This window comes from Prevotella aff. ruminicola Tc2-24 (assembly GCF_900110895.1).
Lineage (GTDB): Bacteria > Bacteroidota > Bacteroidia > Bacteroidales > Bacteroidaceae > Prevotella.
In genome coordinates this window covers 1-115,343 of the sequence record NZ_FOIQ01000001.1, presented here as the reverse complement: position 1 = coordinate 115,343, position 115,343 = coordinate 1, and the positions used below count along the sequence as shown (strand labels likewise).

The window sequence follows — 115,343 nt, the reverse complement described above, 5'->3', positions numbered from 1 at the left end:
TAGGTGCCGGTCTGCCTATCATCGGCACCATCAACGACCTGTGTAACTCGGGTGATAAGATTCTGAAGATTGAGGCGATCCTCTCTGGTACGCTGAACTTCATCTTCAATGAGATTGCGGCCGACGTGCCCTTCTCTGAGACAGTACGCCGCGCCAAGGAACAGCGTTATTCCGAGCCCGACCCACGTATCGACCTGAGCGGTACGGACGTGATCCGTAAGCTCGTCATCTTGACACGTGAGGCTGGCTACAAGGTGGAACAGGAGGATGTAGAAAAGCATCTTTTCGTGCCTGACAGCTACTTTGAGGGCAGCATCGACGACTTCTGGAAGAGACTGCCTGAACTGGATGCCGACTTCGAGGCACGCCGCAAGGTACTCGAGGCCGAGGGTAAGCGCTGGCGCTTCGTGGCCACGATGGAAAACGGCAAGACAAACGTGGCCTTGAAGGAGGTTCCACAGAGTCACCCGTTCTATCCCCTCGAAGGCTCTAACAACATCGTACTGCTCACCACCGAGCGCTATAAGGAGTATCCGATGCTCATCCAAGGCTATGGTGCAGGAGCGGCCGTGACAGCAGCTGGTGTATTCGCGAACATCATGTCAATTGCAAACATCTAAAATGATGAATTATCGTGCAAGCCGAAGGCAGAAAGCTTGCTTTATGCTGAGGTACAGCCGATGATGCATAAAAACGAAATTTTATGAAACACATCATTATATTAGGTGATGGTATGGCAGATCTTCCCGTCGAGCGACTCGGTGGGAAGACCTTATTGCAATATGCCCATAAACCAATGATGGACCTGTTGGCGCGCGAAGGTCGCACGGGTCGACTGGTCACCGTACCTGAGGGATTTCCTCCAGGCTCTGAAGTGGCCAACACAGCCATCCTGGGTTATGATCTGAATAAGGTATATGAGGGACGCGGTCCGCTTGAGGCAGCCAGCATCGGCTACGAGATGGCCGATGACGACCTGGCCATCCGCTGTAACATCATCACCCTCGAGGATGGGAAGATCATCACGCACAACGGTGGTAACCTGGAGACTCAGGATGCCGACGTGCTGATCAGATACCTGAATGAGAAATTGGCCAAGCCTATTAACGAACGGGAAGGTTGCGAACGGGTGAAGTTCATCACGGGCATCCAGTACCGTCATCTGTTGGTTATCAAAGGTGGCTCGAAGCATATCGTCTGCGCCCCACCCCACGACCACCCCAACGAAGAATGGCGCGGATTGCTGGTAAAGGCGGAGGAAGGGGCTCCCGTAGAACCAGGACGTCTGACGGCTCAGCAGACCGCCGACCTTATCAACGAGATGATTCTGAAGTCGCAGGAGTTACTGGCGGCACATCCCTTCAACCAGGAGCGTGCCAAGCGTGGTGAGCGTCAGGCCAACAGCATCTGGCCTTGGAGCGGCGGCTATCGGCCCTCTATGCAGACGCTCCAACAGCAGTTCCCGCAGATCAAAAAGGGTTCTGTCATCTCTGCCGTAGACCTCATCAGAGGCATCGGCCACTACGCCGGACTGCGTATCATCGAGGTGGAAGGAGCTACCGGACTGGCCGACACCAACTATGAAGGTAAGGCAGAGGCAGCTATCAAGGCCTTGAAAGACGAGGACTTCGTCTTCGTACATGTGGAAGCCAGCGACGAGGCTGGACACGACGGTGATCTCGAACTGAAGCTGAAGACCATCGAGTATCTCGACCAGCGTCTTATCACACCAATATATAAAGAGGTGGAGACCTGGGACGAGCCCGTATGCATAGCCATACTCCCCGATCATCTCACGCCCGTAGAGATGCGCATCCACGTTGGACAGCCCGTACCTTTCCTGTTCTGGTACAGAGGTATCGAGCCCGACGAGGTGCTGCAATACGACGAGGTGAGCTGCGTCAGTGGAAGCTATGGTCTGCTGAAACTTCAGGAATTCATGCAAGAACTAATGAAAATAGAATAAGATGAAATATTATAGCACTAACCAACAAGCGCCCACCGCCGACCTGCATAAGGCTGTGGTGAAAGGACTGGCCGAGGATCGTGGTCTCTATATGCCAGAGAAGATCAAGAAACTGCCGAAGACTTTCTTCGACACGATCGAGACCAAGACCTTCCAGGAGATTGCCTATACCGTTGCCGATGCTTTCTTCGGCGAGGATGTGGATGCAGCCTCCCTGAAACAGATTGTCTACGACACACTGTCCTTCGACTGTCCCGTGGTGCAGGTTAAGGGGAATATCTATACCCTGGAGCTCTTCCATGGTCCTACACTCGCCTTCAAGGATGTAGGCGCGCGGTTCATGGCCCGTCTGTTGCAGTACTTTATTCGGAAGGAGACAGAAGTCGGGAGTCAGGAGAAAGGGGAAGTGAATGTGCTGGTGGCGACATCCGGCGATACAGGCTCTGCCGTAGCCAACGGCTTCCTGGGCGTAGAGGGCATCCATGTGTATGTGCTCTATCCGAAAGGGAAGGTATCACCCATCCAAGAGTGTCAGTTCACAACGCTCGGCAAGAACATCACCGCCATTGAGGTGGACGGTGTCTTCGACGATTGTCAGGCGCTGGTCAAGAACGCCTTCATGGACGCAGAACTGAACCAGCACATGAAACTGACATCGGCCAACTCGATCAACGTGGCCCGTTTCCTGCCACAGGCATTCTACTACTTCAACGCCTATGCCCGGATGAAGGAACAGGGCAAGGCCGATAACCTGGTGATGTGCGTGCCCAGCGGCAACTTCGGTAATATCTGTGCCGCCCTCTTCGGACATGAGATGGGTCTGCCCGTCAAACGTTTCATTGCAGCTAACAACGCCAACGATATCTTCTTCAAATACCTGCAGACAGGCAAGTATGAGCCTAAGGCATCGAAGCAGACGCTGGCCAACGCTATGGACGTGGGCGATCCCTCGAACTTCGCCCGTATCTACGACCTCTATGGCAAGAGTCATGAGCGTATCACCGCTCTCATCAGCGGTGCCACCTACAACGACGACCAGATCCGCGAGACCATGCGTCAGTGCTACCAGGAGACGGGTTATATCCTTGATCCACATGGCGCTTGCGGCTATCAGGCATTGGCAGAAGGACTGGCTGCCGATGAGACGGGTGTGTTCTGTGAGACCGCCCATCCGGCTAAGTTCAAGGAAAAGGTCGACGAGATTGTCGGCATCGACGTGGCAATCCCCGACCGTCTGGCAGCCTTCATGAAAGGAACGAAGCAGAGTGTCCCCATGACAAAGGACTTTGCCGACTTCAAGAAGTACCTGCTGACCCAGTAAGGATCACGTTATCGACAAGATATGCAAGACAGTTTCGAACATTTCTATGTCGGCTGGTATTCTCGCGCCAAGCATTTTGCGCAGGAATATGTCCTCGTCGAGAAAGACGCGGAGAACATTGTTCAAGATACTTTCCTGAAGATCTATGAACAATGGGACTCGTTCGACGAGGACATCAACCTGACAAGCTACCTTTTTACGAGCATCAAGAACAGATCGCTGAAGATGCTACGCAGGAATCTCGTCGCAGAGAAGGCCAAGTCGAGCATACAGAAGCAGTATGTCTTGGAAACGAAACTGCGTTACGACTCCTTGGAGGCATTCAATACAGCTTTCTCCGACGAAAAGAGTATAGAGGATCTTCTCTACGAGGCCATAGAGAAGCTGCCTCCGAAATGCCGTGAGATCTTTGTGATGAGTAAGCTTGAAGGTAAGAAACAGGCACAGATAGCACAGGAACTGGGCATATCGATCAACACCATCGAGGTTCAGATTGGAATAGCCTATAAAAAACTGCGACAAGAGCTGAAAGACTATGTTCCGCTCCTGCTCTTTTTATTCCCTACGATCTAAGCCGTTACCATATTTTGGTTTTTTAAGGTTTTTAATCGACAGACTCTTAGTGGATTTCATGACAAAGAAGGTTATATATACAGAATGAGGATAAAATACAAGCTGTATGGATAGTATGGACGAAAGGATTATCAAGTATTACGAGAACGAGCTGAGCGAGACAGAACGTATGGAACTGCTCTGTGATGCTGAGAACGACCCCGACTTGAGAAAAGAGATGACAGACTACCAGAATGTCAGGGCTCTTACCAACCTGCATGAATCGCTCAAGGACGAGGATGCAGGCAACCAAAGCTATCGGTTGTTTATGGGCAACCGTCGCCGTCAGCAACATAAGATCGTCAGACTTCAGATCCTGCGCTATGCCGCCGTCTTCCTCTTCGGAATCCTGAGTACATGGATCGCCTACAGCCTCCTTCAGCCATCATCCTCCAACACCATCGCACAGACACTGACAGTGCCCGACGGACAGCGTGCCCACATCATCCTGCCCGATGGTAGTTCGGTATGGGTGAACGCGCATTCTACGCTCCACTACCCCTCTGCCTTCGGAAAGGAACGTAAGATAGAACTCTCGGGCGAGGCTCTCTTCGATATTGTGAAAGACGATAAACACCCGTTTATCGTCACAACGCCCAACAAACATAACGTCAAGGTGATGGGCACCTACTTCAATGTCTTCGCCTATCCCAAGGAGCCGCTCTCGGTATCTCTGCTGAGAGGAAAGGTTGGCGTCTATCAGAGTGACAACGAGAGTCAGGTTACGATCCTGCTTCCCAACCAGAAGCTGACAGAGACCGCCAATGGTTATGTGGTCAGTGCCATCGAAGAGAACCCCATCCTGTGGAAAGATGGCATCTATTCCTTTAATAAGCAGCGTATGGGATCGATCATCAAGAAGCTGGAGCTCTATTACGACGTCAAGATTATCGTGAAGAATCCGGCCATCTCTGATCTTGAGATATCCTGTAAGTTCCGCCAGCGTGACGGTGTGATGGAGATCCTACGCCTCATGCAGAAGGTTCATCCATTCCAGATACAGAAAGACGACGAGAAGAATGAGATCATGCTTTACCAATAGTCTCTTCCAGGTCTTAAATGTTAAAAGAAGGACCTCAAGACCGATTTAACAAAAAAAATTCATTTTCCTTTAGTGGATTTATAACGATAAAGGGTTATAGACATAGATTTCAATGATAAATAACTAAATTTGAATGCCTATGGACATAACCAACAAACGTGAATGACCTCGCTGATTGACTAAAAACTACCAGCAATGTGTTGATCATGTATCAACAAGCCACAAACTCAACTCACACCGTCATGGAGGAGTTTGAGAATTACCAAACTAAAAATTAAAAGCCTAACAATGAATTCAAGGAAAAAACTACGACATCGTGGATGTCTGAAAGACATATCAGAGTTTCTGGATGTCTCTCGCTTCGTAAAAATTCTGGCAACAGTCTGCATCTTGTTATCTGCCACGCTGACTGCCAACGCACAGAACCAAAATCTAAAGTTACCGTCAAAAACAGTAACCATTTCAGAGTTCTTCACCGCTATTGAAAAGCAGACCGACCTGTTGTTGGTCTATAGCGACGTCGACCTGAACGTTAACTCACAGGTATCGTTTGCCCAGAAAGAAGGAAAGCTGAAGTCCTTCATGGATCAGTTTGTCAAGGCCAAGGGTATCCGTTATGAGTTCACGACCAATAAATATATTGTTCTCTCCAGATCTTCAATACAGGATAACAAAAACACATCGCCCGACGGCAAGACTATCATCACGGGAACGGTAACTGACAAGGCTGGTGAACCGCTCGTTGGTGCTACCGTCATGCAGAAAGGCACAAAAAACGGTGTCATCACCAATTTTGATGGTGAATACACCATTGAGGCTCCCATAGGAAGCGCACTCATCGTCAGCTACGTAGGTTATGAATCCAAGGAGGTGAAGGCAACCAAGAATGCCCGTATCATCCTGGACGACGACTCCCAGTTGCTGAAAGAGACAGTGGTTGTGGGTTACGCCGTACAGAAGAAGGCCAACCTCACTGGTGCCGTCGCATCTGTCGATGCCAGCAAGCAGTTCGAGGGTCGTGTCATCTCCGACGTAGGACGTGGTCTGCAGGGTGCTGTCGCAGGTCTGACCGTCACCGACCCGCAAGGTGAGGTAGGTTCAAACCCGAAGATGAAAATCCGCGGTGCCATCGGCTCTTATGAGGGCGGTTCCTCTCCACTGATCCTTTTGGATAACGTGGAGATTCCTTCGCTTCAGGTTGTCAACCCCGACGACATCGAGTCAATCACCATTCTGAAAGACGCAGCCTCGGCCTCTATCTACGGTTCGAAAGGTGCTTTCGGTGTGGTACTGCTGACCTCGAAGAAAGGTGCGAAGACCGATAAGGTTTCTTTCTCCTATACAGGTAACTTCGCCTGGGAGAACCTGTCGAAGGACTACGACGTGGCTGGCGTGAACGGTCTGCAGTATATGCTCGACTGCCGCGCTCGTGAAAAGGACAGCTCACATACTGGTCACTATTCTTACGACGGTCTTTACACGGGTTCTTACTTCCGTGTAAGTGAGCAGAGTCTGCAGATGACCAAGGATTGGATTGAGAAATACGGAAGCATGGGTGCCGACGACCCCGTTGTCTATGGTCGTGACTGGTTCTATGAGAGCGGACGTATCTATGGTATCCGTCCATACAACATCTACGATTATATCATCCGTGAGAACGCTCCTTCCACAAAGCATAATATCACCGTCAACGGCAAGAAGGGTAACACCACCTTTAATATCGGACTGGGTTATCTGAGTCAGGACGGTATGTTCAGCACTTGTACGGACAACTTCAAGAAATACAACGCTTCTGTGAAGTTGGAGACCGAGGTAAACAAGTTCCTGACCATCCGCGGTGGAATGATGTACTCTACCTTCAACAAGAAATATCCGTTCCTGACGGAGTCGGGCAGCGATGGTCCTTGGATCTATCTCTACCGCTGGTCACCTCTGATGGCCATGGGCTACAACGAAGACGGTGAGATCATCCGTTCGGCACAGAGTGCCACCATGCAGGCCGCCAGTCAGAGTCAGAAGACCAACTACTCCAGCGTGAACATGGGCGTGACCATCACCCCATTGAAGAACTGGCAGATCAAGGCCGACTATACCTATTATAATAAGGAGTATATCGCCACCCTTCCTGGTTCTACGCTGAGTGCAGCCTCTTATCGTGACACACCTGTCGTACGCAGAGACGCCAACGGCAATAAGATCTATGTGAACAATGCCGGACAAGTGGTAAGCGAGGACACTGAGGGTGCAATGGTATCCTACAAGTTGCCATATATGGCCAACTACAACGGTGCCGACAAACCCAACCTCTTCAAGCGCAATCATGAAAACTCTTATAGTCACACGCTGAATGCCTATACCGACTACACGCTGAGACTGATGGACGTACACGACTTTAAGTTCATGGTCGGTATGAACCTGACGACCTACGATGCCAGCAGTCAGTATACTCAGGTAACAGAACTGACGAACTTCGAGAATCCTCAGTTCGCCTTCGGTACTGGTACATGGACTGGCGGTGGTGGCGCCTCTTGGTCATCACAGCTTGGTTACTTCGGTCGTCTGAACTATGTCTATGCCGACAAGTATCTCTTCGAGGCTAACCTCCGCTACGACGGAACATCGAAGTTCCCCACCGACATGCGTTGGAAGTGGTTCCCCTCATTCTCTGCAGGATGGCGTGTCAGTGAAGAGAAGTTCATGGAATGGACGAAGCCCGTCATCTCATCCATGAAGGTGAGAGGATCATGGGGTTCTATCGGTGACCAGACCGTCAGCTCATCACTCTATATCCCCACGATGAGCACAGGCTTCAGCAGTTGGATTGGTGGTAACGGTACAAGAGTGTTCTATGTCAACACCCCATCGGCCATTTCCGCTTCTATCAGTTGGCAGAAGATCGAGACGCTCGGCGTTGGTGTCGACCTCCGTCTGCTTAACAACGAACTGGGAATAACCTTCGACTGGTACCAGAGAGATACGAAGAACATGATCGTGCCTACCGACGGTGTGAACACCATCACCTATGGCGCCAGCGCACCGAAGGCTAACAACGGTCAGCTCCGTACAAAGGGATGGGAACTCTCTATCGACTATAACCACCGCTTTGCCAATGGACTGGGAATCTATGGTCAGTTCAATATCGCTGACAACAGATCAGTTGTCAAGAAGTTCGGTGACACCAAGAACCTGAGCGACTGGTATGTCGGTAAGGAATACGGAGAAATCTGGGGCTTCAAGGTAGACCGTCTCTATCAGTGGGATGACTTTGAGACTGATGCCAATGGCAACCTGATCTACCGCGAGCTGACAGCCGCCGACACCGACGACCCCAACTGCATCGGCAAGTCTTCATATATCCTCAAACCTAATGCCGACGGTTCTAAGCCTGTCTACCAGTCATATTTCGAAGGTAGCAGCTTCCACTTCGGTCCTGGTGACGTGAAGTATAAGGATGTAGACGGTGACGGCAAACTGTCAAAGGGCACCAAGACCACTGATGATCATGGTGATCTCGTGAAGATCGGCAACTCTACCCCACGTCTGGAGTATAGCTTCCGTCTGGGTGCCGACTGGAAAGGCTTCGACCTGAGCTTGATGTTCCAGGGTATCGGCAAGCGTAAGATCTGGGGACAGGGCCCGCTCTGTATCGCTGGATATAAGTATTCCGACGGTTGTATGGCTGCCGCCATCGCCGACAACTACTGGAGAGAGGATCATACAGACGCCTTCTATCCCGCAGCCATGGGCATGGGTTCTGGTAACGACAGTTACAACTTCATGGTCAACGACCGTTATATCCTGAACATGGCCTACCTGCGCCTGAAGAACCTCACCTTCGGCTATACCATGCCTTACGCCCTGACAAGTAAGATCGGCGTAGATAAAGCACGTCTCTACTTCACCGCAGAGAACCTGCTTACATGGGATAAGCTGCGTGGTCTGCCTATCGACCCAGAGGTCGAGACTGGTAACACCTATTTCGGTAGTCCACAGGACCGTACCGGTGTTGGTACACCTACATTCAAAACCGTTTCTATCGGTATTCAGTTGAACTTCTAAAGCATCCGAGCAATGAAAAAGACTATAAAATATCTACTGATTTCCACCGCATTTGTAACCTGCGGATGTAGCGACCTGCTCGACAGAGAGTCGCTCACCACGATGGAAGATACTAACTATTGGCGCTCGGAGAACGATCTGCGCTCCTATGCCAACCACTTCTACGAGACCTTCTTCCCAGGATATGGCTTAGAATGGGATCGTGACTGGGCATATTCCTATTCGACAGGATTCTGCGACGACTTCGTCAGCGAGGGTACACAGTCGTACTTCACCAATAAGGTTCCGACATCTCTGGGATCGAAGAGCGAGTCACGCGGCTGCTCTTCAGAGTACTACGGTCCGACATGGGGCTTCGGTCTGATCCGCTCACTGAACATCTTCATCGACCGTCTGAACACTGTCGCCAAGAACAATATCGACGAGGAGGCCTATCGTCACTGGATGGGTGTGGCCAAATTCTTGAAAGGATTCCAGTATGCCGACCTTGTCAGCGTATATGGTGATGTGCCCTACTTTGCTGATGTTGTCAAGGACGATGACCCCGAAACGATGTATAAGGATCGTGACGCACGCGGAGCCGTGATGGACAGTGTGTATGTGCTCTTCAACTATGCACTCGACAACATGCGCGAGAACGATGGTGCTCTGTTCCTCAACAAGTATATCGCAGCCGGATATATCAGCCGCTTCATGCTCAACGAGGGAACATGGCAGAAGTATCATGGTACAGAGCGTGGCGGTGGCGATGCTGCCCGTGCGAAGAAATACCTGGAACTCGCAGTAAAGGCTGGTGATATGGTTATCAACAGCGGTAAGTGGAGCTTCGACAGCGATTTCAAGAGCCTGTTCGCTTCGTTCGATCTGAGCAGCAACAGTGAGGTGCTGTTCTACCGCCACTACGACGCATCCCTGAACATCACTCATGCCATCGGTTCATACAATGGTGGTTCTGAGAGTGAGACAGGTGTGAGCCTGGCCTTCATCAAGGCATTCAACTGTAACGATGGCAAGCCCGCCAGCATCTCAACAATCGAGGGCGCCAACGACTTCAGTCTGGCTAATCTGACCAAGACACGTGACCCGCGCTTCGATGCTTGTTTCTACAATAAGCCGGATGTCAACTCTTCGTCGCTCATCTACCACTATAAGTATGCGTCGAAAGAGGCTCTCCAGTATTTTGAGGCTACCCATAACGTCATCAAGCCTACTTGGTACTCCGACTTCAACGAGAACGACGCGCCTCTGATGCGTCTGGGTGAGATCGTACTTAACTGGATCGAGGCTAAGGAAGAGTTGGCTCTGAGCTATGGTGGTGCTGCTGTCACTCAGGAGGATATCGACAAGAGCATCAACGCCATCCGTCAGCGTCCTCTCGACGACGATGCCAAGGCACGCGGCGTACAACAGACCGTTGCCCTGAACATCAACGCCATTCCTGAGGATCCTGATCGCGACAGCGACGTGCCTGCCCTTCTCTGGGAGATCAGACGTGAGCGTCGCATGGAGCTCTTCAACGAAGGCTCTCGCATCAAGGACCTGCGCCGTTGGCACAAGCTCAACTACATGGACTACGACCGTAACCCCGATAACTACCTCGGACCGTGGATCGACTTCTCGAAGGAGATCGTGATGCCAAACAACGATACCAACGAGTATCTTGATAAGTTGATCGGTGTTCTGACTGTCCAGAAGAAAGATGGTACTCGAGTGACCTACGATGGCACTAACGCCAGTGAGATGGTCGGCTTCTACGTGGTACGTAACGCTACCAACCGTGAGCCGTTCTCCGATCGTAACTACCTCGCACCTATCGGTCAGCAGCAGATCGACGACTATGGTCAGCGCGGCTATACATTAAGCCAGACTTATGGCTGGTAAATTCAATCAATAAACATCAATCTTAAAAAAAACAATTATGAAAAAGCTTTTATCCTTTTTCATGGTGTCAGCTATGTTCTTTAGCTGTTCATCAGACGAGCCGGAGCTCCTGACATCAGGCAACCCCGCAACAAATGAGTCAGAGACCGAGATTACTCGGGGGTCTTCAGAAATGCCTATCGCCTACTTCTGGAGAAAACCAGAAACCTTACCCGATCTCTCTTACATGACACATGTCATCGTCTCTAAGACTGTCTTCAACAGTTCTTTCGATGGCACTCTCGTTAGCAAGCAAGCTGCTCAGTATCTGAACAAGATCGTTGAACACAGAAACAAGACCAACAGTAACGTGAAGATCATCCTCATGGTCGGCGGCTGGGGTGTCGACGGATTCAGTCAGGTAGCAAGAGACGACAACAAGGTGAAGAAGTTCATCAGCCAGTGCAGTAAGCTGATTGATACTTACGGACTCGACGGCGTCGATATCGACTGGGAATATCCCGGAAAGGCTACTTCCAATAATATTGGATACAGCTCGAGCGATAAGGCTAACCTCACCAAGATGATGAAGACTTTCCGTGAGACCTTCGATAAGTATTACAAGAGTCGTCCGAAGATCTTGTCTATCGACGTGAGCGCAAAGCATCCCGATTATTACGACATGAAGGGACTGTCTAAGTATGTCGACTTTGTGAATATCATGACCTACGACATGGGTGATCCCCCATACCACAATGCACCGCTGCACTCGTCATCTATGACTAAAGGCTCATGCAACTCGTCAATGATTGACTATATGGACGCTGGCGTTCCCGCCTCAAAGATTCTGATGGGTATTCCTTTCTATGGTCATGCCAACGGAAGCAACAGCGAACTCAAGGCAGACGTGTCTTACTTTGAAGTCAAGAAGCTTATCGAGAAGAAGGATAAGTACACAGAGAAGTGGGATGACGATGCTTGTGTGCCCTACCTCGTATGGAAAGGTCAGACAACCAACATCTGTTCCTTCGAGAACGCATCATCCATCGCAGCCAAGTGTAAGTACATCAAGAACAAGGGACTGGGTGGCGCAATGGTATGGTCGTACGATCATGACGACAGCAATGGTACGCTTCGCAAGGCTCTGAGGAAAGGGCTCTGGGGCTATTAAGCAGTCGCTACTGGAAACAACAACAACTATTAATATCTGAAAAATGAAATTGATCAAAACCTCTATGATGTGTCTGGCGGCAGGACTTTGTCTTGCCGCTCAGGCTCAAACTTCCAGAACAGAGCTGATGGCTCATCTCGATCTGGCAACTGGCAACTATTGTAACTATCCCAACCCGTCAGGGCATATCACCCCTGCTCCCGATGGTTATGAGCCGTTCTACGTAACCCATTACGGACGTCATGGTGCCAGATATATGACGAGCGACAAGCATTACAAGTACACCATCGGTAAGATGGACACCGCACAGGCTCAGGGACTGCTCACGGAATACGGTAAGGAGATCCTGCAGCGACTGAACGTGGCTGCCGCCAACGCTTGGCATCGCGACGGAGACCTGACAGAGCTGGGTGGTCGTCAGCACCGCGCCATCGCACACCGTCTGATGGTGAACTATCCGTCACTGATGAATCAGGCCATCGACGTCAAAGCCAACTCCTCTACCGTCAGACGCTGTATGCTCAGCATGGCTAACTTCTGTCAGGAGATGATCAGCATGAACCCCAGTCTGAACATCTCGATGGATGCCAGTGAACACGACATGTATTACATGATTGCCAACGACAGCATCGTCATCCCTAAGTCGGACAAAGATGATGCATTGTACGAGAAACTCGACGTGTTCCGTCACAAGATGCTCAACGGCCGCCATCAGTTCGAACTGTTGTTCACGAACCCTGAGGCAGCCGGTAAGTTCATCGATCATTATAAGTTCACCGACGCCCTGTGGAACATTGCAGCCGACATGTACTGTCTGCCGGAGCTGAACCTGTCGTTCAACGACCTGTTCACCGACGATGAGTTCATCGATGGTTTCCGTGCCTATAACGCAAGCTGGTGCCTCTGGGAAGGTCTGATGCCTGGTGCACAGCCCAACCACTACGCCCACTATCCGCTGCTGATAAACTTCCTCGACGAGGCCGACCTCATGATCAAGTCTGGGAAGAGCGGCGTACGCCTGCGCTTCGGACACGACAGCACAGTACTGCCCTTCGCCTTTATTCTCGGTATGAAAGAGGCCATGCAGGGTACTGACGACATGGAAGACCTGCACAATCACTTTGCCCTCTTCCGTCTGATTCCGATGGCCGGTAATATCCAGCTCATCTTCTTCCGTAAGCAGGGTTCAGACGATATCCTTGTGAAGTTCCTGATGAATGAGAACGAGACATCCATCCCCATCACAACCGATTGCTTCCCATACTATCACTGGAAGGATGTGGAGAGCTACTACAGGAACATGCTGAAACAGGCAAACATCACATATAAGGATAAGATCAAGAAGAAATAGCGTCATGATGAAGAATCGCAGACCTGTTTTATGGGCAATCGCCTTACTGACTGCTCTGACCGCACAGGCACAGACATCCCAGGAAGAGATCTTCAACGATATCTACCGCACGGGATCTAACTATTTCGCCTATCCCGGTCCTAGTCAGAAGGTACTGACACCCGCTCCCAAGGGATATGTGCCATTCTACATTAGTCATTACGGTCGACATGGCTCACGCTATATGTCACACAACGACTACTATGTCACGGCCATCAACAAACTCGACAGTGCCCGGCAGTTTGGTATCCTCACCGCCAAAGGCGAGGACGTGCTAAGCAAGTTACGCATTGGCTACGCAGACGCCTGGAACCGTGATGGCGACCTGTCTAAGCTTGGCGCACGTCAGCACCGGGAGATCGCCCACCGTATGTATGAGCGTTTCACCGAACTGCTGTCACAACCCTTGAAGATCGATGCGAAATCATCGACCTCACGCCGTTGCATGCTGAGCATGTTCTATTTCTGTCAGGAGCTGAAGGCACAGAACCCTGCACTGGACATCGCTATGGATGCCAGTAAACACGATATGAAGTTCGTGGTCGAGGATCTCAGCATCAAACCAGCTGCTACACCTCAGAGTGAGGTCTATGAACAGCAGCGGTCGACGATCTTCGAGGGTGCTCACGACCCCGCCCGACTGATGACATCACTGTTCACCGACCAGACTCGTGCGAAACAGTTCATCGACGGCAGAGAACTGATGAAGGCCCTCTACAATGTGGCAGAGGATCTGCAGAACGTGCCAGAGCTCAACATCTCCCTGATAGACGTGTTCACGAAGGAAGAACTCTTTAACATGTGGACAGGCTATAACGCTGGATGGCTGTTGTCTACGGGACTCGTACCCGGATCAACCCCCATCTACCTGCAACAGAAAGAGGTGCTCGACAGCATCGTCAGCAAAGCCGACCAGGTGATCCTCGCAGGAGAACCCTCTGTGACCCTCCGCTTCAGTCATGACAGTTCGGTACTGCCACTGGCTTATCTGTTGGGATTAAAAGAGGCCATGGGTGGAACAACCGACATCCAGAATCTGTACAAGTACATCTCCATCGACAAGATCATTCCCATGGCCGCCAATATCCAGATGGTGTTCTATCGGAAGACAGATGCGAAAGATGTGCTGGTGAAGTTCCTGCTCAACGAGAACGAGACCACCATCCCGGTAAAGACGGATTGTGAGCCTTATTACCGATGGACGGATGTCAAGGATTTCCTGAACCATCGATTCTAAATCATCAGAAAAGAAGCATCATGCGACTTTCAAGACAAGTTTTGGTTTTTTGCTATATTGTTATACAGAGTCTTTCTCCTGCGTTAGCTCAGGAGACTGACTCTGTATTTTCACTCAGACCATTCCTACAACTCTCTTTCGCCCAGACAGCGACAACGGTCAACAACGATATGGTGGTGACATGGTCAACACACATACCGACAGTCAGCTGGGTTGAATACGGCACCGACTCTACCCGACTCTCCCCCGTCTGGCACGTTGAGGAAGGCAAGGTGGTGGCCAACAATACGGTACACCACATCACACTGACGGACCTCAAGCCGCAACAGCGTTATTACTATCGTGTCTGTTCGCAAGAGGTCAAGGATTTCCGTTATCGTCATATCACCTTAGGCGATACCGCACGATCCAGGATCTATTCGTTTGTGATGCCCGACCTGCAGAACAACGACTTCAGCATCGTCATCTACAACGATATCCACCGTCATGAGGAAACGATCACAGCCCTCACAGAGAAGGTACAGGATGTGACAGCCGACCTCATCATCTTCAACGGCGACTGTCTGGTTGAGCCCGACAGCGAACAGGATCTTGTTGACATGCTGGCTGTTCTCAATGAGAAAGTAGATGCTGCAGAGAACCCCGTATTGTACCTGAGAGGAAACCACGAGGCGCGTGGTGCCTGGTCGTGGCATCTCCACGACTATCTTCATTTCCTGGACGGCTCCTTGTATGGTGCCTTCAATTGGGGTAATACCCGTTTTGTAATGTTAGACTTCGGAGAGACACGCAGTGATGACAACCCGCAGTTTGCCCATCTGAACCGTAATGATTTGTTCCGTGAGCAAGTGGGTGGATTTCTGAAGAGTGAGTTATGCTCCGCACCGTTTAAGAACGCACAACATCGTGTTCTCATCCACCATGTGCCCCTTTACGGCTATGAGGGATGCGACCCGCTCCATGATGTGTGGGGACGACTACTGACGAATGCGCCTTTCAACATCTGCCTCAATGCCGACCTTCACGAGTATGCCTACCTGCCACCAGAGAAAGGCGTTCATCCTTTTCCTGTCGTCATCGCTGGTGGAGAAGAACCCAGCATAGCCACCGTGTTCGTGCTGTCTAAGAGAGATGGTCGCCTTCACCTGAAAGCACTCAAGGCCGAAGGTGGTATCCTGTTAGATAAAGATTTCTGATTTAAACAAAAAAGAAAGCACTGCCCCTATAAGCCGGGTTCTGTACCGATGCAGGCACCGGTGTCTGTCATTTATCTAGTCCATGAGTCACCCCATGGCTCAAGCGTTCTACCCTCCACCGTAGCCGAAGCCGTCGGGCGGGCAACCCTCAGACGGTGGTATACGCGAACTTGCAGCCTCCAGCAGGCACAGCCCAATGATCACCCATTGGCTGGTGGTCTCTTACACCACCTTCTCACCCTTACCTGCTCCATCAGGAGTACAGGCGGTTATTTTCTTCTGCCCTCACCTACTGTCACCAATAGCTTCCATTTTCAGAAGTGGAGCGCCCTGTGCTGCCCGGACTTTCCTCTCGTGTCAAAGACACCAGCGACAGACCGTGGCAGTGCTTTCGGCTGCAAAATTACGAAAAGTCGAGCGCATAACAAAGAAACTCGTTTCTTTTTTTGCCGAGACAGAGTATTTTCGCGATCCAACCCACAAATTACCTCACAGATTTGTCCGTTTCAAACAAATTGCCTATATTTGCCCTCGATATCAACCATATAGTTTGGAAGATGATAAGCGATAGCTATACCTACGACCTGAGCGGCAACCCTCAGAAGATCTACTTCACCAACGGCAGCATCACGAAGTACGTCTACAGTGCGACGGGCCAGAAGCTGCGCATGGTGCACTACACGGCCAAGGCGAACATCACCCGTACGATTGACCCGACGGACTACCTGCTGGGCGGCAGCCTGGTGGTGAGGAACGGCAAGATCGACAAGTACCTCTTCGACGGCGGCTATGCCCAGGCGACGGCCAGCGGCACGACGGACAACTTCGCGTTCTACTACCAGAACAAGGACCATCTGGGCACGGTGCGTGAGACGGTGACCTCGACGGGTGCGATGAAGCAGCGCGTGAACTACTACCCCTTCGGCGGCCAGCTCGTGGACACGCTGAAGGCGATGGTCTTGAGCCCCAATTTCCAACAATATAAGTACAACGGCAAGGAGTTCGACGGCATGTACGGCCTGAACACCTACGACTACGGCGCCCGCCAGCACTACCCCGTCCTCGCGAGATGGGATCGGATAGATCCCCTGTGCGAGAAATACTACGGCGTCAGTCCGTATGCGTATTGCGAAAATGACCCTGTTAACGCAATTGACCCTGATGGTAGGAATGGCTTAAAAGTATCTATTAAAGCTGGTTGGAAGATTGCAAAGACTGTAGCAAAAAATGGTGTTAAATCATTAGCTAAAGGAGCAACGTATGCAGAAGCATTTAATGATGTCGTCGAAGATGCAAAAACTGTGTTTGATTCCAATGCCTCAACAAAGGACAGATTTATTGCCGGAGCTAGTCTCGCTTCTGAGATTTTTAGTCCTGTAAGTATTCGAGATGGGAAAGCTGCAATCAAAGGAGTAAAACAGCAGTAGATCATACCTCCAAACAAACTTCGCGTGCGGCTAGGCGGAAGGTTATGAGAGATCAGGGCATTCCAACTAGTCAGCAACCGAAATCTCAAAGCAGAAATGCTTCAGGCCGTGAGTACACCTACGAAACCCCTGATTCATATGGAACAACTGATACTAAGTCGGTACAGCAACAAACTATGGATCGTTCACATGATAAACCTCATTGGGAGGCGGGCAGCGTGAAAACTAATGATAACACAGGCGAGCCACGACGGAATAGGTATACTAGATAATACAAAAAGTAAAGAAGAATACGAATAGATGGAAACATTAGAACAAAAGAAAAGAAGATTGATAGGCAAAGTTAAGTATCTTGATAAATATATCAAGACACTTAACAAGATCATATTAAAAAATGTTGATTCAACAATGTTATTATCCGTTGTTGATACAGACAGAATATGTCCTATGGTTGATATTAATTATTTCAATATTGATTATAAAACTACACTTGATTTTGGTGATAAGAAATTGATGTGGGATAGAATAAAGCCGTTATTTGGTCATAATCCATTATTTATTAGATTGAGGCACTATCGTGAGTGTGGCTTATTTCCTTTGGAATCAATAGAATTGTTTAATATCGATTTTAATTATGAAGATGATCCTTGGGGGATGATCGTATTAGTTTCAAATGATTGCTTAAAAGAAGTCATTTTAGATTTTTACGAAGAAAATAATCTCAGAAAAATCGACATAGAAATAAGAAGCGCAAAAAACTAAATGACATAGTATCCTAATATAGGTTGCCGTCTTCTCATCCTAAAGTTGATTTAAGTTGATGGAGTAATGGGATTAAGGATCAATAGAACTATTTTTTGATTCTGTGAAGTGACCTCCAAAAGTTGGACGGATGCGCAAATAATCCGTCTCATACATTTGGCCGTTTCAAACAAATTGCCTATATTTGTCCTCGGAATCAACCATACGGTTTGGAAGATGATAAGCAATAACTATACCTACGACCTGAGCGGCAATCCCCAGAAGATCTACTTCACCAACGGCAGCATCACAAAGTACGTGTACAGTGCGACGGGACAGAAGCTGCGCATGGTCCATTATACGGCCGTGAAGGATATCACCCGCACGATCGGGCAGCAGGTGGAGCTGAAGGCATCGGAGATCCAGAGCACGGACTCGACGGACTACCTGCTGGGCGGCAGCCTGGTGGTGAGGAACGGCAAGATCGACAAGTACCTCTTCGACGGCGGCTACGCCCAGGCGACGGCCAGCGGCACGACGGACAAGTTCACGTTCTTCTATCAGAACAAGGACCATCTGGGCACGGTGCGTGAGACGGTGACCTCGTCGGGTGCGATGAAGCAGCGCGTGAACTACTACCCCTTCGGCGGCCAGCTCGTGGACACGCTGAAGGTGATGATATGGAACCGCGACTTCCAGCAATATAAGTACAACGGCAAGGAGTTCGACGGCACGTTCGGCCTGAACACCTACGACTACGGTGCCCGCCAGCACGACCCCATCCTCGCAAGATGGGATAGAATAGATCCGCATTGCGAAAAATACTACGGCGTCAGTCCGTATGCGTATTGTGGAGATGCCCCCGTGAACAAAATCGATCCGGATGGGATGGATGAATATTATTCACCAGATGGCAGATTCCTGTATAAAGATGATAAAAAAACAGAATATGTTTTTGTCGGTGAGAATCAGCTGATGCTCAATGGAAAACCAATTACGGCAACAGAGTTTCAAAATAAAGCGAGTACTATATATGCTGAGAGTTCCATAGGTTATGGTATTGCAGATCCTAAAGAGATGTGTTCCATTGCCAGTGTTCATTTACGTAATAACAAGGCGTTTGGACAAGGAGCATCTTTAGCCAAAGCATTTAGATCCACATCATTGAGTAAGCAAACAAAAAGTATGCAAATGGCTAACGCAGCTTTGATAAATGCTTTACAAGGAGGGACCGATTATAGCAACGGTGCAACTCAGTGGGATGGCGCGGAGCAGGCAATGGTTCCATTACAATATATGGACAAACCATCTAATGGACGTTTTATGTTTAAAATGAACACGATGGGATGGTCTATGTCTGATGAGGATTACTCATCATGGAAAACTGCCGTTGAGAATAAATTTGGGATAGGCAAATTTACAGTTCCGCAAGAGAAGAGCGCAACATCTAATTATGGAGGAATGAAGAATAAAGGTAGAATACGGCTTCAATCAACTGCGCAATATGGTTTAACAATTTTCTGGAAGGAAACAAAATGAAAAATGTGTGGATTATTTTTTTCTTTTTCTTCGTAAACATTTCCTGCTCGGGTAGTAACTGTTATCGGGTTTTATATAATGGAAGTCTTATAGAGGAAAGGAATTATGAAAATGGAGAATTAAAAAGTATTGTTGCTTATAATCTAAGTGACACAAAAGATTCTATCATGTATGATGGCGGAATAAAGTGTTTTCACTTTTTGGGGAATGAGTATGTGGATGAAGATCCATTCGCGTTTCAAAAGTATTACAATTCTTACTTTGATAAATCATTGAGTCAGAACCTTATATATAGCACGGTAGAATCGCATGTATTATTAGAAGATGTCTTATGGTCATTGGCATCGATTGACTGTGAGATGGCATTAGACAGTGTCCGATTGTCTCAAAACAGAATCATTACAGAAGAGGCTTCAGAATATAGTATAGAGTATAAAAAACTGGATGCACAATGCCAATTGTATGGCTTGTTTCAAACATATAATACAGAGAAACTTGAATCTGTTAAGGCAATTATCAAAGACGGCTGTCTAATTAAATTGTTGTTTGTTGGTGAGAAAACCAATAAGACGGTTGTTTTCGAATATCTGAATGATTGTCTTTATAAGGTAAAAATTTGTTACTATGGTCGTGGCGTAGAAGATTGTTTATTTTCTGAGGAATATTGTTATATCAGAAAAGAGACAAAACAGACATCGTTCATCAGGAAACAAGCAGAATGAGCATGTCTTTGAATATTGAGATAGGCGAGCAGGTGGATATACGATGGATACCCTCTGCAAATTGACTTCGCTGACGATATAGATAAAGATTGTTTACCTGTAATAGAGGTGGCCCTGAAGTGTCCTGGTTGTAGGGCGCTTCGGGGCTACTTGTTTTACCAGAGATGCTGTCGGACAAAATATTTTGGAAATAACCCATGAATATTCCCAATTATTTGCTATATTTGCCGTTGGTTATCAACTATAAATCGCATGGGATTACAAAAGAGCGGCACGACGGACAAGTTCACGTTCTACTACCAGAACAAGGACCATCTGGGCACGGTGCGTGAGACGGTGACCTCGGCGGGTGCGATGAAGCAGCGCGTGAACTACTATCCCTTCGGCGGCCAGCTCGTGGACACGCTGAAGGTGATGATTTGGAACCGCGACTTCCAGCAATACAAATACAACGGCAAGGAGTTCGACGGCATGTACGGCCTGAATACCTACGACTATGGCGCCCGCCAGCACTACCCCATCCTCGCAAGATGGGACCGCCTCGATCCCCTGTGTGAGAAGTACTATGGTGTCAGTCCGTATGCGTATTGTGCGAAATAATCCAGTGAATAGGGTTGATCCAGACGGGTGCGATGTACATCCTGCTGATAGTGCTGCATATAATACAATACTTAATACGCTCCATCCTGCTGATAGGCAGTATGTAATATTGGATAAAAATGGAAATATTGATTATGCTATGATGAAGGCTCATGATAGTGATAGTGAAAACTATATATGCTTGATGGATTTAACAGGTTCTGATTTAGTCTTTAATGTTAATATACAAGAGAAATATACAGACTATATGAATGAACAAGGAGAATCCGGAGATAATGGAAAATTATCGTATTGTGAACCAGATGATTTTTTTGTTGATAATGATTTCTCTTCCCCATCAGGACTAACTACAGGAGAAAGCGGGAAATATGGGACGACGCTCTTACCTGGAAATGGAAGTAGTGGCGTGAATTCTGTAGATAATGCTGCTCATGTATTTATTCATCCTTCATTGAGTGAGATAGGAAAAGCAGAAGCTTTAAGCCATGAACTATATGGACATGGATACTTATATCATAAATATAGAAACAGAACTGTTGCGGGGCATCAATATATAGGAAGCACTGATACAAATATATTATTAAGACAGCATATTTTTAGGGCTAGAAAAGAAACTGTTTCATATTTAAAAAAATAAGAAGATGAAAAAAAACTTGTGTGTGACATTCCTGATTATTATTAATCAGATATCAGCATTCGCATATGAATTGAAGACGGACACGGTAGCCATTGAGAAAGACGAAAGGCAGATAAACCAGGTAATAGTTTCTATCATTAATAGCGAAAGTGAAAATCTTTGGATCTGGTTTGATGAACCCAATAATGATAGGGATGATGCATATGAAATAAAAAGGCACCTCATGAAGCGGGAGGCCGATTTCTCTTTATTCGATATTGCCACAGATGCGAACATGGAAGGATGCTTGTGGTGTGCACCGATGTCAATGAAGTTGTTTGTTAAATGCATAGAACCAGGGGGGGCTTTTAAAATTGTGATTTACAAAGAATCAGGAGCCGATAAAATAGTTACTCCCCCTTCTGTAAACCTCAAAAGGTTTATTCGTATATATAGGAATGAAGATATTGTGAGGTCTTGTCCTGGTATAGATTCAAAGTTAGGAATCAAGCGAATATCATATCCTTATGATGTCATCATATTGAATGATCATATTATTGGCTACAGAGATAGAAAGTAACCTTTTGTCATGAGAAAGTGCCTAAAAAAGTGTTCGCCTGAAGTTGCGAACTAGAAAAAATAAGGGGGACTTTTATCTCCTTTTCCCCCTGTTTGGCGTAGAGATGTGGGCTACTTTGGGTAAGGGTGGCTTCTTACAGTCAAGGAGATAGTCTCCATGACGGTAAGGAATGGCACTTACGAGTGAAAGAGATAATCTCTTATAGGGTATAGGGATTATCTCTTTCGCTTGTAAACCCTATCTGAATGACTCATAGGGCCTATCTCTTTGAGGGAAAGATGATGCCCCTTTCGCGCATAGATTTAACTTGCTTGTTATCAGACAGATATAAAAAGCATTCAAAACTTGCGTGTATGGGGCTCACTCCAACGTTCCTGACTTACATGCGAGTTATGAGGGGGCGTTTGTAAAGATATATCGTGATAGTCCCTTCTTGCGTCCCGTCGGTAGCAAGCGAGCAGAGCTCGAGCGCGACAGGCTCAGGGGCCGCCTTAATTCATTATTCTTAATTAAGCAGCATAATAAATACTAAAATTATCAGAAATTTAAGGTTCTTGTGTTAAACGCAAAGAGCCGTTAAGCATAAGAAAGGAAGTGTTAAAATGGGACAAATATTTGCGACATTCTGTCAGTTTACGATATTTTGCGCCTATATTTGCACCTTGAAAACTCGAAAGAGTTAAGTCAGCATCCATAAGCTGCAGAAGTAGAATCTAAAGTTATAATAAAATGAATGAAAATATGAAGAAAATTGTGAATGTAGCAACACCCGCTATGTGCGCTGTTGCTTTGGTACTCTCTGTAGCAGCATTCAATAAGACCAATGCAGCTACTGCCTCTGCTCCCAACCCAGTCATTAGCTCCGCTCCTGCCGGTCAGCCTGTCGATCTGACATACGCCTCAGAAAAGGCGCTGCCATCAGTTGTCTACATCAAGTCGGTCCAGAACTCGAAAGTGCAGACCGTCGAATACAGCGATCCCTTCGAGGAATTCTTCTCTGACCCCTTTGGCGGATTCTTCGGACGTGGACAGGGACAAGGAAACAACGGAAGACGCCAGCGTCAGGTACAGACGCCTAAGCGCGCCGCTGCCGGCTCGGGTGTCATCATCTCCGCCGATGGTTATATCGTGACCAACAACCACGTGGTCGACGGTGCCGACGAGCTGACCGTCAGTCTGAACGATAACAAGGAATATTCCGCACGCATCATCGGTGCCGACAAGACCACCGACCTTGCGCTAATCAAGATAGACGCCAAGAACCTGCCCGCCATCGTGATTGCCAATAGCGACGATGTTCGTGTAGGTGAATGGGTGCTGGCCGTGGGTAACCCTCTGGGCCTGAACAACACCGTTACTGCTGGCATCGTAAGTGCTAAGGCCCGTTCTATGGGCTCAGGTGTCAGTTCGATGATTCAGACCGACGCAGCCATCAACCAGGGTAACTCTGGTGGTGCACTGGTGAACACCCGTGGCGAACTCATCGGCATCAACGCCATGCTGGCTTCGCCCACTGGTTCGAACATCGGCTACGGCTTTGCTATCCCCACCACCATCGTCAGCAAGGCCATTGAGGACTTTAAGAAGTACGGCACCTATCAGCGCGCCATGATCGGTATTCAGGGTGGTAGTCTGAAGGATTATATAGATGCCATGAAAGATCAGGATAAGGACGTGAAAGACTACGGCACGATGGAAGGTGTACGAATCGATAAAGTCGTGGAGGATGGTGCAGCAGCAGATGCAGACCTCAAACCTGAAGACGTTATTACAGAAGTCGATGGTAAGAAGGTGGCCACGATGGGTGAGCTGCAGGGTATCCTCGCTCAAAAGCGCCCAGGCGACAAGATTACCGTGAAGTATATCCGCGACAAGAAAACCAAGACCGTGACGCTGACGTTGAAGAACGAGCAGGGCAATACCAAGGTGGTAAAGAATGCCGACCTTGACGTGCTCGGTGGCACATTCCATCCTATCACCGACGCTCAGAAAGAGCAGTTGAATATCGGCTACGGCCTGGAGGTCATCAAGGTCAACGGTGGTAAACTGAAAGACGCCGGTGTTCCGAAGGGCTTCATCATCCAGAAGGTCAACGACCAGAGCATCAAGACAATAGCCGACCTTCAGGAAGCTGTCAGGGAGGCCTCTACCAGCAAGGAGCCGGTGCTTTACATCCAGGGAATCTATACCACTGGAAAGAAAGGCTACTTTGCAGTTCCTCTACAGAACGATTAAGCGAAAATATGAGAAAAAAAGTCACGAACATCAAAATTCGTGACTTTTTTTTGGTTGTCTCGGAAAAAACACATACTTTTGCAGAACAGCTAAAAACGAAACCACGATGAGACAACTAAAAATTACTAAATCTATTACCAACCGAGAGAGTGCCTCTTTAGAGAAATATCTACAGGAAATCGGTAAGGAGGAGATGATCTCGGCTGAGGAGGAAGTTGAACTCGCACAGCGCATCAAGAAAGGAGATCAGAAGGCACTGGAGCGGTTGACAAGAGCCAACCTGAGGTTCGTGGTCTCTGTGGCCAAGCAATACCAGAACCAAGGGCTCAGTCTGCCCGACCTCATCAATGAGGGCAATCTCGGTCTGCTGAAGGCCGCCGAGCGATTTGACGAGACACGTGGTTTCAAGTTTATCTCCTATGCCGTATGGTGGATCCGTCAGAGCATCCTGCAGGCCATCTCGGAACAGAGCCGTATCGTCCGTCTCCCCCTGAACCAGGTGGGCTCGGTCAACAAGATCAACCGTGAGATCAACCGGTTTGAGCAGCTCAACGAGCGCCGTCCGTCACTGGAGGAGATTGCCGAGAAGGTGGACCTGCCGGAAGATAAGATCGACGAGGCCATGAATATCAACGGCCACCATATCTCCATGGATGCACCATTCGTTGACGGTGAAGACAACAGTCTGCTCGACGTGATGCCTAACAACGATGCGCCGATGGCCGACCTGACACTGGTGGAGGAGTCGCTGAGATCGGAGATACAGAACGCGCTGAACGTGCTCAACGAACGGGAGCGTAACGTGATCGAGGCCTCATACGGTATCAACCGTCAGGAACTGACACTCGAGGAGATCGGCACGAAATTCGGACTCACCAGAGAGCGTGTCCGTCAGATCAAGGAGAAAGCCATCCGTAAGCTCAGGAACTGCACCAAGAACAAGATTTTAAAAACGTATTTAGGATAATGAGATTTTTCAAACACATCACACTGGCTGTAGCACTCCTGACAGCCTCTACCCTGCCGCTCTCAGCAAAGAGCACACAGGCATCCAAAGCATATATGTTCGGCTTTTCGGCCTCATTCAACGACTCCATCGTCTATTTCACCGATATCCAAGAGGTAGACAGCGTATGGACCAACGGCAAGGGTCGTTTCCTGGCAGGTCGTAACCAATACTCCTATCAGCTTCGCGAGTATTTCACCACGAAGCTCGGCATGGCCCGTCGCACCTGTGTCGTAGTCAGTTCTCTGAAGCGCAAGGATGTCGAGAAGAAATATGCGAAAATGAAGAAGCAATATATAGAGAAGAAAGCCGGAAAGTTCGATGTGCGCTTCCTCTCTGCCGAAGACTTCCGTTTTGTGGCTGTCGACATGAGCGACTCCGAACAGGTGAGCCAGCAGTCTGTCAAGGCTAAGAAACAGAAAGAGAAGAAAGCCAAGGATAAGAAATCGAAAGCCAAGGCAACCCCAGACAAGAAAAAGTAATCCAAACGATTAAGATAACAAAAGAAGTCCCCTGCAGAATCATCTGCAAGGGACTTTCTTTATCTATCAGCATAGACGTTACCGAGGGTTGTTCTCCTCGAATATCTTCATACGCTCTTCAAGCATCTCATACTGATGATCCTCGATGAACGAGGTACACACACGCAAGCCTTCCTGTTCTGAGCCACAGGTGATGAGACAGATGGCCGACACACCATAGTACATCAGTTCGTGAGCCAGCTCCCCACTCGTCATACCGGGATAACCGATCGTGAAATAGAAACCATCGGCAATGGGTTCGTCGAGGTCCTTGTCGTAGACCACATAGAAGCGATGGCGACAGAAGATCTCCTTCAGCTTCTTGGCACGCTCACCATAGACACTGATCTCCTTGCGGAAGTCGTACTTACCCTCATAGGCTGCCGTCAGCATGGCTGCCATGGCATACTGCGCACTGTGACTCGTACCAGAGCTCAGCGCATAGAGCATACGGGTAGAGAACACCGGACCGAACGGCAGTCCCTGATAACGCTCCGACAGATCGTCGAAATGACGATGGAACAGCTTATCAGAGATACAGGTCACACCGATACGCTCTCCGGCATAGCTAAACGCCTTCGAACCGCTGATGAGTAACATATAGTTGTCCGTATAACGGGCCACCGTTGCCTGATAAGGCGGCTGGAACGGTGTAGAGAGGTCCTTGCGGAAGTCCATGGCAAAATAGGCCAGATCCTCCATCACCACAGCATCATAGCGTGTGGCCAGCTCACCTATCACCTTCAGCTCCTCCTCACGCAGACAGATCCACGAGGGGTTGTTAGGATTGGAATAGACGATGGCACAGATATTTCCCTTTGAGAGATAGCTCTCCAACTTAGCGCCAAGCTTATCACCACGGTAGTCGTACACGTCGAAGGTCTCATACTTCACTCCCATGACCTGCAGCTGCATCTTCTGCACAGGGAAGCCTGGGTCGATGAACAGCACCGTGTCTTTCTTCCTGTCACACTGCGAACAGGTGAGGAAACTGGCAAAGGTGCCCTGCATCGAACCACTGACAGGCACACAACCTTCCGGTTTGATGTCCACACCAATGAATGCCTTGACAAACTGCGAGGCAGCCTCCTTCAGTACCGGTGCGCCCTGGATATCAGGATATGAGTGGGCAATACCGCCCTCAAGGGCTTTGATCTGGGCTTCCACGCCCACCTGTGCAGCAGGCAGTCCGGGAATACCCATCTCCATCTTGATAAACTCAACGCCAGAGGCTTTCTCAGCCTTCGCTGCTACCTGCTTCACCTCACGGATGGTTGCCTTGGCAAAGTCCTTGATGCCCAACTCAGCCACCAGTCCGTCAACAATCTCTTTTTTAATCGGAGTCTCCATAAGTCTGATGATTATTTCTGAGCCTCGCGGCCGATGGCTAGCGCCTTGATGTTCGCCTCGACGATGGCCTCACCCTTACGTCCGAAGACACGACGGATGGCATCCTCGAGCTTATCGTACTCGATACCCAGCGCCTTCTGAGCGGCACCGAGCAGGATCACATTGGCCGAACGGGGCACGCCATTATCCTTTGCTGCCTGTTCAATATCCAGCACGATCACGTTCTTGATACCAGTTAGGTCTTTCTTTATCGTCTCGATATCAGGATAGTTGGGAATATTCACAAAAGGAGCGCTCGAGGTGATGATCCAACCGTCTTTGGCCAAGAACGGCAGATAGCGCAGCGCCTCCATGGGTTCCATAGAGATGATGACGTCAGCCCCTCCGAGCGGAATCAGATCGCTGTTAATAGGACTGCTCGATATGCGCAGGTTCGACTGCACATCACCGCCGCGCTGCGACATGCCATGTACCTCGGCCTGCTTGATATAGAGGTTCTCCTTCATGGCAGCCTCACCGATAATGGTGGCGATAGAGAGGATACCCTGTCCTCCTACACCGCAAAGAATTATATCTGTTTTCATTCTTTTACCTTTTTACTTGTTTACCTTTTATTTTTTCTCGGCTGCTCTCTTCTGCTTCAGGTGACGCTGCAAGGTCTGCATGCACTCACGACGCGGGATGATCACACTCACACCGTGGTAGTTGATCTCCTCGCGGATAGCGGCCGTAATCTCAGGCATGTTCTTGGGGATGGGGTTCACCACCTTCAGGTGATCCTCCGAGAGACCGAGACCCTTGCAGATAGCCTCAAACTTATTGGTACCAGCAGAATCCTGACCGCCCGTCATGGCAGTGGTCAGGTTGTCACTGATGATCACAGTAATATCAGCATTCTCGTTGATAGCATCCAACAGGCCCGTCATGCCACTGTGGGTGAAGGTCGAGTCACCGATGATGGCGACGGCAGGCCACTGACCGGCATCCGAGGCACCCTTGGCCATCGTAATCGAGGCACCCATGTCCACACACGAGTGGATAGCCTTGTAGGGCGGCAGGAAACCGAGTGTATAACAACCGATATCACCGAACACTCGGGCATTGGGATACTCCCTCAGTACCTCGTTCAGTGCCGTATAGACATCACGGTGTCCGCATCCCTGACAGAGTGCGGGCGGGCGCGGTGTCACATCCTCACAGGGAGCATAGCTCTCACTGCTCTCGATGCCCAGCGCCTTCTTCAGGAAGTCGGGGTTCAACTCACCCGTGCGCGGCAGCTCACCCGTCAGACGACCCTTGATGACGGCATTACCCGGCATCACACCACGTACCTGATCCTCAATGAACGGCTGACCCTCCTCGGCAATCAGCACAAACTCACAATCGTCGGTCATGCGACGGATCAGTTTCTTCGGAATCGGATACTGCGAGATCTTCAGTACAGGGAAAGGACATCCGTCAGGATAGCACTCCATCAGGTAGTTATAGGCGATGCCACTGGCGATCACACCCATCTTATGATCGGGACCGTCGATATATTTGTTGTATTTGCTGTCCACGGCCATCTGCTCGAGCAAGGGCTGCTGACCGGTTACCACGATATTACGCTTACGGGCAAAGGCAGGCAGCAACACCCAGTTGGAAGCCTGAGCATCGTAGTTGAGGGCGTTCTGCTCACGAGGTGTATCCTTCACCTCTACGACAGCACGACTATGTGCCATACGGGTGGTGACACGCATCAGGATAGGCAGATGCAGTTGCTCAGAGAGATCGAAAGCCTCGCCCATCATGTCGTAGGCCTCCTGCTGCGAGCTCGGTTCCAAGGTAGGGATCATAGCGAACTTAGCGTAGAAACGACTGTCCTGCTCATCCTGTGAGGAGTGCATGGAAGGGTCATCGGCCACCAACACGATCAGACCACCGTTCGTACCCGTCATTGCGGAGTTCACAAACGGGTCTGCACAGACGTTCAGTCCCACATGTTTCATACACACCAGCGCACGCTTGCCCATATACGACATACCGAGTGCTGCCTCCATGGCCGTCTTCTCGTTCGTTGACCAGCGGCGATGGATGTTTCTCTCTTTAGCAATGGGCGACTCCTGGATATACTCCGTGATCTCCGTTGACGGCGTTCCCGGGTAGGCATATACGCCACTCAGGCCTGCGTCGATGGCACCCTGAGCTATCGCCTCGTCTCCCAACAAAAGTCTTTTCATATCTGTTTTCGGTTTTTGAATAAATTTTCGCAAAGGTACGACATTTCAATCGAATAAACAAAAAAATGCAACCTTATTTGTATAAGGCTGCATTTATATTCAGGTTATTTTCAGCTAGAACGTATATCCCACTGTCAGCAGTAGCTGGTGACGCTTGTTGCTCACCTTCGAGTCGAACACACGCTGCCCGGCATAGTTGCTGGTAGGATCAGCAGGATACTCCTGGAACGGATGGAAATCACCGTTGGTGGCACTGTACTGATAAGCCAGATCCACATTCCAGGCATTCAGTCGATATCCCATACCGAGGGTCAGCCGATGTGTATCCTTCCAGTTGGTATAGTCGGTCGTCGAGGCATAAGCCACACCCGGAGAATTGATCTTCGTGTCGCGCACACCGTCCTTCTCATAGCCAGCCGTCACATAGTTATAACCGATGCGCAGGGCTACCGTCGGATCCGGTTTGATCTCCATACCGACCTTGAAGGTCGACACGCCCTTCAACGAGCGCTCCGTGTTCACCTTCATGATCTCGTCGGTATACGAATCCTCTTCACCGTAGTAATCATAGTTACCCGAGTTGATACGGTTCTGACTGGCGCTATAGTCTGTGTACTCATAACCGGCACCGATAGCCACCTGACCGCCGATGACATGACCCATGCTCAGACCGAACTTCCACGGGGTGTTAAAGTGGAAATCGTAGCTCTCACCACTATGACCATCATCCCATTGACCGAATCTTGTGTTATTCAACATATACGTCTCGTTGCTTGTCGTCAGGTCGTACCAGGTCGGAGTGGCCACGGAGAGACCCAGACGGAAGGGCGACTCCTCGACAGGACGGAAGATGATACCCGCCTTCAGGTCGATACCCGTACCCTTGATGTCACGCTGGTCGCCATAGACCACCGAACCGCATTCTTCGCCACCGGCAACAAGAGTCTCACCATACTCGCTATAACCCTTGTAGCGTACATCGTGGAAACCGATGGTGAAGCCCCAGTAGAAACGATCGTTGACGTTACCGCTCAGGTTCACGTCATAGTCGTTGATCCAACCACGGTGCGCACGATCGAAGGTATAACCATTAGCATCGTTATAATAGATCTTATGATCGTCTGGATCGAGCATCAGCACGTTTGCATTCAGGTAGTCGGCCTGTGTGAAAGTCTGCGCACGGTAGTCGCTCGTCTTACTCTCGTAGCCGATGAGGTCATCGTCTGTATTGAAGTCGAGATAGTAACCGCCCTGATTCACATAACCGATCTGGTCCTTATGATAGCTCAGTCCGTTCTGCGAACAGTTCACCAGACGGTTGGCTGCCGAGAGTATCTGATCGAAGTTCTTACTCTTATGGTAGTTGAAGCCCACGTTCACGAACGAGGTGCGACTGATACGTGTAGAGTACACGAAGCCCAACTGATCGAAGCTCATGTTCGTCTTGTTCAGGCCATCGAACTTCTGAGCGTCCTGCTGCGACACGAGACCGAGGCTCGCGCTTACCGTCGAATGACGGAACAGTCCGATACCGGCGGGGTTAGTACCCATGGTCGAGAGGTCTGCGCCCAGTGCGTCCATCGCACCGCCCATTCCCACGTAGCGTGCCGTACCGTTCAGATCACTGCCCAGCAGACGGGCGCTCTCGTATGTATCCTGTGCAGCGGCCGGGATTGTCATCGCCAGCACAAACGCTGCCATAAAAATCTTCTTCATATCTCTATAAACTAAAAACTATCACTTCCAGTAAAACTATCTTCTTCCACCGCTGCGACCGCCTCCGCCGCCACTGCTACGGCTACTACCGCCGCCACCGCCGCTGAAGCTACCGCTACTCGACGAGGAGCTACGTGTGCCGCTGAAGCTGCTGTTGCTGCTACGGCTGCTGCTGTTGTTATTGTTACTATTGCCGCGATAACCGCTGAAGTTACCACTACGACTCCGTTTGTTGTTACCACTGCTATAGTTACGACCGCCGCTTTGTCTATCAGCACGCTGACGGATGCTGTTCATCCGGCTACTGTTGTTCTCCACCGACCAGCGACCGTCCTTATAGTAAGCACGATGCGTAGCACCATCGTTTCTGATCGTTCCCATGCCGATATGAGTGGAAGCATAGTTCCTACCTACGCCGATATAGCTGTGAGCCCAACCGTTCCAGTAGTAGGGATAACCCCAGCCATAGCCATAGAACCAAGGATCGTACCAGCCACCGTACCAACCACCGTACCAACCGTAATTACCATAGTACCAGGGATCATACAGACCGTACCAGCTACGATAATACCAAGGCGAATACCAAGGGTCGTACCAGCCACCGTACCAACCGAAACGGCTATAGTACCAAGGTGAGTGCCAGCCCCAGTCGTAGCGCCCGGCAGCATATCCGGCCCAGAAAGCGGCATTGTCAGACAACTCATAATCGTCGAAGCGGGTCATCTTCTTCGTCAACTGGAAATCCTCCAGCGAGTCAGGATAGACACCTTGCTCGGCGGTGAGATCGATCACATCACTCTTCAAAGAGTCACCGATGACCTCATAACTGCTCTCCCTGCGGTTATAGTCATCCACACTACGGTCGCTCCCGGAATAATAGGTATCCTTCGGCATCCCATAGTTGTCCGTCACCTTCTCTACTGTCTTCTTCTTGGGAACATAGTAGAGATCATCTACCTGAGCCAGTGCCGGCAGCGACATGGCTCCGATAAGCATTGAGATCAGTAACAGCTTTTTCATTTCCTTATCTATTTATTAAAATTGTTTCGATCGGCACCATCAGCGCCTTTTCATTTCTTCACGTTGCAAAAATACAACAATATTTAGTGCAAATTTAGGGAAAAACCCTAAGTTCTGGTAGGATTTTCCCTATTTTTTGTAATTTTGCCGCAAAAATTAACATCCTTATGAAGTATTACGAAGTAGAATTCACCATCACACCCTACTCCACGGATGCCTGCGACCTCGTGGCAGCCATGGCCGGAGAGGCAGGTTTCGAGACGTTCGAGGAGACGGAGACGGGTATGAAAGGCTACGTACAACAAGCACTCTTCGACGAGACCGTCCTGAAGTCGGCACTCATCGACTTCCCCTTCGAGGGAGTGACCATCGACTATGAGATCCGTGAGGCTGAGGATCGCGACTGGAACGAGCAGTGGGAACAGGAGGGCTTTGAGCCCATCAACCTCTCCCTGCCCCCCTCCCGAGGTGAGGGGATGCTGACCATCCATGACGGTCGTCATATGCCAGAGACACCAAGCAAGATCGCCATCGAGATCGACGCGAAGCTCGCCTTCGGCACCGGTACCCACGAGACCACCCGTATGATCTGTGCCACCCTACTCGACATGGATCTGACGGAGAGACAGGTGCTCGACTGCGGCACTGGCACTGGCATTCTGTCCATCTGTGCCCTGAAACTTGGTGCCCGTCGGGCGGTGGGCTACGACATCGACGAATGGTCGGTCGACAATGCCCGTCACAACGCGGTCATCAACCGCTGCGACGACCGTTTCACGTCCCTGCTGGGTGACGCTACCATCCTCGACACCATCGAGGGGACCTTCGGTCTTGTCGTCGCCAATATCAATCGTAACATCCTACTGGCCGACCTGCCGGCCTTCCGTCGGAAGATGACCGATGATGCCGTCCTGATCCTCAGCGGTTTCTATACCAGCGACGCCCCCATGCTGATAGAGGCAGCAGAGCGACTCGGTCTTCGTCTGGAGAAACAAAAAGAAGACCACGACTGGTGTTGTCTGGTCTTCTCTTGTGCCTGACCTGTCTTTTACAGGTCGCTATAGTTCTGTACGCTGAAGGTCGTCGTGCGCATGTCACCTGTCTCGTAGCCACGCTTCAGCCAGCGCTTACGCTGATCGCTCGTGCCATGGGTAAACGACTCTGGTGTGGCCCTACCCTGTGCCTTCTTCTGTAGCCAGTCGTCACCGATGGCCTTGGCCAGCTCCAGGCCCTTCTCCAGGTCGCCATACTCCATCGAGTGGTTCATGGCATCCTCATAGTGGGCCCACACGCCGGCATAGTAGTCGGCCAACAGTTCCAGACGCACGCTGATCTGATTGGCCCTCACCTTATCGGTCTGACTCATGGCCTGATGCGCCTTATTCAAGATGCCCGTCAGATACTCCACATGGTGACCGATCTCATGGGCGATCACATAGGCATAGGCGAAGGTATTTCCCTCGACACCCAGCTGACGTTTCATCTCTGTAAAGAACGAGAGGTCGACATACAACTTCTGGTCGCCAGAGCAGTAGAATGGTCCTACAGCAGCCGAGGCCGAACCACAGGCGGAGTTCACCTGATTAGAGAAAAGCACCAGTGTGGGATACTGATACTCGCCCCACCCGTTCTCTGCGAACACCTTCGTCCACACATCCTCTGTCGAGGCCATGATTCTCTTACAGTCCTCGGCCAGCGCCTGTTCCTCCTCAGTGAAATCCTGTTCACCGACAGTCTCCGTGGGTGCCTGCATCTGCTGCTGAAAAGCCTGCAGACCGGCCGAGACGGGATCGCCTCCAGTGATCCACGCAAACAAAGCCGCAATAATCACCGCACCGATACCTCCGATACCAGCAACCTTTCCACCGCTCAATCCACGACGATCTTCGACGTTTGAGCTTGATCTTCTTCCGTCTAATCTCATAATCTTACGTTTTTAAGTTATTGTATTCTTAATTCCAATTCTCAACTATCTCACCGTCATGTGAAAGCACCCCTGTTTCACCTCATATTTGATATAACAGCGGTTCTGCTCACGCATATCACGGAGCACTTCGGCAAGCACCCATTTCAAGGTGTCGTTACGCACCAGCCGACGTGACGGTCCGGCAGGGTTTTCCACCGTCTTATAACGATTATAACAGATATCGAAAGTGGTGCCATAGAGATGACAGCTATTCTCCGTGGCATTGCCGTTACGACGGCGTAGCTTCACCACATCATCCTGTGAGCGCAATACACTGGTGACGATCAATCTGTGCAGAGGAATACCCTTGACATAAAGACTGTCAAAGAAAGCCGACCCGATATCCTGCAGGAGCACGGCAGCCCGTGGCACCAGATAGGGAATGCTAGAATAGAGGGGATCCACATGGTAATAAGGATTGGAACCAACATACACCAGCTCACGCTTACGAGTCTCCGCATCCTCACGGTCCTTCACCGGAGTTACGCCCCATCGCTGCGCAGCCGCCAGTTGTACGGCATTGGTATCAGGGAAAGCGTCACAATAACTGGGTACAGAGGTTATCTTATGGACTGATGAGCGATTGTCGACCACAGGCCACACCGACAGGGTATCAGGCGTGCACACCGTCTCGGCTTGCTCGCACGCCGCGGCCTGACTGGCGACCAACTGAGGGAATCCCCGGCGCACACAGGCCAGGACAAGCACCACAGCGATAAAGCCCATCAGATAGTTTTTCTTTGTTAGTTTCATCCGATCTTCCTGTTTTCGATGCAAAGATACAAATATTTTTCGTAACATCGTACCAAAGTTACTTTTTTTCCTTCAATCCCAACTACCTCCATTTTCTTTCTGTCACCAGAAAGAAAACCGAAGCAAAAGAAAGAGTGCGAAAACGTCCTGAGCTCGGAGGTCGGTTGTCCGATTTTAGTAGCCACTCAATGCGCTCGAGCTCTGCTCGCTTGGCTTGTCCAAGAACTCGCTCCGCTCAGACAGCATTTCGTATTTCGTTCCTTGGCTCGCTCCTCGAGCCAAGACTCAATATGGCTCCGAAAATAGGACACCCTCTAAAGACCTCCTCGTGCGGAGTGTTTTCGAGTCTTGCTCTGCGCAGCCGATAAAAAATCACGCCAGACCTTTCTTAAGACTCGCTTCGCTCATATAAGCGACCAGAGGTCGAGCGGATGGTCTGAGCGTACCTTAATGTAAGAGCGACAGGAGGAGCGGTTAAGTCTCCCCATATAGGGGGAGATTTAGTATGGGGTGGATGCTTCTTTTGGTTCTTTTCTTCGCGCCGAAGAAAAAGAACGTCTCTGCAGAGTGCAACCCTGCATTATAGCCGCCCCTTACCAAGGGGCTCTAAGGGCTCGGTTTCTTTCTCGTAACTAAAAGAAAATGAAGGAATGCAAAAGAAAACAAACTTTTATTTTGCATTTCTCTCGTTTTTTCGTAATTTTGCACCCAAATTATAAATTTGTCAACTTGATAGAGAAACATATTGTATTAGAAGACATAGATCCCGTCATCTTCTTCGGGGTTGCCAACGCACATCTGCAGATGTTGCGCTCTCTATTTCCGAAGCTCCGTATCATGGCGCGTGACAACGTGATCCGTGTGCTCGGCGACGAGGAACAGATGGCAGCATTTGAGGAGAGCATCGAGAAACTGCGCTTCCATGTGCTCCAGTTCAACTCTTTGAAAGACGAGGATATCCTGGATATCGTGAAGGGCAAGCGCCCGGGCGAGCATATCCCCGAGGGGGTGGTATGTTACTCGATGTCGGGGCGCCCTATCAAGGCACGCACAGAGAACCAGCAGCGACTGATCGAAGCCTATAGTCAGAACGACATGGTGTTCGCCGTCGGTCCAGCCGGAACAGGTAAGACCTACCTCTCCATTGCCCTGGCCGTGAAGGCCCTGAAGGAGAAAACGGCCAAGAAGATTATCCTGAGTCGTCCTGCCGTCGAGGCCGGTGAGAAGCTGGGATTCCTACCGGGCGACATGAAGGATAAGATCGACCCCTACCTGCAACCACTCTACGACGCTCTGGAGGACATGCTGCCACAGGTGAAGCTGCAGGACATGATGGAGAAGCACATCATACAGATCGCACCATTGGCTTTTATGCGTGGTCGTACGCTGAGCGACGCCGTGGTGATCCTCGACGAGGCTCAGAACACGACACCAGCCCAGATCCGTATGTTCCTCACCCGTATGGGTTGGAACACGAAGATGATTATCACGGGCGACATGACACAGATTGATCTGCCCCACTCGCAGAAGAGCGGCCTCATCGAGGCCCTGCATATATTAAATAATGTAGAGGGCATCGGAGTGGTGAACCTCGACCGCCGGGACATTGTTCGCCATAAGCTTGTGACGAAGATAGTCAACGCCTACGAGGAGTACGACAAGGAAAGGAACAACAACAATGAAACGCAGAGGTACAAGGAAGCAGAAGACTAAAAGCACTGTGACTTTGTACCTCTGTGCAAATAAAGAATAAAGATGAAAGCATTAACCAGAACAGACTTCAATTTTGAAGGACAGAAGAGCGTTTATCACGGAAAGGTTCGTGATGTGTACAACATTAACGACGACCTGATGGTCATGGTGGCCACCGATCGTATCTCGGCATTCGACGTCGTACTGCCGAAGGGCATCCCTTTCAAAGGTCAGGTGCTCAACCAGATTGCTGCCAAGTTCCTTGACGCCACGACCGACATCTGTCCCAACTGGAAGCTCGCCACGCCCGACCCGATGGTGACCATCGGTCTGAAATGCGAGGGCTTCCGTGTGGAGATGATCATCCGCTCGATCCTCACAGGTTCAGCCTGGCGTGAGTACAAGAACGGTTGCCGTGAGCTCTGCGGCGTGAAACTGCCCGACGGCATGAAGGAGAACGAGCGCTTCCCCGAGCCCATCATCACCCCGACGACCAAGGCCGACGAGGGGCACGACATGAACATCTCCAAGGAGGAGATTATCGCCCAGGGTATCGTCTCGGCCGAGGACTATGCCGTGATGGAAGACTACACCCGTAAGATCTTCAAGCGCGGTCAGGAGATTGCCGCCAAGCGCGGTCTGATCCTCGTTGACACGAAGTATGAGTTCGGTAAGCGCAACGGTAAGGTGTACCTCATTGACGAGATCCATACCCCCGATTCCAGCCGTTATTTCTACGCCGAAGGCTATGAGGAGAAACTGGCCAAGGGTGAGCCCCAGCGCCAACTCTCAAAGGAGTTCGTACGTCAGTGGCTCATCGAACACGACTTCATGAACGAGCCTGGACAGGTGATGCCTGAGATCACGGACGAGTATGCCGAGAGCGTGTCTGAGCGTTACATCGAGCTCTATGAGCATATCGTCGGCGAGCGTTTCGAGCGCGAGACAAGCGATGAGGACATCGCCACCCGCATCGAGAACAACGTCAGCAGCTGGTTGAAAGCTTTCAAGAGCAAATAAGAAGCGAAGAGAACCATGGGATACCGACAGGAGAAGATCAAGCCGTATGGCGATGGTGAGAAGGCCGCACAGGTGGAGCAGATGTTCGACAACATCGCCCCGACTTACGACAAGCTGAACCACCGTCTCTCCTGGGATATCGACAAACGCTGGCGCCGTAAGGCCATCCGACAGCTCGCCCCCTTCGCACCCAAGACGATGCTCGACATCGCCACTGGCACGGGCGACTTCGCCATCCTCGCAGCCCACATGCTCCAGCCCGACAGGATTGTCGGTGCCGACATCAGTGAGGGCATGATGGAGATCGGTCGTCAAAAGGTAAAGGCCGCAGGACTCGACCAGACCGTCGTCTTCGAGAAAGAAGACTGCACCCGGCTATCCTACCCCGACGCGTCGTTCGACGCCGTGACCGCAGCCTTCGGCATACGCAACTTCGCCGACCTCGACCAGGGGCTCCGTGAGATGGGGCGTGTCCTCCGTGAGGGCGGTCACCTGAGCATCGTCGAGCTGACAAGTCCGGTGTCGTTCCCCATGAAGCAGCTGTTCCACATCTACGCCCACACGATACTGCCGGTCTACGGACGCCTCGTCAGTAGGGATCAGAGCGCCTACAGCTACCTGACACGTACCATCGAGGCCTTCCCACAGGGAGAGCAGATGGTAGAGATACTCCGAGGAGCGGGCTTCCGAGAAGCCTCGTTCCGACGACTCACCTTCGGTATCTGCACCATGTATTTCGCAACAAAATAGATAAGGACTATGGACAAGTACGGTTTAATCGGATATCCTTTGGGACACTCCTTCTCCATCAGCTACTTCAACCAGAAGTTTACCGATGAGGGCATCGATGCCCGTTACGAGAACTTCGAGATCCCGAATATCGACAATCTCCCCGAGATCCTGGACAAGAATCCGAACCTGCGAGGGCTGAACGTGACAATCCCCTACAAGGAGAAGGTCATCCCCTTCCTCGACAGCATCAGTCCTGAGGCGAGGGCCATTGGTGCTGTCAACGTGATCCGTGTCACCCATGAGGGGAACAAGACCCTGCTCAAGGGCTACAATTCCGATGTCATCGGCTTCACCCAGAGCATCGAGCCCATGATCGACAAGAAATGGCACAAGAAGGCACTCATCCTAGGCACAGGCGGAGCCTCCAAGGCCATCAACTTCGGTCTGCGGTCGCTCGACATCGAGCCAGTCTTCGTCAGCCGCTATGAGCGCCCCGACACCATCCAGTACGAGAACATCACCCCCGAGGTAATCAGAGACTATAACGTCATCGTCAACTGTACCCCTGTCGGCATGTATCCCCATACCGAGGAGTGCCCGTTACTGCCCTACGAGGCCATGGACAAGCACACGATCCTCTACGACCTCATCTACAACCCCGACATGACCCTGTTCATGCGCCGTGGTGCTGAGCATGGTGCCGAGGTGAAGAACGGTCTTGAGATGCTCCTGTTACAGGCCTTCGCCTCGTGGGAGTTCTGGAATGGAAAAGAAAAATAGTTGATAGACTTATGAGTGATAATCGATATATGATGCGCGGTGTGAGTGCCGCCAAAGAAGACGTTCACAACGCCATCAAAAACATTGACAAGGGAATCTTCCCGCAAGCTTTCTGCAAGATCATTCCCGACATTCTGGGCGGCGACCCTGAGTACTGTAACATCATGCATGCCGATGGTGCCGGCACCAAGTCGGCACTTGCCTACATGTACTGGAAGGAGACGGGCGACCTCTCCGTCTGGAAGGGCATCGCACAAGATGCCATCGTAATGAACACCGACGACCTGCTCTGTGTGGGTGCCGTCGATAACATCCTCGTATCCTCCACCATCGGGCGTAATAAGATGCTCATCCCCGGCGAGATTATCTCAGCCATCATCAACGGCACCGACGAGCTCCTGGCCGAGTTGCGCGAGATGGGTATCGGCATCTATCCCACTGGTGGTGAGACAGCCGACGTGGGCGACCTCGTGCGCACCATCATCGTCGACTCCACCGTCACCTGCCGCATGAAGCGCAGCGATGTCATCGACAATGCGAACATCCGTCCGGGCGACGTCATTGTCGGTCTGTCATCAACAGGACAGGCCACCTATGAGAAGCGCTACAACGGCGGTATGGGCTCCAACGGCCTCACCTCCGCCCGTCACGATGTGTTCGCCAAATACCTGGCCGAGAACTACCCCGAGAGCTACGACCATGCCGTACCCGACGAGCTCGTGTATAGTGGTAAGTATAAACTTACCGACGCTGTCGAGGGATCGCCCGTGGATGCCGGACAGCTCGTCCTCTCACCCACCCGCACCTATGCCCCTGTCATCAAGAAGCTGCTCGACGAGTTGCGCCCCCAGATCCACGGCATGGTCCACTGCACCGGTGGCGCCCAGACCAAGGTGCTACATTTCGTCAGCGACAACTGCCGTGTCGTCAAGGACAACATGTTCCCCGTGCCGCCTCTGTTCCGTGCCATCCACGAGTGTTCAGGCACCGACTGGCGCGAGATGTACCAGGTGTTCAACATGGGTCATCGCATGGAGATCTACGTACCCGCCGAGGTTGCCGAGAAGGTCATCGCCATCTCACAGTCGTTCAATATCGACGCCCAGATTGTGGGTCATATCAAGGAAGGCAAGAAGAGCCTCACCATCCAGAGCGAGTTCGGCACATTTGAGTATTAAACGCCAAGTATAAACACCTGAGATCCCTGAGAGCACCACCTCTCAGGGATCTTTTCGTTATATAGAGAATTCCCTACTCTTTGTTAGGGAATTTCCTTGTGTTTTGAGCATACAATGGTCTATCTTTGCCATAACAAACTTAAAACAACGAAGGACTATGAACAGAATTACGAGAAACGTGGCAGTTGCCACTTTAGTGCTGACACTCAGCGCGTGTAGGTCATACAAGAGTGTGGCAAACTATACAAGTCGTATCGAACCAGGCATGACCATAGATGAGGTCAGTCTGGTCGTCGGCAAGACCGACTATCGCAGTTTCGAGGGTAATACAGAACGATGGGAGTACCGCTCGCGTGACAATTATGGTGATTTTGACGTGGTAATCGTGGAGTTCGTCGACGGTCGTGTGGTGGCGATGGACTCGTTCCATGAGGTACACCCGAAATTCCCGGAACCGCAGAAAGACAAATAAGGGCAGTGTGAAGGGTGCCACAGAGACGGGCTGAGGAAGAAAAATCATGCTTTCTTCTTTATTTTCAAGAATTTGTGGTACCTTTGCACGCGATTATGGAGAATAACAGCATTTTACAGAAGCTCGACGGACTGGAGGCTCGCTTCGAGGAGGTATCGACCCTGATTACCGACCCCGACGTAATTGCCGATCAGAACCGTTTCGTGAAGCTCACCAAGGAATACAAGGATCTGGGCGACATCATGGATGCCCGTAAGCGTTACATCGCCTGCCTGAACGGTATCAAGGAGGCCAAGGATATCCTGGCCAACGAGACCGACCCGGAGATGAAGGAGATGGCACGCGAGGAGTTGGCCGCTAACGAGGAACTGCAGCCAAAGCTTGAGGAGGAGATCAAGATCGCCCTCATACCAAAGGATCCTGAGGACGCGAAGAACGTACAGATGGAGATTCGTGCAGGAACGGGCGGCGACGAGGCTTGTCTGTTTGCCGGCGACCTGTTCAAGATGTACAAGAGCTACTGCGACTCGAAAGGATGGCAGCTCTCGATCACCAGTGTGTCGGAGGGTGCTGTCGGCGGTTTCAAGGAGATTGACTTTGCCGTCTCAGGTGCCGACGTCTATGGCACCTTGAAATATGAGTCAGGCGTGCACCGTGTACAACGTGTGCCTGCCACCGAGACACAGGGACGTATGCACACCTCGGCTGCCACGGTGGCTGTGCTGCCCGAAGCAGATAAGTTCGAGGTACACGTGAACGAGGGTGAGATCAAATGGGATACCTTCCGTAGCTCGGGTGCCGGTGGTCAGAACGTGAACAAGGTGGAATCGGGTGTGCGTCTGCGCTATATGTGGAAGAACCCTAACACCGGCGAGACAGAGGAGATACTCATCGAGTGTACGGAGACGCGTGACCAGCCGAAGAACAAGGAACGAGCCCTCTCACGTCTGTACACCTTCATCTACGACAAGGAGCATCAGAAATACATGGACGATATTGCATCGCGCCGTAAGAGTCTGGTGTCGACGGGTGACCGTAGTGCTAAGATCCGTACGTACAACTTCCCCCAGGGTCGTGTGACGGATCACCGCATCGGCTATACGACCCACGACCTACAGGGATTCCTTGGTGGTGACATCCAGGGGATGATCGATGCCCTGACCGTGGCCGAGAATGCAGAGCGCATGAAGGAGAACGAATTGTAGTTGAGTATTCAGAGTTATAGATATATGACCAGACAAGAACTGATAGAACAGATACGGGAGAAACGGAGTTTTCTCTGCGTGGGACTGGACCCGGACATCAAGAAAATTCCAGCGTTCATCCATGAGGAGTGTAAGGCGAAACTTCAGGAGGGTGAGGACTATGACGAGGCTGTGGCCTTGTACGTGTTCAACCAGCTCATCATCGATGCGACAGCCCCCTACTGTGTGGCTTACAAGCCCAACCTGGCTTTCTACGAGTCACTGGGTGCCAGCGGTATCATCTCTTATGAGTTGACCGTCCAGTATATCAAGGAGAACTACCCCCATCACTTCATTATCGCCGATGCCAAGCGCGGAGATATCGGCAACACCTCAGCGATGTATGCCCGTACGTTTTTCGAGGGCGAGTCGCAGGTCGATGCTCTGACCGTCGCTCCTTACATGGGTGAGGACAGTGTATCGCCGTTCCTGGGTTATGAGGGTAAGTGGGTGATTCTGCTGGCGCTGACATCAAACAAGGGATCGCACGACTTCCAACTGACGGAAGACAAAGAGTCGGAACGTCTGTTCGAGAAAGTGCTGAAGGTATCGCAACAATGGGGCACCGACGAGAATATGATGTATGTTGTGGGTGCTACTCAGGGACGGATGTTCGAGGATATCCGTAAGGTGGTGCCCAACCACTTCCTGCTCGTGCCGGGTGTCGGAGCCCAAGGTGGCAGTCTACAGGAGGTATGCCAATACGGCATGACCAAGGACTGTGGTCTGCTGGTGAACTCTTCACGCGGTATCATCTATGCCTCCAATGACGAAGACTTCGCCGAGGCGGCGGCCGCTGCTGCAAAGAAACTTCAACAGGAGATGGCAGAAGAATTGAATAAGAAAGGGTTCTGAAATTTCAGAACCCTTTCTATTTCCCTCTTCCTTTGATTCGCGAGCGCATGCTTCTGACCGACGTGCGCTTCACGTTGAGAGCGGCGGCGATGGCTTCGTCGTCGTAATGCAGATCATCCTGCATAATGAGGAAGATATACTGTGCCGTGGAGAGACCGCTGTACTTGCGTCTCCACTCCTGCCAGCGCTTCGGACGCAGTTGGGCGAAATAGTCCACCAAGCACTGCTGTTCTTTTGCCGTGGCCTCGGCGATGCTCTGACGTTGCTGCAACTGGTTGAACATCTGTGTACCCACCAACAGTGTGTTCGAGATGCGTTCCATACGACTCTCCAACTCTTCCTTCAACCGTGCCATCTCTTGTCCGTTCTGTTCGCCGCTCCTCTCCTGTTGTTCAATCTTCGTGCGCAGTTCACTGATGCGTTGCGTGTCCACATCCAACTGGCAACTCAGGCGGTGCACCCGCCTGCGATGCCACCATGTACCGAGAGCGATGGCCAGCGCCACCACGACGATCAAGATGATCGTCAGTGCCTGCATCCTCGTCGTCCGGCGATAGTATTCCTTCGTTTGTCGCACCTCGTCGAACCGTTGCTGCCACTCAACCATCTGCATGGTCTGATTCACGTATTTCATGGAGTCGTTGTACGCTTTTACTTGTTGCCGTGCCTCTGAAGCCCTTTCTTGATGGCCCGTCAACTCATATAGCTCGGAAAGAAGATCCAGGCATTCCATACGCGTCTTCTGGTCGCTCCCTTCCATTCCCATCTCCACCTCAGCCAGTCGGATAGCCATCTCATATTTCCCTTGGATCTTACGAATACGAGCCAGAGTCAGGAAGCCAATATTCTCGTAGGATTCTGTCTCCTCCCATTTCTTCACATAGGCAACGGCCTTCCCCATATCCCCTCTCTCCTGATAGATGGCTGCAGCCCTTGCATAAACGTCGGACAACAGATATGAATAACCAACATCCTGACTGGATTCTGATACCATACTAACCATCAACTTTGTCTCACGGGCAAATGAAAGCAGTTGGGGATTGATTGCCTTCTCTATATAAATACATGCGCTGTCCTTCTGTCCGATGTCTGCATGAGCCGTGGCACAATCCATAAGACTCTTGATAATCTTCATGCTGTCATTGAGTTCGATACTGCTGTCCAGTCTCTTATGTGCATACCTCAGGATCTGCGGATGGTTATTGAAAATCTCATTGACAAAATACAGCATGCCATAGACCCGACTCTTCAGCTCCTTGTCGTCGGCATGCTCCGAAATGAACTCCGCCATTTTGAAGTCCTTAATGGCATCGGTATTCATGCCATACCTGGCCATTCTGATGGCGCCACGGTAATAATAGGCGCGACCACGGTGCCAATCGTCACCATGTTGGTTGTAATAGGCGATGCTGGCGGATATGAGTGAGTCGTTTTCCACCTTCTCAGACAACTTATAGGCCACCATCGTTCTCAGTAGTCCGTATTCTGCCTGTTCCTTCTCTGTCATGGCATCCGTCCCTACCCTTGCCAGAATAGTCTTTGCATCTTGCGGTTTGGTTTCTATCTTTTCCCAGACCTGCCTCAACAGCGGGTGACGCCAACCGTTGCATCCAACCGTGATAGCCACGACGGCGAGTATCATGAATAGTCTCTTCATATAGATTGTTATTTGTCTGCAAAAATACGGCTATTTCGTCACATGAGCAAGTCTTTTTCATGGTTTTCGCATTCTTTGCCCGTCCCTCTCAGTCACTTTATTCACCGTCACGATCTACGCATCCTGCTTATTGTCAGACAATTATGACCAAACAACATGCAACACCACCTATATCGATTTTCCGTTCAAATGCTTGCATGGTTCACATCTTCATCCTAACTTTGCTATCGGATTATTCAAAAACCAATCATTACAAAACGTAGAACTATGAACAAGAAAATCTTATTATTTCTTATTAGTATGGCATCATTCGTGTCGTGTTCAGACAAAAGTGGTGCAGAATTTGAGGTATCTCTTGAGGGACAGCTTGTAAAAATGGACATAAATAAGGGATTATGGCCCAAATGGATGTTGGGGGACAACATCTATGCCCGGGATCAAGACTGGAGTATTTATTCCGGTAAAATGACAAGGACAGAATGGCAGAAAGCAGAAAAGATATTAGTAAAGGGGCATGGGCAAAACGAGTTCGGCTGTATGGATCTATCGCAAGACAATCATGGAGCAATATATGTTATTGATCACCCTGAGATTGATGAAACTGTTTTTGAATCGACTTTAGCCACATTGACGAAGATACCTCACACAGACAACCATTCTACTTTTAAAGATCCGACAAAATGGGAAAGATACGACCTCAGGCAAATGCCTCGTTTTTACCAAGGTGGTACTACATTTGTAGTATTATCCGATTCTACTCTTCTCTTGATAGGAGCACCTGAAGACGATTTACGCCACGTGCTCGCAACCGTAAACTTTAAGAACCAGACGGTCACTCCGCTTGACTATTGGCCCAATGATAGTACGCCAGAGGTCTTGACTGAGGAAAAGTGGGCAGTGTACACCGAAGGTGGTGTTGCAGATAATGGAAAAGGCAGATTTCTGTATTGGGGTGATTCGGGAAAGCTTGCTTTTATCTTTACTATTGATGGAAATAAAACAAATATCCTAAACTATATATATTCTGACCATCTCCCAATCCCTGTGATTGATAAAACGCTGTCAACCGAGCGCATACATTGCTGCGCAGATAATGACAGGATTTACTTGCTTTATAAGCATTCCAACAGCAAGGGCGAGATCATGGAGGAATTTGATAGGAAGGCCCCCTTTCCGTGGGGTAATACAGTAGAGGTGTATGACTGGGATGGCGTCAAGCAACACATCATTCATCTTGATAAGTTTGGACAAGAGATTATGTTATCCAAGGATGGTAAAACCCTTTACCTATATTCAGATTTTATCGATGATGAGACTGATCCATATATTTACTCATACGATTTAAGTTCTCTATACTAAACTCTAATAAACAAGGTTATGAACAAGAAAGATATTATGGTTGCGATTTATTCAATCGCTGGTGCATTACTCTTTTGTGCTTGCACGCAAACATCCAAAAACACGACAGATTCCCCAATAGAATCAGAACAGGAAGCAGTCGATACTTTGCATATTCTGGAGGTGGGAGAGAAAGCCGTTGATGCCGAACTTTTCGACATGCAAGGCAACAAACATCGCCTATTTGAAGCCTTCGCCGATGGTCGTTATGTGCTGCTCAACTTCTGGACTCTCCATTGTGGCGTGTGCCGGAAGGCTGAGCCGGAACTGCAGGAGGTCTATGACCGGATGAAGAGCAAACTGGAAATCGTTTCCATCAACTTGGATTCGATCTCAGAATGGCAAGGACATGAATTGAGCAAGAAGATTGTCTGGAAGAACTGGAACGACGGTAAGAGATTCAAACAAGGAGGTGTCAAGAGCCATTACTACGACTTTAATGCCGCACCCTTTTACGTCTTATTGTCGCCCGATGGTCGTATCCTTTGGGAGCAGACAGGTTATGGCCCAGGAAGTTTCCTTGGAATTGCCGAGGCTCTGAATGGTCCCAAGCAAGACAATTATTCAAATCCAAATCTGGCCATCAGGAAAGTTAAGACCAGCACTAATGGTACCGCCATCAGTTTCCGCGTTTATATAAGAAAAGGCTTATGGTTCAATATTTCCCGCGATTCCTACCTCACTGCCAACGGCAAGAAATACGAACTGACAGCAACCGACGGAATCAAACTCGATGAGGATGTCACGCCCCAGGTTAAAGCATATACCGTAAGGGAAAAATTTGGCGATGACATTAACTATTGCGATTTCACGCTTACCTTTGAGCCATTCGACACCCTACCCACCTCTTTCGACTTTATGACGGACGACGGCGAGGACGAAGACGTCATAGTCATTGGAAATGTTTCCATAAAATAACCAGTCATGAAGAAGCGAACCATCATCACCTGCCTGTTCGTAATGATCGCGATGACGGGACAAGGACAAATAACATGTCACGTTGAAGGCATATTGGATACTGATGCGTGGGGAGATGACATCATCATCTGTGAGGAAGGAACTGATCTTCGAGTGATTGACGAACCACGCTTTCACATACATGCCATAGATGGACGCTTTACCTATGATATTGAAACGGATTTCCCCAGACTCTACAACGTGTTCTTCCTAAATCAATTTAAGACAGGAAAATTTTATGTAGGAAAGTTTCTTACTGAGAATTGTGATGTGAATGTAACGATGTATGAAGACCAACCAATGCGTGTTATTAGTAATGGTGAGGAAGGGCGAAAACAACAAGTGAGAGACAGCATAGAACAAATACACTGTGGAAACTCCCCGAAAGAGAGACTTCCGTTCCGTTTGAACTATGCAAAAGAGCATCCTATGCTATGTACGCTCTACGATGTGCTTGATGCTATCCATACGCTCTGTCATGCCAGCATATACACCGATTTCGACGCATCGCAGTGGGAGGCATATCTGACATTGTATCATGACAAATTGGTTGACATGTATCCAGATCATCCAATCCATGAGCAGATCGCTACGGTTGAGGCTGCCTATCGTTTGCAACCTGGCAAACCTTATATCGATTATAACGTTCGTAATAATGACGGTCTACTCGTGCCTATCTCTACAATGATAAAAGGAAAAGTTGCTCTTGTTGACCTTTGGGCTTCATGGTGCGGTCCATGCCGTCGGCATAGTATTGCTATGATTCCAATCTATGAACGATATAAAGACCAAGGCTTTACTGTAGTGGCTATTGCTCGCGAACGAAATCGAGATGCTCTGGAGAAGGCGGTAAAGAAAGACGGATATCCGTGGATATGTCTGTTAGAATTGAACGACGAAAACCAGATCTGGCGTAAAAACGGTATTGACAGAAGTGGCGGTGCTATGTTCCTAATCGATTGTGATGGTACTATCCTTTCCACCTCAACCAATGCCGAAGAACTGGAGTCACTTATCTATAAATCACTAAACAATAAACAACTATGAACAAGAAGACTATCATTACGATGATGCTTGCCCTCGTCACCATGACAGGACTGGCACAAACAAAGACTGCAACCATCACTGGTTATTCACCCGCACTGAAAGACGGCATGCTGGCTTTAGTTTATGTAGACGACAACGAGCTGCCTGCGACAATAGACACAGTGCAAAATGGGCGCTTCAGTTTGACCGTTCCTGTAGAGGAATTCACCAAGAGCTATATCTTTCTCGAAGGTGAGGGCAGTCCCAACAGTTCACGTCTTATATGGCTGAGTCCCGGTGTAACCGTGAAAATGACGGGTAATGATTATCTCATCCCCATATGGAAGGTAGAGAGTTCGATTCCCGAACAACAGACAGAGGATCGCCTGATAGAACCATGCCGTGACGTGCTGGCAGAATTATTGAAGTTGAATTCTGACCGCGCACCATGGGAAAAGCGGGGACCTGTCGAAATAAAGCGAAGAAAAATGGAGATGGATATCCTGCCATCATTGCCCGTAGATGCGGCCTCAATCAATAAACTGGAAGACATTTCCATAGATGTGAAAAGCATCAATATCACCCATAATAATAGCTTTCCATACATGGAGCAGCTAAAGGAACTGGAGAAGTCTATGGCTGCCCGTGCGCCGAAAGGGTTTGAAGAGCAACTGGCAGAGATACATGCCAATATCTATCCACCACATGTTCTACAGGTAGGCGAAGAGATCGTCGATGTCGAGCTGTTCGACATGCGAGGAGAGAAGCATCACCTTGCTGAGGTTTTTGGACAGGACAACCGATATGTTCTGCTCGACTTCTGGAATCTTGGATGTGGCCCTTGTATACAATCTGAGCCTGAGATAAGAGAGGTCTATGAGAAAATGAAAGGGAAACTGGAAATCATCAGCATCAATGATAATAATCTCTCTGCGTGGCAGAATCATGCCTTCAGTAAGCGCATCGTCTGGAAGAACTGGAACGACGGTAAGAAGGGTAAGGGCATCAACAGCCTATACTGCGACATTAACGCCTGGCCTTATTTTGTTCTTATCTCACCTGACAAACGTATCGTCTGGAAGGGCATGGGCTATATTCCCGGATCCTTCATGGGTCTGGCCGAGGGTCTCAACGGTCCCAAACAAGACAACACTTCCTACCTATCCCTCGCCATTCGGAAAGTGGATGCCAGCGCCAGCGGCACCACCGTCAGCTTCCGTTATTACAGTCCCAAGATCTATGGGTTCGGAATGTCCAAAGGTGCCTATCTGGAGGCCAACGGTAAGAAGTACAGACTGACGGCAGCCGACGGTATCAAACTCGACGATACAAACTATACGCAGGTGAAGGCCTCAGAAGCGACAGAAGGACTTCTGAAAGACCTCTTCTACACAGACTTCACACTCACCTTCGAGCCGTTCGACACCATGCCATCTACCTTCGACTTCAAGGAGGGTGACGAGAAAGGCGACTTCGTCGTCCGCCATGTCTCTTTGGAATAACAGCATCATATTGACATATTATTCTCTCTCTTATCAGAATGCCCCCGGAAGCTCTATCATACTTCCGAGGGCATTATTTCTCTAAGGACTATCTTCTTAGTTGCTCAAGCCGCTCATATTCCTCTTTCGTCAGTCGGAGGAACGAGCCGTGCTGCGGTCGACTGACGCCCTCGATATTCTGAGGGGAATGGAAATTACGCATATATTGGTCGGCCCGACAAAGACGGTAGTTCTTCGGGTTCGAGGAGTATTCGATATAACCGATCACCCACGTGGAGTCGCCCACCAGTTGGAAGGCAGAAACACCCTCGCATTTTTTGTTGCCTTCGAAGTTCACATAGTCGTCCTCGACAGGCTCACTCCACGGTCCCATCAAGGCCGGTGCAGTGGCCGTGAACAGCCCAGGCTGTCCCCCCTCCTTCTTGATCATCATGTGCCACTTCTGGTCGGCGCTCACCCAGTTGATGTCGGCATCGATGGTGGCATAGCCCCAGTCGAAGAGCAGACGGGGCTGCGTAAGTGTGGTAAACGACTCGTCGGCATATGAGTAGTACATACGGTCGTAGGCCTCCTCGCCACGGTTCCACATCGAATAGTAGACCATATAACCGCCTTTCCGTCCATCGGGCCACTGGTAGTCGGCATCCCACATGATCTGCGGCGCCCACACACGGTTGATCGTGCTCCAGTTCCGGTACACGCTCTCGGCCTCAGGATCAGAGAAGATGGCCGTTCCACTCCGGTAGTCGAAGGTGGTGGACTGCCAGTGGATGAGATCATCGCTCGTCAACAGATCGATGCCGTAGTTATCCCATGTGGCGGCCTTACCCAACAGGTCTCTGGCCCCCACATTCATATCAGTGCACACCATCAGATAACCTGAGCCGTCGTGCTTCCTACATACAAAGGCGTCGCGAGTGGCCCCCTCTATCCGGGCATGTTCAGCATCACTGAAGATGGAGTCACCATCCAACAGATCGTGATAGTGGAAACCGTCACGACTCAGGGCATAGGCCGTCCACGCCCGTCCGCGATCGTTCATGTGACAATAGAGATAACCATAGTCGCCTTTCTGCAGATTACCCTTGGCAGTTTGCGACCAGACAGCGGGACAGCACAATGCCCCCAGCAGTGTCATCAAAAGAATTCGTTTCATGTGATATTTGTCGTTAGTTTGTTTTTGACGCCAAAGTTACTACATTTATTTGGAATATAAGGATTTTTATAGTACCTTTGCGCACGAAATAACAATTATTACGATTTTATCATCCAAGAAGTGAGCGACGTCAAGATTATCAACGACCCCGTGTTCGGGTTCATCAAGATTCCCAAGGGACTGCTATACAGTATTGTAGAACACCCCCTGTTCCAACGTCTGAACCGTATCAACCAACTGGGTCTCGCCTCGGTGGTCTACCCCGGTGCCCGGCATACACGCTTCCAGCATTCGTTAGGCGCCTTCCACCTGATGAGCGAGGCTATCGTATCGCTCCAGCAGAAGGGCATCTTCATCTTTGAGTCGGAGGCGGAGGCCGTACAGGCCGCCATCCTGATGCACGACATCGGACACGGACCGTTCTCGCATGTGTTGGAGAACACGCTCTTCCGTGGTATCACCCACGAGGATATCTCACTGATGATGATGGAGGAAATCAACCGCGACTTCAACGGACAATTGAACCTGGCCATTGCCATCTTCAAGGGCGAGTACCCGAAGGACTTCCTCCACCAACTCATATCGAGCCAGTTGGATATGGACCGTCTCGACTATCTGCGGCGCGACTCCTTCTATACGGGTGTGACAGAAGGAAATATCGGTTCGGCTCGTATCATCAAGATGCTCAACGTCGTAGACGATGCCCTGGTGGTGGAACAGAAGGGAATCTACTCGTTGGAGAACTACCTGACCACCCGACGACTGATGTATTGGCAGGTGTACCTGCATCGTACCTGTGTGGCTTATGAGAAGGTACTCATCAAACTGCTGACACGTGCCAAGGACCTGATCGCTGCAGGGCATAAGCTCTTCGCCACGCCCTCGCTCCTGTACTTCTTGGAGAACGATGTGGACAAAGAACGGTTCTGTGGCGACGAAGAGGCGCTGAAGCATTACGAAAACCTCGACGACAGCGATATCTGGAGTGCCATGAAGGTGTGGCGACAGTCGGACGATAAGATCCTCGCCACGCTGGCCGCCGACATGCTCGACCGACATATCTTCAAGGTGGAGGTCTCAGAGAACCCCGTCAGTGAGGAGCGGATCCATGAGTTAGCCACCACCATCGCCCGTGAGATGGGTATCTCCGAGGCCGATGCACAGCGCTACATGATCAGCGTGAATCCCATCCAGAAAGACATGTATAATGTTGATGACGACAGTATCTCAATACTTTACAAGAACGGGGATATCAAGGATATCTCCGAAGCATCGGAATTGCTAAATGTTCAATTACTTTCTAAAAAAATAAGAAAATATTATCTTTGTTATCAGCGAATTGAATAATTTTTGCTATCTTTGCACAATTAATTAAGAACATACTTAAAAATTATGGAGTTTACAGCCAAGCAAATTGCCGAATTCATACAAGGCAGAGTGGAAGGCGACGAGAATGCCGCCGTGCACACCTTTGCCAAGATTGAGGAGGGAGTGCCGGGAGCCATTTCCTTCTTATCGAATCCCAAATATACCCACTACATCTACGAGACCCTATCAAGCATCGTCCTTGTCAATGAGGATGTTGAGTTGGAGAAACCCGTCAGCGCTACGCTCATCCGTGTGAAGAACGCCTATGAGAGCGTGGCCAAGTTGCTACAGCTCTATGAGTCGATGAAGCCTAAGAAGACTGGCATCGACCCGACAGCCAGCGTATCGTCTAAGGCCACCATCGGTAAGGATGTCTATATCGGTGCTTTCGCCGTCATCGGCGACGGAGCCACCATCGGCGACGGCACACAGATCTATCCCCATACCGTCATCGGCGACGGGGTGGCTATCGGTGCCGGTTGTCTCCTCTACCCTAACATCACCGTTTATCAGGGTTGTAAGATTGGGAACAACGTCACCATCCATGCCGGTAGTGTGATCGGAGCTGACGGCTTCGGCTTTGCACCGAATACAGAGGGCTACGAGAAGATTCCACAGATTGGTATCGTGGTGATCGAGGACAATGTGGAGATTGGCGCCAACACCTGTATAGACCGTTCGACGATGGGACAGACCATCATCCGTAAGGGTGTGAAGTTGGATAATCTGATTCAGGTGGCCCACAACTGTGAGGTCGGCGAGAACACGGTGATGTCGGCTCAGGTGGGTATGGCTGGTTCCACGAAGATCGGTGCCTGGTGCATGGTTGGCGGACAGGCCGGTTTCTCCGGTCATATCCAGATTGCCGATAAGACTTTCGTTGGTGCCCAGAGCGGTGTCATCAAGAACACCAAGGGTAACGGTGAGGCCCTGATCGGTTCGCCGGCCGTTGACCCGAAGCTCTTCTTCAAGGCGAGAGCCATCGACGCGAAACTGCCCGATATGTACAAGCAGATTGCTGCCCTACAGAAGGAGATCGACGCTATCAAGGAAAAGATGGGCGCAGAATTATGAAGACTGAAAATTTGAAGATATGAAGCAGAAAACACTGAAAGGCAGCTTTTCACTGTTCGGAAAAGGACTGCACACGGGGTTGAACCTGACAGTAACATTCAATCCGGCACCCGAGAACACAGGATACAAGATACAGCGTATCGACCTGGAAGGTGAGCCGGTGATTGATGCCATCGCAGAGAATGTGGTGGACACACAACGTGGTACGGTGCTCGGCAAAGGCGAGGCCCGTGTGTCAACGGTAGAGCACGGTCTCTCGGCACTCTATGCCCTCGGCATCGACAACTGCATGATCCAAGTGAACGGACCGGAGTTCCCGATCCTCGACGGTTCTGCCATCCAGTATGTGGATAAGATTCGGGAGGTGGGCATTGAGGAACAGAACGCACCGAAGGACTACTATATCATCCGAAAGAAGATTGAGGTGAAGGACGACAAGACCGGTTCGTGCATCACCATTCTCCCAGATGACGCGTTCACCATCACAGCGATGTGCTCCTTCGAGTCGAAGTTCATCAACAGTCAGTTTGCGACTCTCGACAACCCTTACGACTACGACAAGGAGATTGCCAGTGCCCGCACATTCGTCTTTGTACGTGACATCGAGCCACTGCTTCAGGCCAACCTCATCAAGGGTGGCGACTTGGACAATGCCATCGTCATCTATGAGCGCCAGACCACACAGGAGCGCCTCGATATGCTGGCAGACATGTTGCATGTGGAGCATCGCGACGCCACCGACCTGGGATATATCCAGCACAAGCCCCTGCAGTGGGAGAACGAGTGCACCCGTCATAAACTGCTCGACATCATCGGTGATATGGCCCTGATCGGTAAGCCTATCAAGGGACGTATCGTGGCCACCCGTCCTGGTCACACCATCAACAATAAGTTCGCTCGTCTGATGCGCAAGGAGATTCGTAAGCATGAGATCCAGGCGCCTATCTACGACCCGAATCAGGAGCCGGTCATGGACGTGAACCGCATCCGTGAACTCCTGCCCCACCGTTATCCCATGCAGTTGGTCGACAAGGTCGTCGAGCTCGGCGCCACCACTATCGTCGGTATCAAGAATATCACCGCCAATGAGCCGTTCTTCCAGGGACACTTCCCACAGGAGCCCGTCATGCCCGGTGTGCTCCAGATCGAAGCGATGGCACAATGCGGAGGACTGCTCGTACTGAACACGCTAGAGGAGCCGGAACGTTGGTCGACCTACTTCATGAAGATCGACGACGTGAAGTTCCGTCAGAAGGTGGTTCCCGGTGATACGCTCATCTTCAAGGTGGAGTTGCTCGCACCCGTACGTCACGGTATCTCCTCGATGAAGGGCTACGTATTCGTGGGCGACCACGTAGTAAGCGAGGCCACCTTCACCGCCCAGATCGTAAAGAATAAGTAAAGCTCAAAGTTCAAAGTAAGAATATGGCAAATCAGATACATCCTTTAGCTGTTGTTGACCCTGAGGCTAAGCTCGGTGATAACAATATCATCGGTCCTTTCTGCGTGATCGACAAGAACGTAGTGATAGGCGACAACAACAAGCTATACAATGGTGTGACGCTCCACTTCGGAGCACGCATCGGCAACGGCAACGAGATCTTCCCCGGTGCCAGCATCTCCACCAAGCCCCAGGATCTGAAGTTCCAGGGCGAGGAGACTACCTGTGAGATTGGTGACAACAACTCCATCCGTGAGAATGTGACCATTAGCCGAGGTACAGCCTCAAAGGGTAAGACCGTGGTGGGTAATGGTAACCTGCTGATGGAGAACATGCACATTGGTCACGACTGTGTGATCGGCAACGGTTGTATCATCGGTAACTCGACGAAGTTTGCCGGTGAGGTAATCGTCGACGACTTCGCCATCATCTCGGCCTGCTGTCTGTTCCACCAGTTCCTGCACGTGGGCGGCTACATCATGTTCCAGGGCGGCTCACGCACCTCACAGGATATTCCTCCCTATGTCATCGCAGGTAAGGAGCCTATCCGCTATGCCGGTGTGAACCTGGTCGGTCTGCGCCGCAGAGGATTTTCGAACGAGACCATCGAGGCCATCCATGACACCTACCGCATCATCTATGGCCATGGCATCATGAAGGAAGGTGTGGCAGAGGCCCGCGCCAAATACCCCGACGTGAAGGAAGTAGATTATATCTGCTCGTTTATCGAAAGTTCCAAGAGAGGTGTCATCCGCTAAGACGCTGATTGTCATCACAGGGCCGACGGCTGTAGGCAAGACTACCTTGTGTCTCGACATCGCCCAGTACTTTGGCATTCCCATCATCAATGCTGACTCAAGGCAGATATACAAGGAACTGAAGATCGGCACGGCGAGTCCTACCGACGAACAACAGCAATTTGTACCCCACTACTTTGTGGGTTCGCTCTCGCTGAACGACTATTATAGTGCTTCGCTCTTTGAACAACAGGTGTTGGAGATTCTCGACGACGAATTCCGTACGCATGGCCTTGCTCTGATGACGGGAGGCAGCATGATGTATATCGATGCCGTGTGCGACGGTATTGACGATATCCCCACAGTGGACGATGAGACACGGGAGACGCTGAAGAAGCGTCTGGCTGATGAAGGACTCGAGCCCTTGTTGGAGGAACTGAAGGCACTGGACCCGGAATACTACGCCATCGTGGACCGTCAGAACCCACGACGGGTGGTGCACGGACTGGAGATCTGTCTGATGACAGGTAAGACCTATACCTCGTTTAGAAAACGAGAGGCTGGAGAAAGGAGAAAGGAGCGTCCATTCCGCATCGTGAAGATCGGTCTGAACCGACCGCGCGAAGAGCTCTACGCCCGTATCAACCAACGTGTGGATCAGATGATGCAGGACGGTCTGCTGGAGGAGGCCAAGCGTCTCTACCCCATGCGACAAATGAACGCACTGAACACGGTAGGCTACAAGGAGCTCTTCGACTATCTCGACGGGAGATGGTCATTGGAGGAAGCCGTGGAACGTATTAAGGGCAATACCCGCCGTTATGCCCGAAAACAACTCACTTGGTATAAGAAGGATGAAAGTATCAGATGGTTTCATCCCGACCAGGAAAAAGAAATAATCGACTTAATATCTCAGAACTATGGTTAACGTATCAGGAAACGACATGTACGCTTGGACAAAACGTATCATACAGAAGACTATACAGAAAGTGAAAGATTTCTGGACATGGTACAAGCAACTCTATCGGGGGAAACCTTGGTATCTCAAGACCCTGACGGTCATCGTTTCGCTGATCGTGGCGTTCTTCCTCTATCTGGGTGCCGTAGACATCAACTTCCTATGGCTTTTCGGTAAGTCGCCATCCATGTCAACCATCAAGCACAAACGTCCCAGTCAGGCATCAGAAATTTACAGTGCCGATAACGTGATGATCGGTAAATTCTTCAGTGAGAACCGTACCCCTGTGAAGTTCGACGAGGTGAACCCGGTATTCTGGAAAGCCTTGGTCGACACAGAAGACGAGCGTTTCTTCCATCACCACGGCATCGACTACACCGCCTTTGCTGCTGTACTGAAAGAGTATGTCCTCCACCACGATGCCCGTGGTGCCTCGACGATCACCCAACAGTTGGCCAAGAACCTATTCCGTACGCGTTCAGAGTATTCCACCGGCCTGTTGGGCTATATCCCCGGTCTGAAGATGCTCATCATGAAGAGCAAGGAATGGATCACGGCCTATAAGCTGGAGTTCTTCTTCACGAAGGAGGAGATTCTCACGCAGTATGCCAATACCGTGGATTTCGGTTCCAATGCCTTTGGCATCAAGACAGCTTGTAAGACATACTTCGGCTGTTCGCCCAAGGAGCTGACAACCGAGAATGCTGCCATACTCGTGGGTATGCTGAAGGCTACCACCTATTATAATCCGCTGATCAATCCGGAGAACTCCTTGAAGCGTCGTAATATCGTACTGGATCTGATGAGACAGCACGGCGATCTGACGGAGGCTGAGTGCGACTCGCTGAAGCAGTTGGACATCAAACTCGACTACAGTGTGGAAACAGCCTACGACGGACAGGCCAACTATTTCCGCGAGGCTGTTGCCAACAGTCTGAAGGAGTGGTGTAAGGACAACGGCTACGACCTCTATACCGACGGCCTGAAGATCTACACGACCCTCGATACCCGCATGCAGAAATATGCCGAGGCGGCAGCCACCAAACAGATGTCGCAGGTACAGAAGACCTTCAACAGTCACTGGGGTAGCGCCAACCCCTGGCAGGATGAACGGCATGTGGAAATAGCACATTTCATTGAGGATATCGCCAAGCGCCAGCCAGTATACAAATACCTGTCGAAGAAATACGACGGCAATGAGGACTCCATCAGCCACTACCTGAACCTGCCGCACCCTGTGAAGGTGTTCGACTATGAGAAGGGACTGGTTGAGAAGCAGTTGTCGACGATGGACTCCATCCGTTATATGGTCCGCTTCATGCACTGCGGTTTCGTGGCTATGGAACCAGAGACAGGTCATGTGAAGGCCTGGGTAGGCGACATCGACTTCAACTCGTGGAAATACGACAAGGTGACAGCCATGAGACAGCCAGGCTCTACGTTCAAGCTCTTCGTCTATGCCGAGGCCATGAACCAGGGACTAACGCCTTGTGATACCCGCAAGGACGAGTATTTCTCCATGAAGGTGATGGATCACGGTCAGGAGGTGACATGGGCACCCACTAATGCTGACGGTCGTTTCTCTGGGGCTGACATCACCCTGAAACAAGCCTTCGCCATGAGTATCAACTCCGTGGCCGTCCGTCTGGGACAGGAATGTGGTATCGAGCACATCGTCAAGACTGCACACGACATGGGTATCAAGAGTGAGCTGAACGCCACTCCTTCGCTCGCCTTAGGATCGAGCGACGTCAACCTTCTGGAGCTGGTAAATGCGTACTGCACACCGATGAACGACGGAAAGGCCCACGACCCTGTCCTTGTGATACGTATCCTCGACCGCGACGGCAAGGAGATCTATACAGCGCCCACTGAACAAAAACAGGCCATCCCCTACCGGAGTGCGTATCTCGTACAACAGTTATTGGCTGGTGGTATGAGCGGCACCAGTTCGCGTCTGATGGGATTTGTGGGCCGCCATGCCAGTGACACGGACTTCGGCGGTAAGACCGGAACATCCAACAACCACTCCGACGCCTGGTTCGTCGGTGTCAGTCCAAAGTTGGTGGTCGGTGCGTGGGTAGGCGGTGAATACCGTAGTATTCATTTCCGTACAGGACAGTTAGGACAAGGAAACCGGACGGCTCTACCGATCTGCGGCTACTTCCTACAGTCGGTGCTCGATGATCCTGCCTTCAAGCGTTACCACGGTAAGTTCGCAGCACCTAAGGATGCCAGTCTGACACCCGACATGTACAGTTGCGGTGGTTACTTCAAGGCCCCGGCCGATTCCGATTCTATCGGTGTGGACACCCTGGCCCTCGACATGAGGGATGGTGAGGACATTCTGCTCGACGATTTCGGCAATCCGCTGCAGCGTCCGGTCAAGACACCAGAGCCCGACGAGGTCGACAACACACCTGCTCCTCAGCAGAACAATGAGGCCACAGAAGAAAAGAAACATATTTAGGTGTATGGAGCTTGACCTCGACAACAAGGAATGGCAAGATGCCCTACAGATTATTAACTATACCCGTCGCTCGCTCTTTCTAACCGGAAAGGCAGGGACGGGTAAATCTACGTTCCTACGTTATGTCGCGGCTAACACCAAGAAGAAACACGTGATCCTGGCGCCGACAGGTATTGCTGCCATCAATGCTGGCGGCACCACACTCCACAGTTTCTTCCGTCTTCCCTTTCATCCGCTCCTACCCAACGACTCCCGCTTCAGTTACCGCCATATCAAGGAGACCTTGAAATACACGGGGGCACAACGGAAGCTCATCCGTGAGGTGGAACTCATCATCATCGATGAGATCAGTATGGTACGCGCGGACATTATTGATTTTATAGACAAGGTACTACGCATATACACACGCAATCCCGAACCGTTCGGTGGCAAACAGCTCCTGCTCGTGGGTGACATTTACCAGTTGGAGCCAGTTGTGAAAGATGAAGACCGACAACTACTCCAGCCTTTCTATCCCAGTGCATATTTCTTTAATGCCAAGGTATGGCAGCAGATGCCTATCGTCTCGATAGAACTACGCAAAGTATACCGTCAGAGCGACGATGCATTTATTGCTATTCTCGACCGCATCCGCACGAATACCGCCACCGCCGCCGACCTTCATGCGCTTAACACAAGGGTTAGCCCTACCCCCAGTCCCTCCCCAGGGGAAGGGAGTGAGGGCGGTTTCCTTATCACCATCGCCACGCGACGTGATATCGTCGACTATACCAACGAGCAGCATCTCGCCGCCCTCGACGGTGATTCCTCCATCTTCTACGGTACCATCAAGGGTGATTTTCCTGAGACATCGCTCCCCACCCCAATGGAACTACAACTCAAGCCCGGTGCACAGGTGATCTTTATCAAGAACGATAAGGACAAGCGTTGGGTAAACGGTAGTCTTGGTATCATCGATTATATCGACGAGGAAGAAGGTATTATTGGCATCATCAATGAAGAGGGCGTGGAGCACGACGTGGAACGTGAGATATGGGAGAACATGCGTTATACCTTCAACGAGAAGGAGCAGAAGATCGAGGAGGAGCTAATGGGCACATATACCCAGTTTCCCATCCGTCTGGCATGGGCCATCACCGTCCATAAGAGTCAGGGACTGACATTCAATCAGGTATGCATCGACTTTGGAGGAGGTGGTGCCTTCGCAGGCGGTCAGACCTATGTCGCCCTCTCACGCTGTACCTCACTCGACGGCATCACCCTCAAGGCACCATTACGTCAATCAGACATCTTTGTCAGAACCGAGGTGGTGCAGTTTGCCAACCACTATAACGACCAGCGACTGATAGAACAGGCCATGCAGGAAGGGAAGGCCGATCGAGAATATCACGATGCCATCGTCGCCTTTGACCAAGGTGACTTCGGTGGCTTCTTAGACCATTTTTACAAGGCCATCCATAGTCGTTACGATATTGAAAAGCCACATATCAAACGCTTCATCCGTCGAAAACTGGAGATCATCAATCGTCAGAAGACGGAGCTCACCCAACTGAAAGATCAGATACACACGAAGAACGAACAACTGAAACGTCTGGCGGCCGAATACACCATCCTCGGACGGGAATGTGAGCATGAGCATATGACCGATGCCGCCATCCGCAACTATCAGAAGGCACTGGAACTCTATCCCGATGCAGGTGATGCCAAAAGGCGGTTGAAGAAATTGCAGAAATAGAAAGATAGAGACTTGATAACATTCATTTATTAATATTATAAAACACAAAAGTCGTTTATCCATAAAAATCAATCGTTTGCGCACACTAAATTGTTAATTTATGGATATTTATGTATGTGTGTACCCACACAATTATTTTTGTTTAAAAAAAATAAGGAAAAATTTTGGCGGTATCAAAAAAAACCTTACCTTTGCAACTGTTATCCTGAAAACAATCTTTTTACCTTAGAAAACTAATACCTATTGAAGATATGGAGCGATCACTTGCGAAAGTCGTCGCTTTATTTTTTGTCCGCCTACTAATATGTTAAACTTTCCTAAAAGGAACTACAAATCCCAATCCTCGGCTCTCTACTCTCAATTAAAAGTTGTACCTTTGCGCCCGATTTATCCCGTTGGGGCTCAGACAAGTGTGCACGGACGTGTGCCGCCTCGCGGAGAAAACCCCTAAATACAATAATAATATAATGTACGCAATTGTAGAAATTCAGGGTCAGCAGTTTAAGGCAGAGCAGGGTAAGAAGCTCTTCGTGCACCACATCAAGGATGCCGAGGCCGGTAAGACTGTTGAATTTGACAAGGTACTGCTCGTAGATGCTGACGGCGCAGTGAAGGTAGGTGCACCGACCGTAGAGGGTGCAAAAGTAGTATGTGAAGTAGTGAACCCACTGGTAAAGGGCGACAAGGTCATCGTGTTCAAGATGAAGCGCCGCAAGGACTCTCGCAAGCGCAATGGTCACCGTGAGCAGTTCACTGAGGTAGAAATCAAGTCAGTAATCGCTTAAAACGTAGGAGGAACAAGAAATGGCACATAAAAAAGGTGTAGGTAGTTCTAAGAACGGCCGTGAGTCAGCAGCTCAGCGACTTGGCATCAAGATCTTCGGTGGTCAGCAGTGTCTCGCAGGCAACATCATTGTTCGCCAGCGCGGTACCAAGCACAACCCCGGTAACAACGTAGCTATTGGTAAGGACGATACGCTTTACGCTCTCGTTGATGGAACTGTTGAGTTCCACAAGGGAAAGCGCGATAAGAGCGTTGTCTCTGTTATTCCAAACGCAGAGGCTTAAGACCAACAAATAACACTTATTCCAAACAAACAACAGAAATCCCATTTCTCATAAGAGATTTGGGATTTCTGCCTTTTTTTTATTTGTTTATTTGTTTCTTTGTTTTTTTGTACTATATTTGTATCTTTGCCGTCTGCGACGGCGAAGATACTCTCATTCGGCAAAAAAAGAAACAAGTTTCTTTGTTTTTGCGCTCATTTATTCGTATCTTTGCAGCTAAAAGAGATTATAATCATTAAAATACGTATTTTGACATGTTAACACTCAAACTCATCAATGAGGAAACCGAGCGCGTGATCCGCGGCTTGGAAAAGAAACACTTTACTGGAGCTAAGGAGGCCATAGACCAAGTGCTCGCCATCGACAAGAAGCGTCGCGAAGCACAACAGGAGCTCGACAAATGCCTAAACGAGCAGAAGCAGTTGTCCGGCCAGATTGGTCGGCTCATGAAAGAGGGCAAGAAAGACGAGGCAGAGCAGGTGAAGGCTCAGGTGTCTCAGCTGAAAGAGAAATCGAAAGATCTGGACGAGGCTATGGCCAAAGCTCAGGAAGAGATGACCGCCATGCTGTGTCAGATTCCGAATATCCCCTACGACGAGGTTCCTGAGGGAAAAGCCGCTGAGGACAACCGTGTCGTGAAGAGCAACCTGAAAGAGTGCACCGACAATGATACGGTAGGCAACTGGGATGTGAACCCCTCACTGGGTATCGCCAATCCCCTGCCCCATTGGGAGCTCGCTAAGAAATATAATCTAATCGACTTCGATCTTGGTGTAAAGATCACGGGTGCCGGATTCCCGGTATATATCGGTAAGGGTGCCCAACTGCAGAGAGCCCTCATCAATTTCTTCCTTGACGAAGCCCGCAAGGCTGGTTACACAGAGATCATGCCTCCGACGGTGGTCAACCAGGCATCTGGTTATGGTACTGGTCAACTGCCTGACAAAGAAGGGCAGATGTATCATTGTGAGATTGACGATTTCTATCTGATTCCGACAGCAGAGGTTCCCGTCACGAACATCTACCGTGACGTCATCCTTGACGAGGCTCAGTTGCCTATAAAGAACTGCGCATACACACAGTGCTTCCGTCGTGAGGCCGGCAGCTACGGTAAGGACGTACGCGGTCTGAACCGTCTGCATGAGTTCTCAAAGATTGAGATCGTACGCATCGACAAGCCCTCCCACTCTAAGGAGAGCCACAAGGAGATGCTAGCACATGTCGAGGGACTGCTGAAGAAGCTGGAGCTCCCTTACAGGATCCTGCTGCTTTGCGGTGGCGATCAGAGCTTTACTAGCGCCATCTGCTATGACTTTGAGGTTTACTCCGAGGCCCAGGGCCGTTGGCTTGAGGTCTCGTCTGTCTCGAACTTCGACACCTATCAGGCTAACCGTCTGAAGTGCCGCTACCGTAATGCTGAGACTAAGAAACCCGAGCTTTGTCATACGCTCAACGGTTCTGCTCTCGCTCTGCCACGTATCGTGGCCGCTATTCTGGAGAACAACCAGACAGAGGAAGGCATTCGCATCCCGAAGGCCCTCATACCTTATTGCGGTTTTGATATCATCAACGACAAATAATTCTAACCACATACCATTACTAAACAAAGACCGATATGAACAAGATTGTAAGAAAAGAACAATTCTCTGAAAACGTTTTTCTTTTCGAGATCGAAGCTCCACTGATTGCGAAGAGCCGTAAAGCAGGTAACTTCGTTATTGTGCGTGTAGGCAAGAAAGGTGAGCGCATGCCGCTGACCATCGCTGCTGCAGACATTGAGAAAGGTACCATCACCTTGGTGGTGCAGAAGGTGGGGCTCTCTAGCCAAAAACTATGTATGCTCAATGTAGGCGACTACGTCACTGACGTGGTTGGTCCTCTGGGTAATCCTACGAAGATCGAGAAATACGGTACAGTCGTATGTGCAGGTGGTGGCCTTGGCGTGGCTCCCATGCTCCCCATCATCCAGGCGTTGAAGGCAGCAGGAAACCGTGTGCTTTCCGTAATGGCCGGCCGTTCAAAAGATCTCATCATACTCGAGGATAAAGTTCGTGAGAGCTCTGATGAAGTCATTATCATGACCGATGACGGCAGCTACGGTGAGAAAGGTGTTGTCACCGTCGGCATGGAGAAGTTCTTCGAACAGGAGCATGTTGACAAGGTGTTCGCTATCGGTCCCCCAATCATGATGAAGTTCTCGAACCTCACGGCACAGAAGCACAATATCCCCTGTGAGGTATCGCTGAACACCATCATGGTAGACGGTACAGGTATGTGCGGTGCCTGCCGACTCACCATCGGTGGCAAAACCAAATTCGTATGTATCGACGGTCCTGAGTTCGACGGAGCATTGGTCGACTGGGACGAGATGTTCAAGCGCATGGGTACCTTCAAGCGCGAGGAACAAGAAGAGCTGGCGCATTTCGAGGAGCATCTGGATACGACCTCCCCGCTCTGCCCCGCAGGAGAAGAAGGACTGTCTCGTTCAGATGCCGCAAAGGCTGTCTCTCCTTCGCAGAAGGCGGATGAGGTGTCTATTGAGGTTCTCACCGACCGTGACGCGGAATGGCGCAAGGAGCTCCGTGCTTCGATGAAGCCCAAGGAGCGCACGCAGATTGAGCGTGTAGTGATGCCTGAGCTCGACCCCGTATACCGTGCCACAACACGCACAGAGGAAGTTAACATCGGACTCACCAAGGAGATGGCCATGACAGAGGCTAAGCGCTGTCTCGACTGCGCTAAGCCCAGTTGTGTAGAGGGCTGTCCCGTGAATATCAATATCCCGTCGTTCATCAAGAACATCGAGCGAGGAGAGTTCCTGGCTGCCGCCAAAGTGCTGAAGAACACCTCAGCCCTCCCCGCTGTCTGTGGTCGTGTCTGTCCGCAGGAGAAGCAGTGTGAGAGCAAGTGTATTCACTTGAAGATGAACGAGCCCGCCGTGGCTATCGGTTATCTGGAGCGCTTCGCTGCCGACTATGAGCGTGAGAGCGGAAATATCTCTCTGCCAGAGATCGCTCCTGCCAACGGCATTAAGATTGCCGTCGTCGGTTCCGGTCCTGCCGGACTGAGTTTCGCCGGTGACATGGTCAAGAAGGGTTACGACGTCTATGTGTTCGAGGCCCTGCACGAGATCGGCGGTGTGCTGAAATATGGTATCCCCGAGTTCCGTCTGCCCAACAAGATTGTGGATGTGGAGATTGAGAACCTCGCTAAGATGGGTGTTCACTTCCAGACCGACGTCATTGTGGGTAAGACCATCAGCGTGGAGCAGTTGGAGGAGCAAGGCTTCAAGGGCATCTTCGTAGGCTCTGGTGCCGGTCTGCCCAACTTCATGAATATCCCCGGTGAGAACAGCATCAACATCATGTCGTCGAACGAGTATCTCACGCGTGTGAACCTGATGGATGCAGCTAATCCTACCACCGACACCCCATTGAACCCCGCCAAGAGCGTGCTCGTTGTGGGTGGTGGTAATACCGCTATGGACTCTTGTCGTACAGCCAAGCGCCTGGGTGCTGACGTCACGCTGGTATACCGCCGTAGTGAGGTAGAGATGCCAGCCCGCCTTGAGGAGGTGAAGCATGCCAAGGAGGAAGGCATCAAGTTCCTGACACTGCATAATCCGATCGAGTATATCGCTGATGAGCAGGGTGCTGTGAAGCAGGCCGTGCTGCAGGTGATGGAGCTGGGTGAGCCTGACGCATCAGGTCGTCGCAGTCCTGTTCCCGTTGAAGGCAAGACCGTTACACTTGATGTCGACCAGGTGATCGTGGCTGTCGGTGTCTCGCCCAACCCACTCGTGCCGAAGAGCATCGAGGGTTTGGAGTTGGGTCGTAAGAACACCATCGTCGTGAATGAAGCCATGCAGTCTTCTCGTACCGAGATCTTCGCCGGAGGTGACATCGTACGTGGTGGTGCCACGGTGATTCTCGCCATGGGCGACGGTCGTCGTGCAGCATTGAACATGGATAAGCATCTTCGTGGAGAGGCTTAATCAGAATAAAGAGAGCCATCGTCTCTGGCATCGTTTGAACGAGCGATTTGTCAAGGCGATGGCTACTTATCATCTAATAGAAGATGATGACCATATACTCGTGGGGCTATCCGGTGGAAAGGACTCGCTCCTGTTGACGGAACTCTTGGCAGAGCGCGCAAAGATCCTGCACCCGCGATTTAAGGTAGAGGCCCTACATGTGAGGATGGAGAACATCCACTATGAGACGGACACGAGCTATCTGCAGCAGTTCTGCGACGATCTGGGTGTAACGCTCCATGTGAGGACGACGAGGTTTGAGGTGGAGGCTACAGAGACTACGGAACGACTCCGCAAACAGAAGCAGCCCTGTTTCCTCTGTTCATGGAACCGCCGTAAGATTATGTTCAATCTCGCACAGGAGATGGGCTGTAACAAGATTGCCTTGGGGCATCATCAAGACGACCTCATCCACACGGCCCTAATGAACCTCACCTACCAAGCCCGTTTCGCCACAATGCCCGTGAGTCTGAAGATGCGAAAGATGCCGCTGACCATCATCCGTCCGTTGTGTCTGATTCCAGAGACCGACATCAAGATATGGGCAGAGATGCAGGGATATCAGAAACAGCAGAAGCTCTGTCCCTACGAGACCAACTCGCATCGCACGGACATCAAACAACTATACGATGCACTCGAGCAGATGAACCCTGAGGTACGTTACAATATCTGGGGAGCTCTCGAGGCCGACAACAAACTTATGGAGGAATAGAAGATGAATCTTAGGAAGGTTGCCATACTCACGCTCGTCGTACTTCTGCCACTCTCATTATGTGCTCAGAAGCGTAAGAAGCGTGTGTTGAAGAAAGAGCCCGTTATCGAGGTACCACAAGAGGATCCCCGCATCACCAACATGCGTGAGATGACCCAACAGATCGTGATCATCGACAGCATCGTCACAGACAAGGAGCATTTTCTGACGGCATTCCGTCTCTCTTCCGAGACAGGTACGCTCACCACTTGCCAGGAATTCTTCGGTAAGTCTATGGAAGGCTATCTCTTCCGTAATGAGATGGGCAACAAAATCTATTTCTCCCTGCCCGACGACAGTCTGCGTCAGCAGCTCTATACAAGCGACAAGTTGGGTAACGAATGGAGTCAGGCTGTGCCCCTTCAGGGTATCAGCGAGGGCATCAGCGAAGCCTCGTTCCCCTTTATGCTGACAGACGGTGTCACCTTCTACTTTGCCGGTAAGGGCGAAGAGAGTATCGGAGGCTACGACATCTTCCTCACACGCTACGACTCTCGTAGTAACCGTTTCCTGAAACCAGAGAACATCGGCATGCCTTTTAATTCCGAGGCCAACGATTATATGTTTGCCATTGACGAGACCAACCGGATTGGTTACTTTGTCAGCGACCGCCGTCAACCCGAGGACAAGGTGTGTGTCTATGTGTTTATCCCTGCTGATAGTCGTAAGACCTACGACTCATCCGTATATACGGAGCAACAGATCAGCGATTTCGCCAACATCACAAGTATCGCCGACACGTGGGGCGATGGTAAGGAGCGAGAGAAGGCACTCGCGCGTATGAGTTCGATGAATGGCAAGTCCAATGTCTCTGTCGACTCACCCCGTCGGCACACAGGTGTCAACCCCGTGTTCGTCGTCAGTGATGCCCTCACCTACTCCGATGCTAGTGATTTCCGTTCTCCCAAGGCCGCCTCGCTCTACAAGCAACTCATCTCTGCCCGTAAGCTACAACAAGATCTCGAGGATAGACTCGGTAAGTCGCGCGACTACTATGCCAAGGCAGATAGCGCAGAACGACAGGCCTTACGCCAAGATATGCTCCGCTCCGAGGAAGAACTGCAACGACTCAACACTCGTGTGAAGACGCTCGAGAAACAGATACGCAACGAAGAAGTAAAAGTTATTAACTAAAACATATCAAGTCTATGAGTAAGAAACATTTTCCAGAATCAGAACTGATCATCAATGCAGACGGCTCATGCTTCCATCTGCATCTGAAGCCAGAGCAGTTGGCCGACAAGATTATCCTTGTGGGCGATCCCGCCCGTGTAGATACAGTAGCAGACCACTTCGACATGAAGGAGTGCGAGGTCAGTAGCCGCGAATTCCATACCATCACAGGTATATATAAAGGCAAGCGCATCACAGTACAGAGTCATGGCATCGGCTGCGATAACATAGATATCGTAGCTAATGAGCTTGACACACTCGCCAATATCGATTATCACACCCGTGAGGAAAAGAGCGAGCACCGCACACTCACGATGGTGCGCATCGGCACTTGTGGCGGTCTTCAGCCTAACACCCCAACCGGTTGCTTTGTGGCCAGCGTGAAGAGTATAGGTTTTGACGGTCTGCTGAACTACTATGCCAATCGTAATAAGGTATGTGACCTGAAGCTCGAAGAGGCTTTCAAACAGCACATGCAGTGGAACCCCATCAAAGGGTCGCCCTATGTGTCTGTTGCCGATGCCCAGCTCATCGACCAGATAGCCAAAGACGACATGGTACGTGGCTACACCATCTCTTGTGGGGGCTTCTATGGACCTCAGGGACGTGTGCTTCGTGCAGACCTCGAAGACCCCAAGCAGAACGAGAAGATCGAGAGTTTCGAATACGATGGCATGAAGATCTGCAATTTCGAGATGGAATCCTCTGCACTGGCAGGAATGGCCTCGTTACTGGGGCACCGTGCCATGACTTGTTGCATGGTCATTGCCAACCGCTATGCCCAAAAGATGAACACGGAATATAAGAACAGTATAGATACCCTCATCCAGAAAGTTCTTGATCGCATATAATCCCGACATTCATCTTTGCTAATACTTGGACTAAGAAGAAATGAATATCAACGAGACGATCTGCGCTCTGGCCACCGCCCCTGGTGGCGCACTAGGTATAATAAGGATCTCAGGCCCTCAGGCGCTTGAGATTCTTTCTCATATCTTCTCCAAAGACCTCTCCGAGGCAGAGGCCAACACCATTCACTACGGCTATATCAAAGACGACACAGAGATCGTCGATGAATGTATGGTGAGCATGTTCCGTGCTCCCCACTCCTATACCGGTGAGGATTGCGTAGAGATATCGTGCCACGGTTCACGCTATATCTTAAATAAGGTTCTTGAACTCCTGATTCAGAATGGATGCCGCATGGCAGAACCAGGCGAATATACTCAGCGAGCTTACCTCAATGGCAAGATGGATCTCTCACAGGCAGAAGCCGTTGCCGACTTGATAGCCTCTTCCAATAAGGCCACACACGACATCGCACTGAACCAACTGCGAGGACACTTCTCATCAGAGCTTGCGAACCTTCGTGGACAACTGCTAAAACTGACCTCCCTCCTCGAACTCGAACTCGACTTCTCAGACCATGAAGACCTGGAATTTGCCGATCGTAGCGAGTTATTGGACATTGCGAATAAAATAGGCAATCGCATCACATCCCTCGCCCATTCATTCGAGACTGGTCAGGTTCTGAAAAGCGGTATTCCCGTAGCCATCGTCGGCAAAACTAATGTTGGGAAATCGACCCTCCTCAACCGTTTACTCCACGACGACCGAGCTATCGTCTCTTCCATACATGGAACCACCCGAGACACGATTGAAGACACGATTGATATCAATGGCGTCACCTTCCGGTTTATCGATACAGCAGGTATTCGTCAGACCACAGATGAGGTAGAACAGATTGGTATCCAGCGCACCTATGCCGCTATCGATAAAGCCCGAATCATACTATGGATTATCGATTCCAACCCTGCCGCAGAAGACATTCACGAAATGCTCGAACGGACGAAAGACAAGTCACTGATTATCATCAGAAACAAGATAGACATCGCGCAGCTCTCGGATGATGCAGCCTCAACGCTTCCAGCCTTGAAAGACATGACCGTCATCAATATCTCTGCCAAACACGGCTCCAACATCAACCTATTAGAAAGCGCCATCTTCAAATCAGCCGACATCCCGGAACTCACAGAGCAGGATATCATCGTGACCTCAGCCCGACAGTACCATTCACTTACCAAGGCCCACGACAACCTCTCACGGGTACTCTCAGGCCTTGAGTCAGACCTTAGCGGAGACCTCATCTCTGAAGATCTGCGACTTGTCTTAGACGACCTTGCCGACATCACCGGCCAAGGCCGCATTGTCACAGACGAAGTCCTCGGAAATATCTTTAAAAACTTCTGCGTGGGAAAGTGATATATATATATATAATGGTTGAAAAACTCTCTCCAATATATAGCAAAACTATAGAATACCCCAATTATTATAGAATTTTATCTCCAAATTCGCATTTTTGTGAATTCTGACAGAATAAGCATGTAGAATATACCTGAAAAGGTTGTATTGTTATAACCTTTTTATCATCACATTTGTAAACAAAAGAAATATGAAGAGTAAACAATATCCGTACGAAGTCAACACCGTTAGGAAAAGACAGGAAGTAGACAAGTAGACAAAAGACAAAAACATTTTGTCTTTTGTCTACTTGTCTATTTGTCTACCGATGCCCATGACATCAAGGAGGATATTGACAGAATAAATTTACAAAATCTGGACTTCTGAAGACAAGGCTACAGAAGGTTTCCTGCAACGTCATACTTTGCTCGGAGGAAAACGAGGGTTTCGTCGGAGGAAAGTCGGACTTTCCCCGAAGGAAACCCCGAGGGCGCTGAAACGCCCTAAAAACGGGGTTCTCAGGATTGTTCGAACACTAGGTAAATTTTGTTTACTTCCGCAGATGCCTTACATCGCCATGCTAATGGCGTTTATATTCAAAGAAATAGAAGTCTGTCCACACATAATCACCTATCTTATTCTATTGGAATCTGAATGACTGATAGCCATTTTTCTGGGTTCTCTTGATTCCAGGCGCCATCAATATAACAGGTGCGGTGCTGGCCGACAGGTTTATAACCCTGTTCCTCGATATAACGGAAGGCCTCGGTAAACGATTCGTAAAAGCGCTCATACGGACCAACATGTTTCATACAAAGGGCTTTTGGCACAGCAGGCAGACGTTTAAACTGGATGATAGGACTATCCTCGCCCATCTCCATCACCTGTTCACAATACTCGATATCGACATCTGTCGGTTTGTACTCCTTATCGTGTTCAACGGTAAAGCAGTAACCTGGCAGTGGACATTTGCAACCCATACGCTGCATCTCTGGAGCAATCTTTTTGACATACATAGGACCTATGGCAGCATAGTTGGGTAGAACTTCACGATGACTTACCACGATAATCTCTGGTAGTGACTGAATACTGAATTTTTCCATTGTCTTCATTTTTTTGCGAGCATTTCTCCATTCAAGCAGTCGGTTACGACGGGCTATCAGTTTCTGCAGTTGAACCTCCGTTTCCTTTATCTTCTCAGTCAGCTGGCGGATACTGGGCGTATGCGAATATGAATCACATAAGTCTTTGATCTCATCCAACGAGAAACCAAGTCGTTGCAGATCGCGGATGGTCTGCAACTTCTGCATCTGTTCTATACTGTAATAACGGTAGCCCGTCCACTCATCTACCTCGTCAGGCACAAGTAGTCCTTTCTGCTCATAATGACGTAAGGTCTTTACTGTGACCTGCATCAACTGTGAGAACTCTCCGATTTTTAATTTCGTTTTATAACTCATTCGCGCGATAATTTGCTAAGCGATTACAAAGTTATAACCTTCCCTTAGGGACGAGTCAAGAGAAACAAAGAATTTAACATTAATTTAACACATCAGTATACCACCTCTACTCCTCAAACAAATATCCGAAACCTGTACGGCTGATGATGTTCTGAGCATATGGTCCTAGTTTTTTGCGCAAGCGAGTGATATTGACATTGATGGTATGGTCTGTCACGATGACACCTGCCCAGACCGTATCCATCAGTTGCCTGCGCGAGAGTACATTTCCGCGATTGGTCAGAAGCAGTTGGAGCAGATCAAACTCGGTGCGGGTCAGATTGACGGGATTGCCATCAACAGTCACCGCTTTTTTGTCGAGATTCATGCACAGGCCGTTATAGCTGAGCAGGCGCTTACCCAGACGGGCTTCAACGATATTCATGACATAGTCGCCGATTTTCTCGCAGTCGGATACGATATCATTATAGAACGTACCAAGTGCATAGGAATACTGATGCGAGTTAACCCCCATCACCGTCTCGCTCCTGAGTTGGTTGCGAAGCTCATTGATGTCGTCCTCGATGGAAAGAGAGTCTGCCAAAGAGAGGTCATTACGCCGTCCGCTCACCACGACAATCATCTGCACGATCGCCTCGTTCACCAGTCGTAGCAAATCGTGCATCCTGTCATATTGACCAGCAGTAAAGTCCTCCTTGTCTTCGCGTAGATGGCGCACAGTGCGGGCAATCTTATAACAGGCATCACCGATAGATTCCAGTTCACCAATCTGGCGAAGCATGATACGTGTCTTTTCTTTTGAATCGTCCGATAGATGCTCATTGCCCACCTGTTCCAGATATTTTGCGATCTCAATCTCCATGTTGTCAGCTATGGTCTCATAGCGTTCGATACGCGCATACTGACTCTCTATCTCTTTCTTATCCGTCTCGTCTATCAGAGCGCACGCCATCCCAAACATACTGTGCATACGTTCAGAGAAATGAACGATTTCCTTCTGCGCCTGAAGTATGGCAATCTCAGGAGTCTGCATCACACCGCCACTGATGAAGTGCAGCGTGGTAGGCTGTTTCTCCGCCACTGCCATGTCAGGAAGGATCCTACAGACAAGGCGTTCCATCTGGGGAATCAACCCGATGAGCAACATCGTGTTCAGCACATTAAAGCAAGTGTGAAACATGGCGAGCACGACAGGTATCCGCTCGGCCTGTCCAGACATAGAGGGAGTATAGCCGACGAGTCTGCACACCATATCGACAAAGGGATAGAATACTGCCAATACCCACACGACGCCAAACACGTTGAACAACAGATGGGCCAGTGCCGCCCGTCGTGCCTCTGTACCAGCACCAAGGGCTGCAAGATTGGCTGTGGCTGTCGTGCCGATGTTCTCGCCCATCACCAGGGCAACACCCATATAGATGGGCAACACCCCCGTAGAGCATAAGAGGATGGTGATAGCCATCACTGCTGCCGATGACTGTACCACACAGGTGATAACAGTGCCGGCCGCCAGAAAAGCAAGGATCGTGAGATAGCTGCCTGTGTCGAATGAGGCGAAGAAGTTAACGACATCGTCATTATGGGCCAGATCCATATCGCGCCCCACACTACTCAGCATAACCAGCGACCAGAAAAGGAAAGCCAGTCCGAAAAGAAAATCACCCGCTACTCGGTGGTGTTTCTTATAAATGAGTACCATGCCGATGAAGAAAGCAGGAAACACAACTGCGGTCAGGTCAAGATTATATCCCAACGACATGATCCATGCCGTGAGTGTCGTGCCGATGTTGGCACCCATGATGACTGATATGGCCTGCGCCAACGTGAGCAGTCCTGCTGAGACAAACGAGACCGTCATGACCGTTGTGGCCGACGACGACTGCACGGCACAAGTCACCATCGTTCCTGTCAGCATGCCACTCAGCCGATTGCCTGTCATACGGGCTAATATGTGTCTTAAACTTGGTCCCGCCATTTTCTGCAAGGCGTCGCTCATCGTCTTCATACCATAGATGAGCAGGGCCAGCGAACCAAGCAATCTGAAAAACAACCCCATCGTCATATCCTTGCTTATTTTTCTGCAAAGATACAAAAAACAAAGTCATACACACCAAAAATGGTGGTTACAATTCGGTTACGACTTGCATTTTATAAGATTTGTTAAGCAATCATTCAAGTTGGACACTCGTATTTCTGTCGAACAGCTTTGGGGAGTTTAGATGCGACCAGGTGATACGACTCTTTTATCCATGCTTTCACAAGCGTGTCCTCCACTTGTTCATAATAGACATCGCTCCAATGCTTCTTATTCCAATGCCAGGCTGGTGTCACAGCCGGACATTGTTCTCTTAGTTCCTCATTCCTGGCTGGCAACAACTTCAATGCCAGTCTTGGGGCAGAGTCTTTCATATCATCATTCTCACTGCCTAAGGAAAGACAGAGAAAGATCTTGCCCTCCAGGCGGAAGGTGATAATATCATCGCCAAACGGTTGGTCTTCTGTTACACCGTAAAGCGACAACGCGTATTCCCGTACTTGTTCTATATTCATAACTCAAATAATCATTCATAACAAAAAAAATGCTATTCTCCGATGATGGTCACAACCAATCGTCTTGAACCGCCGTAATTCCGATACTCACAAAAATATATGCCTTGCCAGGTGCCGAGGTTCAGACGACCATCGGTGATGGGAATGGTGATGCTGACACCGCTCAACGTTGACTTGGCGTGGGCAGGCATGTCATCGGCACCTTCCAATGTGTGTTCATATTCCGGTCTGTTCTCCGGAACCAGACGGTTGAAGATGGTTTCCATATCCACACGCACATCTGGATCGCAGTTCTCATTGATACTTAGTCCACAACTGGTATGTTTCGTGAAGATGTTCATGATGCCCGTCTTCGGTAACTTTGGCAACTGGCTCATAATCTCACTCGTCACCAAGTGGAAGCCTCTATGCTTCGGCTTCAGGGTTATTTCAATCTGCTGTACCATATACTTATATTCCTGTCTGGTTCTCTCATTTCATTGATCTTACCTACGTATCACCTCATGTGGCGGAACTATGACGTCTGGTCGATCATCATCTCCATAGTGGTCTTCTGCACCCGCATCCCCATGTTCCTGTAAAAAGCACAGGCCGGCTCGTTCCCCTCCCAGACGTTGAGCGTGATATGGTGACAGCCGATTGATTTGGCATAGTCACGTACATACTCATAGAGTGCCTTCCCAACATGTTTGCCACGGGCTTTCTCATCGACACAGATATCATCGATATACAATGTCTTGACATCCTCCAGCAGATGATGGCCCTTCACCTCTGTCAACACACAAAAGGCGTGCCCCAGCACCTCCCCGTCGTCATACACGAACACGGGCTTACTGTCGTCACCGAAGAGTGCTTCCAGTTCCTGCTCATTATACTTCGTCGTATTGGGCTTAAACAGGTCAGGGCGTATCCGATGATGCACCATATCCACCTGATGCAACAAGTCGATGATGCGTCCGATATCGTTTTTATTTGCTTTTCTGATCATATATCCCTTTCTTTTCAAATCACATGGGTTAAAGGTCGTTGATATAGGCTTTGGTAGTCATATCGTAATACAACGCCTCCAACTCCGATAAAGTCAGTTTCTCAACAGCGTGCTCGATGATGCGGATCAACTCATCGCGCCGATAGTCATCCGACTGGGTAAATCTATTCATGTAAGCCATCATTCATTAATTGTTTGTTAATATGCTGATTCCACTGATACGAGCCACCCATCACTTCGGCTGAAGGCTCTGTCTGTACTCACTAGGCGACTGCCCCAGGTGTTTCGAGCAATAGCGACTGAAGTAAGAGAGCGACGAGAAATTCATGCTGTCGGCAATCTGGGTGAGCGACAGCCGTTCATTATTCAAATAGTCTTTTAGGATGGGTATGGTGTGACGATCGATATACGAGGTGACGCTACGGCCCGTCACACGCTTGATCGTGGCCGACAGGTATTTGGGCGACACGTTCAGTCGCTCGGCATAGTAGCTCACATCACGCTCCGTGCGACTGATGCCCGTGGCAAGCAGAGCCATCAGCTGTTTCACGATATAGGTCGTACGGTCGGTATGCGTGTCAGAGGCATCGCGTTGGGCATGTGCCTCGAAGATGTCGTACATCATCGTCAGACAGAGACTTCCCATCAGTTCACGATAGAACTGCAGGTGACGGTCTTCCATGCGGTCGCGCAAACGGTGGAAGTCCTGCAACAGATGCTGTGCCTGCTCGTCGGTAAGTCTGATAACAGGGTCCTGACTCAACGAGATACTTCCACCGATACTATAGTTGTTCGACGGCAAAAGATTCTGCAGCAATCTATTATCAGCTGCGAACCATTCCACTTTCATGCCAGTATGCGCAGCCAGGTTCCTCACCCTCCCAGGTGTTGGTGTCACCACCAGATCATTCTTCGTAATGTGGTAGCAGCGCTCATTGAACACAAAGCTTCCCTCCCCTGCCGTACAGAGCAGATGCATACAGGTATGACTCAACTCTGGGGCATTCATCCCAAAGAAATCTGTGGAATAGTGAAAGTCCATCTTCATATTGCATGATTTAACAATGCAAAAGTACATTATATTTTAAACAAAAACGAACGATTTATGCAAAAAGTGAAAATCGTGACGTATTTTGTGAAACATAAGTATAGAGCAATTATCGTAACTTTGCCATCGGAATCAAGCTACAAACAACAATGAACATCAAGAGTATCATCACGGCTACCATAGCACTGTTTGTATCAACGGCATGCAGTGGCGGCACAAAACAGGAGAAAGTTATGGAAAAAGGTAAGAGTATTGTGGTGTTTTTCTCACATGCAGGAGACAACTATGCAGTAGGAAACATCGAGGTGGGCAACACGAAGATTGTGGCCGATTACATCACGGAACTGACGGGTGCAGAGCAGTTCGAAATTGTAACCCACAAGTATGACGGCATGGCTTATACCCCGCTCATCAAACTGGCACAGGAAGAAGCCAAGAATGGCGAAATGCCCGAGTATGAAGGAGATGTGGACTTAACTCCCTACGACACCGTGTTCATCGGCGGTCCCGTATGGTGGGGCACCTATCCGCAGGTGATGTTTACCTTCTTCAAGAAGCATGCGAACCACCTCAAGGGCAAGACCATTATTCCCTTTACCACCCATGAGGGTAGCGGACTGGCCAATTGCGTAGAGGACGTAAAAGAAGCCTTCCCTGATGCTTACGTTCAGAAGGGCTTTAGTATCTACGGTCACGAGGTGCGCACAGAACGGGCGAAAGTAGAAAAATGGATTAAAGGACTTGGATACTAAGAACAGAAAATGATGGAGTACATTAAACTATATAACGGCGTTCAGATGCCGACTTTGGGCTACGGTGTGTTTCTGGTAAGCCCTGACGAGTGTGAGCGTTGCGTGACGGATGCTTTGAGCGTAGGCTATCGCCTGATAGATACGGCACAGGCCTACCAGAACGAAGAAGGTGTGGGCAATGCCTGGCGCAAGAGTGGACTGAAGCGCGAGGATCTGTTCTTGGTGACGAAGGTATGGATATCCAATGCCGGTGAAGAGAAAGCAGCCAAAAGCATCGATGAAAGCCTGCGCAAGTTGCAGACGGAATATATCGATCTGCTGCTCATCCATCAGGCCTATGGCGACGTGTTCGGCACATGGCGGGCAATGGAGAAGGCCTATCGTGCTGGTAAGGTTCGCGCCATCGGCGTAAGCAACTTCCAGGCTGGCCGCTTCTTCGACTTTGCCCACTATGTGGAGGTGAAGCCGATGGTGAACCAGTTGGAGTGCAATACCCTCTCTCAGCAAACAGGAATAGAGCCTGTTCATGGCGAATTTGGCACTAAGATGATGGCCTGGTACCCGCTCGGTGGACAAGGCACGGACGGCATCGTGAAGAGTGAATTGCTGGCTACTATCGGTGCCAAGTACAATAAGACAGCTGCTCAGGTAGCTCTTCGTTGGCTTACCCAGCGCGGCATCGTGGCCATTCCCAAGTCGAGTCATAAGGAGCGCATGGCGCAGAACATCGACATCTTCGACTTCTCGCTGAGTGATGACGATATGGCTCAGATTGCCGCTATGAACCAGCACGACGCAGGTACCAGAAATTTCGGTGACCCACAGTTCGTGAAATATCTCATCCAAAATTACGGATAACTCTATGAAACAAATTCTTCTAATATTGGCATCCATGTTTGCCACAACAGCATCTTCACAGGATATGACACTATCAATAAAACAACAGGCACTCGTAACTATAGCAGCCAACGAAGCCAAGGGAGACATCAAGGGACTTAAAGCAGCCTTGAACGACGGACTTGAACAGGGACTGACCGTGAACGAGTCCAAAGAGGCTCTGTCTCAGCTCTATGCCTACACAGGTTTTCCGCGTTCACTGAACGCACTAGGCGCCTTGCAACAGGTCATCAAAGAACGCACAGAGGCAGGACTGCGAATAGATGAAGGCCGCGAGGCCGACCCACAACCGAAAGACTACAATGCACTGAAGCAGGGTACTGAAGTGCAGACCAGGCTCTGCGGAGGGCAACCTTTTACTTACACCTTTGCCCCACAGACCGACTACTATCTGAAGGCGCACCTTTTTGGTGATATCTTCGCTCGCAACAACCTGACGTTTGCCGATCGTGAGATCATTACGATTGCGGCCATCTCTGCCCTACCTGGCTGCGAACCACAACTGCAAGCCCATGTGTCAGGAGCCAGAAACATGGGAGTCAGCGATGAGGTACTCATGGAGATGCCAGCATTGCTCGAAACAAAAATAGGAACAGCCGAAGCTGAACGGCTTCGTTGTGCACTAGCTACAGTCTTCGGACAGGACCATAGTCCTGTGCAGACCGTTGATTTCTCGGTCTGGCCCAAGGGTGAGCCCAACACAGCATACGCCCAGTTCTTTGTCGGCAACAGCTATCTGGCCCAGATGGAGGATGGTATGACCAATGTCACTTTCGAGCCCCGCTGCCGCAACAACTGGCACATCCACCACAAGCAGGTGCAGGTATTGATTTGCGTTGCAGGTCGCGGTTGGTATCAGGAATGGGGCAAGAAGCCGCAAGAGCTGACTCCCGGCACCATCATCGCCATCCCTGCCGAGGTGAAACACTGGCACGGAGCGCAGAAAGATTCGTGGTTCCAGCATCTGACGTATCATAAAGATGTACAGAATGGAGCAAGCAACGAGTGGTGTGAACCTGTGACAGATGAAGTGTATAACTCGCTATAGTAATATCTGCATCACACAGTCGTTGACAGCAGATGCCACAAGCATCAGCAACACCAAAAGCACAACCACAGAACATGGTGCTTACTATTCGCAGAATGGACAGAGAACGGAACATCCGTCGAAGGGGATATATATTATGAATGGTAAAAAAACATTATGAAAAAAATATTATTAGCAGCAACGCTGGTGGGAGGTATGCTCACAGCTTGCACAAACAAAGAACGAACTAAAACGGAAGAAAATATGACGACACTGAATTTGACACAGGAGTGGGACAAGGTATTCCCGCTGAGTGAGAAAGTGAACCACCGCAAGGTGACGTTTCAGACACAATACGGTCTGACACTGGCGGCCGACCTCTATACGCCAAAGGATGCTGAAGGCAAACTGGCAGCCATTGCGGTCTCTGGTCCCTTTGGAGCCGTGAAAGAGCAGTCGAGCGGACTCTATGCCATGAAGATGGCGGAGCGTGGTTTTGTAACACTGGCCTTCGACCCTTCCTATACAGGAGAAAGTAGCGGTGAACCGCGTCGTACGGCTTCGCCCGACATCAATACGGAAGACTTCATGGCTGCCGTCGATTTCTTGTCTAAGCAGGATAATGTGGATGCCGAGAAGATTGGCATCATCGGCATCTGCGGTTGGGGCGGAATCGCCCTGAATGCTGCCGCTGCCGACACGCGCATCAAGGCTACCGTAGCCTCAACGATGTATGATATGACGCGCGTCAGTGGCAACGACTATAACGATGCTTTCGACAATGAACAATGGCGTCATAGGAACCGTGAGAATCTGTCCAAGCAGCGTCTCGCCGACCCCAGCGCGATGGCTGGCGGTGTGCTGGATAGCGTGCCCCCACAGGCTCCCAACTTCGTCCACGACTACTACGATTATTACAAGACTCCACGTGGCTATCATGCCCGTTCAGGCAACTCGAACGACGGGTGGCGCGTCATCGGCACACAGGCCTATGCCAATAATCGTTTCCTCTATTATATCAACGAGATCCGCTCTGCTGTTCTCGTGATGCATGGTGCTAACGCCCACTCGCGTTACTTTGGCGAGGCAGCCTATCACTATATGGTAGATGGCAAGGCCGATGGCTACAAGTTTGTTGGTGAACCCAATCCCAACCCTGAGAACAAGCAGCTGCTCATCATCCCCGATGCCACTCATTGTGATCTCTACGATGGCGGCTACGAAGAGAAACAAGCTCGACCGAAGGTCAAGGGACAGCCCAAAAACATGATTCCTTGGGACACTTTAGCCGACTTTTTTACAGAGCATCTCAAATGATACTTTCTACCATATGGCGACCATCAAAAGAGAAGAAATGTCCCCTGGAGGCAGATGCCTTCAGGGGACAACACTTATAAAATCACCACTTACTCGAAACTGTAGAAGAATGAGGGGAAGCCTTCGACAGTAGCAACCTTGGTCTCTACCTCACCCGTGTTGATGTCGACGGTCGAGAAACCATTATATGCGTCGTTGGCTGAGCCGAATACCATCTTATTACCATGACGTCCCATAGCCACACCGTGACCGTTGGAGCGTGGCAGTCCGTCGATGACCTTTATGGTCTTCTGGTAGAGATCGACCAAGAGCGCCACTCCGATACGAGCCGTGAAGGTGTTGGTATTGGTGGGGTCAAGCGCTGGCGCGAAGCCGTAGGCGTACATCTTTCCGTTGCCGGCATAGCGGCACATCATCAGCACATTCACATAGTCGCAACTCAGGCCGCTGACTTTCTCGGTGGAGAATTTGATACTATAGGTCTCGTCAAATTCGGTCTGGCCCTTCTTAATGCGGGCGATACCGGAATTGAGGCCTGGGATATAGCCGAACGAGCCTGTACAGTTGATATAGAGGTCGCCCTGCTCGTCCTCGAAGATGGAGTGGTTATCGATAGGACGTGTGGGACCGCAGAGCCCCAGTGAGGTGTTACGTATCTTCTTGATGAACTGGTCGTCGGCCACGTTGTAGAGGGCCATCTCGAGGGCGTTCTCGCTAGGCATCCACTGCGAGTTGTACTGCTCGAGGGCGACGTAGAGGATGCCATCGCGGATATATAGGGCACCAGGATAGGCCGAGACACCCTCATTGTGCAGGCTGGAGACATCAATACGCCCTGTTTCGGTCATCGTCTCGGGGTTGAACACGATGATCAGATCAAGGCTCTGACAGCAGATATAGGCCTTCTCCTGACTGGCCTCAACAACGATGGCCGCACTGGAGTTGGCCGGGAGCATCATAGAACCCTTGAGTTCCAACTGGTTGTCGGCATTGAGCACATAGCGGCGCAGTTTCAGTTCCGTACCTCCCATATAGTCAGGGAACACGTAGATATTGCCGCTCTTGCAGACACAGGGATACGAGCCGAAACCCAGTGGGATAGCGTTGGCATTAGAGTAGCTGACACCTCCATCGAGCTGGCCTACGGCCTGCAGATAGCCGCTGCCGCTATCGCCTGAGGGGTTGGTAACGGTGGTGGAGAACAGGATCTTACCTGCTGCGGTGTTGTCGTCCTTGCGGTTGACATCGTCATCGTCGCAGGCGGTCATGGTGAGTGCCAACGCTGCGACCCAAATCAAATGCTTGAAGTTCATGTTTCTATAGATTTATTAATGTGATAAAAACTGGTTATTTCAGAATGTATTTCACCTTGAAGGCGACATTACGACCAGGCAGAGGGCGGTTCAGGTCGGAATAGACCACACGGTCGGTGAGGTTCTTCACCTTGAACGTCAGTGTCCAGCGGTTATTCTGGAAACTATGCTCGATGCCGGCATCGAAGGTGAGCGAAGTGGGGATCTTACGGTCCTGGTAGCGACTCATCTCGAAGTCGTAGAAATATTTGTGGATATACGACGCATCGACCAACAGGCGGCTGTTCTGTGCGCGGCCACCAAAGAGGTTCTCCTTGTGTAGTTCGAAACCTGCGTTTGCCAAGAAGTAAGGGATGTTAGGCATGCGTTTGTTGTAGGTGGGGTTGGCAGCCGTCGAACCAACCTCGAACTTACGTTTGTCGCGCAGGTTCTGATAGGTGGCATTGATGTAGAAATACAGGAAAGGGGTGGCGTCGCCCTTCACCTCACCATCGACGCCGTTGGTCACCACCTTGCCGAAGTTAGCATAGCGCGCCATCGAGGGTATCATATCAGCCTGATAGCGGATCATATTATCGAGCTGATTCCAGAAATAGTTAGCCTCGACCTCGATAAAACCGTAGTCACTGGGACGGTGGTAGATGAATCCGGCATTGATATCTTTGCAACGCTCGGGCTCGAGATTGGTGGCGGGCAGTATGGAGTAGCCGTTGCCTGTGAGTTCCTCAGCCGTGGGGATGCGCACCTCGGAACTGAGCGACACCTTTGCCATGAGCTCTTTGGTGAGCTTATAGCGCAGAGCCTCACTGGCACCCCAGTAGTTACGATGCAGACTGATGCTGGTGGGATTGTTGATAAAGGTATATTCCAGCACACGGGTGCGGGAGGAGTAGCTGAAGTTCTTCAGTGTGGTTGCACTCATAAAGCGACCGCCAAAGAGCGTCAGATCGTAGGAAAGACCCACCGTGAAACTGCTCATATGACTGGGGAAGTTGGTCTGATAGCCGAAGCTCTTGTCCATCAGCTCGTTCTTGGGGTTCTGACGCGTGTGGGTAGCATACAGGTTGATATTGAAAGCATGGTGCTCGTTCAACAGGTAGTTCAGGTTCAGCTTACTTGCCAAGTCGTGGGTATGGTTCTTTGAGTCGGAGGCATAAGAGCCCTGTTCACCGCCATAGGGCGAGACGGCAGGATAACGGTGACCGTCCCAGTCATAACGGTACATAGCATCGTCTTTCAGTCCGTTCTCGCCGTAGCTGTAGCAGCCGTCGAAATCGAAGTCGAGACCGTCGAACAGGAAGTTGTCGCGCTTCAGCGTGAGAGCGGTGATACCCGACATGCCGTGGTTGTAGGCCTCGCGGATATCGCTGTCAATGCCCTGTATCTCGGCTTTCGTACCAGTGAACACAAGTTCGAGTTTCGCCTCGTCAAAATACCACTTAGTAGCTTTCAGCGACGCACCCATCATCATCTTCTGAAACGTGTCATGGTCACGCCTCACCTTACGGTTGCCAAGGTTCAGAAGTTCCATCTTGTAGTTATTGTCGGAATAGGTTAGACAACCGCCAATGCCAAACTGCAGGCCCGTGTCTTCGTTGGACCGCTTAAACGTGAAGTTGAGTTTGTGGGTGTTGAATGAGGCGATCTCGTAGCTGGCGTCGAGATAGAAAGGCGGATACTCTTTGGTCACGACATTGACCACACCGCCCAGGGCAGAACCGCCGAAACGATATGGCACAATACCTTTATATATCTCGATGCGCTCGATCATATCTGTGGGAACGTCGTTGAGCGTCATGTAGTCGCTCAGCTGACCAATGGCCGCCTCATCGATATAGACCCCCATGCGCTTGCCTTCGAGACCACGGACGGAGATGCGCGAGGCACTGCCCACACCACCTGTATTCCTCACGGTGATGCCTGCCGTACGGGCCAGTGCATCGTTAAGACTGGTAGTTGTTCCCTCGAGTTGGCGCACCCCAAGCACGGTCACTGGCATGGCTGCCTCGCGCATCTTGCGTACCGTGTTATGTGACACCACCGTGACACCCTGCAGTTCTCTGTTGAAAACGATGCTTGTGTCAGAATCGGCACTCTCCTGCGCTGATACGGTCATGACCGTCGTCAGTACGAACATCATCATTTGAATCCTCATTTCTTACAATCTTTTTACCTTAATAGTTTTTTGAGGTGCAAAGGTACGAGGTTTATTTTTTTCTTACAATACCTAAAAATATGTATTCGGAAAACGGCTCTCTACTATGGGATACTATCAATTAGGGACAGGCCCCACCCTGAGCAGATGAAGGGGCAGAGATTATTTTTTGTAGGAATTACTTTGATGGTATCGGATTATTTCTTATATTTGCAACATCGCTGACCTAGAACAGGCCTATTGACACCTATATAATAAATAAGTCGTATGTTGATTTTAGCCAAATCCTTTAGAATATGAATACAGCCTATCAAGCATTCCTTGCAGATATCAGACAGTTTATCTGCAAAGACCGCATCTATACAGATGAGTTGCGCACCTTGGGATGGGGAACGGATGCCAGTTTCTACCGTCAGATTCCGCAGATCGTCATCCGAAGCGACGGTGAGGAGGAGTTGTCGAGAATCGTGAAGACCTGTCGTAAGCACAGGCTGCCTTTCACTTTCCGCGCGGCAGGCACCTCACTCTCAGGACAGAGCTGCTCTGACTCGATACTCATCGTGGCAGGCAAGCACTGGGAGAAATACGAGATCGGAGAGAATCAGAATACCATCCAACTGCAACCTGGTATCGTGGGGGCACGCGTCAATGAGATCCTGAAGCCTTACGGACGAGTGTTCCCGCCCGACCCTGCCTCCATCGGCTCGGCCATGGTGGGCGGCATCGTGGTGAATAATGCCTCGGGTATGAACTGCGGCGTTCATGCCAACAGCGACCGTATGATGGTGTCGGCACGTCTTATCTTGACTGACGGCACAATCCTTGACACAGGCGATGAACAGAGCAAGGAGGCGTTCCGTAAGAGTCACCCCGACTTTCTCAGACGGATTGAGGAACTGCGCGACAAGGTGCGCGCTGACGACGAACTGGCATCGCGCATCCGTCAGAAATACAGTATCAAAAACGTGACAGGTCTGAACCTGCGACCGCTGATCGCCTATGATGACCCCTTCGACATCATTGCCCACGCCATGGTGGGCTCAGAAGGTACGCTGGCCTTCCTCGCCGAGGTAACGATGAAAACGCTACGTGACTACCCCTACAAGGCCTCGGCAATGGTATACTTCCTCACGATGAAGGAGAGTTGTGAGGCTGTGGTGGCCATGAAACAGCTCAAGGCAGGCGATGAGGATCTGGCGATGAGTGCAGAGAACCTGATGGTGAAAAGTGCCGAGATGCTCGACTATATGTCTCTGAGTGCTGTCGACGATCCCGTGTTCCTACAGTACAAAGAGGATGTGGATGCAGGCAGGATCGAGGGGGTGGAACCTGGCGACTACCACAATCTGACAGCTATCCTGACCGAGACCAAGGGTATCACCCATGAGCAACTGTTGGAAAAGATTGAGAAGATCAAGGCATGCTTGGAACAGTTCAGGCTCTATACGCCCTTAGAGTTTACTGAAGACCCGCAGATCTACGGTAAATACTGGGCCATACGCTCGGGCATCTTCCCCTCTGTAGGTGGCACAAGACCAGTAGGTACATCATGCCTTATCGAGGATGTGGCCTTCCCCATAGAGAGTCTGCCAGAGGCAACGGTCAAGTTGCAGAAGCTCATTGCCGACCATGGTTACGGCGATGCTTGTATCTATGGTCATGCCTTCGAGGGCAATTACCACTTCATCCTTAACCAGAGTTTCAAGAGCGAGAGTGAGGTGAACCGCTATGCAGAGATGATGCGCGACGTGGCCAAACTTGTTGTCGAAGATTACGACGGCTCATTGAAGGCCGAACATGGCACAGGCCGTAATATGGCGCCATTCGTGAAGTATGAGTGGGGCAACAAGGCCTATGATGTCATGAAGGAGCTGAAGCAAATCTTCGACCCGGAAGGACTGCTGAACCCTGGCGTTATCTTCAACGACGATCCGGATTGCTTCATCAAATGTCTGAAGCCGTTACCGGTGCTTGATTTCGATTTCGACAAGGTACCCGACGGTGGCCATTACCTGATGGATCCCAGTCTCTCCACATCTAAGGAGACCATCGAACAGGTGAAACGGGCCAACAAGTGTATCGAGTGCGGCTTCTGCGAGGTCAACTGTATGTCGTGCGGCTTGACCCTTTCCTCCAGAATGCGTATCGCCGTACAGCGTGAGATATGCGAGTTGGAAGCCACGGGTGCCGATCCCCAGCGTGCCGCCACCCTACGTAAACAATATAAATACTATGGTGACCAGACCTGTGCAACCGACGGTCTCTGCTCGACCTCGTGTCCGATGAAGATCAACACAGGCGAGCTGACCCACCTGATTCGTCAGATGGACATGAACAACAATCCTACCGGCTATAAGATCGGTGAGTTTGCAGCCAACCACATGGCTGGCATCAAGCAGGGACTGCGTGTTGTGCTTGACGTGGCCCACCTCGGTCACATCACCCTCGGACCGACATTGATGACAAACGTGTGCCGTACGATGAACAAGATGGGACTGCCGCTCTGGACAACGGCCATGCCTAAGAAGAAACGTCAACCGAAGCCGTCGGACCTCACGCAGTTTATCATCGAAAAGGGAATCCCACAAAAAGAAGAGGAACACTCACCGCTGAAGGTCGTCTATTTCCCCAGCTGTATCAACCAGACGATGGGTACATCGAAAGAGAGCAAAGACAAACGTACACTGGTTGATGAGGTGATCCATCTGCTTGCCAAGGCTGGCTATGAGACCATCTTCCCAGAGGGCATGGAGCGTATGTGCTGTGGCCAGATATGGGAGAGCAAAGGTATGCTTGATATTGCCGACCGCAAGAGTGCCGAGCTCGAGGAAGCCCTATGGAAAGCATCCGAACACGGCAAATACCCTGTACTCTGTGCCCAGAGCCCGTGCCTGCACCGCATGCGTAAGGTGATGAAAAAGATGAAACTATACGAACCTGCTGAGTTTATCATGACGTACCTCGTAGAACGTCTCGACTTCCACCCTATCAATCGTCATATCGCCCTTCATCTCACCTGCTCTACCCGTGAGATGGGAGTCGACAAGGACATGATAGCCCTTGCCAGACTCTGCTGTAACAATGTCTATCTGCCCGAAGGCGTTGGCTGCTGTGGCTTTGCTGGCGACCGCGGTTTCACCTTCCCAGAACTGAACAAGTATGGCTTACGCAAGTTACGTCCGCAGATAGAAGCGAACGCCATCGAGGTGGGCTACAGCAACAGCCGTACCTGTGAAATCGGCCTCGAGACCAATACAGGCATCCCATACATGAGCATCATCTATCTGGTCAACGAATGTACTACCCCCAAGAAATAGAATTATTCACAAAACCTATATTAACTATGGCAGCAATCATATCTGTTATCCCTATCCTACTACTCTTTGTGCTCATGATGGGTCTGAAGGTGTCAGGATGGAAGAGTGCACTCGTTACCCTCGTTGTAACCATCTTATTGGCATTGTTTGTCGCTCCCTCGATAGGCATCGTGCCCGCGAAATATGCGGGAGCGTCCATCTACGGTATTGCCTTCTGGTCGGTGATCGAGGGCTTTCTCAAAGCCTGTTTCCCCATCATTCTGATTGTCATATGTGCCATCTTCAGCTACAGTATCCTGTGCGAGACGAAGGAGATCGAGACCATCAAGGCACAGTTCATACAACTGACAAGTGACAAAGGACTGCTGGTGCTCCTGCTGACATGGGGCTTCGGTGGCGTGCTCGAAGGTATGGCAGGCTTTGGAACGGCTGTGGCCATCCCTGCAGCCATCCTCATCGGACTGGGTTTCAAACCGATGTTCTCGGCCGTTATCTGTCTAGTCGCCAATACCGTGGCCGTGGGCTTCGGTGCCGTCGGTCTACCGGCAACGACACTGGCCAATGAGGTAGCGGGCGAATTGACGGGTGGTATGGCGAGCCATGAGATGCTCTGCTCTATCTCCACCTATATCATTATCCAGCTCTCACTGATGTTCTATATCACCCCCTTCCTCATCCTGATGATGACCGACAGGACCAAGCTCTTGAAGAACGTGACACTGGCATTCTTCGTCGGCACGTTCTCCATCCTCATCCAGTTCCTATGCGCCCTGTTCCTCGGTCCGGAGACGCCTGCCATCCTTGGAAGTGTCGGCAGTATCATCGCCATGCTGATATACAACAAACTATTTATCCGTCACCACGCAGAGAATGACGTGATGTACGTCGAGAAGAAGAAGTTCGGTTTCGCTAAGACCTTCCGCGCCTGGAGCGTCTATGGGTTCATCATCTTCTTCATTCTCATCTCCAGCAAGATCTGTCCGGACATCAACGCACTCTTGAAGTCTACGCTTGTCACGAAGTTCCAGATGCCCGTCATCGGCAACACGTTTTCTTTCAGCTGGCTCTCGAATGCCGGACTGATGGTGTTCCTCGGTGCCATCATTGGCGGTCTCATCCAGGGAATGAGCATCGGACGACTGATGAAACTGCTCGGCAAAACGGCTTATAACCTACAGAAGACGGCGCTGACCATCTGCTGTCTCGTAGCCCTCGCCTCACTGATGAACAACACTGGCATGACGCTGGCCATCGCCACGGGACTCGTCGCCATCACAGGCGTCGCCTACCCGTTCTTCGCACCGCTTATCGGTAGCATCGGCACGTTCGTCACCGGTTCGGCCACATCGGCTAATATTCTCTTCGGTAAACTGCAGGCAGCTGCCGCCGGACAACTCGGTCTGGTGAACGATGCCAACTTCTTTGGTGTTTCCGGCAACGAGACCAACTGGATAGCTGCAGCCAACTGCGCCGGTTCGGAGGGCGGAAAACTGATCTCGCCACAGAGTATCGCCATTGCGACTGCCGCCTGCGATATGGAGGGACAAGATGGTGATATCATGCGCAAGACCTTACCTTTCGCCATCTTCTGGATACTAATGAATGGGCTGATGGTCTTCCTCGGACTGCACGTTATATAGCTGCTGTCCTTTGGACATGGCTAAAAAGAAAGGAACGCTGAGATATGTCAGCGCTCCTTTTTAGCTTCTTCGAAGAGGACACCGTAGTCAGATGTCGCACGACAGATAGGATTCATAACACTTCCGATTATCCTACCTTGTATGATATCACTATTCCAGTGATAACGACTGACAGTCCTTGACACGGCGAAATCGTTGGCAGCCCTCATGATCAGATCGGCCTTCTGTGGATAGAGTTCCATCAATGTCATGGCAGCCGACCATATTCCAGCAGCATGACCACTTGGGTAGGAATTGGCATACAACAGATCCTTGCCCAGAGCCTCGTACTGCTCTGGCGACTGTACCGTCGCATCGGTCCAGTTGCCGTTCTCATCATAGTAGTATTTTTCCATGCCGTCACCACTATACGATGCCTTATGTCCGTCATTGTCCTCAATCACAAAACAAGACAGTACATTGAACCGGTCGTCCGAGTCAGACTTGCGCTTTCCTTCCTGTTGTTCAGAGCAGCCAGGTCTTAACCGGCCATATTCATAATGACCAAGCGCAGGACTTGCGTGTTGGAGAATGCCTCTTGCTGAATTTCCTGCCTTCTGTACCAGAAGGACAAGCGCCGCAATCTTCCCTTCAGGGTTGATGATCTCACCGATCGTCGACTCGCCAAATACAGCATTGAAATCATACATGCCTCCAACATTCCTCTTATCCGTACCAAATATGTGATGCATATCACTGTCTTCGTCGGCAATGGCTTGAACCGTTCTCTGGTCCGGCAGGTTCCGTTCTGCGACAATACTGTTGTAGATATCCATATCCACCTTCAAGCAGCCATTGGCCGTCTTCTCGTCGGGGAAGGTCGGATTAATGCCGCCACGATCCGCGTATGCCGGCACATAAGGACCAGGAGCACTTGCCATGAACTTACGCAAATCAACATAGAAAGCATCATCGGTAACATGATTACGCGACTCTTCCGCGAGCATCACTGCCAGATGCGTATGATACCGGACGCCGCCGACTTCCTGCCTCATGATATCAGTCTTAGCCATAGAGTATGTATGCAAGGCCGCATAGACAGCACTTGCAACCAGTCGTGCCACATTGGGATCTGAATCGAAATGGTAGCCGTAGATAGGACTGTTCATGCCATAGCCACCGACCTCATATCCCGCCTTATAGAGGGCATTACGCTTGGACGGATCAAGTTCGGATAACTGCATGGCACATAACCAGCCTATCATGGTCTTCTTGACGGCCTTGTTATCGCCCCGAGTTCCCGTGTAGTAATTGTACACAGACGGAAAGTTATTCTCCTTATAGAGTAAAGGCAGGGCATACTTACTCTTGCCTTCCGACTGATACAAGGCCTCTTCAGTCAGTTTTTGCAGATGTTCATAAGTCTTGCTGTCCTTACGCACATCGATCAAACCATTAAAACTCTCTTTGAGCACTTCATCAAGAAGTACGTCGGCCTTCTCTGCTAAACTCCTGTTACTATCGTCGCACTCACATGCAACAAAGACGAAAGGCAATATCAACAAAAGTATTTTTCTCATATCCTACAGCATATTCTTTACTCATAATGCCTGATTCTCACATCTATCCCCTCACCTTGCAGTTGTGAAGGAATGGTGGTCACGTCCGTCTGCCCATAGTGATAAGGAAACAGCACCTTGGGCTTGATCACCTTTGCCGCCCTGACCAGTTGTTCCGGCGTCATCGTGTAGGGCTGGTTACAAGGCAAGAAGGCAATATCGATATCCTTGATGGTCTCCATCTCAGGAATATCCTCCGTATCACCGGCAATATAGACCCGCAGTCCGTCAAGAGTCAAGATATATCCATTATCACGCCCTTTGGGATGGAACTGCAGATGACCTTCAGTTGTATTATATGCAGGAACAGCCTCAACCGTGACATCGTCTGCTATCTGTAACTTGTCACCGTTCACCATCACCTTTGGCTGATGCTGTCCATCAGAACCGTACATATCAGCGCAACGCCGGTTCATGATCAATTGTGTTTGCTCCGCAGACAATAGTCTGATGGTCGATGCATCATAATGGTCGGCATGTTCGTGCGTCACGAAGATATAGTCGGCCTTGGGCATCATCGTATAATCCACGACTCTCCCGCCCAGCTTCGAGCACGGGTCAATTTCTATCTCCTTGCCGTCGTACTCGATACGGATACAGGAATGCATCAGAGCGTGGAACTTGATGTCTTTTCCACCCTTGGTTTTGAAAACATCTACCTCGTAGACATCAGTGGTCACCGCCATCCCAGCCTCTTTCCAGGCAATGATGCCACCCTTCAGGTTCACACACTTATAGCCCGCGGCGGCCAATCGACCAGCAGCATTGGCAGAACGACGACCACTTCTACAATAGATGGCAATCGTCTTGTCTGCAGGAAGAATCGCCTTAATCTTCTCTATAAAGTGATCCTCTCCCTGGTCGATATTGAGAGCTCCCTCAATATGCCCTTCGGTGAACTCCGCAGGAGTACGCACATCCAGTACCACGACACGAGTATTCTCCATCAACTCTGCGAAAGCCTTCACATCAGCATTCTCAAAGTTCTCCTGACCACAAGCTGTTGTCAGCCCTAAAACAGTCAGTAAGCAAGTCACTATCTTTTTCATACAATTCTATGGTTATCACACCGCTCCTCTAAAGCGTCGAATGATGCAAATAATCCGTAAATACTATTAAATATTTCCGCAAAGATACGCTTTTAGATTGAGATATCAGAGACTTTTTTTAATTTTGCAACCGATTTTACAATTGTTTATGATTAGAATGAGAAAGAGCATCATCACGACCCTATTTGTCGCCCTCTTTGCTGTCACAGCGAACGCACAGACGACATTAAAGAAAGTATACAACGAAGATATCAACCCCATCGAACAGATAGACCAAGCCATTGCCAAAGCTCAGTCTGAAGGAAAGTTCGTCATCTGTCAGGTTGGTGGTAACTGGTGTCCGTGGTGCCTGCGCTTTGCCGATTTCATCACGAACGACAGCACGATCAGTCAGGTTATTGACGACAGTTTCGTGTATATCCACGTCAACTACAATCCACGTAAGTCTCAAGATGACGTAGAAAAGGCACAGCAAGTAAAGACCATGCTACAGCGCCTGAACCACCCCGAGCGTTTCGGATTCCCCGTCTTCGTCGTGCTTGACGAGACCGGTAAGGTCGTCCATATCCAGGATTCGAGCTTTCTGGAAGAGGGCAACGGCTATCATCAGAAGAAAGTGCTCCGTTTCTTCAATAACTGGACTCCAAAGGCCGTGAAAGGGTAATAATCATGAGTTTCGAATATATGTCGCAAGAGGGCTACGATAAGCTCGTAGCCGAACTGCATCAGTTGGAGAGCATAGAACTGCCACAGGTGAAAGACGCCATCGCCGAGGCCCGCGACAAGGGCGACCTTAGCGAGAACTTCGAGTATCATGCCGCCAAACGAGAACAGTCTCGTCTATTGGGTAGGATACGTTTCAAACAGCGGGTGCTGGCCAATGCACGAGTCATTGACATGTCAAGACTCGGCACCGATAGTGTCCAACTGCTCAGTAAGGTTGAGATGACCAATCTGGCCAACAACAGTAAGATGACCTACACGATTGCTAGTCCCCACGAGGCAAACATCCGCGAAGGGAAGATATCCATCAAGTCACCTATCGCACAAGCCCTCCTCTACAAGAAGACAGGCGACATCGTGGAAGTACGTGTTCCGGCAGGAACGCTAAGACTCCGCATTGAGAGCATCTGCCTCTAAGACGGCGGAAGCCTTAGTCACTCCTATTCCTCCATCAGTTTACGGTAACGGATACGTTTGGGTTCTTCAAGACCCAGACGCTGTGCCTTGTTCTGTTCGTACTCGGTATAATTGCCTTCGAAGAAGAACACGTTCCCCTCTCCCGACCCATCGGCCGGTGTCTCAAAGGCAAGGATATGTGTACAGATACGATCCAAGAACCAACGGTCGTGACTGATGATGACAGCACAGCCTGCAAAGGCATCCAAGCCCTCCTCAAGAGCCCGGAGTGTGTTCACGTCGATATCGTTTGTAGGTTCATCGAGCAACAGCACGTTTCCTTCCTGTTTCAAGGCGATTGCCAGATGCAGACGGTTACGTTCACCACCAGAGAGTACAGCACATTTCTTCTCCTGGTCGGCACCATTGAAATTAAAGCGAGAGAGATAAGCACGTACATTCACGTCGCGCCCACCCATGCGGATGGTCTCATTGCCACCACTGACCACCTGATAGACCGTCTTCTCCGGATCAATATCCTTATGCTGCTGATCGACGTAGCTCAGTTTTACGGTCTCTCCTACCTCGAAGGTACCGGCATCAGCCTGTTCCTGTCCCATAATCAGACGGAACAATGTGGTCTTACCAGCGCCATTAGGTCCGATAACACCGACTATACCATTAGGCGGCAACACGAAGTTCAGGTCGGTGAAGAGTTGTTTCTCCGGATACGACTTCGTCACACCATGTGCCTCGATCACCTTATTACCCAGACGCGGACCATTCGGAATAAAGATCTCCAACTTCTCCTCCTTCTGCTTCTGTTCCTCGTTCAGCATCTTATCATAGGAGTTCAAACGAGCCTTTCCTTTGGCATGACGCGCCTTCGGAGCCATACGCACCCATTCCAGCTCACGTTCCAAAGTCTTACGACGCTTTGAGGCCGACTTCTCCTCCTGTGCCAGTCGCTGACTCTTCTGCTCCAGCCACGACGAGTAATTACCTTTCCAGGGTATACCCTCACCACGATCCAGTTCGAGTATCCACTCTGCCACGTCATCGAGGAAATAACGGTCATGCGTCACGGCGATGACCGTTCCCTCATACTGCTGCAGGTGCTGCTCCAACCAGTCGATAGACTCCGCATCGAGGTGGTTGGTCGGCTCGTCAAGCAGGAGCACATCCGGCTTCTGAAGTAGCAGTCGACAGAGTGCCACACGACGACGCTCACCACCGGAGAGGTTCTTCACGCTCCAGTCACCGGGAGGACAGTTCAATGCAGCCATCGCACGATCGAGCTTCGAATCCATATTCCAGGCATCCGTCGCATCGATGATATCCTGCAACTCAGCCTGGCGCGCCATCAGTTTCTCCATTTTGTCGGGATCCTCGTAGTATTCGGGCAGTCCGAACTTCACATTGATCTCATCATATTCTGCAAGAGCGTCGTACACATGCTGCACGCCCTCCATCACATTCTCCTTCACCGTCTTATCCTCGTTCAGTGGCGGATCCTGCGGCAGATAGCCCACTGAGTAGCCGGGGCTCCACACCACATTACCTTGATACTGCTGGTCGAGACCGGCAATAATCTTCATCAGAGTCGACTTACCGGCACCGTTCAGACCGATGATACCGATTTTCGCTCCATAGAAGAAGCTGAGATAAATATTCTTGAGAACCTGTTTCTGGTTTTGCTGGATGGTCTTGCTCACGCCGACCATGGAGAAAATCACTTTCTTATCGTCTACTGTCGCCATAGGATTATTTCTTTTCTGTTATTACATCAACACTTGTCTTAAATCTGTGGCAAATGGAAACGGTACTGGTTGTTGAACACCTCCTTGACCGAGTTGATCTCGAGGAATTTCGTGCCACCGCCCTCACCGACATTTCCACTCAGGTAGGCAATCTTGTCCTCATCCTGCACATAGCCCTTCTGACGCAGCATACGGACGGCAGCATGGAACAGTTCCTCATTGCTGATGTGTTCTTTCTGATAGACAGGTATCACACCATACGACAGATTCAAGAGACGCTGAAGCTTGTCGTTATAGCAGATGGCAAGCACGGGGTTCGGTCCTCTGAAAGCTGCCAGATTACGAGCCGTATCACCCGTATTAGAATCCGTGATGATACCCTTCACGCCCAACTTCTCCGTGGCCTCGATAGCCGAATGAGCCATGAACTCACGGATATCACATTGAGGCGACAGAGGCACCTCGATATCGTTCTCACGCATCTTATCCTTCTCTGCCTGCTCAGCTATGGCAGCCATCGTCCGTACAGCCTCCACGGGGTACTTACCACTGGCCGTCTCGCCCGAGAGCATCAGAGCGTCGGTGCGATAGTATATCGCATTAGCGATGTCGGTCACCTCAGCTCGCGTAGGACGAGGGTTCTGTATCATCGAATGAAGCATCTGCGTAGCCACGATAACAGGTTTCTTGGCCCTTACACACTTACGGATAATCTGTCGCTGGATACCCGGGATACGCTCGATAGGCACCTCAATACCCAAGTCGCCACGTGCGATCATGATACCATACGAGGCCTCAATGATCTCGTCGATGTTATCCACACCCTCCTGATTCTCAATCTTTGAGATAATCTTGATATCCGAGTTATAGGCATCCAGAATAGCCTGCACGGCGCGCACGTCAGCGGCAGAGCGGACAAAAGAGTGAGCGATAAAATCAATATCCTGATCGATAGCCAGCATGATATTCTTACGATCCTTCTCAGTCAGCGCCGGCAGGGCAATATGAACACCTGGCACATTCACACTCTTATGAGCACCGAGCACACCATCGTTCTGCACCTGTGCAATCACCGCAGGACCATTGATGCCAATGACCAGCATATCCAGCGCTCCATCATCGAAGAGGATATGACAGCCCTCATACACGTCAGCAGCAAAATTCTGGTAGGAAAGGTTGATGATGTCGTGAGTCGTATCCACCTCCGGACGTCCGAAGATCTTCACCACATCACCCGTCTTATAGGCGATTGGCTCCACACATCCCGTGGTGCGCACTTCTGGTCCTTTCGTATCAATAAGGATACCGATATGATGACTGACAGACCGCACATTATTTATAATCTGCTTAAGACCCTTCTCATCGGCATGGGCCGTGTTCATCCTGACTACATTCATTCCCGCTTCGAACAGACTGCGGATGAAATCCACCTCACACCGACGGTCACTTATACTGGCTACTATTTTTGTCTGCTTCATACCTGTGTTTTTGTTTTTTCAGGTGCAAAGGTACAAAAATCCGCCCAAACGGTATAGAAAATAGCAAAATTTTGAAAAAAAATGCGAGAAAATTTCGGTATCCCGCTGAAAAACAGTATCTTTGCAGTCCGAAATCGAGATTATTCGGATTTTCACATTATTAATATATAAGAAAAAAAGGAAAGAAATGACAAAGGCAGAAATCATCAACAAAATTGCTGAGGAGACAGGTGTTGCCAAGAAAGACGTAGCTACCACGGTTGAGGCGTTCATGGAAGAGATCCGTACTAGCCTTGCCGAGAACAAGCAGAATGTATACTTGCGTGGTTTTGGTACATTCGTAGTAAAGCATCGCGCACAGAAGACCGCTCGTAATATCTCAAAGAACACGACCATCGTGATCGATGCTCACGATTTCCCCGCTTTCAAGCCCTCAAAGAGTTTCATTGAGAAGATGAAGTAATTAACATTTAAAATATTATAAGATTATGCCAAACGGAAAAAAGAAGAAGGGTCACAAGATGGCCACTCACAAGCGCAAGAAGAGACTGCGCAAGAATCGTCACAAGAGCAAGTAATTACTTGCGGTGACCCCGTAAAAAAGAAATGAAAGGAGTGTGCCTGCTGATTCCCAAGAGAATAGCGACACACCCTTTTTGAATTTAACGACCCCCAAGAAAAGATTGAGAAGCAAATGACAAGTGAAGTAATCATTGATGTCCAACCGAAGGACATATCGATCGCTCTGCTCGAAGACAAGCAGTTGGTTGAATACCAGCAGGAGCAGCGCACGGCATCGTTCTCGGTGGGTAACATCTATGTGGCAAAGGTAAAGAAACTGATGCCCGGCCTCAACGCATGCTTCGTTGATGTTGGTGCTGAGCGCGTGGCTTTCCTGCACTATCTTGATCTGGGCAGTCAATTTTACTCTTATGAGAAGTACCTGAAGCAGGTAGTCAGCGACCGAAAAAAGCTCTACCCCATCCAGAAAGCCCACATCCAACCAGAATTACCCAAAGGCGGTAGCATCGCCAACACACTGAAAGTCGGTCAGGAGATCCTTGTCCAGATTGTCAAGGAACCCATTAACACGAAAGGTCCCCGACTGACGTGTGAGTTAAGTTTTGCAGGCCGTTACCTAGTGTTGATACCCTTTGACGACAGTGTCTCAGTGTCTACGAAGATCAAGCGTGGCGAGGAACGCAGTCGATTGAAGCAACTCATTCAGAGTATCAAACCGAAGAACTTTGGCGTGATCGTTCGGACAGTGGCAGAGGGAAAGAGAGCTGCAGAGCTTGATGCTGAACTGAAGATTCTGCTGAAGCGTTGGGAAGACGCCATCACGAAAGTCCAGAAGACCACAGAACGCCCCCAGTTGTGCTTTGAGGAGGAAAGCAGAGCCGTGGCGCTCCTTCGTGATCTGTTCAACCCCACCTACGACGGCATTCACGTCAACGACAGCGGAGTCCATGATGAAATCAAAAACTATCTGGGTCTGATTGCTCCAGAGAAGAAAGACATTATCAAGCTTTACAACGGGACAGTACCTATCTTCGACAACTTCAACGTCACCAAGCAGTTGAAGTCGGGCTTTGGAAAGACTGTAAACTACAAGCATGGCGCCTATCTGATTATTGAACATACGGAGGCTATGCATGTGGTTGACGTCAACAGCGGTACACGTATCAAGAAGGAGAATGGTCAGGAGGCCAATGCCTTGGAGACCAACCTCGGTGCCGCAGACGAACTGGCACGCCAACTTCGTCTGCGTGACATGGGAGGCATCATCGTCGTCGACTTTATCGACATGAAGCTCCCAGAAGACCGTCAGTTGCTGTACGAACGGATGTGTAAGAACATGCAGAAGGACCGTGCCAAGCACAATATCCTACCGCTTTCAAAGTTCGGTCTGATGCAGATTACCCGTCAGCGTGTCCGTCCAGCCATGAGCGTAAACGTCGAGGAAGTCTGTCCGACCTGTTTCGGAAAAGGCACGATTAAATCCAGCATTCTGTTCACAGATACTCTCGAGAATAAAATTGACACTCTGGTCAACAAGATCGGAATCCACAAGTTCTATCTACACGTGCATCCCTATGTGGCTGCCTTCATCAACAAAGGCGTGTTCAGTCTAAAGCGCCAATGGCAAATGAAATACGGACTCGGTGTCCGTGTGATTCCATCCCAGAAGCTGGCTTTCCTACAATATGAGTTCTACGATTCCGACAAGCAATTCATAGACATGCAGGAAGAGATCGAGACCAAGTAAAGCCAAAAGAACGAACGCCTATGATAACACTGAAAATCCTGTTCTGGGCATGTCTGCTCATCGTATTCTACACCTATCTAGGTTACGGAATACTATTATATATCATCATCCGGCTGAAGCGGTTCTTCACGAGAAACACTCGTGAAGCCGCGATGCCGAGTGACGATGAGTTGCCCACGATGACCCTCATGATTTGTGCTTATAATGAGGAGGATGTCGTCGCAGAGAAAATGAAAAACGCCAGAGCACTCGACTACCCCAAAGACAAGTTCCATATCATGTGGGTCACTGATGGAAGCAACGACCACACCAACGAACTGTTGGCTGCCTATCCTGAGGTTGACATCGTATACAGTCCTGAGCGTAAAGGTAAGACCGCAGCCCTCAAGCACGGCCTTCAGTCATTGAAGACGCGCTATGTCGCGTTCACCGATGCTAATACGATGATTAATCCCGGTGCCCTCCGTGAGATTGCCCGTCTGTTCATGGATCCCACGGTCGGTTGTGTGGCCGGAGAGAAACGTGTTGCAGCCAAGACAGTAGGAGAGATGGCAGCCGAGGGAGAAGGTCTGTATTGGCGGTACGAAAGTACATTGAAAAAATGGGACAGTGAGCTATTCTCTGCCATGGGCGCAGCCGGTGAGCTCTATGCCATGGATCCCACGCTCTGTCGTGACGTGCCCGACGATGCCCTCCTCGACGATTTCATGATGTCGATGTACGTTGTACAGGCAGGAAAGCGCATTGCTTATACCTCCGATGCCTATGCCATGGAATACGGCTCTGCCAATCTCTTTGAGGAGTCGAAGCGTAAGCGCCGCATCGCAGCCGGCGGTCTGCAGAGCATTTGGTGGCTCCGGAGCATGCTCAACCCCTTTCGCCGACCTTTGGTCACCTTCCAATATGTCAGTCACCGTGTACTCCGTTGGAGCATCACCCCCATCGCTCTGGTTCTTCTTCTCATCACCAACATGGCAATAGTCCTCATGGGTGCCGAACGTTTCTACCTGATTACCTTAGGGTTACAGCTTCTATTCTATGCAATGGCCTTCGGAGGCTGGCTGTCCTACCGTCGCGGTCGTCGGAACAAATTGCTCTATACCGTCTATTATTTCGTCTTCATGAATCTGAATGTATTCCGTGGCATGTACTATTTGAGAACACATGGAAGAAATGGTGCTTGGGAAAAAGCGAAGAGAAGTTGAAAAATTTCTTTATTTATGCGTATAATTAAAAATAAATTATTACTTTTGCACCGAATAACATTGTAGATTGTAATTGTAATGGAAAAGGACGAAAGGGAGATACTGTTACAGAAATTTGCAGATGCGAATCGAAAGCTGATGCTCGTCAACGAGCAGCTATCGATCGCTAACCGAAAATTAAAGGAATACGAAGAAAAGGCTCTGAAAGCTGAGAAAGCCAGTAAGATGAAGTCCCTTTTCCTGGCAAACATGAGTCATGAGATACGGACTCCATTGAATGCCATTGAAGGTTTCTCCCGAGTGATTGTAGAGACCGACTCCCCTGAAGACCGAATGAAGTACTTTGAGATTATCGAAAGTAACAACAACCGTCTCATGAGTCTGGTCAACGAGATTCTCGATTTGTCTAGAGTTGAGTCAGGCGAAATCGTGATGAAGAAGACCCCGACCGACCTCCATGAACTTTGCTCCAGCATTAAGAATATCTTTAAGTTCCGTTGTCCGGAAACCGTACGTCTGACCTGGAACAAGCCCACGATGAAGGTAATCTTCAACACAGATGCCAACCGTCTCACCCAAGTCTTTTCCAATCTTATCAGCAATGCTTTGAAACACACCTCTCGTGGTACTATCAGTTACGGTTATCAGATTATCGACGATGGTCAGGATATCGAGTTCTTTGTCAAGGACACAGGCTCAGGTATTGAGAAGAAAGACATCAGTCATATCTTCGAGACCTATATGTCGCGAGACGCTGAGACATCCAAGAACAGCTATGGTCTCGGACTGCCGCTCTGTAAGATCATCGTAGAGCGTCTGGGCGGTAAGATCAGCGTCGAGTCAGAAGAAGGCAAAGGATCAATGTTCCGGTTCACCTTCCCGTTTGATGGAAGCATCGGTGGCTACGACCAGAACAAGACCACCACGACGAGCAATGTGCGCACCATCCGAATCAATGAGCGCGCCGATCAGCCGAACATGAAGACCATTCTGGTGGCAGAAGACGAGGACAGCAACTACGAGTTGGTAAAGATTGTGCTTCAGAAGCGGTATCGCCTGCTCCGTGCCCATAACGGCATCGAGGCTGTTACAATCAATGAAGACGAGAAGCCCAATCTCATCCTCATGGATATCCGTATGCCCGAGATGAACGGTCTCGACGCCACCCGAATCATCAAGGAGGTCACGTCCACACCAGTCATCGCCTTGAGTGCCTACGCTTTCGAGGAGAATATCCGCGAGGCCAAGGCCGCCGGCTGCGACGATTTCCTGGCCAAGCCATTCAAGGTTGAGAACCTGATTGAGATCGTCAAGAAATACATCGATAAAGAATCGTAGCAATAGGAAAACGTCGTATGGGAAAGCTCGCCGTTCAGAAATATTTCGCTCTTATGATGTTGATCATCACGTTTCTGTTGATGATTATGACATTTACTGGACTCTATGGTGGTCATGTGCATCCCGGTGGTAACACAGCACGGGCCATGTTGGTCTATGCGCTGCCCATCCTGATCATCGGCAATGCTATATTCCTGATATACTGGCTTATTCTGCGTAGGTTTCACTGGGCTATCATGCCGCTGGTCACCCTATTGTGCTGCATCCCCTATATCGGTACCCTTTACCAGTTCCGTTCATTCGACGAGAAGACCGATGCCAAGCCAGGCATCAAGGTGGCCACCTACAACGTGGCGATGTTCGGTCGTGAGACCTCCGGTTTCATGGCACAAGACATCCTGTCGGAGATGAAGAAGCAGAAAGTGGATGTTGTCTGTTTCCAAGAGTATCTCGACCAGAGCGGTGACAAGAAGAACTCCGACTCCTACAAGGACTATTTTCCCTATATGGCCGTTGGCGAGAGCGACATGGTGATCTACAGCAGATATCCGATCAAGCAATCCAAGAACCTGCCCTTCGAGATGACCAATAACAGTGCGATGTGGGCAGAGGTGGAGGTCAACGACCATACCTATCGTATCTACAACGTGCATCTGGAGACCACAGGCATCAACGGCACCCTGCACCGGGCTGCAAAGATTGCCCGTAACGGTTTCGACGTGCAAAACAACACGCTTATCAGCGCCATCTACGGCAACTACACGGTAGGAATGATAGCCCGCTCAGGCCAGGCAGATGTCGTGGCAATGGACATGCGCGAGTCGAAGGTGCCCATCATCGTCTGTGGCGACTTCAACGATGTGCCCTATTCCTACGTCTACAACACCTTACTCGGCGACAAGATCGACGGTTTCAAGGAGTGTGGCGATGGCTTTATGTTCACCTACCGCGGCAATAAGAAAGTGCGTATCGATTATGTCTTCCACGACCAGCAGTTGGAAGGCATCTCCTATTATAAGCGCGAGCTCAGTTATTCCGATCACTACCCGGTGTTCATGAAAATGTCACCCAAGTGATCTACGGGCATCCGTCATCGATTCCGACACCCTTATTGTACAATCTTAAACCTCACTCTGAAGGAGCGTTCCTGCTCGTCCCAATTGGTGCCGAGCAATTCGAAACGCCCGATCTGCGAGGTGCTACGTACATGACGACCGATACAAGGACAGACATCATAGTCGCCGATACGCACCAGACGGATGGTCTCAGAGGCATCATCAGGCAGACGGTCGAGACTCACCTTCTCCGGTAGCTCGTCACGCGTCACAAACTCGAAAGTCACGGGTAGATCCTCCTCAATCAACTCGTTCATCCGCAGTTCGATCTCCTTCTCCTCTTGACGAGTCGGTTTATGGTCCAGATGAAAGCTCATCTTACTCTTCTTCCGTTCCACATGAGCATTATAAGAACGCCCGCAGTCGAAAAGACGGATCATCGTCTGGTTGAGCAGATGCTCAGCCGTATGTGCAGGAGGGAACTCCTCCTTGTTGTGTTCGTTTAGGATATAGTCAGCCATTTATATTTCTATGCTTTGAATTTCATTATAACGGCCCCCAAGGGCTTTAGACTGACAACAACCGGCATGTCACGCTGCAGTTGCAGTCTGATACGCTCCCCCGTCAACAAGTCCGTAGAAACAGTTCCTTTCTCCTTCATGTTCAGGAAGTCGAAGGCATGAGCAGGTATCATGACATCCATCACCACAGGCAAGTCGTCGAAGTTCACGACCACAAGCAGCACCTCACTGTCAGCCTTACGCAGGAAAGCATATTGTCGCTGGTACTGTCCGTTGACGTACATCAGATCGAACGAATCCCCTTCGACGATGCTCTTCTCAGACCGTGCGATGTTCAGCACCTTATCGTATTGAGCCTTTAACACCTTCTCCTCTGCCGTGAGCTTCCGTTGGGCAGCCCTGACCAACGTGTCTATACACCAGTAATCGAAGATCGTTGTCCGTCCGTCGCGCCCACTGAATCCCTCCTGATCCATGCCACGCTCCCCATACTCCTGTCCGGCATAGACCATCAATGGGTTCTGCTGCAGCAATGCCGACACAACGAGTGCAGGCACACCTTTCCGTGCATCACCGACAAAGAAGTCACTGGCAATACGCTGTTCGTCGTGGTTCTCGAGGAAGAAGAGCATGTGATCCCGTATATCATCAGTCTGCTGCCAGGCACTGGTGATGGCATGTGTTGACAGACCGCCACCCATCACCCCACGTAGCGTGTCGTACATTCCCACCTTATCATATAGATAGTCGAAGCCAGCACCCAAGTAACTGCGATACTGATTCGGGTCGTACACCTCGCCAACGAAGATTATCTCTGGGTAACGGTATTTCACCTTGTCGATTGCCCAATGCCAGAAGGCCGTCGGCACCATCTCCGCCATATCGCAGCGGAAGCCGTCTATGCCCTTACCAGCCCAGAAGAGCAAGATATCCGTCATCTTATCCCACGTGTCTGGAATCGGTTGGAAATGCCCTATCCTACCGGCATAGTAGTCTACGCCATAGTTCAACTTCACCGTCTCATACCAATCGTTCACCCCCGGTGCATGATGAAAACAGTCGTTGCCCGTAGCCTTGGCCGGTTCCTCATGATACGGTTGCTCCGCCCCATGATACAGATCGAAATAAGGCGAGAACGACTGACCGGGACAGTAGTAAAAGTTGTTCTGCGGATCAAAGCCATGTTGCGGATTGTCATCCTCTCCCAGATCCCTCACCCCCTCGGGCTTACAGATGGAGTGATACTGACGAGCCACATGGTTGGGTACGAAGTCGATGATCACCTTCATGCCAGCCTGATGCGTGCGTTCCACGAGCTGTTCAAACTCCAGCATACGCAGATCCACGTCCGTAGCCAGATCTGGGTCAATATCATAATAATCGGTGATGGCATAGGGCGACCCCGCCTTTCCCTTCACCACAGCGGGATGGTTCACGGGAATACCATGATCCGAATAGTCGGTCTGCGTCGCATGTCGGATCACCCCTGTATACCAAACATGACTGACACCCATGTTCCTGATCTTCTTCAGAACCGTCGGTGTCAGGTCATTCAGTTTACCGCAGCCGTTCTCTTCGATAGAGCCGTTCTCCTTCCGAGAAGTATTCCTGTTTCCATATAGCCGCGTAAAAATTTGGTAAACAATGATTTTATTGTTCATGTTTTAGTAGACCGTTAATAGATTGAAATAGTGCCAGTCCCACCACGATCGGTCAGACTGGCACCATCAAGGGATTATTATTCTTCAATACCGTGAGCAGACACCTCTCTGTTGATCTTAGCGATCATACCCTGGAGGGCCTTACCGGGACCACACTCCGTGAAGTCGTCGGCACCATCAGCAATCATATTCTGTACGCTCTGTGTCCAACGCACCGAACTGGTCAGCTGGGCAATGAGGTTTGCCTTGATCTCAGCAGGATCCGTATGAGGCTTAGCATCGACGTTCTGGTAAACAGGACACTTCGGTGCCTTGATCTCCGTCTGCTCGATGGCAGCCTGCAACTCATCCTTGGCGGGCTGCATCAACGGAGAGTGGAAAGCACCACCGACCTTCAGGGGCAGTGCGCGCTTGGCACCGGCAGCCTTCAGCTGCTCACAAGCCTCGTTGATGGCATCGATATTACCAGAGATAACCAGCTGTCCGGGACAGTTATAGTTGGCCGGAACGACCACACCCTTACCCATCTTGCTCACTTCGGCGCATACCTCCTCGATCTTCTCATCAGGAAGAGCGATGATAGCAGCCATTGTTGAGGGCTGTGCCTCACAAGCCTTCTGCATGGCCATGGCACGTGCATAGACCAGCTTCAGGCCATCCTCAAAGCTCAGTGCTCCGGCAGCGGTCAGCGCAGAGAACTCACCCAGTGAGTGACCAGCCGTCATCTTCGGGTCAAAGGCCTCACCCAAGCAGAGGGCAGAGATCACACTGTGCAGGAAGACGGCAGGCTGTGTCACCTTCGTCTGCTTCAGTTCCTCGTCTGTTCCCTCGAACATGATATCGGTAATACGATAACCGAGAATCTCGTTTGCTTTCTCAAAAAGTTCCTTTGCAAGCGGGTTGTTATCATACAGATCCTTACCCATGCCTACAAACTGTGCTCCCTGTCCGGGAAAAACAAATGCTTTCATTTTTTGGATTATTTAAATTGGTAAATCTTTCTTATCTTTATGGCGAGCCATTCCTGCTCGCCATTTCTGAGTTGCAAAATTACGATATTTTTCTGAAAAACGCCTCTCAATCATCTTTTTTTTAGTCAAAGTGGTCAGAATATCGAAAAAAATGTGTAAGTTTGCACTTCAGAAAGAGAACGGATACCAAAATGAAGCTCATTGTAATGACCAAGCCCACCTTCTTCGTCGAAGAAGATAAGATTCTAGCCAATCTTTTCGAAGAGGGACTGGAGAATCTCCATCTATACAAGCCGGGCGCCTCTCCCATCTATTCCGAGCGTTTGCTCACCCTGTTGGGAGAAGACTTTCACAGTAAGATCACCGTTCACGGTCACTTCTACCTGAAAGAGGAATACCGTCTGAAGGGCATTCATATCGACGATGCCTTCACAGAGCCCCCCATCGGGTATAAGGGCAACGTCACCAGAACCTGTCATAGCATCAGCGAACTGAAAGAGGCAAAGAAACAGTCCAACTATGTGTTTCTCCACTCCATCTACGACAGTCAGACCAATGCCGACGAGAAAGCGTCGTTCACTCACGAGGAGTTAGAAGAAGCCTCCCGTCAGGGTCTGATAGACAAGAAGGTCTATGCCTTAGGAGGCATGAACCTCAATAATGTCAAGGAAGCCAAGGCCCTAGGTTTTGGTGGTATCGTCATCTGTGGTGATCTGTGGAACCGTTTCAATATCCACAACGAGCTCGACTACAAGGCTCTGCTCACCCATTTTGAGCGTTTGCGTAAGACAATAGATTAAGGAAAGACGATATAAAAACGAAATTAACTCATGAGTGAAAAGAACTCTTACATGGTTTTCTCAGGTACAGCAACGAAATACCTGGCAGAGAAGATCTGTCAAAGCCTGGGTTGTCCACTAGGCCAGTTGCAAATCACCAAATTCTCCGACGGGGAGTTTGCCGTCTCGTATGAAGAGAGCATCCGCGGTCGCGACGTGTTCCTCGTACAGAGCACCTTCCCCAGCTCAGACAATCTGATGGAGCTGCTGCTGATGATCGATGCAGCCAAGCGAGCCTCCGCCCGTACGATCAACGCCGTCATCCCCTATTTCGGATGGGCCCGTCAGGATCGTAAGGACAAGCCCCGTGTCAGCATTGGTGCCAAGCTAGTGGCCGACCTGTTGAGTGTGGCAGGTGTGAACCGTGTCATCACCATGGACCTGCATGCCGACCAGATCCAGGGATTCTTCGACGTACCCGTCGACCATCTGTATGCCTCGGGCGTCATCCTGCCCTATCTGCAGAGCCTCCATCTCGACGATCTTGTGATCGCCTCGCCCGATGTAGGCGGTTCGAAGCGTGCCAACACCTATGCCAAGTACCTTGGTTGTCCGCTCGTACTCTGTAATAAGACACGTGCCCGTGCCAATGTCGTGGCCACCATGCAGATCATCGGTGAGGTAGAAGGCAAGAACGTGGTTATCATCGACGATATGGTTGACACCGCCGGTACCATCACCAAGGCCGCCGACCTGATGAAAGAGCACGGAGCCAAGACCGTCCGCGCCTGTGCCAGTCACTGTGTGATGAGCGGTCCTGCCAGCGATCGTGTCCAGGCCTCAGCCCTTGAGGAGATTGTGTTCACCGACTCCATCCCCTACACACAGCGCTGTGCCAAGGTCAAGCAGTTGTCCGTTGCCGACACCTTCGCCGAGGCCATCCGTCGTGTCATCAAGAACGAGAGCATCAGCGACCTCTATATTATTTAGTGGTTTCATGAATAGCAAGTCTATAGTTGGACTGGCAGCGATGAGTCTCATGCTCACCGCCTGCCAGTCCAACTCTTATCGTATCGACGGTTTTGCCGGCATGTTCCTTGAAGGCGACACGGTGGTGCTGGCCGCCGATACCACCCCCGATGCCCCCCTTGCCGTCACCCTTGTCCACGACGGGAAGTTCCTGTTTGCGGGCGAGACCGACACCGTGGGACTCTGTACCGTCTATCAGAAGCAGTTGCCCGATCAGCGGCTGACCTTCTTCCTGGAGCCCGGTAATATCACCATCGAACTGAACCGTGCCCCGGTATGCTCCCGAGTCTCCGGCACCATTGTCAACAACGAGTGGCAGGCCCTCACCGACTCTATCCAACTGTTGTCCAAGGGTGTCATGCACCTGTTAAAAAAGCCAGCCACCGACAGCGCCGGTCAAGTGAACCACGTGCACGCCATCGACAGTCTGCACCGTCGGATGTCATCCTGCATCCAATATACGGCACAGCGAAACCGCGACAACGCATTAGGTCGTTATATCCTCGACCACTACCAGGCACCAGCGTTCCAATAACCCCAAACAAAGAGCCCGAGTTCCATTGAACCCGGGCCCTTTTCTATCTCAGCGATACCTGTCTTAGTTGTTGAAGGCAGGAAGCTCCAGCCACTTCACGTAGCAGAAGTCCTGACGGTGAGGCAGGTTCGTGTTCTTCGGATACATACGGACGGCACTCTTGTACTGTCCGGCCTGCTGCGGCTTCAGCGTAGCCTCGAAGGTATAGTTGTTACCCTCTTTGCCCACGAGCTTCAGCGGTTCGATCGAGAAGATACGCTCCTCACCATCCTTGTCGGTACAGAGGTTCACCTTCTCCAGAGCCACGGCATCGTCGAGCCCCTGCTCGTCGATGACATAGCGGAGGGTGTACTTCGATCCAGCCTCACCACCACCGGCAGGGAAGTTCCAGTCGGCAGCCACCACATGAATGGCATCCCAGCGCTCGGCCACCGTCTCCTTCCACTGAGCGATCTCCTTGGCCAGACGGTTGTCGTCCTTAGCAAGTGCCTTGAAACGCATAGCCTGCTTCGTATAGAAACGATCGTAGTAGTCGTCGAGCTGACGCTTCATCGTATAGTGCGGTGCGATCTGAGCGATAGAGTTTTTGATCACCTTGACCCAGCCCTCGCTGATGCCCTGTTCGTTCTTATTATAATAAAGAGGAATGATCTCGTTCTCGAGCAGGCCATAGATCGTGGCAGCGTCGAGCTGATCCTGATAACCCTGCGTCTGGTAGGTACGCTTCTCGGTGAGCGCCCATCCGGCACCCTCACGATAACCCTCCAGCCACCAGCCGTCCTTGACCGACAGGTTGACCACACCGTTCATCTCAGCCTTCTCACCCGATGTGCCAGAAGCCTCCAGCGGACGAGTCGGCGTGTTCATCCAGATATCGACACCCGATACGAGGCGACGAGCCAACAAGAAATCGTAGTCCTCGAGGAAGATAATCTTACCCAGGAACTCCGGGCGCTGAGAGATCTCATAGATCATCTTGATGAGTCCCTGACCAGCACCATCGGCGGGGTGCGCCTTACCAGCAAAGAGGAACATCACCGGATGCTCGGGATCGTTGACGATCTTCGACAGACGCTCCAGATCCGTGAACAACAGATGAGCACGCTTATATGTAGCAAAACGACGGCAGAAACCGATCACCAGCGCATTCGGGTTCATCGAGTTAAGCAACGTCACCACACGAGAAGGATCACCCTGGTTCTTCAGCCAAGTCTCACGGAACTGTTTCTGGATATAGTCGAACAGCTTCTTCTTCAGAGCCATGCGCGTCTCCCACACCTCCTCGTCGGGACAGTTGTAGATACCGTGCCAGATTTCCTCGTTCGACTGGTCGCTCATGAACTTCTTGTCGAAGTACTTCGCATAGACCTTACGCCACTCCGTGGCAGCCCATGTGGGGAAGTGCACACCGTTGGTCACATAACCCACGTGGTTCTCCTCGGGGAAGTAGCCGTTCCAGATCGGTGCGAACATCTTCTGACTGACCCAGCCATGAAGTTTCGACACACCGTTGACCTCCTGACAAGTGTTGCAGGCGAAGGTCGACATACAGAACTTCTCACTGTGATCATCAGGGTTGGTACGACCCATGCCGATGAACTCATCCCACGAGATACCCAGCTTCTGCGGATAGCCGCCCATATACTTACCGAACAGGCCCTCCTCGAAGTAGTCGTGACCAGCGGGCACCGGTGTGTGAACGGTATAGAGACCAGAAGCACGTACCAGTTCCAGAGCCTGGTTGAATGTCAGGCCCTCTTCGATATAGTCACACAGGCGCTGCAAGTTACAGAGTGCAGCATGACCCTCGTTACAGTGATAGATATCCTTCTTGATACCCAGTTTCTTCAGCAGCAGCATACCACCGATACCCAGCAAGATCTCCTGCTTCAGACGGTTCTCCCAGTCACCGCCATAGAGGCTGTGCGTGATAGGTTTGTCGAAGTCAGAGTTCATCTCGTTGTCAGTATCCAACAAGTAGAGTTTCACACGTCCCACGTTCACACGCCAGACATAAGCATGCACCTGATAGTTGGTATAAGGCACGTCGACCACCATCGGGTTACCGTCCTTGTCGAGCTGACGCTCGATGGGCAGCGAACCGAAGTTCTGCGACTCATAGTTGGCCACCTGCTGTCCGTCCATCGACAGACTCTGTGTGAAATAACCGAAGCGGTAGAGGAAACCGACAGCGCACATATCGACGTTCGAGTCAGAAGCCTCCTTCACATAGTCACCGGCGAGCATACCCAGACCACCAGAGTAGATCTTCAGTGCCGAGTGCATACCATACTCCATGCAGAAGTAAGCCACTGACGGACGCTTGGCATCAGGCTTCACATCCATATACTTACGGAACTGGTTGTACACGCTCTTGATGCGCTTCATCAGTTCCTTGTCTTTGAGTACCTCCTCCTTACGGGCGAAACTCAGACGCTCCAAGAGCATCACCGGATTGTGCTTCACCTCATGATACAGCTCCGGGTCAAGGTCACGGAACAAGTCACGCGCCTCATAGTTCCATACCCACCACATGTTGTGGGCGATCTCATCCAAACACTTCAACTGCTCGGGCAGGTTCGACTTCACAGTCAGATCCTTCCACGTAGGTGTATTCGTGTAATCAGCTTTTATTTTCATACTCTCTCAAATTATAAATTCTAATCAGTTATATATCTCTCAATCCAAAATGTTTCTATTTCCTGGCTTCCGCTTTCCGCAGGGCGATGTCGTAAGCCTCCTCATAATAGCCGATGAACTCACTCCACAGCGCCTTCTTCGACAAGGTCTCCGCCTGTTTCCTACAAGCCTCCACCTGTTTCTTCGTCATGCACGAGAACTCCGCTACCGTGTCCTTGATACAGTCGGCCACCTCAGAGTAGTTATAGTCCGTACGGTGAATCACCTTCACACCATCCTCGATCTCCCCCTCCTTGCCGAACACCTTGTTAGCCCAGAGTCCGAAGCCCGCCAGATCCGTGGTGATACAAGGCACCCTGAAGGCGATAGCCTCCAACGGCGTGTAGCCCCATGGCTCATAGTACGAAGGATAGATGCAGAGATCGTTGCCGAGCACCACATCATAATAAGTCATGTTCACGATACCATCATGCCCGTCGAGGTAACAAGGCAGGAATATCACCTTCACCCGGTCCTCCTTGCGGTTATGCATATCGTAGTATTTCATCATGCCCAGCACGTTGTCGTGACTCATGTTGTGCAGCCAGTGTGTCACCTGCGGCACTTCCAAGGGGCCATTGAACTTTGAGCACTGCACATTGGTCTTTGAGCTCTGAGCTTTAGACTTAGAGCCTTGAACTTGAGCCAAGCGCTCCTGCAGATCCTTACGAGGCTCACCGACCCATCCCGGAACCTCGATGAAGGCCACCACCTTCTTTTTCAGGTCACGGTCACGGAGCAGACGGTTCATCGCCTCCACGAACACGTCGATACCCTTGTTACGGAACTCATAGCGGCCCGACGTCGATACGATCAGCGTGTCGTCGTCGAGTTCCTCACCCAACAAGGCACTGGCCACTTGCAGCATCTTCCGCCGGGCGGCATTACGCTTACGGGTGAACTGCGCGGCAGTAGGCACGAAGCTGTTGTCGAAGCCATTAGGCAGCACCACGTCAGGGCGCTTGTCCAGCAGTTCCTCACACTCCTTCGCCGTGATGTCGCTCACCGTCGTGAAGCAGTCCACATAGTGAGCCGTCTGCTTCTCTATCGAGTGTTTGCTCTGCATGTTCAGCTCCTCGGCCATCTGGTCACCATTATAAGCAAACAGATAGTCGTAGAGCGGTTTCATGTTACCAGCTATCGAACGCCCGATACTTGTGGCATGCGTCGTGAACACCGTACCGATCTGCGGCAGCCGGTTGTTGATATAGAGCGCACCCAGTCCGCACATCCACTCATTGGCATGGTATATCACCTTCTTGTCGCTGTCCAAGTAATGATGGTAGAAACTCTCCACCACCAAGGCAGCAGCATACGAGAACATCGAAGCCTCGTCGTAGTCGCCATAGGCATGCAGACTGTCTACGCCGTAGTGTTCCCACAGCCAGCCATATATCTCATTCTTTTTCTCGAAAAACGGTTGGAAGTCCACCAAGATGGCGATAGGTGTGCCAGGCACCGTCCATCGGCCCACCCTGACACGCAGTCCTGGCAATCCGAGTTCACGGTTACCTTCCTTGGCTTCGCGCTGCCAGTCGGCAAAGAGCGATTTGTCCTCTTTGAAATAAGGACTCTCTTTCTCTTTCCAGCAATCAGGACCTATGAAAATGATCTTATCCTGAAGTATCTTTTGCAGGGTCTTGGCGCGTGTCGAAAGAACGGTATAGATTCCCCCTACTTTATTGCAGACTTCCCAACTTGACTCGAAGATGTAGTCTGGCACTAAATGCTTTTTTGCCATCTCTCTATATATAATCGGTAGCAAAGATACTTAAATATTTCTAAAATATTCAACCATTATACAAATATTCTCTCATTTTTCCTCGAAAACATGATATAGATTAGTAACTTTGTAAGCAAATAAGAAAGTGCACAGAAAATGAAGAAGTTAATCCTCGCCACCCTACTGGTTATGACGGCCATTTCCGTCTCGGCGCAACAAGAAAACAGGCCCTTCCGGGCCCACCTATACAACAGCGAATACGATGTTTTTCTGCGTATCGATTTCTACGACGAGAGCATCACCGTGCCCGGACAAGACCTCTACGGCTCACTACCCGGCTACCTCGGTAAGACCCACAACTCGTTCTGCTGGCTCATCACCACGGCCAAGGTGAAAGGCCATACCGCCCACATCGCCCTGATCAACGACTACGGCAGCGAGGACCTCACCGCCACGCTCACCGTCAAGAACGACTCCATCTACGAGCTCAAGCAAGTAGAAGGAAGCGCCTTGAAAGTCCCCAAGGACGGGAAATGGCAGAAGCTACCTAAGGTACTGACACTCAAGCGCCGTTGAGTATGCTCCCCTCGCCTCGCACCATCTTGACAGGCACCGCCCATTCAAGACCTATTCCTGTTTCTTATTCCAGTAGATGAACACACCGATAGCCACCAGTGCCACCACCGCTATCACATGAAGCCAATCCATAACCAAGTGTTTTGAAGGTACAAATATAGTCAAATCATCTCACACCGCAAAAGAATCCGCCTTTTTAATAGTCTTCACGACCGCCCTGTCGGCCGGCAGCCAGTCAACACAATCTATCTCCGAGAGCCCGAGCCACCGTGCTGCCTCATGCTCCTTCAGCGTGAGCGATCCACTCTCCACACGACACCAGAAGCAGTGCATCGTCAGGTGAAAGGCCGGATAATCCCAGTCCACCGTCTGCACCAGCCGTTCCACGTCAATACGCGTCTCCAGTTCCTCCCATATCTCACGCCTCAGAGCCTCCTCCGGCGTCTCCCCAGGTTCCATCTTCCCCCCAGGAAACTCCCATCCATCCTTATAGTCGCCATACCCCCGCTGCGTGGCGAAGATACGCCCCCCACCGTCATGTATGATCGCTGCTACAACTTCTATCTGTTTCATTACGCTAGATCTCTTCGATCCCCAAAGATTTAAGATAATGGTATGTTCCATCATAGAACTCGGGCAGACGAGTATGATCTTCCAGATTGCCCTCTGGAACACAAATAATCATGCCCTGACGAGCTCGTGTCATCAAAACACGATAAGCATTTATTTGGTATGACTGAGCTTCGGCCTGACGAATCTTCTGCCATTTGCTTCCTCGGAAAGCATTATGATCCCAGCCGTTTGATGTATATCGAAAATCTCCATCCCACACAAGACATGTCCAATCTAATTCCAATCCCTGAATATCAAATTCTGTTGCGGCGTCCTCCAAAAATAAAGAGGAGCGCACATCCATCTTATCAGCCAAAAACCAATTTTCAATATCGGGCTGTAATCTAACATCAATGGCTAAAGGTTTCAGACGATATGCTTGAGACGAGACAACCAAGCCATACCTCTCTGAACCACGGGCTTTCCCTTCTAACCATCGTTTTGCTTTACACAAATCTCTTGTTATTACCAAAGGATATTTGTCCTTAAATGTCAAATAGAGCTCTTTTGCAGCTTCCGTATCTCTATCTAATACGTAATGAACGAATTTGGACAAATTTTCGGCACGGAATGAGCGCATAGAAACAGCCAGATGTAACTGGTCTACTTGTGATACATTAGGATTATTGCGAACCAAATCAGCGACATTGCCTTCTGCATATTCTTTATCAGTCAAGTGTTTGGATAAATAGACTTTCCAATGTGGAAAAGTTTCATTTAGTGCACGAAGCCATTCACTTATACCAGCTTCGCCCGTGTTGATTTCCTGTCCTCCTCCTACAAGACATACAATTACAGCCCAATCTTTTCGTAAATCAAGGGACCATATCAGAAACTCCGCTTCTGACATTGGGAAACCTGAGACTTTTTTCATTCCACCACGGCTCCCACCCCGTGCCAGCCATCCTGCGAGGTGTTCCAAATCCCAAGAACGCTGAGCTTCATCAAAGATTGCGACATGCTCGACCTCTCCGTGACCAGCAGAATGATGGGCAACAGATTTCGTTTCATCAATCTCAAGTTTACCACCCATTATTGGCAACTTAATCTTTGCAAGCATGTTTCCACGATAACGATGAATGATTTGAATAAACTGAGAAACTTCTCGTTTAGCATCTGTAATGTTGCATTTGTTTCCTTTCTCGTGCTCTTTTTTTTGCTTGTCTTTTGCTAATGCAGCCGTAAGAACCTTCACTAAAGGGCCATTACCAGATAAATATACAGCGAGATTGCGTTCTCCGTCGGGATCGTTTTCAGCCTTAATAGATTGTTGTACTGCAACATTCAAACCCACGAGTGTTTTACCAGCCCCTGGAACACCTGTTACAAAACAAATACTTTTTTCTTTATGTTCTTTACTATAATTTATGACATTTAGGACAAACTGTGTCGTTTCATCAAGAGCATTCCCTGCAGCTTCGTGTTTTACAATATCTTCAACAGTATGATTCCGATATAGAGCACTTGCTGCTTCAATAATCGTTGGAGTTGGAGAATATCTACTGATAGCCCAGTCTGAGAATTCATCATCATCAGAAGGTAATGCTTTCTCACGCTCAATCACCTCACACATCAATCTACCAAGGTTATCTGGGTTAGTCAGTAATGGATTATATATATGATCGTTGTAAACAGAATCGCACAATTTATGACTACTATTTTCTGCCTCTGTTGCTACAAGAATAGGTACAATGGTACGACGATGACTGCCTAGATGAAAATATTTTAAGTCCAAAGCATAATCCATTACCTGCTCCATATCAGACTGCAAATAAGTCTGTTGTCCCGCCTTGAACTCTATCACAAACACAATGCCTCGCAGCAAAACTACGACATCAATTCTCTTACCAAGTCGAGGTATAGAAAACTCAAAAATGACTTCACCACTTTCTCCTTTCCATGACGTTAAAACGTCCCGCATAATATCTAGTTCCTCAGACCATGCATACTTCTGCTCTTTTACACTATCACCTTCGTCATTACGGGAAATCTTTCCAAATATCTCATCCGATGTATCATTGAAAAAGTCATTTAGCGAGGCTCTATAAAAATAGCGATTCATCATTGTTATACGTTTTTATCCTTTACTACTAATATAACTAGCTATTTATTACGTATCTGCAATTCAACTGTTTTCCTTTTTCCGACCTCTTGTGGTAGGCTTTACATAAATGCTCCCTTTGCGGATCTCACAATAGTCATTTCGATACACAAGTTCCCTACCTTGTGCTGCCATTTTGCTGAAATGGTTGTTAAGGCTGGTCTGTGCAATCAGAAGTTCCTTGGCTTCATGTCTGTCGTATAGAGAGGCCGGTGAACCATAGAACTCGTATATATCTGACTCCAAAAGATGAAGGAGGATAATGTTTCTATTAGCCATAGGTTTATTATAGTTTCTTGACTACAAAGTTACGGTTTTTATTATCAGAATTTAAATTAAGCACTCGTATTAACAACCATCAAAAGCGAATTAGTTCCCTATTTTAATTGGGATAATAACACCACAAACAAATGTTAAATAACGGCTCATTACACTTTAATCCACTTTATCATCCTTTTGACGTCACGAAAATAGTTCTCAGATGTTGAGAGTTTTGGAGGGGAAAATGGAAGGTATATGGAGGGTGGTTTGTGGGTACGAAAATGCCCACCAGGGTTGTTCTGGTGGGCATTCGACTAACTTGAAGATAATCTGTCAGATTTCGCTGACAGTTGGCAGAATTTTATTTATTGAAGAGGCCTTTGAAGAAGCCGCCAATCTGCTGGCCGACGCGGTTGGCAGTCTTGGCGATGCTGTCGCCAGTGGCCTGAAGACCGTCAGAAAGACGGTCGCCGCGATACTCAAGCATCCGCTTGGTATAACGTCCCATCAGGCGATTATACTCACCCACCTGGTCGTCGTTCAACTGAGGCTTGATCTGACGATAACGTTCCTTGATACTGTCCTGATAAATGATCAAGGAATCTGCCGTTGGCTTGGTCAAAGGAGCTTGACCCTCTACATAGTTTACGAACTCACGACATCCGTTCATGAAAACGGCGGTGTCTTGTTTCTCTTCCTGGGCCTGTGCTGTCGTCAATGACATCAGGGCCATCACTGCAATTGTTATCCTTTTCATACGCTCACTATTTAGTGTTCGATGCAAATATAAGAAAAATAGGACTTCGGGAGAAACTTTTTTGATTTATTTAATGAGAGATAAAGTTTATTGGCATCATTAGGAGTAAGTGTTATTTTCTCTTTAACTTGCATGTATTTAGATACATAACGGCATCTTAGTTGGTTGGAAGGTATCTTTTACACCATAAGACATATCTTCTCTTACAGTAAAACAA

96 protein-coding genes, 1 other RNA gene and 2 pseudogenes (1 of these 99 running past the window's edge) are annotated in these 115,343 nt (G+C 50.1%); 67 read left to right on the top strand and 32 right to left on the bottom strand.

Annotation, left to right across the window (positions count from 1 at the left end):
- From thrA to BMY63_RS00440, 11 genes are all read left to right on the top strand, one after another.
- Window positions 1-620, top strand: the 3' end of a protein-coding gene (thrA, locus tag BMY63_RS00490) for a bifunctional aspartate kinase/homoserine dehydrogenase I (RefSeq protein WP_091914030.1). The gene continues 1,822 nt to the left of window position 1, outside the view; only the last 620 of its 2,442 coding nucleotides appear in the window; its start codon lies off the left edge, out of view; its stop codon occupies window positions 618-620.
- 83 nt (window positions 621-703) lie between these two features.
- Complete coding sequence (locus BMY63_RS00485) at window positions 704-1,966, top strand: cofactor-independent phosphoglycerate mutase (RefSeq protein WP_091914028.1); 1,263 nt, start codon at window positions 704-706, stop codon at window positions 1,964-1,966.
- A 1-nt stretch (window position 1,967) separates the two neighbouring features.
- Window positions 1,968-3,287 carry a threonine synthase gene (gene thrC, locus BMY63_RS00480; RefSeq protein WP_091914027.1) on the top strand — a complete coding sequence of 440 codons (1,320 nt, stop codon included), beginning with the start codon at window positions 1,968-1,970 and terminating at the stop codon, window positions 3,285-3,287.
- Between the two features lie 21 nt (window positions 3,288-3,308).
- Window positions 3,309-3,860, top strand: a complete 552-nt coding sequence (locus BMY63_RS00475) for an RNA polymerase sigma-70 factor (protein WP_091899235.1) — start codon at window positions 3,309-3,311, stop codon at window positions 3,858-3,860.
- Window positions 3,861-3,975: 115 nt separating this feature from the next.
- Complete coding sequence (locus tag BMY63_RS00470; RefSeq protein ID WP_091914902.1) at window positions 3,976-4,941, top strand: FecR family protein; 966 nt, start codon at window positions 3,976-3,978, stop codon at window positions 4,939-4,941.
- 288 nt (window positions 4,942-5,229) lie between these two features.
- The gene (locus tag BMY63_RS00465; RefSeq protein ID WP_255397393.1) at window positions 5,230-9,000 is read left to right on the top strand and encodes a SusC/RagA family TonB-linked outer membrane protein; all 3,771 of its coding nucleotides are present in this window, start codon (window positions 5,230-5,232) and stop codon (window positions 8,998-9,000) included.
- 12 nt (window positions 9,001-9,012) lie between these two features.
- Window positions 9,013-10,881, top strand: coding sequence for a RagB/SusD family nutrient uptake outer membrane protein (locus BMY63_RS00460; RefSeq protein ID WP_091899233.1), 1,869 nt, complete (start codon window positions 9,013-9,015; stop codon window positions 10,879-10,881).
- Between the two features lie 37 nt (window positions 10,882-10,918).
- On the top strand, window positions 10,919-12,031 hold the full coding sequence (locus BMY63_RS00455; protein ID WP_091899232.1) for a glycoside hydrolase family 18 protein: 1,113 nt from the start codon (window positions 10,919-10,921) through the stop codon (window positions 12,029-12,031).
- Window positions 12,032-12,074: 43 nt separating this feature from the next.
- Entirely contained in the window at window positions 12,075-13,382 is a 1,308-nt protein-coding gene (locus BMY63_RS00450) for a histidine phosphatase family protein (protein ID WP_091914015.1), read from the top strand.
- A 4-nt stretch (window positions 13,383-13,386) separates the two neighbouring features.
- Window positions 13,387-14,658, top strand: a complete 1,272-nt coding sequence (locus tag BMY63_RS00445; protein ID WP_091914013.1) for a histidine-type phosphatase — start codon at window positions 13,387-13,389, stop codon at window positions 14,656-14,658.
- Between the two features lie 20 nt (window positions 14,659-14,678).
- A complete protein-coding gene (locus BMY63_RS00440) occupies window positions 14,679-15,854 on the top strand; it encodes a purple acid phosphatase family protein (protein ID WP_177178346.1) in 1,176 nt (391 codons plus the stop codon).
- A 13-nt stretch (window positions 15,855-15,867) separates the two neighbouring features.
- On the opposite strand, the gene rnpB is transcribed toward BMY63_RS00440, so the two are convergent.
- An RNA gene (rnpB, locus tag BMY63_RS00435) (RNase P RNA component class A) lies at window positions 15,868-16,243 on the bottom strand.
- A 168-nt stretch (window positions 16,244-16,411) separates the two neighbouring features.
- Between rnpB and BMY63_RS00430 the strand changes: the two genes are divergently transcribed.
- The 10 genes from BMY63_RS00430 (at window position 16,412) to BMY63_RS00380 (ending at window position 25,802) form a co-directional block, all read left to right on the top strand.
- Complete coding sequence (locus BMY63_RS00430; protein ID WP_256218883.1) at window positions 16,412-17,281, top strand: RHS repeat-associated core domain-containing protein; 870 nt, start codon at window positions 16,412-16,414, stop codon at window positions 17,279-17,281.
- Between the two features lie 300 nt (window positions 17,282-17,581).
- Entirely contained in the window at window positions 17,582-18,043 is a 462-nt protein-coding gene (locus tag BMY63_RS00420; protein ID WP_091914009.1) for a hypothetical protein, read from the top strand.
- Between the two features lie 174 nt (window positions 18,044-18,217).
- Complete coding sequence (locus tag BMY63_RS00415; protein ID WP_143065681.1) at window positions 18,218-19,561, top strand: RHS repeat domain-containing protein; 1,344 nt, start codon at window positions 18,218-18,220, stop codon at window positions 19,559-19,561.
- A complete protein-coding gene (locus BMY63_RS00410) occupies window positions 19,558-20,283 on the top strand; it encodes a hypothetical protein (RefSeq protein WP_091899225.1) in 726 nt (241 codons plus the stop codon). Before BMY63_RS00415 ends, BMY63_RS00410 begins: the two co-directional genes overlap by 4 nt.
- Window positions 20,284-20,535: 252 nt before the next feature.
- Window positions 20,536-20,883, top strand: coding sequence for an RHS repeat-associated core domain-containing protein (locus tag BMY63_RS00405; protein ID WP_091914005.1), 348 nt, complete (start codon window positions 20,536-20,538; stop codon window positions 20,881-20,883).
- Entirely contained in the window at window positions 20,864-21,520 is a 657-nt protein-coding gene (locus tag BMY63_RS00400) for a hypothetical protein (RefSeq protein ID WP_091914003.1), read from the top strand. Before BMY63_RS00405 ends, BMY63_RS00400 begins: the two co-directional genes overlap by 20 nt.
- 4 nt (window positions 21,521-21,524) lie before the next feature.
- A complete protein-coding gene (locus BMY63_RS00395) occupies window positions 21,525-22,079 on the top strand; it encodes a hypothetical protein (RefSeq protein WP_091914001.1) in 555 nt (184 codons plus the stop codon).
- Between the two features lie 741 nt (window positions 22,080-22,820).
- A complete protein-coding gene (locus BMY63_RS00390) occupies window positions 22,821-24,314 on the top strand; it encodes a trypsin-like peptidase domain-containing protein (RefSeq protein WP_091914898.1) in 1,494 nt (497 codons plus the stop codon).
- Between the two features lie 106 nt (window positions 24,315-24,420).
- On the top strand, window positions 24,421-25,281 hold the full coding sequence (locus tag BMY63_RS00385; protein WP_091913999.1) for a sigma-70 family RNA polymerase sigma factor: 861 nt from the start codon (window positions 24,421-24,423) through the stop codon (window positions 25,279-25,281).
- Window positions 25,281-25,802 (top strand): hypothetical protein, encoded by a 522-nt coding sequence (locus BMY63_RS00380; protein WP_091913997.1) that lies wholly within the window; start codon window positions 25,281-25,283, stop codon window positions 25,800-25,802. Before BMY63_RS00385 ends, BMY63_RS00380 begins: the two co-directional genes overlap by 1 nt.
- A gap of 78 nt (window positions 25,803-25,880) precedes the next feature.
- Here the strand turns inward: BMY63_RS00380 and BMY63_RS00375 are convergent, their stop codons facing one another.
- The 5 genes from BMY63_RS00375 to BMY63_RS00355 form a co-directional block, all read right to left on the bottom strand.
- The gene (locus BMY63_RS00375) at window positions 25,881-27,191 is read right to left on the bottom strand and encodes an aminotransferase class I/II-fold pyridoxal phosphate-dependent enzyme (protein ID WP_091913995.1); all 1,311 of its coding nucleotides are present in this window, start codon (window positions 27,189-27,191) and stop codon (window positions 25,881-25,883) included.
- 11 nt (window positions 27,192-27,202) lie between these two features.
- Window positions 27,203-27,775, bottom strand: a complete 573-nt coding sequence (locus BMY63_RS00370) for an indolepyruvate oxidoreductase subunit beta (protein ID WP_091899218.1) — start codon at window positions 27,773-27,775, stop codon at window positions 27,203-27,205.
- A gap of 27 nt (window positions 27,776-27,802) precedes the next feature.
- A complete protein-coding gene (locus BMY63_RS00365; RefSeq protein ID WP_091913993.1) occupies window positions 27,803-29,410 on the bottom strand; it encodes a thiamine pyrophosphate-dependent enzyme in 1,608 nt (535 codons plus the stop codon).
- 114 nt (window positions 29,411-29,524) lie between these two features.
- Window positions 29,525-31,126, bottom strand: coding sequence for an OmpP1/FadL family transporter (locus BMY63_RS00360; protein ID WP_091913991.1), 1,602 nt, complete (start codon window positions 31,124-31,126; stop codon window positions 29,525-29,527).
- 36 nt (window positions 31,127-31,162) lie between these two features.
- Entirely contained in the window at window positions 31,163-32,146 is a 984-nt protein-coding gene (locus BMY63_RS00355; protein WP_091913989.1) for a hypothetical protein, read from the bottom strand.
- A gap of 167 nt (window positions 32,147-32,313) precedes the next feature.
- Here BMY63_RS00355 and prmA point away from each other — a divergent pair, with 167 nt between their 5' ends.
- Entirely contained in the window at window positions 32,314-33,186 is an 873-nt protein-coding gene (prmA, locus tag BMY63_RS00350) for a 50S ribosomal protein L11 methyltransferase (protein WP_091913987.1), read from the top strand.
- 8 nt (window positions 33,187-33,194) lie between these two features.
- Here the strand turns inward: prmA and ypfJ are convergent, their stop codons facing one another.
- Together ypfJ and BMY63_RS00340 are read right to left on the bottom strand one after the other, a co-directional pair.
- Window positions 33,195-34,070 carry a KPN_02809 family neutral zinc metallopeptidase gene (ypfJ, locus tag BMY63_RS00345; RefSeq protein ID WP_091913985.1) on the bottom strand — a complete coding sequence of 292 codons (876 nt, stop codon included), beginning with the start codon at window positions 34,068-34,070 and terminating at the stop codon, window positions 33,195-33,197.
- Between the two features lie 45 nt (window positions 34,071-34,115).
- Entirely contained in the window at window positions 34,116-34,865 is a 750-nt protein-coding gene (locus tag BMY63_RS00340) for a DUF5715 family protein (RefSeq protein ID WP_091913983.1), read from the bottom strand.
- A 729-nt stretch (window positions 34,866-35,594) separates the two neighbouring features.
- Here BMY63_RS00340 and BMY63_RS00335 point away from each other — a divergent pair.
- The 8 genes from BMY63_RS00335 to pyrF all read left to right on the top strand — a co-directional run bounded on the left by BMY63_RS00335 (window position 35,595) and on the right by pyrF (window position 42,838).
- Complete coding sequence (locus tag BMY63_RS00335) at window positions 35,595-36,578, top strand: PhoH family protein (RefSeq protein WP_091913981.1); 984 nt, start codon at window positions 35,595-35,597, stop codon at window positions 36,576-36,578.
- A 42-nt stretch (window positions 36,579-36,620) separates the two neighbouring features.
- Complete coding sequence (locus BMY63_RS00330; RefSeq protein ID WP_091899210.1) at window positions 36,621-37,577, top strand: phosphoribosylaminoimidazolesuccinocarboxamide synthase; 957 nt, start codon at window positions 36,621-36,623, stop codon at window positions 37,575-37,577.
- A 15-nt stretch (window positions 37,578-37,592) separates the two neighbouring features.
- Window positions 37,593-38,327 (top strand): bifunctional demethylmenaquinone methyltransferase/2-methoxy-6-polyprenyl-1,4-benzoquinol methylase UbiE, encoded by a 735-nt coding sequence (ubiE, locus tag BMY63_RS00325; RefSeq protein WP_091913979.1) that lies wholly within the window; start codon window positions 37,593-37,595, stop codon window positions 38,325-38,327.
- 9 nt (window positions 38,328-38,336) lie between these two features.
- Entirely contained in the window at window positions 38,337-39,089 is a 753-nt protein-coding gene (locus BMY63_RS00320) for a shikimate dehydrogenase family protein (RefSeq protein WP_091899208.1), read from the top strand.
- Between the two features lie 29 nt (window positions 39,090-39,118).
- Complete coding sequence (locus tag BMY63_RS00315) at window positions 39,119-40,267, top strand: AIR synthase-related protein (protein WP_091913977.1); 1,149 nt, start codon at window positions 39,119-39,121, stop codon at window positions 40,265-40,267.
- A 157-nt stretch (window positions 40,268-40,424) separates the two neighbouring features.
- Window positions 40,425-40,739, top strand: coding sequence for a hypothetical protein (locus BMY63_RS00310; RefSeq protein ID WP_091913976.1), 315 nt, complete (start codon window positions 40,425-40,427; stop codon window positions 40,737-40,739).
- A 92-nt stretch (window positions 40,740-40,831) separates the two neighbouring features.
- Window positions 40,832-41,944 carry a peptide chain release factor 1 gene (gene prfA, locus BMY63_RS00305; RefSeq protein ID WP_091899893.1) on the top strand — a complete coding sequence of 371 codons (1,113 nt, stop codon included), beginning with the start codon at window positions 40,832-40,834 and terminating at the stop codon, window positions 41,942-41,944.
- Window positions 41,945-41,968: 24 nt separating this feature from the next.
- Complete coding sequence (gene pyrF, locus BMY63_RS00300) at window positions 41,969-42,838, top strand: orotidine-5'-phosphate decarboxylase (RefSeq protein WP_091913975.1); 870 nt, start codon at window positions 41,969-41,971, stop codon at window positions 42,836-42,838.
- A 16-nt stretch (window positions 42,839-42,854) separates the two neighbouring features.
- On the opposite strand, the gene BMY63_RS00295 is transcribed toward pyrF, so the two are convergent.
- On the bottom strand, window positions 42,855-44,495 hold the full coding sequence (locus BMY63_RS00295) for a tetratricopeptide repeat protein (protein WP_091913971.1): 1,641 nt from the start codon (window positions 44,493-44,495) through the stop codon (window positions 42,855-42,857).
- A gap of 267 nt (window positions 44,496-44,762) precedes the next feature.
- On the opposite strand from BMY63_RS00295, the gene BMY63_RS00290 reads away from it, so the two are divergent.
- The 4 genes from BMY63_RS00290 to BMY63_RS00275 all read left to right on the top strand — a co-directional run bounded on the left by BMY63_RS00290 (window position 44,763) and on the right by BMY63_RS00275 (window position 49,378).
- Window positions 44,763-45,854: a hypothetical protein gene (locus tag BMY63_RS00290; protein WP_091913969.1), complete on the top strand. Its 1,092-nt coding sequence runs from the start codon at window positions 44,763-44,765 to the stop codon at window positions 45,852-45,854.
- Between the two features lie 162 nt (window positions 45,855-46,016).
- Window positions 46,017-46,811 carry a TlpA family protein disulfide reductase gene (locus BMY63_RS00285; protein WP_218141878.1) on the top strand — a complete coding sequence of 265 codons (795 nt, stop codon included), beginning with the start codon at window positions 46,017-46,019 and terminating at the stop codon, window positions 46,809-46,811.
- A gap of 6 nt (window positions 46,812-46,817) precedes the next feature.
- Window positions 46,818-47,897 carry a TlpA family protein disulfide reductase gene (locus BMY63_RS00280; protein ID WP_091913965.1) on the top strand — a complete coding sequence of 360 codons (1,080 nt, stop codon included), beginning with the start codon at window positions 46,818-46,820 and terminating at the stop codon, window positions 47,895-47,897.
- On the top strand, window positions 47,894-49,378 hold the full coding sequence (locus BMY63_RS00275; protein WP_091913963.1) for a thioredoxin-like domain-containing protein: 1,485 nt from the start codon (window positions 47,894-47,896) through the stop codon (window positions 49,376-49,378). The genes BMY63_RS00280 and BMY63_RS00275 overlap by 4 nt, the downstream gene beginning before the upstream one ends.
- Window positions 49,379-49,466: 88 nt before the next feature.
- Here BMY63_RS00275 and BMY63_RS00270 read toward each other — a convergent pair whose 3' ends face one another.
- Window positions 49,467-50,534 (bottom strand): glycoside hydrolase family 43 protein, encoded by a 1,068-nt coding sequence (locus BMY63_RS00270; protein WP_091913961.1) that lies wholly within the window; start codon window positions 50,532-50,534, stop codon window positions 49,467-49,469.
- Window positions 50,535-50,654: 120 nt separating this feature from the next.
- Here BMY63_RS00270 and BMY63_RS00265 point away from each other — a divergent pair, with 120 nt between their 5' ends.
- The 15 genes from BMY63_RS00265 to mnmE all read left to right on the top strand — a co-directional run bounded on the left by BMY63_RS00265 (window position 50,655) and on the right by mnmE (window position 69,604).
- Entirely contained in the window at window positions 50,655-51,881 is a 1,227-nt protein-coding gene (locus tag BMY63_RS00265) for an HD domain-containing protein (protein ID WP_091913959.1), read from the top strand.
- A gap of 45 nt (window positions 51,882-51,926) precedes the next feature.
- Window positions 51,927-52,976: a UDP-3-O-(3-hydroxymyristoyl)glucosamine N-acyltransferase gene (gene lpxD, locus BMY63_RS00260; RefSeq protein WP_091913957.1), complete on the top strand. Its 1,050-nt coding sequence runs from the start codon at window positions 51,927-51,929 to the stop codon at window positions 52,974-52,976.
- Between the two features lie 19 nt (window positions 52,977-52,995).
- A complete protein-coding gene (locus BMY63_RS00255) occupies window positions 52,996-54,378 on the top strand; it encodes a bifunctional UDP-3-O-[3-hydroxymyristoyl] N-acetylglucosamine deacetylase/3-hydroxyacyl-ACP dehydratase (protein WP_091899197.1) in 1,383 nt (460 codons plus the stop codon).
- 23 nt (window positions 54,379-54,401) lie between these two features.
- Window positions 54,402-55,175 carry an acyl-ACP--UDP-N-acetylglucosamine O-acyltransferase gene (lpxA, locus tag BMY63_RS00250; RefSeq protein ID WP_091899196.1) on the top strand — a complete coding sequence of 258 codons (774 nt, stop codon included), beginning with the start codon at window positions 54,402-54,404 and terminating at the stop codon, window positions 55,173-55,175.
- On the top strand, window positions 55,162-56,082 hold the full coding sequence (gene miaA / locus BMY63_RS00245; protein ID WP_091899195.1) for a tRNA (adenosine(37)-N6)-dimethylallyltransferase MiaA: 921 nt from the start codon (window positions 55,162-55,164) through the stop codon (window positions 56,080-56,082). Before lpxA ends, miaA begins: the two co-directional genes overlap by 14 nt.
- A 16-nt stretch (window positions 56,083-56,098) precedes the next feature.
- The gene (locus BMY63_RS00240; RefSeq protein WP_091913955.1) at window positions 56,099-58,582 is read left to right on the top strand and encodes a transglycosylase domain-containing protein; all 2,484 of its coding nucleotides are present in this window, start codon (window positions 56,099-56,101) and stop codon (window positions 58,580-58,582) included.
- 4 nt (window positions 58,583-58,586) lie between these two features.
- On the top strand, window positions 58,587-60,317 hold the full coding sequence (locus BMY63_RS00235) for an ATP-dependent DNA helicase (RefSeq protein WP_177178344.1): 1,731 nt from the start codon (window positions 58,587-58,589) through the stop codon (window positions 60,315-60,317).
- 467 nt (window positions 60,318-60,784) lie between these two features.
- On the top strand, window positions 60,785-61,102 hold the full coding sequence (gene rplU / locus BMY63_RS00230; RefSeq protein ID WP_091841744.1) for a 50S ribosomal protein L21: 318 nt from the start codon (window positions 60,785-60,787) through the stop codon (window positions 61,100-61,102).
- Window positions 61,103-61,121: 19 nt separating this feature from the next.
- Window positions 61,122-61,385, top strand: a complete 264-nt coding sequence (gene rpmA / locus BMY63_RS00225) for a 50S ribosomal protein L27 (protein ID WP_091899193.1) — start codon at window positions 61,122-61,124, stop codon at window positions 61,383-61,385.
- Between the two features lie 254 nt (window positions 61,386-61,639).
- Window positions 61,640-62,965: a serine--tRNA ligase gene (gene serS / locus BMY63_RS00220; protein ID WP_091899192.1), complete on the top strand. Its 1,326-nt coding sequence runs from the start codon at window positions 61,640-61,642 to the stop codon at window positions 62,963-62,965.
- Window positions 62,966-63,000: 35 nt separating this feature from the next.
- Window positions 63,001-65,379, top strand: a complete 2,379-nt coding sequence (locus BMY63_RS00215) for a bifunctional dihydroorotate dehydrogenase B NAD binding subunit/NADPH-dependent glutamate synthase (protein ID WP_091913951.1) — start codon at window positions 63,001-63,003, stop codon at window positions 65,377-65,379.
- Entirely contained in the window at window positions 65,366-66,130 is a 765-nt protein-coding gene (locus tag BMY63_RS00210; RefSeq protein ID WP_091913949.1) for a PP-loop family protein, read from the top strand. The genes BMY63_RS00215 and BMY63_RS00210 overlap by 14 nt, the downstream gene beginning before the upstream one ends.
- A 3-nt stretch (window positions 66,131-66,133) precedes the next feature.
- Window positions 66,134-67,303, top strand: a complete 1,170-nt coding sequence (locus tag BMY63_RS00205) for a hypothetical protein (protein WP_091913947.1) — start codon at window positions 66,134-66,136, stop codon at window positions 67,301-67,303.
- Between the two features lie 14 nt (window positions 67,304-67,317).
- Window positions 67,318-68,193, top strand: coding sequence for a nucleoside phosphorylase (locus BMY63_RS00200; protein WP_091913945.1), 876 nt, complete (start codon window positions 67,318-67,320; stop codon window positions 68,191-68,193).
- A gap of 40 nt (window positions 68,194-68,233) precedes the next feature.
- Window positions 68,234-69,604 (top strand): tRNA uridine-5-carboxymethylaminomethyl(34) synthesis GTPase MnmE, encoded by a 1,371-nt coding sequence (gene mnmE, locus BMY63_RS00195; RefSeq protein ID WP_091913943.1) that lies wholly within the window; start codon window positions 68,234-68,236, stop codon window positions 69,602-69,604.
- 614 nt (window positions 69,605-70,218) lie between these two features.
- Here the strand turns inward: mnmE and BMY63_RS00190 are convergent.
- From BMY63_RS00190 to BMY63_RS00165, 8 genes and pseudogenes are all read right to left on the bottom strand, one after another.
- A complete protein-coding gene (locus BMY63_RS00190; RefSeq protein WP_091899181.1) occupies window positions 70,219-71,043 on the bottom strand; it encodes a MerR family transcriptional regulator in 825 nt (274 codons plus the stop codon).
- A gap of 106 nt (window positions 71,044-71,149) precedes the next feature.
- Window positions 71,150-71,410 carry a winged helix-turn-helix domain-containing protein gene (locus BMY63_RS12420; protein WP_255397432.1) on the bottom strand — a complete coding sequence of 87 codons (261 nt, stop codon included), beginning with the start codon at window positions 71,408-71,410 and terminating at the stop codon, window positions 71,150-71,152.
- A gap of 24 nt (window positions 71,411-71,434) precedes the next feature.
- Window positions 71,435-73,108: pseudogene (locus BMY63_RS00185) on the bottom strand (Na/Pi cotransporter family protein); the annotation flags it as partial.
- A 110-nt stretch (window positions 73,109-73,218) separates the two neighbouring features.
- The gene (locus BMY63_RS00180) at window positions 73,219-73,596 is read right to left on the bottom strand and encodes an MmcQ/YjbR family DNA-binding protein (protein WP_091899180.1); all 378 of its coding nucleotides are present in this window, start codon (window positions 73,594-73,596) and stop codon (window positions 73,219-73,221) included.
- A gap of 32 nt (window positions 73,597-73,628) precedes the next feature.
- A complete protein-coding gene (locus tag BMY63_RS00175) occupies window positions 73,629-74,042 on the bottom strand; it encodes a secondary thiamine-phosphate synthase enzyme YjbQ (protein WP_091913941.1) in 414 nt (137 codons plus the stop codon).
- 68 nt (window positions 74,043-74,110) lie between these two features.
- Window positions 74,111-74,584, bottom strand: coding sequence for a GNAT family N-acetyltransferase (locus tag BMY63_RS00170; RefSeq protein WP_091913939.1), 474 nt, complete (start codon window positions 74,582-74,584; stop codon window positions 74,111-74,113).
- A 28-nt stretch (window positions 74,585-74,612) separates the two neighbouring features.
- Window positions 74,613-74,756, bottom strand: a complete 144-nt coding sequence (locus BMY63_RS12230) for a hypothetical protein (protein ID WP_177178339.1) — start codon at window positions 74,754-74,756, stop codon at window positions 74,613-74,615.
- A gap of 60 nt (window positions 74,757-74,816) precedes the next feature.
- A complete protein-coding gene (locus tag BMY63_RS00165) occupies window positions 74,817-75,632 on the bottom strand; it encodes a helix-turn-helix domain-containing protein (RefSeq protein WP_255397391.1) in 816 nt (271 codons plus the stop codon).
- Window positions 75,633-75,781: 149 nt separating this feature from the next.
- Between BMY63_RS00165 and BMY63_RS00160 the strand changes: the two genes are divergently transcribed.
- From BMY63_RS00160 to BMY63_RS00145, 5 genes are all read left to right on the top strand, one after another.
- Complete coding sequence (locus BMY63_RS00160; RefSeq protein ID WP_091899177.1) at window positions 75,782-76,384, top strand: flavodoxin; 603 nt, start codon at window positions 75,782-75,784, stop codon at window positions 76,382-76,384.
- A gap of 12 nt (window positions 76,385-76,396) precedes the next feature.
- The gene (locus BMY63_RS00155) at window positions 76,397-77,242 is read left to right on the top strand and encodes an aldo/keto reductase (RefSeq protein ID WP_091899890.1); all 846 of its coding nucleotides are present in this window, start codon (window positions 76,397-76,399) and stop codon (window positions 77,240-77,242) included.
- Between the two features lie 64 nt (window positions 77,243-77,306).
- Entirely contained in the window at window positions 77,307-78,329 is a 1,023-nt protein-coding gene (locus tag BMY63_RS00150) for a carboxymuconolactone decarboxylase family protein (protein WP_091899889.1), read from the top strand.
- Window positions 78,307-78,489 (top strand): hypothetical protein, encoded by a 183-nt coding sequence (locus BMY63_RS12145; protein ID WP_143065679.1) that lies wholly within the window; start codon window positions 78,307-78,309, stop codon window positions 78,487-78,489. The genes BMY63_RS00150 and BMY63_RS12145 overlap by 23 nt, the downstream gene beginning before the upstream one ends.
- A 35-nt stretch (window positions 78,490-78,524) precedes the next feature.
- Window positions 78,525-79,625 carry an alpha/beta hydrolase gene (locus tag BMY63_RS00145; RefSeq protein WP_091913937.1) on the top strand — a complete coding sequence of 367 codons (1,101 nt, stop codon included), beginning with the start codon at window positions 78,525-78,527 and terminating at the stop codon, window positions 79,623-79,625.
- An 89-nt stretch (window positions 79,626-79,714) separates the two neighbouring features.
- On the opposite strand, the gene BMY63_RS00140 is transcribed toward BMY63_RS00145, so the two are convergent.
- Together BMY63_RS00140 and BMY63_RS00135 are read right to left on the bottom strand one after the other, a co-directional pair.
- Window positions 79,715-80,938, bottom strand: coding sequence for a hypothetical protein (locus BMY63_RS00140; RefSeq protein WP_091899175.1), 1,224 nt, complete (start codon window positions 80,936-80,938; stop codon window positions 79,715-79,717).
- Window positions 80,939-80,972: 34 nt separating this feature from the next.
- Window positions 80,973-83,093 carry a TonB-dependent receptor gene (locus tag BMY63_RS00135; protein WP_091913935.1) on the bottom strand — a complete coding sequence of 707 codons (2,121 nt, stop codon included), beginning with the start codon at window positions 83,091-83,093 and terminating at the stop codon, window positions 80,973-80,975.
- A 296-nt stretch (window positions 83,094-83,389) separates the two neighbouring features.
- Between BMY63_RS00135 and BMY63_RS00130 the strand changes: the two genes are divergently transcribed.
- On the top strand, window positions 83,390-86,410 hold the full coding sequence (locus tag BMY63_RS00130; protein WP_091913933.1) for an FAD-binding and (Fe-S)-binding domain-containing protein: 3,021 nt from the start codon (window positions 83,390-83,392) through the stop codon (window positions 86,408-86,410).
- A 26-nt stretch (window positions 86,411-86,436) separates the two neighbouring features.
- Window positions 86,437-88,050: an L-lactate permease gene (locus BMY63_RS00125; protein ID WP_091913931.1), complete on the top strand. Its 1,614-nt coding sequence runs from the start codon at window positions 86,437-86,439 to the stop codon at window positions 88,048-88,050.
- A gap of 47 nt (window positions 88,051-88,097) precedes the next feature.
- Here the strand turns inward: BMY63_RS00125 and BMY63_RS00120 are convergent, their stop codons facing one another.
- Together BMY63_RS00120 and BMY63_RS00115 are read right to left on the bottom strand one after the other, a co-directional pair.
- Window positions 88,098-89,609 (bottom strand): phosphatase PAP2 family protein, encoded by a 1,512-nt coding sequence (locus BMY63_RS00120; protein ID WP_091913929.1) that lies wholly within the window; start codon window positions 89,607-89,609, stop codon window positions 88,098-88,100.
- A 17-nt stretch (window positions 89,610-89,626) separates the two neighbouring features.
- Window positions 89,627-90,697 (bottom strand): MBL fold metallo-hydrolase, encoded by a 1,071-nt coding sequence (locus BMY63_RS00115; RefSeq protein ID WP_255397390.1) that lies wholly within the window; start codon window positions 90,695-90,697, stop codon window positions 89,627-89,629.
- Between the two features lie 148 nt (window positions 90,698-90,845).
- On the opposite strand from BMY63_RS00115, the gene BMY63_RS00110 reads away from it, so the two are divergent.
- Window positions 90,846-91,361 carry a thioredoxin family protein gene (locus BMY63_RS00110; RefSeq protein WP_255397389.1) on the top strand — a complete coding sequence of 172 codons (516 nt, stop codon included), beginning with the start codon at window positions 90,846-90,848 and terminating at the stop codon, window positions 91,359-91,361.
- A 5-nt stretch (window positions 91,362-91,366) separates the two neighbouring features.
- Complete coding sequence (gene greA / locus BMY63_RS00105) at window positions 91,367-91,837, top strand: transcription elongation factor GreA (protein ID WP_091899169.1); 471 nt, start codon at window positions 91,367-91,369, stop codon at window positions 91,835-91,837.
- Window positions 91,838-91,860: 23 nt separating this feature from the next.
- Here the strand turns inward: greA and ettA are convergent, their stop codons facing one another.
- Both ettA and pyk read right to left on the bottom strand, forming a co-directional pair.
- Window positions 91,861-93,576: an energy-dependent translational throttle protein EttA gene (gene ettA / locus BMY63_RS00100; protein ID WP_091899168.1), complete on the bottom strand. Its 1,716-nt coding sequence runs from the start codon at window positions 93,574-93,576 to the stop codon at window positions 91,861-91,863.
- Window positions 93,577-93,614: 38 nt separating this feature from the next.
- Complete coding sequence (gene pyk / locus BMY63_RS00095) at window positions 93,615-95,054, bottom strand: pyruvate kinase (RefSeq protein ID WP_091913927.1); 1,440 nt, start codon at window positions 95,052-95,054, stop codon at window positions 93,615-93,617.
- Between the two features lie 187 nt (window positions 95,055-95,241).
- On the opposite strand from pyk, the gene BMY63_RS00090 reads away from it, so the two are divergent.
- The 5 genes from BMY63_RS00090 (at window position 95,242) to BMY63_RS00070 (ending at window position 100,942) form a co-directional block, all read left to right on the top strand.
- Window positions 95,242-95,517 (top strand): HU family DNA-binding protein, encoded by a 276-nt coding sequence (locus BMY63_RS00090; RefSeq protein WP_091899166.1) that lies wholly within the window; start codon window positions 95,242-95,244, stop codon window positions 95,515-95,517.
- Between the two features lie 231 nt (window positions 95,518-95,748).
- Window positions 95,749-97,323 (top strand): Rne/Rng family ribonuclease, encoded by a 1,575-nt coding sequence (locus tag BMY63_RS00085; RefSeq protein ID WP_091899165.1) that lies wholly within the window; start codon window positions 95,749-95,751, stop codon window positions 97,321-97,323.
- Window positions 97,324-97,343: 20 nt separating this feature from the next.
- Window positions 97,344-98,528 (top strand): glycosyltransferase family 2 protein, encoded by a 1,185-nt coding sequence (locus BMY63_RS00080; protein ID WP_091913925.1) that lies wholly within the window; start codon window positions 97,344-97,346, stop codon window positions 98,526-98,528.
- A 78-nt stretch (window positions 98,529-98,606) separates the two neighbouring features.
- Window positions 98,607-99,866 (top strand): ATP-binding response regulator, encoded by a 1,260-nt coding sequence (locus BMY63_RS00075; protein WP_091899163.1) that lies wholly within the window; start codon window positions 98,607-98,609, stop codon window positions 99,864-99,866.
- 17 nt (window positions 99,867-99,883) lie between these two features.
- Window positions 99,884-100,942, top strand: coding sequence for an endonuclease/exonuclease/phosphatase family protein (locus BMY63_RS00070; protein WP_091913923.1), 1,059 nt, complete (start codon window positions 99,884-99,886; stop codon window positions 100,940-100,942).
- Window positions 100,943-100,974: 32 nt separating this feature from the next.
- Here the strand turns inward: BMY63_RS00070 and BMY63_RS00060 are convergent.
- Window positions 100,975-103,103 (bottom strand): annotated as a pseudogene (locus tag BMY63_RS00060) (alpha-amylase family glycosyl hydrolase).
- Between the two features lie 77 nt (window positions 103,104-103,180).
- Complete coding sequence (gene fabD / locus BMY63_RS00055) at window positions 103,181-104,074, bottom strand: ACP S-malonyltransferase (protein ID WP_091899159.1); 894 nt, start codon at window positions 104,072-104,074, stop codon at window positions 103,181-103,183.
- A 191-nt stretch (window positions 104,075-104,265) separates the two neighbouring features.
- Between fabD and BMY63_RS00050 the strand changes: the two genes are divergently transcribed.
- The 3 genes from BMY63_RS00050 to BMY63_RS00040 are packed head-to-tail and all read left to right on the top strand — an operon-like array spanning window position 104,266 to window position 106,417.
- Entirely contained in the window at window positions 104,266-104,874 is a 609-nt protein-coding gene (locus tag BMY63_RS00050) for a thiamine phosphate synthase (RefSeq protein WP_091899158.1), read from the top strand.
- Between the two features lie 30 nt (window positions 104,875-104,904).
- Complete coding sequence (locus BMY63_RS00045) at window positions 104,905-105,843, top strand: ribose-phosphate pyrophosphokinase (protein ID WP_091899157.1); 939 nt, start codon at window positions 104,905-104,907, stop codon at window positions 105,841-105,843.
- 7 nt (window positions 105,844-105,850) lie between these two features.
- Window positions 105,851-106,417 (top strand): DUF4369 domain-containing protein, encoded by a 567-nt coding sequence (locus BMY63_RS00040; RefSeq protein WP_091913917.1) that lies wholly within the window; start codon window positions 105,851-105,853, stop codon window positions 106,415-106,417.
- A 63-nt stretch (window positions 106,418-106,480) separates the two neighbouring features.
- On the opposite strand, the gene glgP is transcribed toward BMY63_RS00040, so the two are convergent.
- Entirely contained in the window at window positions 106,481-109,057 is a 2,577-nt protein-coding gene (gene glgP / locus BMY63_RS00035; RefSeq protein WP_091899155.1) for an alpha-glucan family phosphorylase, read from the bottom strand.
- A 55-nt stretch (window positions 109,058-109,112) separates the two neighbouring features.
- Window positions 109,113-110,837 carry a glycogen/starch synthase gene (locus tag BMY63_RS00030; protein WP_091913915.1) on the bottom strand — a complete coding sequence of 575 codons (1,725 nt, stop codon included), beginning with the start codon at window positions 110,835-110,837 and terminating at the stop codon, window positions 109,113-109,115.
- Between the two features lie 138 nt (window positions 110,838-110,975).
- Here BMY63_RS00030 and BMY63_RS00025 point away from each other — a divergent pair, with 138 nt between their 5' ends.
- Window positions 110,976-111,395, top strand: coding sequence for a hypothetical protein (locus BMY63_RS00025; RefSeq protein WP_091899153.1), 420 nt, complete (start codon window positions 110,976-110,978; stop codon window positions 111,393-111,395).
- Between the two features lie 171 nt (window positions 111,396-111,566).
- Here the strand turns inward: BMY63_RS00025 and BMY63_RS00020 are convergent, their stop codons facing one another.
- The 4 genes from BMY63_RS00020 to BMY63_RS00005 form a co-directional block, all read right to left on the bottom strand.
- Entirely contained in the window at window positions 111,567-111,968 is a 402-nt protein-coding gene (locus BMY63_RS00020; RefSeq protein WP_091913913.1) for a (deoxy)nucleoside triphosphate pyrophosphohydrolase, read from the bottom strand.
- 4 nt (window positions 111,969-111,972) lie between these two features.
- Window positions 111,973-114,072, bottom strand: a complete 2,100-nt coding sequence (locus tag BMY63_RS00015) for a DNA/RNA helicase domain-containing protein (protein ID WP_256218880.1) — start codon at window positions 114,070-114,072, stop codon at window positions 111,973-111,975.
- A 60-nt stretch (window positions 114,073-114,132) separates the two neighbouring features.
- Window positions 114,133-114,387, bottom strand: a complete 255-nt coding sequence (locus BMY63_RS00010) for a hypothetical protein (protein ID WP_091913911.1) — start codon at window positions 114,385-114,387, stop codon at window positions 114,133-114,135.
- Window positions 114,388-114,730: 343 nt separating this feature from the next.
- On the bottom strand, window positions 114,731-115,126 hold the full coding sequence (locus BMY63_RS00005; protein WP_091913909.1) for a hypothetical protein: 396 nt from the start codon (window positions 115,124-115,126) through the stop codon (window positions 114,731-114,733).
- Window positions 115,127-115,343 lie beyond the last annotated feature (217 nt).

What these genes read in the sequence shown, in the direction of transcription:
- BMY63_RS00485 (WP_091914028.1), top strand. Translation starts at nt 704, where the DNA reads ATGAAACACATCATTATATTAGGTGATGGTATGGCAGATCTTCCCGTC.
- thrC (WP_091914027.1), top strand. Translation starts at nt 1,968, where the DNA reads ATGAAATATTATAGCACTAACCAACAAGCGCCCACCGCCGACCTGCAT.
- BMY63_RS00475 (WP_091899235.1), top strand. Translation starts at nt 3,309, where the DNA reads ATGCAAGACAGTTTCGAACATTTCTATGTCGGCTGGTATTCTCGCGCC.
- BMY63_RS00470 (WP_091914902.1), top strand. Translation starts at nt 3,976, where the DNA reads ATGGACGAAAGGATTATCAAGTATTACGAGAACGAGCTGAGCGAGACA.
- BMY63_RS00465 (WP_255397393.1), top strand. Translation starts at nt 5,230, where the DNA reads ATGAATTCAAGGAAAAAACTACGACATCGTGGATGTCTGAAAGACATA.
- BMY63_RS00460 (WP_091899233.1), top strand. Translation starts at nt 9,013, where the DNA reads ATGAAAAAGACTATAAAATATCTACTGATTTCCACCGCATTTGTAACC.
- BMY63_RS00455 (WP_091899232.1), top strand. Translation starts at nt 10,919, where the DNA reads ATGAAAAAGCTTTTATCCTTTTTCATGGTGTCAGCTATGTTCTTTAGC.
- BMY63_RS00450 (WP_091914015.1), top strand. Translation starts at nt 12,075, where the DNA reads ATGAAATTGATCAAAACCTCTATGATGTGTCTGGCGGCAGGACTTTGT.
- BMY63_RS00445 (WP_091914013.1), top strand. Translation starts at nt 13,387, where the DNA reads ATGATGAAGAATCGCAGACCTGTTTTATGGGCAATCGCCTTACTGACT.
- BMY63_RS00440 (WP_177178346.1), top strand. Translation starts at nt 14,679, where the DNA reads ATGCGACTTTCAAGACAAGTTTTGGTTTTTTGCTATATTGTTATACAG.
- BMY63_RS00430 (WP_256218883.1), top strand. Translation starts at nt 16,412, where the DNA reads ATGATAAGCGATAGCTATACCTACGACCTGAGCGGCAACCCTCAGAAG.
- BMY63_RS00420 (WP_091914009.1), top strand. Translation starts at nt 17,582, where the DNA reads ATGGAAACATTAGAACAAAAGAAAAGAAGATTGATAGGCAAAGTTAAG.
- BMY63_RS00410 (WP_091899225.1), top strand. Translation starts at nt 19,558, where the DNA reads ATGAAAAATGTGTGGATTATTTTTTTCTTTTTCTTCGTAAACATTTCC.
- BMY63_RS00405 (WP_091914005.1), top strand. Translation starts at nt 20,536, where the DNA reads ATGGGATTACAAAAGAGCGGCACGACGGACAAGTTCACGTTCTACTAC.
- BMY63_RS00400 (WP_091914003.1), top strand. Translation starts at nt 20,864, where the DNA reads ATGCGTATTGTGCGAAATAATCCAGTGAATAGGGTTGATCCAGACGGG.
- BMY63_RS00395 (WP_091914001.1), top strand. Translation starts at nt 21,525, where the DNA reads ATGAAAAAAAACTTGTGTGTGACATTCCTGATTATTATTAATCAGATA.
- BMY63_RS00390 (WP_091914898.1), top strand. Translation starts at nt 22,821, where the DNA reads ATGAAGAAAATTGTGAATGTAGCAACACCCGCTATGTGCGCTGTTGCT.
- BMY63_RS00385 (WP_091913999.1), top strand. Translation starts at nt 24,421, where the DNA reads ATGAGACAACTAAAAATTACTAAATCTATTACCAACCGAGAGAGTGCC.
- BMY63_RS00380 (WP_091913997.1), top strand. Translation starts at nt 25,281, where the DNA reads ATGAGATTTTTCAAACACATCACACTGGCTGTAGCACTCCTGACAGCC.
- BMY63_RS00375 (WP_091913995.1), bottom strand. Translation starts at nt 27,191, where the DNA reads ATGGAGACTCCGATTAAAAAAGAGATTGTTGACGGACTGGTGGCTGAG.
- BMY63_RS00370 (WP_091899218.1), bottom strand. Translation starts at nt 27,775, where the DNA reads ATGAAAACAGATATAATTCTTTGCGGTGTAGGAGGACAGGGTATCCTC.
- BMY63_RS00365 (WP_091913993.1), bottom strand. Translation starts at nt 29,410, where the DNA reads ATGAAAAGACTTTTGTTGGGAGACGAGGCGATAGCTCAGGGTGCCATC.
- BMY63_RS00360 (WP_091913991.1), bottom strand. Translation starts at nt 31,126, where the DNA reads ATGAAGAAGATTTTTATGGCAGCGTTTGTGCTGGCGATGACAATCCCG.
- BMY63_RS00355 (WP_091913989.1), bottom strand. Translation starts at nt 32,146, where the DNA reads ATGAAAAAGCTGTTACTGATCTCAATGCTTATCGGAGCCATGTCGCTG.
- prmA (WP_091913987.1), top strand. Translation starts at nt 32,314, where the DNA reads ATGAAGTATTACGAAGTAGAATTCACCATCACACCCTACTCCACGGAT.
- ypfJ (WP_091913985.1), bottom strand. Translation starts at nt 34,070, where the DNA reads ATGAGATTAGACGGAAGAAGATCAAGCTCAAACGTCGAAGATCGTCGT.
- BMY63_RS00340 (WP_091913983.1), bottom strand. Translation starts at nt 34,865, where the DNA reads ATGAAACTAACAAAGAAAAACTATCTGATGGGCTTTATCGCTGTGGTG.
- BMY63_RS00330 (WP_091899210.1), top strand. Translation starts at nt 36,621, where the DNA reads ATGAAAGCATTAACCAGAACAGACTTCAATTTTGAAGGACAGAAGAGC.
- ubiE (WP_091913979.1), top strand. Translation starts at nt 37,593, where the DNA reads ATGGGATACCGACAGGAGAAGATCAAGCCGTATGGCGATGGTGAGAAG.
- BMY63_RS00320 (WP_091899208.1), top strand. Translation starts at nt 38,337, where the DNA reads ATGGACAAGTACGGTTTAATCGGATATCCTTTGGGACACTCCTTCTCC.
- BMY63_RS00315 (WP_091913977.1), top strand. Translation starts at nt 39,119, where the DNA reads ATGATGCGCGGTGTGAGTGCCGCCAAAGAAGACGTTCACAACGCCATC.
- BMY63_RS00310 (WP_091913976.1), top strand. Translation starts at nt 40,425, where the DNA reads ATGAACAGAATTACGAGAAACGTGGCAGTTGCCACTTTAGTGCTGACA.
- pyrF (WP_091913975.1), top strand. Translation starts at nt 41,969, where the DNA reads ATGACCAGACAAGAACTGATAGAACAGATACGGGAGAAACGGAGTTTT.
- BMY63_RS00295 (WP_091913971.1), bottom strand. Translation starts at nt 44,495, where the DNA reads ATGAAGAGACTATTCATGATACTCGCCGTCGTGGCTATCACGGTTGGA.
- BMY63_RS00290 (WP_091913969.1), top strand. Translation starts at nt 44,763, where the DNA reads ATGAACAAGAAAATCTTATTATTTCTTATTAGTATGGCATCATTCGTG.
- BMY63_RS00280 (WP_091913965.1), top strand. Translation starts at nt 46,818, where the DNA reads ATGAAGAAGCGAACCATCATCACCTGCCTGTTCGTAATGATCGCGATG.
- BMY63_RS00275 (WP_091913963.1), top strand. Translation starts at nt 47,894, where the DNA reads ATGAACAAGAAGACTATCATTACGATGATGCTTGCCCTCGTCACCATG.
- BMY63_RS00270 (WP_091913961.1), bottom strand. Translation starts at nt 50,534, where the DNA reads ATGAAACGAATTCTTTTGATGACACTGCTGGGGGCATTGTGCTGTCCC.
- lpxD (WP_091913957.1), top strand. Translation starts at nt 51,927, where the DNA reads ATGGAGTTTACAGCCAAGCAAATTGCCGAATTCATACAAGGCAGAGTG.
- BMY63_RS00255 (WP_091899197.1), top strand. Translation starts at nt 52,996, where the DNA reads ATGAAGCAGAAAACACTGAAAGGCAGCTTTTCACTGTTCGGAAAAGGA.
- lpxA (WP_091899196.1), top strand. Translation starts at nt 54,402, where the DNA reads ATGGCAAATCAGATACATCCTTTAGCTGTTGTTGACCCTGAGGCTAAG.
- BMY63_RS00240 (WP_091913955.1), top strand. Translation starts at nt 56,099, where the DNA reads ATGTACGCTTGGACAAAACGTATCATACAGAAGACTATACAGAAAGTG.
- BMY63_RS00235 (WP_177178344.1), top strand. Translation starts at nt 58,587, where the DNA reads ATGGAGCTTGACCTCGACAACAAGGAATGGCAAGATGCCCTACAGATT.
- rplU (WP_091841744.1), top strand. Translation starts at nt 60,785, where the DNA reads ATGTACGCAATTGTAGAAATTCAGGGTCAGCAGTTTAAGGCAGAGCAG.
- rpmA (WP_091899193.1), top strand. Translation starts at nt 61,122, where the DNA reads ATGGCACATAAAAAAGGTGTAGGTAGTTCTAAGAACGGCCGTGAGTCA.
- serS (WP_091899192.1), top strand. Translation starts at nt 61,640, where the DNA reads ATGTTAACACTCAAACTCATCAATGAGGAAACCGAGCGCGTGATCCGC.
- BMY63_RS00215 (WP_091913951.1), top strand. Translation starts at nt 63,001, where the DNA reads ATGAACAAGATTGTAAGAAAAGAACAATTCTCTGAAAACGTTTTTCTT.
- BMY63_RS00205 (WP_091913947.1), top strand. Translation starts at nt 66,134, where the DNA reads ATGAATCTTAGGAAGGTTGCCATACTCACGCTCGTCGTACTTCTGCCA.
- BMY63_RS00200 (WP_091913945.1), top strand. Translation starts at nt 67,318, where the DNA reads ATGAGTAAGAAACATTTTCCAGAATCAGAACTGATCATCAATGCAGAC.
- mnmE (WP_091913943.1), top strand. Translation starts at nt 68,234, where the DNA reads ATGAATATCAACGAGACGATCTGCGCTCTGGCCACCGCCCCTGGTGGC.
- BMY63_RS00190 (WP_091899181.1), bottom strand. Translation starts at nt 71,043, where the DNA reads ATGAGTTATAAAACGAAATTAAAAATCGGAGAGTTCTCACAGTTGATG.
- BMY63_RS12420 (WP_255397432.1), bottom strand. Translation starts at nt 71,410, where the DNA reads ATGAATCTCGACAAAAAAGCGGTGACTGTTGATGGCAATCCCGTCAAT.
- BMY63_RS00180 (WP_091899180.1), bottom strand. Translation starts at nt 73,596, where the DNA reads ATGAATATAGAACAAGTACGGGAATACGCGTTGTCGCTTTACGGTGTA.
- BMY63_RS00175 (WP_091913941.1), bottom strand. Translation starts at nt 74,042, where the DNA reads ATGGTACAGCAGATTGAAATAACCCTGAAGCCGAAGCATAGAGGCTTC.
- BMY63_RS00170 (WP_091913939.1), bottom strand. Translation starts at nt 74,584, where the DNA reads ATGATCAGAAAAGCAAATAAAAACGATATCGGACGCATCATCGACTTG.
- BMY63_RS12230 (WP_177178339.1), bottom strand. Translation starts at nt 74,756, where the DNA reads ATGAATAGATTTACCCAGTCGGATGACTATCGGCGCGATGAGTTGATC.
- BMY63_RS00165 (WP_255397391.1), bottom strand. Translation starts at nt 75,632, where the DNA reads ATGAAGATGGACTTTCACTATTCCACAGATTTCTTTGGGATGAATGCC.
- BMY63_RS00160 (WP_091899177.1), top strand. Translation starts at nt 75,782, where the DNA reads ATGAACATCAAGAGTATCATCACGGCTACCATAGCACTGTTTGTATCA.
- BMY63_RS00155 (WP_091899890.1), top strand. Translation starts at nt 76,397, where the DNA reads ATGGAGTACATTAAACTATATAACGGCGTTCAGATGCCGACTTTGGGC.
- BMY63_RS00150 (WP_091899889.1), top strand. Translation starts at nt 77,307, where the DNA reads ATGACACTATCAATAAAACAACAGGCACTCGTAACTATAGCAGCCAAC.
- BMY63_RS12145 (WP_143065679.1), top strand. Translation starts at nt 78,307, where the DNA reads ATGAAGTGTATAACTCGCTATAGTAATATCTGCATCACACAGTCGTTG.
- BMY63_RS00145 (WP_091913937.1), top strand. Translation starts at nt 78,525, where the DNA reads ATGCTCACAGCTTGCACAAACAAAGAACGAACTAAAACGGAAGAAAAT.
- BMY63_RS00140 (WP_091899175.1), bottom strand. Translation starts at nt 80,938, where the DNA reads ATGAACTTCAAGCATTTGATTTGGGTCGCAGCGTTGGCACTCACCATG.
- BMY63_RS00135 (WP_091913935.1), bottom strand. Translation starts at nt 83,093, where the DNA reads ATGAGGATTCAAATGATGATGTTCGTACTGACGACGGTCATGACCGTA.
- BMY63_RS00130 (WP_091913933.1), top strand. Translation starts at nt 83,390, where the DNA reads ATGAATACAGCCTATCAAGCATTCCTTGCAGATATCAGACAGTTTATC.
- BMY63_RS00125 (WP_091913931.1), top strand. Translation starts at nt 86,437, where the DNA reads ATGGCAGCAATCATATCTGTTATCCCTATCCTACTACTCTTTGTGCTC.
- BMY63_RS00120 (WP_091913929.1), bottom strand. Translation starts at nt 89,609, where the DNA reads ATGAGAAAAATACTTTTGTTGATATTGCCTTTCGTCTTTGTTGCATGT.
- BMY63_RS00115 (WP_255397390.1), bottom strand. Translation starts at nt 90,697, where the DNA reads ATGAAAAAGATAGTGACTTGCTTACTGACTGTTTTAGGGCTGACAACA.
- BMY63_RS00110 (WP_255397389.1), top strand. Translation starts at nt 90,846, where the DNA reads ATGATTAGAATGAGAAAGAGCATCATCACGACCCTATTTGTCGCCCTC.
- greA (WP_091899169.1), top strand. Translation starts at nt 91,367, where the DNA reads ATGAGTTTCGAATATATGTCGCAAGAGGGCTACGATAAGCTCGTAGCC.
- ettA (WP_091899168.1), bottom strand. Translation starts at nt 93,576, where the DNA reads ATGGCGACAGTAGACGATAAGAAAGTGATTTTCTCCATGGTCGGCGTG.
- pyk (WP_091913927.1), bottom strand. Translation starts at nt 95,054, where the DNA reads ATGAAGCAGACAAAAATAGTAGCCAGTATAAGTGACCGTCGGTGTGAG.
- BMY63_RS00090 (WP_091899166.1), top strand. Translation starts at nt 95,242, where the DNA reads ATGACAAAGGCAGAAATCATCAACAAAATTGCTGAGGAGACAGGTGTT.
- BMY63_RS00085 (WP_091899165.1), top strand. Translation starts at nt 95,749, where the DNA reads ATGACAAGTGAAGTAATCATTGATGTCCAACCGAAGGACATATCGATC.
- BMY63_RS00080 (WP_091913925.1), top strand. Translation starts at nt 97,344, where the DNA reads ATGATAACACTGAAAATCCTGTTCTGGGCATGTCTGCTCATCGTATTC.
- BMY63_RS00075 (WP_091899163.1), top strand. Translation starts at nt 98,607, where the DNA reads ATGGAAAAGGACGAAAGGGAGATACTGTTACAGAAATTTGCAGATGCG.
- BMY63_RS00070 (WP_091913923.1), top strand. Translation starts at nt 99,884, where the DNA reads ATGGGAAAGCTCGCCGTTCAGAAATATTTCGCTCTTATGATGTTGATC.
- fabD (WP_091899159.1), bottom strand. Translation starts at nt 104,074, where the DNA reads ATGAAAGCATTTGTTTTTCCCGGACAGGGAGCACAGTTTGTAGGCATG.
- BMY63_RS00050 (WP_091899158.1), top strand. Translation starts at nt 104,266, where the DNA reads ATGAAGCTCATTGTAATGACCAAGCCCACCTTCTTCGTCGAAGAAGAT.
- BMY63_RS00045 (WP_091899157.1), top strand. Translation starts at nt 104,905, where the DNA reads ATGAGTGAAAAGAACTCTTACATGGTTTTCTCAGGTACAGCAACGAAA.
- BMY63_RS00040 (WP_091913917.1), top strand. Translation starts at nt 105,851, where the DNA reads ATGAATAGCAAGTCTATAGTTGGACTGGCAGCGATGAGTCTCATGCTC.
- glgP (WP_091899155.1), bottom strand. Translation starts at nt 109,057, where the DNA reads ATGAAAATAAAAGCTGATTACACGAATACACCTACGTGGAAGGATCTG.
- BMY63_RS00030 (WP_091913915.1), bottom strand. Translation starts at nt 110,837, where the DNA reads ATGGCAAAAAAGCATTTAGTGCCAGACTACATCTTCGAGTCAAGTTGG.
- BMY63_RS00025 (WP_091899153.1), top strand. Translation starts at nt 110,976, where the DNA reads ATGAAGAAGTTAATCCTCGCCACCCTACTGGTTATGACGGCCATTTCC.
- BMY63_RS00020 (WP_091913913.1), bottom strand. Translation starts at nt 111,968, where the DNA reads ATGAAACAGATAGAAGTTGTAGCAGCGATCATACATGACGGTGGGGGG.
- BMY63_RS00015 (WP_256218880.1), bottom strand. Translation starts at nt 114,072, where the DNA reads ATGATGAATCGCTATTTTTATAGAGCCTCGCTAAATGACTTTTTCAAT.
- BMY63_RS00010 (WP_091913911.1), bottom strand. Translation starts at nt 114,387, where the DNA reads ATGGCTAATAGAAACATTATCCTCCTTCATCTTTTGGAGTCAGATATA.
- BMY63_RS00005 (WP_091913909.1), bottom strand. Translation starts at nt 115,126, where the DNA reads ATGAAAAGGATAACAATTGCAGTGATGGCCCTGATGTCATTGACGACA.